This window comes from Lactobacillus sp. ESL0701 (assembly GCF_029433445.1).
In the GTDB taxonomy this organism is placed as follows: Bacteria; Bacillota; Bacilli; order Lactobacillales; family Lactobacillaceae; genus Lactobacillus.
Genome location: NZ_JAQTIC010000001.1, coordinates 173,015 through 288,357 on the forward strand (window position 1 = coordinate 173,015; position 115,343 = coordinate 288,357).

General features: G+C 38.5%; 108 protein-coding genes, 1 pseudogene and 1 riboswitch (2 of these 110 running past the window's edge). Of the genes and pseudogenes, 80 read left to right on the plus strand and 29 right to left on the minus strand.

From position 1 onward, the window contains the following. The 3 genes from PT281_RS00780 to PT281_RS00790 form a co-directional block, all read right to left on the minus strand. Positions 1-522: the 5' end (the start) of a KUP/HAK/KT family potassium transporter gene (locus PT281_RS00780; RefSeq protein WP_277151129.1), read on the minus strand. The gene continues 1,506 nt to the left of window position 1, outside the view; 522 of the gene's 2,028 nt are visible here — the first part of the coding sequence; it begins with the start codon at positions 520-522; its stop codon lies beyond the left edge, outside the window. Positions 523-640: 118 nt separating this feature from the next. Continuing rightward, complete coding sequence (locus tag PT281_RS00785) at positions 641-1,063, minus strand: hypothetical protein (protein WP_277151131.1); 423 nt, start codon at positions 1,061-1,063, stop codon at positions 641-643. A gap of 227 nt (positions 1,064-1,290) precedes the next feature. After that, positions 1,291-2,160 carry a hypothetical protein gene (locus PT281_RS00790; protein ID WP_277151133.1) on the minus strand — a complete coding sequence of 290 codons (870 nt, stop codon included), beginning with the start codon at positions 2,158-2,160 and terminating at the stop codon, positions 1,291-1,293. A 198-nt stretch (positions 2,161-2,358) separates the two neighbouring features. On the opposite strand from PT281_RS00790, the gene PT281_RS00795 reads away from it, so the two are divergent. Further along, complete coding sequence (locus tag PT281_RS00795; RefSeq protein ID WP_277151135.1) at positions 2,359-3,024, plus strand: type 1 glutamine amidotransferase; 666 nt, start codon at positions 2,359-2,361, stop codon at positions 3,022-3,024. Positions 3,025-3,073: 49 nt separating this feature from the next. Here PT281_RS00795 and PT281_RS00800 read toward each other — a convergent pair whose 3' ends face one another. Next, positions 3,074-3,988 (minus strand): proline-specific peptidase family protein, encoded by a 915-nt coding sequence (locus PT281_RS00800; RefSeq protein ID WP_277151137.1) that lies wholly within the window; start codon positions 3,986-3,988, stop codon positions 3,074-3,076. Positions 3,989-4,155: 167 nt separating this feature from the next. Between PT281_RS00800 and PT281_RS00805 the strand changes: the two genes are divergently transcribed. From PT281_RS00805 to PT281_RS00890, 18 genes are all read left to right on the plus strand, one after another. Continuing rightward, positions 4,156-4,905 (plus strand): PAS domain-containing protein, encoded by a 750-nt coding sequence (locus PT281_RS00805; protein WP_277151139.1) that lies wholly within the window; start codon positions 4,156-4,158, stop codon positions 4,903-4,905. An 89-nt stretch (positions 4,906-4,994) separates the two neighbouring features. Next, positions 4,995-5,444: a DUF3290 domain-containing protein gene (locus tag PT281_RS00810; RefSeq protein WP_277151141.1), complete on the plus strand. Its 450-nt coding sequence runs from the start codon at positions 4,995-4,997 to the stop codon at positions 5,442-5,444. 11 nt (positions 5,445-5,455) lie between these two features. Then, positions 5,456-6,091 carry a DUF421 domain-containing protein gene (locus PT281_RS00815; protein ID WP_277151143.1) on the plus strand — a complete coding sequence of 212 codons (636 nt, stop codon included), beginning with the start codon at positions 5,456-5,458 and terminating at the stop codon, positions 6,089-6,091. Positions 6,092-6,102: 11 nt separating this feature from the next. Further along, complete coding sequence (locus PT281_RS00820; protein WP_277151145.1) at positions 6,103-6,918, plus strand: Sir2 family NAD-dependent protein deacetylase; 816 nt, start codon at positions 6,103-6,105, stop codon at positions 6,916-6,918. Positions 6,919-6,929: 11 nt separating this feature from the next. Next, the gene (locus PT281_RS00825; RefSeq protein WP_277151147.1) at positions 6,930-7,883 is read left to right on the plus strand and encodes an exonuclease domain-containing protein; all 954 of its coding nucleotides are present in this window, start codon (positions 6,930-6,932) and stop codon (positions 7,881-7,883) included. Positions 7,884-8,003: 120 nt separating this feature from the next. Continuing rightward, entirely contained in the window at positions 8,004-8,864 is an 861-nt protein-coding gene (locus PT281_RS00830; RefSeq protein ID WP_277151149.1) for a DNA/RNA non-specific endonuclease, read from the plus strand. A 429-nt stretch (positions 8,865-9,293) separates the two neighbouring features. Further along, positions 9,294-9,506, plus strand: a complete 213-nt coding sequence (locus PT281_RS00835; RefSeq protein WP_277151151.1) for a DUF1659 domain-containing protein — start codon at positions 9,294-9,296, stop codon at positions 9,504-9,506. A gap of 43 nt (positions 9,507-9,549) precedes the next feature. After that, a complete protein-coding gene (locus PT281_RS00840) occupies positions 9,550-9,825 on the plus strand; it encodes a DUF2922 domain-containing protein (protein ID WP_277151153.1) in 276 nt (91 codons plus the stop codon). 919 nt (positions 9,826-10,744) lie between these two features. Next, entirely contained in the window at positions 10,745-12,526 is a 1,782-nt protein-coding gene (locus PT281_RS00845) for an SLAP domain-containing protein (protein ID WP_277151155.1), read from the plus strand. 185 nt (positions 12,527-12,711) lie between these two features. Next, positions 12,712-14,223 carry a glycosyltransferase gene (locus PT281_RS00850; protein WP_277151157.1) on the plus strand — a complete coding sequence of 504 codons (1,512 nt, stop codon included), beginning with the start codon at positions 12,712-12,714 and terminating at the stop codon, positions 14,221-14,223. Positions 14,224-14,408: 185 nt separating this feature from the next. Further along, on the plus strand, positions 14,409-16,340 hold the full coding sequence (locus PT281_RS00855) for an SLAP domain-containing protein (protein WP_277151159.1): 1,932 nt from the start codon (positions 14,409-14,411) through the stop codon (positions 16,338-16,340). Between the two features lie 134 nt (positions 16,341-16,474). Further along, complete coding sequence (locus PT281_RS00860) at positions 16,475-16,900, plus strand: hypothetical protein (protein ID WP_277151160.1); 426 nt, start codon at positions 16,475-16,477, stop codon at positions 16,898-16,900. 14 nt (positions 16,901-16,914) lie between these two features. Further along, positions 16,915-17,772 (plus strand): hypothetical protein, encoded by an 858-nt coding sequence (locus PT281_RS00865; protein WP_277151162.1) that lies wholly within the window; start codon positions 16,915-16,917, stop codon positions 17,770-17,772. Between the two features lie 118 nt (positions 17,773-17,890). Continuing rightward, a complete protein-coding gene (locus tag PT281_RS00870) occupies positions 17,891-18,730 on the plus strand; it encodes a hypothetical protein (RefSeq protein ID WP_277151163.1) in 840 nt (279 codons plus the stop codon). 229 nt (positions 18,731-18,959) lie between these two features. Continuing rightward, positions 18,960-19,466, plus strand: a complete 507-nt coding sequence (locus PT281_RS00875; RefSeq protein ID WP_277151165.1) for a sigma-70 family RNA polymerase sigma factor — start codon at positions 18,960-18,962, stop codon at positions 19,464-19,466. 108 nt (positions 19,467-19,574) lie between these two features. Continuing rightward, the gene (locus PT281_RS00880; protein WP_277151167.1) at positions 19,575-20,795 is read left to right on the plus strand and encodes a glucosaminidase domain-containing protein; all 1,221 of its coding nucleotides are present in this window, start codon (positions 19,575-19,577) and stop codon (positions 20,793-20,795) included. Between the two features lie 36 nt (positions 20,796-20,831). After that, positions 20,832-21,971, plus strand: a complete 1,140-nt coding sequence (locus PT281_RS00885) for an SLAP domain-containing protein (RefSeq protein ID WP_277151169.1) — start codon at positions 20,832-20,834, stop codon at positions 21,969-21,971. 119 nt (positions 21,972-22,090) lie between these two features. Next, entirely contained in the window at positions 22,091-22,942 is an 852-nt protein-coding gene (locus PT281_RS00890; protein WP_277151171.1) for a PfkB family carbohydrate kinase, read from the plus strand. Between the two features lie 40 nt (positions 22,943-22,982). On the opposite strand, the gene PT281_RS00895 is transcribed toward PT281_RS00890, so the two are convergent. The 3 genes from PT281_RS00895 to PT281_RS00905 all read right to left on the minus strand — a co-directional run bounded on the left by PT281_RS00895 (position 22,983) and on the right by PT281_RS00905 (position 25,772). Further along, positions 22,983-23,948 (minus strand): Gfo/Idh/MocA family oxidoreductase, encoded by a 966-nt coding sequence (locus PT281_RS00895; protein WP_277151173.1) that lies wholly within the window; start codon positions 23,946-23,948, stop codon positions 22,983-22,985. Between the two features lie 106 nt (positions 23,949-24,054). Next, entirely contained in the window at positions 24,055-24,819 is a 765-nt protein-coding gene (locus PT281_RS00900) for a hypothetical protein (RefSeq protein ID WP_277151175.1), read from the minus strand. A 161-nt stretch (positions 24,820-24,980) separates the two neighbouring features. Further along, complete coding sequence (locus PT281_RS00905; RefSeq protein WP_277151178.1) at positions 24,981-25,772, minus strand: hypothetical protein; 792 nt, start codon at positions 25,770-25,772, stop codon at positions 24,981-24,983. A gap of 157 nt (positions 25,773-25,929) precedes the next feature. Here PT281_RS00905 and PT281_RS00910 point away from each other — a divergent pair, with 157 nt between their 5' ends. Beyond that, positions 25,930-26,619 carry a 2,3-diphosphoglycerate-dependent phosphoglycerate mutase gene (locus PT281_RS00910; RefSeq protein WP_277151180.1) on the plus strand — a complete coding sequence of 230 codons (690 nt, stop codon included), beginning with the start codon at positions 25,930-25,932 and terminating at the stop codon, positions 26,617-26,619. Between the two features lie 70 nt (positions 26,620-26,689). Here PT281_RS00910 and PT281_RS00915 read toward each other — a convergent pair whose 3' ends face one another. Together PT281_RS00915 and PT281_RS00920 are read right to left on the minus strand one after the other, a co-directional pair. Further along, positions 26,690-27,880 (minus strand): MFS transporter, encoded by a 1,191-nt coding sequence (locus PT281_RS00915; protein WP_277151182.1) that lies wholly within the window; start codon positions 27,878-27,880, stop codon positions 26,690-26,692. A gap of 25 nt (positions 27,881-27,905) precedes the next feature. Then, positions 27,906-28,826, minus strand: a complete 921-nt coding sequence (locus tag PT281_RS00920; protein ID WP_277151183.1) for an FAD-dependent oxidoreductase — start codon at positions 28,824-28,826, stop codon at positions 27,906-27,908. 187 nt (positions 28,827-29,013) lie between these two features. Here PT281_RS00920 and PT281_RS00925 point away from each other — a divergent pair, with 187 nt between their 5' ends. From PT281_RS00925 to PT281_RS00970, 10 genes are all read left to right on the plus strand, one after another. Then, entirely contained in the window at positions 29,014-29,316 is a 303-nt protein-coding gene (locus PT281_RS00925; protein WP_277151185.1) for a thioredoxin family protein, read from the plus strand. Positions 29,317-29,340: 24 nt separating this feature from the next. Then, positions 29,341-30,762, plus strand: a complete 1,422-nt coding sequence (locus tag PT281_RS00930) for an aryl-sulfate sulfotransferase (RefSeq protein WP_277151187.1) — start codon at positions 29,341-29,343, stop codon at positions 30,760-30,762. 13 nt (positions 30,763-30,775) lie between these two features. Further along, on the plus strand, positions 30,776-31,660 hold the full coding sequence (locus PT281_RS00935) for a LysR family transcriptional regulator (RefSeq protein ID WP_277151188.1): 885 nt from the start codon (positions 30,776-30,778) through the stop codon (positions 31,658-31,660). A gap of 181 nt (positions 31,661-31,841) precedes the next feature. Further along, entirely contained in the window at positions 31,842-33,035 is a 1,194-nt protein-coding gene (locus tag PT281_RS00940; RefSeq protein ID WP_277151190.1) for an MFS transporter, read from the plus strand. A gap of 23 nt (positions 33,036-33,058) precedes the next feature. Further along, a complete protein-coding gene (locus PT281_RS00945) occupies positions 33,059-34,252 on the plus strand; it encodes an MFS transporter (protein WP_277151192.1) in 1,194 nt (397 codons plus the stop codon). Positions 34,253-34,363: 111 nt separating this feature from the next. After that, complete coding sequence (locus PT281_RS00950; RefSeq protein WP_277151194.1) at positions 34,364-35,269, plus strand: LysR family transcriptional regulator; 906 nt, start codon at positions 34,364-34,366, stop codon at positions 35,267-35,269. Positions 35,270-35,482: 213 nt separating this feature from the next. Beyond that, positions 35,483-36,967, plus strand: coding sequence for an FAD-dependent oxidoreductase (locus PT281_RS00955; protein WP_277151196.1), 1,485 nt, complete (start codon positions 35,483-35,485; stop codon positions 36,965-36,967). Positions 36,968-36,995: 28 nt separating this feature from the next. Then, positions 36,996-38,210, plus strand: a complete 1,215-nt coding sequence (locus PT281_RS00960) for an MFS transporter (RefSeq protein WP_277151198.1) — start codon at positions 36,996-36,998, stop codon at positions 38,208-38,210. Between the two features lie 24 nt (positions 38,211-38,234). Then, positions 38,235-40,097: an FAD-dependent oxidoreductase gene (locus PT281_RS00965; RefSeq protein WP_277151200.1), complete on the plus strand. Its 1,863-nt coding sequence runs from the start codon at positions 38,235-38,237 to the stop codon at positions 40,095-40,097. 69 nt (positions 40,098-40,166) lie between these two features. Next, positions 40,167-41,612: an FAD-dependent oxidoreductase gene (locus PT281_RS00970; protein WP_277151202.1), complete on the plus strand. Its 1,446-nt coding sequence runs from the start codon at positions 40,167-40,169 to the stop codon at positions 41,610-41,612. Between the two features lie 53 nt (positions 41,613-41,665). On the opposite strand, the gene PT281_RS00975 is transcribed toward PT281_RS00970, so the two are convergent. Together PT281_RS00975 and mmuM are read right to left on the minus strand one after the other, a co-directional pair. Continuing rightward, positions 41,666-41,878 (minus strand): hypothetical protein, encoded by a 213-nt coding sequence (locus PT281_RS00975; RefSeq protein ID WP_277130355.1) that lies wholly within the window; start codon positions 41,876-41,878, stop codon positions 41,666-41,668. 78 nt (positions 41,879-41,956) lie between these two features. Beyond that, positions 41,957-42,877: a homocysteine S-methyltransferase gene (gene mmuM / locus PT281_RS00980; RefSeq protein ID WP_277151204.1), complete on the minus strand. Its 921-nt coding sequence runs from the start codon at positions 42,875-42,877 to the stop codon at positions 41,957-41,959. A 207-nt stretch (positions 42,878-43,084) separates the two neighbouring features. Between mmuM and PT281_RS00985 the strand changes: the two genes are divergently transcribed. From PT281_RS00985 to PT281_RS01015, 7 genes are all read left to right on the plus strand, one after another. Next, the gene (locus PT281_RS00985; RefSeq protein WP_277151206.1) at positions 43,085-44,854 is read left to right on the plus strand and encodes an FAD-dependent oxidoreductase; all 1,770 of its coding nucleotides are present in this window, start codon (positions 43,085-43,087) and stop codon (positions 44,852-44,854) included. 71 nt (positions 44,855-44,925) lie between these two features. Further along, positions 44,926-45,378, plus strand: a complete 453-nt coding sequence (locus PT281_RS00990; protein WP_277151208.1) for a MarR family transcriptional regulator — start codon at positions 44,926-44,928, stop codon at positions 45,376-45,378. A 49-nt stretch (positions 45,379-45,427) separates the two neighbouring features. Then, positions 45,428-46,831: an MDR family MFS transporter gene (locus PT281_RS00995; protein WP_277151210.1), complete on the plus strand. Its 1,404-nt coding sequence runs from the start codon at positions 45,428-45,430 to the stop codon at positions 46,829-46,831. Positions 46,832-46,968: 137 nt separating this feature from the next. Beyond that, on the plus strand, positions 46,969-48,732 hold the full coding sequence (locus PT281_RS01000) for a sensor histidine kinase (RefSeq protein ID WP_277151212.1): 1,764 nt from the start codon (positions 46,969-46,971) through the stop codon (positions 48,730-48,732). 16 nt (positions 48,733-48,748) lie between these two features. Next, positions 48,749-49,492 carry a LytTR family transcriptional regulator DNA-binding domain-containing protein gene (locus tag PT281_RS01005; protein WP_277151213.1) on the plus strand — a complete coding sequence of 248 codons (744 nt, stop codon included), beginning with the start codon at positions 48,749-48,751 and terminating at the stop codon, positions 49,490-49,492. A 144-nt stretch (positions 49,493-49,636) separates the two neighbouring features. Then, positions 49,637-50,083 carry a CidA/LrgA family protein gene (locus PT281_RS01010; RefSeq protein ID WP_277151215.1) on the plus strand — a complete coding sequence of 149 codons (447 nt, stop codon included), beginning with the start codon at positions 49,637-49,639 and terminating at the stop codon, positions 50,081-50,083. After that, positions 50,083-50,808 (plus strand): LrgB family protein, encoded by a 726-nt coding sequence (locus PT281_RS01015; protein WP_277151217.1) that lies wholly within the window; start codon positions 50,083-50,085, stop codon positions 50,806-50,808. The genes PT281_RS01010 and PT281_RS01015 overlap by 1 nt, the downstream gene beginning before the upstream one ends. Before the next feature lie 162 nt (positions 50,809-50,970). Here PT281_RS01015 and PT281_RS01020 read toward each other — a convergent pair whose 3' ends face one another. Then, positions 50,971-52,326, minus strand: coding sequence for a threonine/serine exporter family protein (locus PT281_RS01020; protein WP_277151219.1), 1,356 nt, complete (start codon positions 52,324-52,326; stop codon positions 50,971-50,973). Positions 52,327-52,759: 433 nt separating this feature from the next. Between PT281_RS01020 and PT281_RS01025 the strand changes: the two genes are divergently transcribed. From PT281_RS01025 to PT281_RS01035, 3 genes are read left to right on the plus strand one after another with little or no spacing between them, the layout of a single operon-like run. Then, positions 52,760-53,515, plus strand: a complete 756-nt coding sequence (locus tag PT281_RS01025; RefSeq protein ID WP_277151220.1) for a DeoR/GlpR family DNA-binding transcription regulator — start codon at positions 52,760-52,762, stop codon at positions 53,513-53,515. Next, the gene (pfkB, locus tag PT281_RS01030) at positions 53,515-54,429 is read left to right on the plus strand and encodes a 1-phosphofructokinase (RefSeq protein WP_277151222.1); all 915 of its coding nucleotides are present in this window, start codon (positions 53,515-53,517) and stop codon (positions 54,427-54,429) included. The genes PT281_RS01025 and pfkB overlap by 1 nt, the downstream gene beginning before the upstream one ends. Before the next feature lie 15 nt (positions 54,430-54,444). Next, positions 54,445-56,382 carry a fructose-specific PTS transporter subunit EIIC gene (locus tag PT281_RS01035; RefSeq protein ID WP_277151224.1) on the plus strand — a complete coding sequence of 646 codons (1,938 nt, stop codon included), beginning with the start codon at positions 54,445-54,447 and terminating at the stop codon, positions 56,380-56,382. 39 nt (positions 56,383-56,421) lie between these two features. Here PT281_RS01035 and PT281_RS01040 read toward each other — a convergent pair whose 3' ends face one another. Beyond that, positions 56,422-56,859 carry a Fur family transcriptional regulator gene (locus tag PT281_RS01040; RefSeq protein WP_277151226.1) on the minus strand — a complete coding sequence of 146 codons (438 nt, stop codon included), beginning with the start codon at positions 56,857-56,859 and terminating at the stop codon, positions 56,422-56,424. Between the two features lie 386 nt (positions 56,860-57,245). Here PT281_RS01040 and PT281_RS01045 point away from each other — a divergent pair, with 386 nt between their 5' ends. The 17 genes from PT281_RS01045 to PT281_RS01125 all read left to right on the plus strand — a co-directional run bounded on the left by PT281_RS01045 (position 57,246) and on the right by PT281_RS01125 (position 73,895). Beyond that, entirely contained in the window at positions 57,246-58,127 is an 882-nt protein-coding gene (locus PT281_RS01045) for a zinc ABC transporter substrate-binding protein (protein ID WP_277151228.1), read from the plus strand. 12 nt (positions 58,128-58,139) lie between these two features. Next, on the plus strand, positions 58,140-59,249 hold the full coding sequence (locus PT281_RS01050; RefSeq protein ID WP_277151378.1) for an SLAP domain-containing protein: 1,110 nt from the start codon (positions 58,140-58,142) through the stop codon (positions 59,247-59,249). A gap of 57 nt (positions 59,250-59,306) precedes the next feature. After that, positions 59,307-59,927 carry an ATP-binding cassette domain-containing protein gene (locus tag PT281_RS01055; protein ID WP_277151380.1) on the plus strand — a complete coding sequence of 207 codons (621 nt, stop codon included), beginning with the start codon at positions 59,307-59,309 and terminating at the stop codon, positions 59,925-59,927. Then, positions 59,927-60,724: a metal ABC transporter permease gene (locus PT281_RS01060; RefSeq protein ID WP_277151230.1), complete on the plus strand. Its 798-nt coding sequence runs from the start codon at positions 59,927-59,929 to the stop codon at positions 60,722-60,724. Before PT281_RS01055 ends, PT281_RS01060 begins: the two co-directional genes overlap by 1 nt. Positions 60,725-60,894: 170 nt before the next feature. After that, on the plus strand, positions 60,895-62,124 hold the full coding sequence (locus PT281_RS01065; protein WP_277151232.1) for a lactate oxidase: 1,230 nt from the start codon (positions 60,895-60,897) through the stop codon (positions 62,122-62,124). 470 nt (positions 62,125-62,594) lie between these two features. Then, positions 62,595-64,094, plus strand: a complete 1,500-nt coding sequence (locus PT281_RS01070) for an ABC transporter substrate-binding protein/permease (RefSeq protein WP_277151234.1) — start codon at positions 62,595-62,597, stop codon at positions 64,092-64,094. Next, a complete protein-coding gene (locus PT281_RS01075) occupies positions 64,087-64,836 on the plus strand; it encodes an amino acid ABC transporter ATP-binding protein (RefSeq protein ID WP_277151236.1) in 750 nt (249 codons plus the stop codon). Before PT281_RS01070 ends, PT281_RS01075 begins: the two co-directional genes overlap by 8 nt. Positions 64,837-64,846: 10 nt before the next feature. Continuing rightward, positions 64,847-65,995, plus strand: a complete 1,149-nt coding sequence (locus tag PT281_RS01080) for an ArgE/DapE family deacylase (RefSeq protein ID WP_277151238.1) — start codon at positions 64,847-64,849, stop codon at positions 65,993-65,995. A 96-nt stretch (positions 65,996-66,091) separates the two neighbouring features. Beyond that, positions 66,092-66,928 carry a hypothetical protein gene (locus PT281_RS01085; RefSeq protein ID WP_277151240.1) on the plus strand — a complete coding sequence of 279 codons (837 nt, stop codon included), beginning with the start codon at positions 66,092-66,094 and terminating at the stop codon, positions 66,926-66,928. A 403-nt stretch (positions 66,929-67,331) separates the two neighbouring features. Next, entirely contained in the window at positions 67,332-68,054 is a 723-nt protein-coding gene (locus PT281_RS01090; RefSeq protein WP_277151241.1) for a Wzz/FepE/Etk N-terminal domain-containing protein, read from the plus strand. A gap of 37 nt (positions 68,055-68,091) precedes the next feature. After that, positions 68,092-68,790 (plus strand): CpsD/CapB family tyrosine-protein kinase, encoded by a 699-nt coding sequence (locus PT281_RS01095; protein WP_277151243.1) that lies wholly within the window; start codon positions 68,092-68,094, stop codon positions 68,788-68,790. Positions 68,791-68,959: 169 nt separating this feature from the next. Beyond that, entirely contained in the window at positions 68,960-69,619 is a 660-nt protein-coding gene (locus PT281_RS01100) for a sugar transferase (RefSeq protein ID WP_277151245.1), read from the plus strand. A gap of 17 nt (positions 69,620-69,636) precedes the next feature. Next, positions 69,637-70,086: a PssD/Cps14F family polysaccharide biosynthesis glycosyltransferase gene (gene pssD, locus PT281_RS01105; RefSeq protein WP_277151247.1), complete on the plus strand. Its 450-nt coding sequence runs from the start codon at positions 69,637-69,639 to the stop codon at positions 70,084-70,086. After that, positions 70,086-70,571 carry a glycosyltransferase gene (locus PT281_RS01110; RefSeq protein WP_277151249.1) on the plus strand — a complete coding sequence of 162 codons (486 nt, stop codon included), beginning with the start codon at positions 70,086-70,088 and terminating at the stop codon, positions 70,569-70,571. Before pssD ends, PT281_RS01110 begins: the two co-directional genes overlap by 1 nt. Positions 70,572-70,582: 11 nt before the next feature. Next, positions 70,583-71,332, plus strand: coding sequence for a glycosyltransferase (locus PT281_RS01115; RefSeq protein ID WP_277151251.1), 750 nt, complete (start codon positions 70,583-70,585; stop codon positions 71,330-71,332). Between the two features lie 36 nt (positions 71,333-71,368). Then, complete coding sequence (locus PT281_RS01120; RefSeq protein ID WP_277151253.1) at positions 71,369-72,472, plus strand: polysaccharide polymerase; 1,104 nt, start codon at positions 71,369-71,371, stop codon at positions 72,470-72,472. A gap of 10 nt (positions 72,473-72,482) precedes the next feature. Continuing rightward, a complete protein-coding gene (locus PT281_RS01125; protein ID WP_277151255.1) occupies positions 72,483-73,895 on the plus strand; it encodes a flippase in 1,413 nt (470 codons plus the stop codon). Between the two features lies 1 nt (position 73,896). On the opposite strand, the gene PT281_RS01130 is transcribed toward PT281_RS01125, so the two are convergent. From PT281_RS01130 to pepF, 3 genes and pseudogenes are all read right to left on the minus strand, one after another. Beyond that, positions 73,897-74,337 carry a VanZ family protein gene (locus PT281_RS01130; RefSeq protein WP_277151257.1) on the minus strand — a complete coding sequence of 147 codons (441 nt, stop codon included), beginning with the start codon at positions 74,335-74,337 and terminating at the stop codon, positions 73,897-73,899. Positions 74,338-74,521: 184 nt separating this feature from the next. Further along, a pseudogene (locus PT281_RS01135) lies at positions 74,522-74,693 on the minus strand (ABC transporter ATP-binding protein); the annotation flags it as partial. Between the two features lie 58 nt (positions 74,694-74,751). Further along, positions 74,752-76,560 (minus strand): oligoendopeptidase F, encoded by a 1,809-nt coding sequence (pepF, locus tag PT281_RS01140; protein ID WP_277151259.1) that lies wholly within the window; start codon positions 76,558-76,560, stop codon positions 74,752-74,754. A 158-nt stretch (positions 76,561-76,718) separates the two neighbouring features. Between pepF and PT281_RS01145 the strand changes: the two genes are divergently transcribed. Next, positions 76,719-77,909, plus strand: a complete 1,191-nt coding sequence (locus PT281_RS01145) for an LCP family protein (protein WP_277151261.1) — start codon at positions 76,719-76,721, stop codon at positions 77,907-77,909. An 18-nt stretch (positions 77,910-77,927) separates the two neighbouring features. Continuing rightward, a complete protein-coding gene (locus tag PT281_RS01150; protein WP_277151262.1) occupies positions 77,928-78,299 on the plus strand; it encodes a hypothetical protein in 372 nt (123 codons plus the stop codon). 46 nt (positions 78,300-78,345) lie between these two features. Here the strand turns inward: PT281_RS01150 and PT281_RS01155 are convergent, their stop codons facing one another. The 7 genes from PT281_RS01155 to lysA are packed head-to-tail and all read right to left on the minus strand — an operon-like array spanning position 78,346 to position 85,488. Beyond that, a complete protein-coding gene (locus tag PT281_RS01155) occupies positions 78,346-79,395 on the minus strand; it encodes an aspartate-semialdehyde dehydrogenase (RefSeq protein WP_277151264.1) in 1,050 nt (349 codons plus the stop codon). A gap of 12 nt (positions 79,396-79,407) precedes the next feature. Next, positions 79,408-80,586: an aminotransferase class I/II-fold pyridoxal phosphate-dependent enzyme gene (locus PT281_RS01160; protein WP_277151266.1), complete on the minus strand. Its 1,179-nt coding sequence runs from the start codon at positions 80,584-80,586 to the stop codon at positions 79,408-79,410. 18 nt (positions 80,587-80,604) lie between these two features. Further along, positions 80,605-81,372: a 4-hydroxy-tetrahydrodipicolinate reductase gene (gene dapB, locus PT281_RS01165; RefSeq protein ID WP_277151268.1), complete on the minus strand. Its 768-nt coding sequence runs from the start codon at positions 81,370-81,372 to the stop codon at positions 80,605-80,607. Positions 81,373-81,374: 2 nt separating this feature from the next. Further along, on the minus strand, positions 81,375-82,292 hold the full coding sequence (dapA, locus tag PT281_RS01170; protein WP_277151270.1) for a 4-hydroxy-tetrahydrodipicolinate synthase: 918 nt from the start codon (positions 82,290-82,292) through the stop codon (positions 81,375-81,377). Between the two features lie 15 nt (positions 82,293-82,307). Further along, positions 82,308-83,462 (minus strand): N-acetyldiaminopimelate deacetylase, encoded by a 1,155-nt coding sequence (locus PT281_RS01175; protein WP_277151272.1) that lies wholly within the window; start codon positions 83,460-83,462, stop codon positions 82,308-82,310. Between the two features lie 4 nt (positions 83,463-83,466). Then, complete coding sequence (gene dapD, locus PT281_RS01180) at positions 83,467-84,174, minus strand: 2,3,4,5-tetrahydropyridine-2,6-dicarboxylate N-acetyltransferase (RefSeq protein WP_277151274.1); 708 nt, start codon at positions 84,172-84,174, stop codon at positions 83,467-83,469. An 18-nt stretch (positions 84,175-84,192) separates the two neighbouring features. Further along, positions 84,193-85,488: a diaminopimelate decarboxylase gene (lysA, locus tag PT281_RS01185; RefSeq protein WP_277151382.1), complete on the minus strand. Its 1,296-nt coding sequence runs from the start codon at positions 85,486-85,488 to the stop codon at positions 84,193-84,195. 77 nt (positions 85,489-85,565) lie between these two features. Further along, positions 85,566-85,742: riboswitch (Lysine riboswitch) on the minus strand. Between the two features lie 171 nt (positions 85,743-85,913). Between lysA and PT281_RS01190 the strand changes: the two genes are divergently transcribed. The 5 genes from PT281_RS01190 to lepA all read left to right on the plus strand — a co-directional run bounded on the left by PT281_RS01190 (position 85,914) and on the right by lepA (position 92,805). After that, a complete protein-coding gene (locus PT281_RS01190) occupies positions 85,914-87,287 on the plus strand; it encodes an aspartate kinase (RefSeq protein ID WP_277151276.1) in 1,374 nt (457 codons plus the stop codon). Further along, on the plus strand, positions 87,280-88,269 hold the full coding sequence (gene dapF / locus PT281_RS01195; protein WP_277151278.1) for a diaminopimelate epimerase: 990 nt from the start codon (positions 87,280-87,282) through the stop codon (positions 88,267-88,269). The genes PT281_RS01190 and dapF overlap by 8 nt, the downstream gene beginning before the upstream one ends. 492 nt (positions 88,270-88,761) lie before the next feature. Beyond that, the gene (locus PT281_RS01200) at positions 88,762-90,306 is read left to right on the plus strand and encodes an ABC-F family ATP-binding cassette domain-containing protein (RefSeq protein WP_277151280.1); all 1,545 of its coding nucleotides are present in this window, start codon (positions 88,762-88,764) and stop codon (positions 90,304-90,306) included. Between the two features lie 92 nt (positions 90,307-90,398). Beyond that, positions 90,399-91,079, plus strand: a complete 681-nt coding sequence (locus PT281_RS01205; RefSeq protein ID WP_277151282.1) for a TetR/AcrR family transcriptional regulator — start codon at positions 90,399-90,401, stop codon at positions 91,077-91,079. Beyond that, positions 91,057-92,805: a translation elongation factor 4 gene (gene lepA, locus PT281_RS01210; protein WP_277151284.1), complete on the plus strand. Its 1,749-nt coding sequence runs from the start codon at positions 91,057-91,059 to the stop codon at positions 92,803-92,805. The genes PT281_RS01205 and lepA overlap by 23 nt, the downstream gene beginning before the upstream one ends. 225 nt (positions 92,806-93,030) lie before the next feature. Here lepA and PT281_RS01215 read toward each other — a convergent pair whose 3' ends face one another. Next, on the minus strand, positions 93,031-93,696 hold the full coding sequence (locus tag PT281_RS01215) for a C39 family peptidase (RefSeq protein ID WP_277151286.1): 666 nt from the start codon (positions 93,694-93,696) through the stop codon (positions 93,031-93,033). 130 nt (positions 93,697-93,826) lie between these two features. Next, positions 93,827-95,404: a multicopper oxidase domain-containing protein gene (locus PT281_RS01220; RefSeq protein WP_277151288.1), complete on the minus strand. Its 1,578-nt coding sequence runs from the start codon at positions 95,402-95,404 to the stop codon at positions 93,827-93,829. A 354-nt stretch (positions 95,405-95,758) separates the two neighbouring features. On the opposite strand from PT281_RS01220, the gene PT281_RS01225 reads away from it, so the two are divergent. The 3 genes from PT281_RS01225 (at position 95,759) to PT281_RS01235 (ending at position 97,410) form a co-directional block, all read left to right on the plus strand. Further along, positions 95,759-96,352, plus strand: a complete 594-nt coding sequence (locus tag PT281_RS01225; RefSeq protein WP_277151383.1) for a hypothetical protein — start codon at positions 95,759-95,761, stop codon at positions 96,350-96,352. A 7-nt stretch (positions 96,353-96,359) separates the two neighbouring features. Continuing rightward, entirely contained in the window at positions 96,360-96,692 is a 333-nt protein-coding gene (locus PT281_RS01230; RefSeq protein WP_277151290.1) for a hypothetical protein, read from the plus strand. 97 nt (positions 96,693-96,789) lie between these two features. Continuing rightward, positions 96,790-97,410: an LVIS_2131 family protein gene (locus tag PT281_RS01235; protein WP_277151292.1), complete on the plus strand. Its 621-nt coding sequence runs from the start codon at positions 96,790-96,792 to the stop codon at positions 97,408-97,410. A gap of 41 nt (positions 97,411-97,451) precedes the next feature. Here PT281_RS01235 and PT281_RS01240 read toward each other — a convergent pair whose 3' ends face one another. Next, positions 97,452-98,963: an O-antigen ligase family protein gene (locus tag PT281_RS01240; RefSeq protein WP_277151293.1), complete on the minus strand. Its 1,512-nt coding sequence runs from the start codon at positions 98,961-98,963 to the stop codon at positions 97,452-97,454. Positions 98,964-99,074: 111 nt separating this feature from the next. Next, positions 99,075-99,389: a DUF2187 domain-containing protein gene (locus PT281_RS01245; RefSeq protein ID WP_277151295.1), complete on the minus strand. Its 315-nt coding sequence runs from the start codon at positions 99,387-99,389 to the stop codon at positions 99,075-99,077. Positions 99,390-99,479: 90 nt separating this feature from the next. On the opposite strand from PT281_RS01245, the gene PT281_RS01250 reads away from it, so the two are divergent. From PT281_RS01250 to PT281_RS01265, 4 genes are all read left to right on the plus strand, one after another. Beyond that, positions 99,480-100,019, plus strand: a complete 540-nt coding sequence (locus PT281_RS01250) for an AAA family ATPase (protein ID WP_277151297.1) — start codon at positions 99,480-99,482, stop codon at positions 100,017-100,019. Positions 100,020-100,202: 183 nt separating this feature from the next. After that, complete coding sequence (locus tag PT281_RS01255; RefSeq protein ID WP_277151298.1) at positions 100,203-100,688, plus strand: C40 family peptidase; 486 nt, start codon at positions 100,203-100,205, stop codon at positions 100,686-100,688. Between the two features lie 214 nt (positions 100,689-100,902). Continuing rightward, positions 100,903-101,622 carry a C40 family peptidase gene (locus tag PT281_RS01260; protein WP_277151300.1) on the plus strand — a complete coding sequence of 240 codons (720 nt, stop codon included), beginning with the start codon at positions 100,903-100,905 and terminating at the stop codon, positions 101,620-101,622. 158 nt (positions 101,623-101,780) lie between these two features. Beyond that, positions 101,781-102,668 carry a C40 family peptidase gene (locus PT281_RS01265; RefSeq protein WP_277151302.1) on the plus strand — a complete coding sequence of 296 codons (888 nt, stop codon included), beginning with the start codon at positions 101,781-101,783 and terminating at the stop codon, positions 102,666-102,668. A 62-nt stretch (positions 102,669-102,730) separates the two neighbouring features. Here the strand turns inward: PT281_RS01265 and hflX are convergent, their stop codons facing one another. Further along, the gene (gene hflX / locus PT281_RS01270; protein WP_277151304.1) at positions 102,731-104,014 is read right to left on the minus strand and encodes a GTPase HflX; all 1,284 of its coding nucleotides are present in this window, start codon (positions 104,012-104,014) and stop codon (positions 102,731-102,733) included. Positions 104,015-104,231: 217 nt separating this feature from the next. On the opposite strand from hflX, the gene PT281_RS01275 reads away from it, so the two are divergent. From PT281_RS01275 to PT281_RS01300, 6 genes are all read left to right on the plus strand, one after another. Then, positions 104,232-104,960, plus strand: a complete 729-nt coding sequence (locus tag PT281_RS01275; protein WP_277151306.1) for an L-ribulose-5-phosphate 4-epimerase — start codon at positions 104,232-104,234, stop codon at positions 104,958-104,960. A gap of 109 nt (positions 104,961-105,069) precedes the next feature. Then, the gene (locus PT281_RS01280) at positions 105,070-105,522 is read left to right on the plus strand and encodes a PTS sugar transporter subunit IIA (RefSeq protein ID WP_277151308.1); all 453 of its coding nucleotides are present in this window, start codon (positions 105,070-105,072) and stop codon (positions 105,520-105,522) included. 26 nt (positions 105,523-105,548) lie between these two features. Continuing rightward, positions 105,549-106,946 (plus strand): PTS transporter subunit IIC, encoded by a 1,398-nt coding sequence (locus PT281_RS01285; RefSeq protein WP_277151310.1) that lies wholly within the window; start codon positions 105,549-105,551, stop codon positions 106,944-106,946. Between the two features lie 26 nt (positions 106,947-106,972). Continuing rightward, positions 106,973-107,266: a PTS sugar transporter subunit IIB gene (locus PT281_RS01290; protein ID WP_277151312.1), complete on the plus strand. Its 294-nt coding sequence runs from the start codon at positions 106,973-106,975 to the stop codon at positions 107,264-107,266. A gap of 54 nt (positions 107,267-107,320) precedes the next feature. Beyond that, entirely contained in the window at positions 107,321-109,432 is a 2,112-nt protein-coding gene (locus PT281_RS07825; RefSeq protein ID WP_277151314.1) for a PTS sugar transporter subunit IIA, read from the plus strand. A 216-nt stretch (positions 109,433-109,648) separates the two neighbouring features. Then, complete coding sequence (locus tag PT281_RS01300) at positions 109,649-111,079, plus strand: MFS transporter (RefSeq protein WP_277151315.1); 1,431 nt, start codon at positions 109,649-109,651, stop codon at positions 111,077-111,079. 67 nt (positions 111,080-111,146) lie between these two features. Here the strand turns inward: PT281_RS01300 and PT281_RS01305 are convergent, their stop codons facing one another. Beyond that, entirely contained in the window at positions 111,147-111,980 is an 834-nt protein-coding gene (locus tag PT281_RS01305) for a DegV family protein (RefSeq protein WP_277151317.1), read from the minus strand. A gap of 270 nt (positions 111,981-112,250) precedes the next feature. Between PT281_RS01305 and PT281_RS01310 the strand changes: the two genes are divergently transcribed. The 3 genes from PT281_RS01310 to PT281_RS01320 form a co-directional block, all read left to right on the plus strand. Next, entirely contained in the window at positions 112,251-113,021 is a 771-nt protein-coding gene (locus PT281_RS01310; protein WP_277151319.1) for a serine hydrolase, read from the plus strand. A gap of 348 nt (positions 113,022-113,369) precedes the next feature. Beyond that, a complete protein-coding gene (locus PT281_RS01315) occupies positions 113,370-114,641 on the plus strand; it encodes an MFS transporter (protein ID WP_277151320.1) in 1,272 nt (423 codons plus the stop codon). Positions 114,642-114,671: 30 nt separating this feature from the next. Then, positions 114,672-115,343 carry the 5' portion of a nitrilase-related carbon-nitrogen hydrolase gene (locus tag PT281_RS01320; protein WP_277151322.1) on the plus strand. Its footprint extends 339 nt past the window's final position, so the window shows 672 of its 1,011 coding nt (coding positions 1-672); it begins with the start codon at positions 114,672-114,674; its stop codon lies off the right edge, out of view.

A 115,343-nucleotide genomic window follows, 5' to 3' on the forward strand; every position in this document is an offset into this window, starting at 1 on the left:
AATGGGACCAAATGCCTTACCAATACTGCTGGTACCCAGCATTTGAATAGAGAACAATAGCAGCAAAATCACGATAGTAATAACAATAACCATTGTTTGGCTGGGAACCGGAATACTCGAGCCAAACTTCATGTTTTTTAACCCCTCAATTGAGGTGGTAACTGTTACGGCTGGCGTCAGTGTTCCGTCAGCCAGTAATGCCGCACCACCGACTAAGGCTGGAACCACCAGCCACTTGGCACGCTTACGTACTAGTGCATAAAGGGCGAAGATCCCACCTTCGCCGCGGTTAGTTGCGTTGAGCGCGACCATTACGTATTTGACAGTTGTTAGTAAAGTAACCGTCCAGAAAATCAACGAGATTGAACCTAAAATTAATTCACGATTAACATTGGCTATACCGCCATTACCATTTAGGATTGATTTCATTACGTAAAGGGGACTAGTCCCAATATCACCGTAAACAATCCCAATTGTAATTAACAGCCCAGCAGCTGAAATTCGCTTCTTTTTTTGATCCATAGTTATCTGTACTCCCATAGACTAAAATAATATTTGTTTTTAAGTAAAAAAGAATGTCCAAAAAGGCATTCTCGTTAAGTATCTATTGTGTTCTTTTTTTAGCTGTAGTACAAGTAAATTATGACAAAGAATTTTCGATTTTATTGCGGCAATCTTCATACCAATTGTCCCAATCAGCATAAGTTGTCATGTTACTTGGGTCAACTTCATCTTGTTTGGCGATTTCGTCAATCAGATTTTGGAAGTTATTTGCATGATATTGCAAAGCGTGTCTGATTAATTCTTTACGTGAAAAATGAATATTATCAAGCAAATAGTGGTTGATATCAACCATATTTGCATTAGTATCGTAACGATCCATAATTTCCAAATCACGTTGATTGAATTGAGAAATGTAGAAGTCAGTGAAGACTTGCAAGTAGTCAGGCTGCTCAGCAAATTCTTCCTCAGTCATAGTAGACCAATTTGCATCTGGCATGACAACTTTAAGTTCATCATTTTCTTGTTCAGTATCTTTAGTGTTATTTTCTTGTTCAGTCAATGCGGACACTCCTTTAATAAAAATAGGACACGTGAAAGTCAATAGTCATTTTACCGAGTTTAAGCGGTAAAAGCAACTATTGCGGTAATTCATGTTAAATATAGTAGATTTGCATTCGATGATATCTATCTAATTATATCATGTTTTTACTTGGTTAAATTGAACTTTGAAAGATAAAACTCGTCCTGCTGTTAAGCGGACGAGTTGAGGTAAATTACCTTAAAGTACTATGGCTTCAGGTAATTTTGCACATCTTGTTTTGTAATTTGACTAGGATCGCTATGTCCTGTGCTTCTATACATGTCAATTAGATCTTGCGGACTCCATGACATCGGGTCAAAGCCGAGACTTTTAAGCTTTTTGCGTAGCTGCGCGATTTGGCTGGTGCCGACAGTTTTGCCGTTAACCTTGTGGTTGCCCATTGCACCTTCACCGGTTTTGCCGGCATTGCCAGTATCACCAATCGCCGAGTTGTTAGTTGGGGTTTGGCTTTTAGCGGTGGTTACACTACTACCATTGTCTTTAGCTGCTTCTTTGTTATTGGCAATTCCTTTTTGTGCCTTATCCTTATATTTAGCGTAGTATTTGCCATCAATGTAAGGTAAGTTAAGGATTTTTTGGTAGTGGTCAACAGCTTGCTGGTATTGTTTATCTTGTTCGGCCTTTTTGGCTTGGTCAAAGAGCGGCTTCAATTCATGCTCGTAGTTGTCTTTAACATCTTTAAGAGTTGTCTTCAGTTTTTGACCTTGCTTAATTAGCAGGGAATAACCATGATTCTCATGAATAACGTTATCAACCGTATTTAAGGCATCGGTATATTCGCCATCTTTAGCATCGGCAATTGCCGAGAGCATCCCGTCAGCTTGGTTCTTGTATGCCGTAGCTAGTGATGTTTCTTTGATTTTACCGGCTTTAGCAAAGTCGCTGCTGGCACGGACGTAATCCTTGTCCATTACCGCGTTCTTACCATTATCAATTGCTTCAGTATATGCGGCGTTAACTTGATTGCTGCTAGCCTTTTGGGTGCCGTAAATGACGCCACCGCCAAGTGCAATAAGAGCAACTGCCACAATTGTCCAAATCGTAGTTTTTTTCATAATAGGAAATATCCTCCTTATTAACTTATCCTAATTATAATTGCTTAGAACATATTTGACCACTTTGGGTGCTTTCTTAAATAAAAAATAATTACAATTATCACTTTACTAATTAAACATTTAAACTTATTTAAATACGAAAGCAGATAATAATGTATTATTATTGGTTAATAAGACATTTTGAAAGAAGGCTGTGATATGCGCGTTAATATCTTACAACATACCCCTAATGAAGGACCGGGCTCAATCATTGATTGGGCTGAGAGCCGCGGACATGAAGTTTATACGTATCATCCGTATCAGTTTGGTTATTTGCCAATTGCCGAGCAGACGGATATGTTAATTATTTTGGGCGGACCAATGAGCCCAAATGATGATTTGTCGTGGATTAAGCAGGAACGGGCTTTAATCAAAGAATTGCTGGCTCAAGATAAGCCAATCTTTGGTGTTTGCTTTGGTGCCCAGCAAATCGCTAAGACATTGGGTGCCACGATTAAAAAGGCTGCAGTTAAAGAAGTTGGTTGGGAACCTGTACATTTGGCAACAACGGTAATTCCTAAATTACCAGCTGAACTGCTTGCCTTGCATTGGCATGAAGAAATGTTTGAATTGCCAGCAGGCAGCCAGTTATTGTTTTCAACTAAATACCACCAAAATCAGGGCTTCGTCATTGGTCACCGCGTAATAGGTCTGCAATTTCACTTTGAACCTAAAGCCAATAACGTTCGCGAAATGGTCGTTAATGATTTTCCTTATATTAAGGGGTCAATTCTGGGACAAACGGCAGCTGATATTTTGGGTCAAGCAGTCCCCGCTGAAAACAAGCAGGTCATGTTTGACTTGCTGGACTACATTACTAATTAGTTCTGGGCAAACAAAAAGCGTAACTCAATCATGAGCTGCGCTTTTTTGTTTATTCACCCTTAAAAGTCTCAGCTTCAACTTCCTTGATGAAGTCAGCTAGATGCTTGTAGTAGACGGCAGGGTTGTCAACCATGTGGTGGTGACCACCGTCTGGAGTAGTAACAAGGTGTGAGTTAGGAATTTCCTTTTGCATCGTTTTAGCAGTGGCAATCGGCATTGTTTCGTTCTCGCCAAAAGTGAGCAATGTCGGCACCTTGATGTTCTTGAGTTGATCTCTGAAGTGCCAGTCCTTTAACTTACCAGTAATTACGAATTCGTTGTCGCCTTGGAAGGCATTATAAACGGCAGTGCCGCCAATATCTTTCAAATGGTAAAGCTTGGACGGCTGCTTACGGTCGACAAAGTTAATGTTCAAAATATTAACGTCGGCTTGGTAACGTTCGTTATCGTAATCGTTGTTTTCTTCACATTGGTGCATGAAGTCAATTTCAGTTTGCGGAAGGACTTCTTGCCGGCGGCGGTTAACTGAAGCAACGTATTCGTCAATCTCGTCAACCATTGAAGAAATGATGGCCCCCTTCAAGTGTTGACCATACTTAACGGCATATTCTTGAACTAATAAGCCGCCCCAGCTTTGACCGATTAAGTAAACGTTGTCTAAGCCTAATTTAGCCCGAACTTCGTCAACTTCATCCAAAAAGTATTCATAAGTCAGATACTTTTTAGCAATTTCAGGATCAGAATAATCAGGTTGATCGGAATAAAGTGAACCAAGTTGATCGTACATGGTTACTTGTACGTCTAAGCCTTGCTTCTTCAATTGTTCAGCAGTATCTTCCCAATATTCATGGTTACCGCCGGGACCACCGTGCAAGGCCAAGAGGTGAATATCGCCGTGACCTTGGGTATTGGTCCATAAGTGGTAACCGTTGTCTAAAGTAATAATTTTAGTACCAGTTTTCATAGTATCTCCTTTGTGCTAGTAGTTACACTATATTTTAGCTCATAACTATATGAAAGAAAAATTACAAACACGGTAAAAAATAATTTTTTAATTATTAGTGCAAGTTAAGCGCTTTTATAATATAATTATATTGTTATAAAGTGATTTATTGAACAAGGAGAATGAAAATGGCAGAACCTAAGTGGTTAAAAAATATGAATCCTGATGAATATATGCAAGAAGACTTTGATGCTAAGGGCAAGAGTCGCTATACAGTTAGTGGGATTAATAAGGAAGATCCAGACTGGTTAGACCAAGCTGCAGAGAAAGTTCACGCGGCTGAAGGCGACGATTATGTTAAGCTCGACAGTGGCTTGTTAACTGTTAATCAAATTAACTGGATGTTGCGCGACACAATTGGTGAGTTATCGTTTGTCGATGAAAACAACCAATTTTTGTGGTACAACCGACCAGTTGACCCGCATACCAAGATGAAGGCTAAGCGGGTCCCAGAACAAGTCGGTAATACGATGAATGATGTCCACCCGCATGTTGCTGATGTAATTCAGGAAACCAAGAAAGTGGTTCATGCCCTGCGTACAAGACAAGATGGTCATGATGATGTCTATATGCCTGTTCCTACCGGCAACTTGAAGGAATTAGTGCTGCACTATTATAAGCGCGTAGTTGATGATGAAGGCAATTATGCCGGTATTTATGAATGGGTTCAGGATTTGTACCCATTAGTCAAGTACTTCTGTGAAACTACTGGTCAAAAGCTGGTAATTGATGAAGATGCGACAACTGGAGCAACTTATAGACGTAATTCTGATCCTGATGCGGCATCTGGTGCTTCTACTAAGGCAGAAGCCGCTCAAGAAACGCCGGTAGAACCAGAGCCGGCAGTTGATACAGCTAGCGCGGCTTCCAAAAATTAAAAATTGCTGAGTAGTGGTTAACTAATAGTTGACCACTTTTTGCTATACTAAAAGCATAGATAATTGTTTAAGTTTGAGGCGAAAATGTAATGACTTTTTATACACTTAAATATATTGAGCAAAATCAAAGTACGAGTAAAACGATTCTTTATGTTTTAATTGCGGCGGCAGCATTAACGATGATTGTGTTTGCATTTTTGTATTTGCGGCACCGGTTTGACACGCGTTATCGTGATTTGGGAATTATCGCGTTATTGTTTTTACTATTATTTGTGGGAACACAATATGAAAAGTACGTCGAAACGACGCTAGTTAAGTCACAATCAGTTCAGATTGTACCGTTTATCAAGTCGGTTGCGCGCGATCAGGGCGTGGCGCAATCAGACGTATTAGTTAATTCGACAACTTTGCAGAACGGAATTATTGTGCGTGTTGACTCTAAAAATACAGATTATCAACTAAATTTAAATGAAGATAATAACAGCTATACGCTAAATAAAGCTCACGTTATTAACCATGATGTTAACGTGAAGAATTAGGAGGCTCAATCATGGATTATTTGCAGCTTTTTATTAAATTTACTCTTGGTGTGTTAACCCTGATTTTTCAGATTAATGTTTTTGGTAAAAGCAACTTGGCACCAACAACGGCGCTTGACCAATTGCAGAACTATGTCCTTGGTGGCATCATTGGTGGTGTAATTTACAATGCTAATATTTCTGTTCTGCAGTTTTTGCTGGTACTGATTGTTTGGACATTAGTTGTTTTCATTCTTAAATTTGCCCGTGAGCATAATAACTGGATTCGCAATATAATTGACGGCAAGCCAATTCAGGTGATCAAGGAAGGTAAAGTACTGGTTCGCAACTGTCTAATGGCGGGAATTTCGGCTAATGAATTAATGTTTAAATTGCGTAGTCAGGGGATCTATGCGGTTGAAAATGTTAAAAACTGTATTTTTGAAAAGAATGGGCAATTAACCGTTATTCAAAAAGATGAAACAAATATTCGTTTCCCTATTATTAATGATGGTCAAGTTAACCAAGATGTGCTTGAATTAATTCATAAAGATAATGATTGGCTTAGAGAAGAAGCACGCAAAGCTGGTTATCAGAACGTGAGCGACGTCTTTTTAGCTGATTTTAATCATGGTAAGCTGTCGTTCACGGGTTATCACGATAATTAGAAAAGGGAATTATGAATAGTATAGACAAGGCAAAAAAGCTGCTAGCTGATGCTGAGGTAGTTATTGTGACTGCAGGTAATGGCATGGCACAGGTTGAAGGGCTGGATATTTTAGCTCGTGAAAAGTTTGACCAAGAGTTTCCAACAATTGCGCAAAAATATGGTGTGCACACAATTGGGGATGCTCTGGATAAGAAGCTAGGGTCATGGCAGGAGCAGTGGCTTTTTTGGAGTCAGCTGGTTCAAAAATATTCCCTATCTTACAAGCCAAGCAAGACAATGCGGCAATTAAAGCAGTTGATTGGCAAGAAAGAGTATTTTATTGCGACCTCAACTTTTGGTCACTTTTTTGAAGCGGCGGGGTTTAACAAGAACCGGATTTTTAATGCCTTTGGTGATTGGACTAAGATGCAATGTTCGAGCGGCATTAACCACGGCTTACATGATGATCGGGCAGTCGTGGCAGAATTTGTAGCTAAAAACGCGGCAGATGTGGCGCTGGTACCTAAATGTAAGATTTGCGGTCAGCCAATGGAACTGCAGTTGCCATTGAATGAGCATTTTTATCCGGATACTGATGCTAATACACGGTTTCGCTGGTTTTTGACGGGGAATGAAGATAAGCGAGTGGTCTTCTTGGAACTAGGTGTCGACGACACAAGTCCTCAGCTGCTCGAGCCGATTGTTCAGTTGGTGCAGCAGTTCCCGCAGTGGTCGTATGTGGCAGCAGACTTAAAAGAAGAACTGCTGCCGGATAATTTGCAAGATCGCAGTGCAGCAGTCGGTATTGGTGCAGCAGCTTTAGTTGCAGACTTAGTGCAGAAGTAGTGAGAAGTAGAATGAGTATTTTGGTTAAAAATGGGGTGCTGCATGTTTCGGGTGCCCAAGATAAGTTGCGCGGCAAGGGACAAGAGTTGCCGAACTTTTTATCTGACTACACGATGCTGGATATTGAAACCACAGGTCTTAATCCTTATCGCGATCATGTGACAGAACTCGGTGGCGTGAAGGTTCGCGATAATGAAATTGTCGCGCAGTATAGCAACTTGGTGTGCTATCCACGTTCTAATAAGGTGCCGGCATTCATTACTAAGCTGAATGGGATTACTGAGCAGCAGCTACTTGATGAGGGTATTCCTGTGAAGCAGGCAATGACTGAATTTCGCGAGTTTATCGGGGACGATATGATTATTGGTTATAACGTTAACTTTGATTTGAATTTCTTGTATGATTTGACGAAAAAATTCAAGCTACCAGAGTTAAACAATGATTACGTTGATGTTCTGCGGCTGGCTCGGGTATATTATCCACGCCAGCATAATCGACTAATTGATTGTATCCAGCGGGCTGGGATTGCCCAAGTTGAGCAACATCATGGCTTGGCAGATTCGATTGATACGAAAAAGGTCTACGATGATTTTCGTGAGCACTTTACCTCTGAACTACTTGAGCAGGCTCAAAGCAGGGTGAAAAATCTGGATTTACTGGCAGATGAACTGGAATCTTGGCAATTAGGTCTGCACAATCCGGTTAACCATAAGAAGATTGTTTTCACTGGTGATTTGGGGATGGCTAATGATGAAGCAATGCAGCTAGTCGATAATTTAGGTGGTCAGGCGCAAACGCAAATCGCTCCTGATACTGATTACTTGATTATGGGCGACCATGATTTCTTTGATAAAAGTAATGCTGTTTGGCAAAAGGCTCAGGAATTTAATCAATCAGGCAGTAAAATTAAGCGTTGGTCTGAAGGGTTCTTCCTTAACCTGCTTGATGAATGGGCTAGAGGCTAGACCGACTTCACAATAGTTAAAGCGCACCATAATTGATTATGGGTGCTTTTTTATTGCAAATATTGCAAACAACAGTTCGATTGGCTATACTTAATGAATATTAATTAAGGAGCAAATTTCATGGTGCGCAGGCGAAGTAAACGAACCAGCAAAAAGAGCAGCAACTTTTGGTCAGTTGTGATTATTTTGATTGCCCTCGTGTGGGGTGTTTCGACTAAGGGCGGCAGTGACTCCAGTGGTAATCACCTGGTCAATCAGTTAACTGGTAAGAATCCGCAGACTACTGATGTGGGTAAGGCGCAGACAGCTTCTAAAGTTTATGGCGGTCTTGCACAAAAAGATTATCAAAAGTTGGCGCAATTGAACTTTAAGAGCGGGAGTAAGGCGTATATCACGGTAAATGATAATCATTCGACTTTGATTAAGGGAGCATGGAAGATTAATCGTGTAATTTATTCTGATCTCGACAGTTTGAATCGGACGTCACGCTCCAATACTGCCTTCTTAGAAAGGCGGAACGTGGCTAATGATAGTTTGCGTGTGCGTCAGTTTGTTGAACCAACGGCATGGCATTATAATCATCGCGGGCAAACACAACTATATAATCGCGGGCACATGATTGCCTATTCCGTGTCAGCTGGGATTGATCAGGAGGGTAATTACAACCCAGATAATCAATCAGGTGACCAAAATAACCCTAAGAACCTCTTTACACAGACAGCCTTTTCTAATCAGAAGATCCAGACAATTTTTGAAAGTAAAATTAGAGCAGCATTGCGGGCTAACAAGAAGGTTATTTATCAAGCAACGCCAATTTTTCGTGATAACGAATTAATGGCGCGCGGGATTAATTTACAAGCCGTTGCAACTGATGGCAGTCTTGACTTCAACGTGTACCTATTTAATGTGCAGCCAGACTATATTTTCGATTACGCCAATGGTCGTGCCAAAGTTAATCATGAACTGCAGGTAGTTGAATAATTTACTAGAGGACTATGTAAGTAGTCCTTTTTTGCTGGGGGTTATCCTTAGTAGCAGTTGACTTTTTAGCTAATATATAATAGCGTATTAGTTAGGCATTACAATTAATAAAACCAGATGGTGATTGTCTTGCCGCTAAAAGATGAAAGCAGGTGTAAGCTGCAGAAATTTACGATGGCAAATTATTAGCAGCAGTCAAAGATTTGGCTGTTTAGAAAAAACAATAAATATACTACTGAAGGGCTACTGCAATGCAGTAGCCTTTTGGTATAGATAAGATTCTAATAGTGAATTAAACTGTGATACTCAAATTCTTGCAACAAAAATGTTACACTTGGCGATTTCAATTCGTTAGTAATAGTGTAAGACATCTGGCGCGCGAGACACTTACACAAACGCAATTATTAATTACTAAGGAAGGTAACAATTATGAACTTTGAATTATCAGACCAATCAATCCAATATACTTTTTTGAATGAAAAATATGCTAACGGTGTTAAGACCCGCAACCTTAATAATGTCAAAGAGGGAGTAACGGCAGCTGAATTAGCAGATGTCGGGACGGCATTATCAGCTTTGCAAGGTGATAAATTAGGTGCAGCGATTTTAATTCAAAAGCAACTTGTACCATTGGCAGATTAGGACGAAATCAAGCGATTATTAAGAAAGAATAGGGGTAAAGATAATGACCAAGACAACCAAGACTTTACAATTAACATTTTTAAATGGTGAAAATAAACGCACTAGCTTATCACTGCCTGATGCAGCAAGCAACCTAGAGCCAGCTGCAGTTAAGGCAGCAATGGATACAATCGTCAAGGCTGATGCCTTCCAAAAGGATGGAGTTGATCTGTATAAGATTCCTCAATCTGCTGCATACATTGAACGGACTGTTACTGACATGTTTGACGATACTGCAAGTAAGCCAGAACAGCCTGCTAATCCTAGTCAGGTTGGCTAATATCATTAGAACAATTAAAGAGTTCTTCGATAGATAAAGATTTATAGAGGCAAGCATTCGTTAAGGGATGCTTGCCTTTTGTATTTTTGGGAAATCTGCTGGAGAAAAGTTTGGCAATATTTGATATAATATATTCTTGTATATATTAAATAAATAATTGATTATTTTTTGAGGAAGTTGTAATCTTTAGTTAACAAAGATTATTTGCCGAAAAAGCTATAATAACAGCACATAAGGACTCAAAATTAATTGACTTCAAAAAATAATACTAACAATTTGCTAAAAATGTATGCGCTATTTAGTAAATAATGCTATAATATACATGGTTATGCTACTCACAAATTTCTTTTCTAGCACTTTTAGGGTGATCACGTCTGAGTAGTAGAACCTTCTCTAACAGTTTATCTTATACACTAACTGCGCGATCATCCAACACACTTTTGAAATACCGTTCGTTAAGAACGGTATTTTTTGTTGAAAAGTATTTTAAAGTTCCTATATAAAAAGTTATTTTCAAATCATTTTGTTATTATTTTGTAAAATTTATGCAAAATTAAAAAATTCTCATGTGAACTTTAAGAAAAAATTATGGTAAATACATTGCTAGATAGGGTTTTATTGCTTGTGAGCAAATTATACTTTCAAAAAGTTAGTGAAAACGTTTATTACAAAAGTGTGTAAAATACTATAACGCCTTGCAATTTCACCCAAAGGTTAGTACAATATGAATCGTGGTAAGTAATAGCTATGCTTCAGGTTTGCAAACCTGTACGCATGCGGGTTCTTCAGTTGGATAAGCTACCTCATAAGAGTTATAAACTTATGATTTTAACTTGAAGAATGTTGTAACAATGTAGGCTCAATGCGACTGAACCTATAGTCTATTACGATTTTGTATATACACAAGGAGGAAGACCACATGAAGAAAAATTATAGAATTGTTAGTGCTGCTGCAGCTGCTTTATTAGCTGTTGCTCCAGTTGCTGCTAGTGCCGTTTCACCAGTATTTGCTGCTGACGCAGGAATTAATGTTCCAGTTCAAGGTAGCGGTTCAACTGCTGTTGAAGGTTCAAGTATTTCAGCTACTTTAAACATTACTAATGCAACTAGCTTAAAAGCCGGAGCAGCTTCAGCTATAAGTGCTAATTTAACTACTAGTGCTGGTACTGGAAAAATTGTTGCTAATGAAAAAGCTCATGTTTACCCAGCTGATAAAGTTGGTACAGATGCTAATGGTGCCATTACTACTACTGGTGATCCAGTTGAAAATCTTGAAGCAGGCAAGTCATATATTGCCGTTATTGATGGTGTAACTATTAGTGGATTGACTGCTAATGCATCTTATACTGTTAATGGAATGTCAAAAACTACTGATACTTATGGTAATATTGCTACTGGCTTTAAAGTTGCCAGTGCCGCATTTACTGTTCAAGACTCAAGTAAAACAGGACACCCATACTTCTTAAATGGTAACAGTACACACAGCACTACAACTGCTAAAGTTCCATTTACTTCTGGATCAAATGATAAGATTGCTACCTTAGCATCATACATCACAACTAATTATCCAATTGCTTCAACTGGTACTACTTCAGTTTCTGCTGAAGCTTACAAATCAGCTGTAGTTTCTGCTATTCAAACTGCTTTGTCAGCAAATGGACTTAAAGTTAATAATTCAGGCGTTATTGATACACCTGCAACTGACTTTACTTTCCCAGTTACTGTAACTTCAGTTAATGGTACTACTGCTACTTTAAATGTAACTGTTAAAGCTAATAATCATGCTAGTGATAAGCTTGCTAATCCAGTTATTTGGTTAAATGGCAAGTCTTACATTGGTCAAAATCAAACTATTGAATTGACTGATGCCAATAAGAAGGACTTTGCTTCAGTTAAAGTTAATGGCACCGTTGATACAGATAAAATTGCTGCTGCATTTACAGTAACTGTTAATGGTCACACAACTAATACCATGCCAGCAAAGGTTGATGCAAGCAAGGTTAACACTAAGGTAGCAGGTGTATATCCTGTAACTGTTAGTGCAACTAATCCTGATGGCTTAACTTCAAGTGTTGACTTCAACTTTATCGTTGGTGATCCAAATGCTGATTACAAGACTGTTCAATCAGACAGCGATATTCCTGTTTACACGATTAGTGGTAACTCAGTAACTAAGACTACAACTACTATTGCAAATGGTACTCAAGTTGCTACTTATGGTCAAGTTACTGTAGATGGTAAGAAGTATGTACGTATTAACAGTGCTGATTCTAACCAATATGTTGAATCACAATATGTTGATGGTACTTTCAAACCTGCAAAACAATCTACTGTAACTGTTATGCACAATGCTTACATTTACGACAAGGACCACAAGCGTGTAGGTACTAAGAAGATTGGTTCATACACTAACACTACTGTTTACGGTGACAAGACTAAGCTTAACGATGGTACTGAAGCTTACCAAGTTGGTGATGGTCAATACATCGATGCTGGTAACGTTGATGGTTACAAGGCAACTTTGAACCACAACTCATACATCTACAAGACTAGCAAGAAACGTGCTAACCACAAGAAGTTATTGAAGGGTTCAACTGTAACTGTTTACGGTTCTTCATTCACTTTCAAGAATGGTCAAAAGTACTACAGAATTGCTAAGGGTCAATACATCAAGGTTGTTAACGCTGATATCGTTAAATAATTGATTATTGCATCTAAGAAAAAAGCGATGGTTTTCCATCGTTTTTTTTGTTATAAATAGTTGTTTTAATTAAATACCAAAAAAGGTTGTAGACTAATCTACAACCTTTTTTGGTGTCTAAATTTAAAAATTATTATGTATAATTAAAGTAAACACAATGTTGTAGTTGATTTAGGTGGAGTTAAATGTATTTTAATGTAACTAATCGAATAGACGTCAAGACTTCAGCAATCGAGTTGGCAGAAGTCAAACGATTAACAATGTTTGATTATCTTAAAAAGGTGAAGCAGTCGGATAAATTTTCTTCTTGCATAGTAGAACTTGATGAAAACTATGCTCATCATGATTTAGAGCAAAAGTTCGGCTTTAAGGATCGCATAATAAATTTGTTTGAATACTTTCAAGGATTAAAACCACAAAGTATTAAGAAAGAAAAAGCATTAATTAATCGTATTTTTTTGCATCAGTCGTATCACTTTAAAAATCGTGATAATTTAGTTGATATCTATGAATCCCAAGATGGCAGAATAACATTGGGTTGTCTTAAAGATCGTGTATATTATGCTGATTATAAAGACAGTTGGGGGTTTTTAGATAGACGAGAATTTTATAAAAATGGCGTATTGTCACATACACATGTTTTTGATGATAAATACCGAGTGGTTTGTAAAGAGTATTATGATAATAATGGCAAACCTAAATTAACGCTGTATTATCGCGGTTCAAGTGACACTGAAACAGTACTGACACTAATTTATTTGGTTACAAATAATGGATTAAAAGTATTTAATTCAATGAACGAATTAATTGCTTACTTTTTTAAGCAGTTGGCAGAACAAAAGCCTAATTCCACTTTTTTATTTGATCGTTCTATTCCAATATTAGATGCAATTCAATTAGAACAAATCCCAGCAAAAAAAATTTTTGTTTTCCATAGTCGCTATAAGGATGAACATGGCAAGATAATGCCAGTTTATCAAAATATTGCTAATCAAATTAAGAATAACAGCCTAGACGAGCTAATTGTATCAACTAATAAAGAAAAGGCCGATATTGTTAAACTAGCTAAGATTGCCTCAACCAAAATTAATGTTATACCAGTTACATATATAGAAGATGTTGTGCCCAAGGATTATGCACAGCGAGATAAAAATAAATTGATTTTAGTTTCTCGAGTATCAGAAGAAAAGCGTGTGATTGATGCAATTAGGGCTGTTATTAAGTTGAAAAAGCAATTTCATAACATTTATTTAGATATTTGGGGTTATGGTGACGATTATAATGGCAACCAATACTTGGATGAAGTTAAAGATTTAATAGATAATCAGAATGCAAGTAAATACATTAGATTAAAAGGGTATAGTCATAATTTAACTAAAGAGTATGACACTGCTGCAATTCAACTACTTACTAGCAAATATGAAGGCTTTTCAATGTCTTTATTAGAGGGACAAAGTCATGGTGTGCCAGCAGTTAGCTATGATGTAGAATATGGTCCGTCAGATATCATTGAGCAAAATCGTTCAGGCTTTTTGGTGAAAGCAGGAAGTGTTAACGATTTAGTCAAAAAAATCAGATTGCTGCTAAGTGATCGTGATAAGGCTGCAGAGTTTTCAAAGCAGGCCTATGAAGCTTCTAAGAGATATTCTTTTGGAAAAATTGTAGATAAATGGCTATCTTTAGAAAAAATAAAATAATTTTTTAAGACAAAAAATAACAAGAATTTCTAGAAAAAATATTGTAATATCAAGGCTTTACTTGTCATTGATAGAAAATAAAATAATTAAATATATTAAATTTTAAGAAAGCGCATACTTGATTAAAACTTAATAAGTTATATCATTAAAGTACAAGACTAGTGTTATTACGGAGGTTAGTAAAAGTGAATTTTAATAATAAACGTAAATTACAAAAAGATGTTTCAAAAGCTTTAAAGAGTGGAAAGCTTCATAAAACTGCTCGTAATTTATTAGTAACGACAATTGCTGCCGGTAGTGCTTTAGGTGGTTTAGCATTGGCTTCTAGTGTTAATCCAATTGCTAATAGTGTAGTTGAGGCGAAGACTGTTAAACCAGCTAAAAAAGTTGTAAAAGCACAAGCAGCTATGATCAAGAAGGCAACTGCAACTTACACTAAAAAGGGCAAGAAGGCTGCTGGTAAAAAGCTGAAGAAAGGTAAGACCATTAGCGTTTATGGCACTAAGACCATTAAGGGTAAAACTTACTATAATTTGGGTCATGGGAAATATGTGCCAACAAGTAAAGTAACTTTGGGTCAAACTGTAACTTTGAGCAAGAATTCATATATCTACAACAGCAAAGGTAAGCGTGTAGGTAAGAAAGTTCTGAAGAAGAACAGCAAGGTTACAACGTATGGTACTAAGACCATTAAGGGCAAGTTGTACTACAACCTTGGTAATGGTAAGTATATTGTTGCGGCTAATGTAGTCAGTTCAGTGCCAGCACCTAGTCCTGCGCCAACTACGGCACCTACAACAGCGCCAACAAGTGCTCCTACATCAGCCCCAACAAGTGCCCCAACTACGGCACCAACATCAGCACCGACGACAGCCCCAACAAGTGCGCCAACAAGTGCCCCGACGACAGCTCCAAGTAAGAGTAAGGTTCCTGAAGATGTTGCTGCTGTATCAAAAGCAATATATCCTGGAATGCAAGAAGTTTATCACGGTTTGGATAGCTTGCGTGGAAAATTAACGGGTGCTCAATATACTCAAGTTAGAGCTGATATTGATAAGACTCTCCAAGATATTAAGGGCTTACCAGAAGATATAGATCAAGATCCTTCAGGTTGGTATTCTCAAGTTAAGTCAATTTATCAGGATGTAGTAAAAATTGCTAATGAAACTGCTGGAACAGGTGTTAAAACAGATTTAGTAACTGTTTTGCATGGCTTGGAATCAGTTAATAATAGTCTTGATAATACACAGGTAGCAAATCTTAAGGAAATCTATCGTGCATTTGAAAATTATAGTGGTAATGATAAAACTTTGCTAGAAGTTAAGGATCTAGCTACTAAGATGTATCCTGGAATGCAAGAAACTTACCATGCTTTATCTGGTTTAAGAACAGACCTAAATAGTACTGAATATGCTCAAATTAAGACTTATGTTAAGGATATTTTGGAAAAATCAAAAGCTTTAACGGGTCATGCACATGATGATATCAATAATTTAAATGGAATCTATAATGATACTAAGGATATTGCAGGGATTGCTAAAGGTAAGCATGTTAAGACAGATGTCTTAGATTTGTTTAAAGGACTTGTAACTGTTAGACAAAGTATTGGTGCAAATGACTCACTTCAAACTACTGAACTAAAAGATGTTTATAGTGAGCTAGAAGGGCTAAAAGGTAATTCTGACCCTAACTTGGCTGCAATTGGTGACATTGCTCAATTAGTGCACCCAGATCTATCGAATATTTATCACAGTGTTGAGGCTATCGAAAGTGAAGCTGGAGCTGCAAATATTTCTTCTGCTACGATTGAAGATAAGCTTGATGATATTCTTAAAGTGATTTCGAACTTGCCAAAGGTAGATTCAAGTAATCCAGATACTTCAGATGTAGAAACAGTTCTTTTTAATCACTTATCTGAGCTTTCACAAGCTTACCAAGATTTGCTTGCTATTGTTAAACCTTTTGAAGATTCAGGTATTAAGACCCAACTTTATAACATTTTAGATAGTGTTCAAAGTATGAATGATAAGATGACACCAGATAAGGTTGCTGAACTTAAGTCCATCTATCGTGCTTTAGAGAATAAAGATTATACTTGGCTAAATAATGTAAAATAATTAAATAATATTAACCATATCAAGACAGCGATTTAGTTGCTGCCTTTTTTGGTGGAGAAATTGTGCATACTTATGCGTATAACGTGTATAATTAATCATATAAAGTAATATTTTTAAGTTAGGGGGGATTTACTATGACAATGACAGATTTAGCAAATCAAATAATTTTTGTAGCTAGGCAGAATGATTTGTCTGTGACAAATCTACAATTACAAAAAGTTATGTATTTTGTACTTAAAGATGCCATTAAAAATGATTTATTAGATCAAGAAGTTATTAAAGAAACCTATAATGTTCCTTTTCAGGTATGGAAATATGGACCAGTTGTACGGTCTATCTATGTGCAGTACAGTGTTTATAGCTCTGATCCAATAATTGAAGATGGTGTTGATACTCTAGAACTTGCCCCGTTAAATAATGATATTTTGAGTAGACTTAAAGAAGATCCTTTTGAATTAGTGAATGAGTCACATGAAGAACCATTTTGGCAAAAAAATTCTAAGAAAATCTATCGATGGACTAGTAATGTAGAATACAGTTTAAAAGATGTTGCTGCTTAGTAAATAGGGATAATATGGCTACAAAAGAAGAAGCGATAAATTTTTTAAATTCTGAATATCAACAAACGTATGAAGAATTCATTAAAAAGCTAACATATATGATAAAGCAATATGTTATTGGCAAGTATCAAGTTGGTCCTAGAGATCCAGACCCTGAATTTGAAAAAGATTTTGCTGAGTTGTTTGACACAATAAAAAACATTAAAGTCGAGTTCATACCCTATTCAGAAATTACTAGAGTTATGTATGACAATGAGATAGATATAATTACTTTTGATAGTTTCTTTTTTAAATTTAATTCAGCAATTAGTGATGGTATAAAAAGAGACGTTGGTGATGGTAAGTCTATTAGTAACTGTTATACAAATTTAATAAAAATATCCGAACACCTAAAGTTAGCTGATAAGCAGTTAAGAAAACTGTATATGCGACAAGACAAAGAACTTGAGAAACAAGATCAAGAACTGTCAGAATTACAAAAATCTACAAGTAAAATGAAAAATACTGTCAAAGCAGTTGAGAATATTAAAGCTGCTATTTATTCTGATGTTACTACAATATTAGGAATTTTTGCGGCAATAATCTTCACATTATTTGGTGGCGTTAATATTTTTTCGAAAGCCGTAAAGCAGATTACAACTAAAACTAATTTGTGGCGTGGTGGCATTGTTCTTACTATTTTTGGCATAATTATTTTCTGTTTAATGTCATTCTTGATGGAATCAATTGCGATGATTACTGGCAGGATATCTGCTAATTTTGATAAGCGAAAATATTGTTGGCAGCGTCATCCATTTTGGACAGTCTTGGTGGTTCTAGTAATTATTTTGCTTATTTGTATAATTGGTGGCAAGATAACCCATGCCTTTTAATGGCTAAAGCTTAAAAACTTTGGCTATTTTTTTAATCCACTATTTGAAAGCGATAACATTTTTAGTATAATTGTATCTAGCAAAACAATCTAAAACAACTATTAAGGAGGACAATAATTTGCCTGAAACGACAAATCAAGGTTGGAGATTGCCAACTGCCAAGAAGTACAGCAATTGGTCGAAAGCTAAGCTGCAGGAATGGATAAATTCGCCGGAATTAAGCAAGTACTTAGTTGAGGCTGTCGATTATCAGATAGATGGTAACACACTTGCTATTTACCAATTTCAAAAAGAGCCGCTGCTAGGGAAGTATAAGAGTGTGATTTTTGACTGCCAAAGAGGAATTGTCTTATGCAAAAGCAGCAGTCGCTCGCTGATTAATGCCTTTGCCCAAAATAACTTATTGGGCGGGTTAGAGTTTCAGCGGGAGTTTGCTAATCGTCTTGAGCAAAAGGCACGTTATGTAATTGCAACCGGCAAACGAGCGTACTTCTCCATGCACGGCTACACGACGGGAGATACTGATTGGGTAGCTTTGCACCAGATGGCTAACTTTCATTCACTTGGTAAGTCAGCCATTGTCTTTGATACGGTGATGTGCAATCAGCTGACCTATACCTTCGCCTTTACCGACTGCACGCGCTATATCAGCGCGCAAGTGTACCGCGGGCTGTATTACAATCATGTGCTGTACAAATTAGGCAGTAATCATTTAGAAGCTTCTCTTGGCTGGCAGGTGCGGCACACCCGTGGTAAGTCGCTGCTTGACCAACGGGCATACTTTCATCCGCATCCGGCGTTAACGAAGTTGACACTTAGAGACATCTATCAGGATATCTTGGATAAAAGTCACGCACGTTACGGGCGGTATTTAGCCAGTCTGCTTGAACAGCCATTGGTACAAGACGACCATCACACTGTCTACATTTTGAGTAGGCGACCAAATACGTTATTTTAATGTACTAACACGAACTAATTGATTCGTGTTTTTTTATAACTTTTTGCACCCAAAGGTATAGTGCATTTAGATGATAGCGCTTCATAAATTGCAAATTTTTAATAATTATAAAGCTACATTCATCAATTATTACCGCTTACTTAGTTTGCTTTTTAATCATAGCTGGGTCTTGCTAATCTAATAGTGCACAAGCGCTTGTGACAATATCGAAATTGAGGAAATGTCACACATGAAGATTAGCAAACGAGCTTTTTTAGCTGCATGGGAAAATCAAAAATTAGTTCGGGGCGCGTTAAAAGCCGCCCACGTTAGACAAGACTATACTAATTATGAAGATTTATTGCAGGAAGGGATTTGCATCTATGCTCAAATGTTAGATAAGCAAGGGGAACTCTCTCAAAAAGAAGTTGATCGGCGGAGTTTTCGCAAGATTATCTGGCATACGATTGACCAGTTGCGTAAGGAGCAAAGAACTGCCGAAAGACAGGCTGATTTTGAGCAAGCACAAAATTTAGGCATGATAAGTAACTGGGACAACTACCTGAGTTTAGAAAAAGAAGTCATGCAGATGTCAGAACTAGAGCGACTGTTATTTTTTCACAATCTAGTAGCTGGCGAATCAATTAGCGCCTTAGCCCAAGAAGCATGCGTCACGCGGGTTCAACTGCAACGAGTCAAACGTCAGTTACTAATACACTTACGTCAAGTTTTAGAGGTTCAGATTACTGATTTGTAATAAAATAGTGAACAATATTACTTTTTGACTACAATTAAATGGAAAGTATTGTTTAGTTAGGGTTTGCCCGATACAATAAAGGTATCGATTAAGGAGGACACATACTTTATGAAAAATAAACTAATCACTGGTTTTGCTACCGCGGCTTTATTATCTTCAGCCGTTGTACCAGTTACCAACAACTTAATTGCTGCTTCTCCAGCTAAGGCGGAGAAGGTTAATGCTGCTACAGACAGCCAAAGTGCTTTTTTAAATACTGCTGCAAGTCAAGCACAAAGGGTAGCTAAGAAGTACGGCTTGTACCCGTCAGTGATGATTGCGCAAGCAATCACAGAATCTAACTGGGGTCAGTCAGGTTTGGCAGTTAATGCCAATAACCTATTCGGAATGAAGGCTGATGACAGCTGGACCGGCGATGTCTATACAAGTAAGACACGTGAAGTCGATAAGAACGGTAAAAGTTATTACATCACTGCTAAATTTAGAAAATATTCGAGTTACCAAGGCTCATTTGATGATAATGGCATGAAGTTGCGTGAAGGTGTCAGTTGGCAGCCAGATCGCTATCAGGGTACTTGGCTTGAGAATGCGTCTAGTTATGGTGATGCAACTAAGGCCTTAACTGGAACTTATGCTACTGATCCTAATTACAACACAACTTTGAACCGCCAAATTACTACTTATAATTTGACGCAATATGACCCTAAGATTTCTCATGCTAGTGCTGCTTACACGGTTAAGAAGTCAACCGCAACTTATGCTTGGCCAACCGATCATTCGGTTTCTGCTAAGACCGATTCAGTTAACAAGGGTGATAATGTTACCGTTACTAAGACCATTACTTTTTATAATGGTAAAAAGAGAATGTACGTTTCTGGTAAAGGTTGGGTTAATGGCAGCAGCTTAAACCTCGGTAGTGCTTTGCCGCCAGCTTCCCAAGCACCAAAGGGTGAAACCAAAGTTAATAAGACATTAATGCACAACGCTTATGTTTATACCGACAAATTAACTCGGGTTAAGGGAATGAAGGCTCTTAAATCTGGAACTGAAGGTAAGGTCATTGCTACTTACGGTACTAAGATGATTAATGGCAAGAAGTATTATCGTATTGGTGATAACCAGTATATTGCTGCCGGCAACATTGACGGTAGTATGCGCGTGTTGAAGCATAATGCGTATGTTTACAATGATTATGGCAACCGCGATAATAGCAATAAGGAAAAGAAGGGTACAACCGTAGCTACTTATGGTTCAACCTACACGATTGCCGGGCAGAAGTATTACCGTATTGGCATTCACCAGTATGTCAAAGCCGGTAATTTTAATTAAATTGTAAGCAGTAAAAAATAAGGAATGAAATTTTAGATGAAGATAAAGAAACTAATAACTACTGCCCTTATCGGTGTAGGTTTAGTTACGCCTGTTTTTGGAATGAGTCAAACTGAGTCGGTACAAGCTGCCTCGATTAATTCGCTTGCCAAGCAGAATAGTTATGTGGGTGTGACTTACCTCCACACGATGCTTAAGACAGAGGGGATTAAGTATAATAAGTTTTATGCTAATGGTAATAAAATCAAGTATCGTAATGGTAAGCCTGAAGGCATAGTTATTCATGAGACGGCGACTCCTAATGCGACTGCTTATAACGAAGCCATTTACTTTAATCGTGAATGGATGAATATGTACGCTTATGTTCATGCCTTTGTTGACCACAAGCAAGTTATCCAGATGATGACTCCTAAATACGGTGTCTGGGGTGCGGGCGCGATTGCTAACAGTCGCTTCTTCCAGATTGAATTAGCTGAGGAGAATACACGGGACAACTTTGCTAAGAGTGTGAACAATGATGCGATCTACGCGGCGAAGATTTTGCACCGTTATGATTTAAAGCCAAGCAATGCATCTAATTGTGGTAAGGGAACAATCTGGTCACACCATGCTGTTTCCAAATACTTGGGTGGCACTAACCATACGGACCCTGACGGCTACTTTGCTAAGTGGGGTTACTCAATGGACGATTTTTACTCCTTAGTTAAGTACTACTACAATCTGCAGGGTGCCGATAGTGATGCTGATCTTGATGCTACGGGGGTATCTTCTGCTTCTGGTGCTGCAACTGATACAACTGGGGTTTCACAAGCACCAACTGGTAAGCAAACCTTGATGCACGATGCTTACACTTATAATGAGCAAGGTGAGCGGACTTCGGCAGCTTTGAAGACTGCCGGTACTAAGGTAACCGTTGCTAAGACCAAGACAATTAATGGTAAGAAGTATCTGCAAATTGGTACGAATGAATATGTGATTGCCAGCAACATTATCGGCAAAAAGCGGACGCTAAGTCACAATGCCTATGTTTATGATACGGTTGGTAAAAAGACGTCTAGTCCTAAACTTTACCGTGGCAATAGCGTACGTGTTTACGGCGGTCAAGTTACGATTAACGGTATGACTTACTACCAGATTAATACTAGTGAATTTGTGAAAGCCGCAAATTTTAAATAAAGAAAATCACTTTAGGAACTTCCTAAAGTGATTTTTTAGTTAGTATTAAATTGTAACGGCGTTAATTACGTCATAGTTTATAATGTAAGTAAATTCAAATTACTGAATGAAGTGAAAGAATGAAAGCAGAGCGAAAATTATTATTGGTTGAAGATTACTCAGCAATTGGTGGTATCTCTCTAGCTACGGCAATTAGCGTCATGAGCGCATTGGGGATTAAGTATGGCAGCCTGCCAATGCAGATTTTGTCCACCCAGACTGAAGGCTTTGGCAAGCCGCAAAAGGTTGATTTAGCAGATTTTTCAATGCAAGCATTAGCCCACTGGCAGCAAATTCCTGATCTGAATTTTGCAACATTATTGACTGGGTACCTTGGCAGCCAGAGAACATGTCAGCTCTTGATTGAAAATATCCGCAAGGGTAAGTTCAAGCAAATAATTGTTGATCCAGTGTTAGGTGATAATGGAAAATTGTACCCTGAATTAACTCCAAAAGATGTAGCGATGATGAAGGAGCTAGTGGCGACTGCAACCGTGATTACTCCTAATTTGACGGAACTTGGTTTGTTGTCTGGTTATGAACAAAAATTAACAGCTACTGCTAGTGATGCGGACTTAGCGCGGGCAATAAAGACAGTAATCAGCCAGTCTAATCCTAAATTGCAAGTAGTGGTAACGGGTGTTCGGCGCGGCGAGCAGATTGGCTGCTGCTATCTTAAGCAGGGGCAGTTGCATTATTGTGGTCAAGAATATTTTGCGGGGCATTTTTACGGTGCTGGTGATTTGTTTGCGGCGAGTTTGGCAGGCTTATTCAATTTAGGCTTCACTTTACCTAAGGCAATTGAACTAGCCACCACGGCAACGCATTTAGCAATTGCGGCTAATAAGACGAGCAAGCAGGAAGAATTACGGTATGGGATGGACATCAGCCCAGCTTTAGCATATTTAATTAAGCAAACTATACCAAAATAAAACATCTAGTTAGCCTAATTGGAGGTTAACTAGATGTTGGTTATTGGGCTGATTTAACGGCTCTAGCTAGGACGTTCATGACAGTCATGCTGTGGTTGTATAATTCGTTAGCAGTAGTAACGTCATGATTGTCAATAATGTGGACAAAATCGCTAAATTCACTCGCCATTCTGTGATCGAATTTGTTTAGATTAACATGTTTGGTTTCGCCTGTGCGCAATTCAACGGTGAAGCTATCAATTACGCCGGTGGAACCATCAAAGTAGATTGAACCTTTTTCCCCTTCAATAAAAGAACACGGGGTTACGTAACAGTCCTTGGCTGCTACCAGAGTTGCCTGTTTGTCCGCGTATGTCAGGTTCAAAATGCCGGAAGTGTCAATTCCTTGTTGCATAACTGGGTAATATTGAACGTGGTCGGGCTTACCGAATAAGCCGACGGCAAGGTGGATGTTATAAATGTTCAAATCCTTTAAGGTGCCGCCATCCTTAGCGGGATCAAAGACCGGCTCAATAATCCCCTTTAAGAAATTATCATAACGACTTGAATATTGGGTGTAATTGAGTGCCACAATGTGAACTGGTCCGATTTTAGGCAAGGCGCGCTTAATTGCCTTGTAGTTAGGCAGGTGGATGTTAGTAATCGCCTCAACGATAATTACATGATGTTTATCCGCAATTTGCTTGAGTTCTTGAGCTTGAGTCATTGTTGCCATGTACGGCTTCTCGCAAATCACGTTTTTGCTGGCTTCAAGTGCCTGCTTAACGACTTCGTAATGCAGAGAATTAGGGACTGCCACGTAAACCGTATCGACGTTAGGATCATTACAAAGCTGGGCGTTATCAGTAAAGACCTCCTTGATGCCATATTGCTTGGCTAAATCTTGTGCAATTTGCCTACTTCGCTGAGTAGTTGAAATTGCAGTTAGCTCTAAGTGATCAATTTTATTTGCTGTTGTCAAAAAGTCGTGGACAATCTTGCCGCTGCCGACAATTCCTAATTTCATAGCTAATCCTCCATCTAAAACCTGGTTTTAACTACTTTTATGTTAACATAATTCAATTTAGGCAATAAAAAAAGATGGCGCTTATTTTGCGTCATCTTTTTAATAATTAATCTTTAGGAGCTTGGGTAGCAGAATTGACAATCTCGCTAGGAACGGCTAAATCACTGTGCTTGCCAAACTCTGACATATTCATGCTCAAAGTAACAGCCATTTTCTTAGTCATGCTTACTTTAGTAGAAACTAGGTAATTCGTTAATTTGTCGTTAGATGTCGTCATCTTAACGCTAATGTTGTTCAGTTTTACCTTTTTCAGAGATTTTATTTCTTTTTTGCTCAATTTTGCATCCTTAGCGATTGCAAGAATGAACTTATTGAGCCACTTTTGATCGGTAACTTTGCCACTAACGGTGTAAGAGTCACCAGATTGGGTTAACTTAGCCTTCTTAGCTAGTTTTTTGTAAAAAGTAGGAGAGGGCTTACCTTGAGTTGCATCATTAAAGGAAGCTTGGTCTTCCTTAGACATGTCTTCTTTGACCCATTTTTTACCATCTAAGCTGTAAATTTTGCCACTGCCGCTATCGATCCAGCTTTCTACATTACTTGGTAGAGCCTTACTGCTAGCAAGTACGTGGATAACTGTTGGTTTGTTCCCCATCGTCATTGCGATATTAAACTTGATTTGCTTTTTGCCGATCTTAAGACCTAGCTTAATCGTTGCTTGAGCATCATCAGCCTTAGATAAATCGTTCTCGGTAACTTTAATGACATCAGCTTTGCTGGTGCTGGCGGCAACAGGTTGAGTTGCGCTAGCGCCGAGAGTGCCAAGACCAATAACTGCTAATAATGTTATGACGGCTTTTTTGAATTTCATGATTTTACCTCATATTATTGTGTTACTTAATAGTAATTCTATATATATAACAGTATTATACAGATTATTGTTTATATAATCAACCGTTTATTTATAGTTTATAAAAACTATTGCTGCACTAAAAAAGACCACCTTTACTAATAAAAGTGGTCTGAACAAAATTATTTTTTGGTGGTTTTAGGTAATGGTTTTGCACTTAAAGCATTGCTTGGCAGTTTCAGGAAGTCTTGTTTGCCCATGTTGTTATAGCTTTGGCTGACACTAAGCTTCATTACCTTAGCTAAATTAATATTAACAAGGTAGTTGAAAGAGTACAGTTTGCCGTTTTTGACCACTAATTTAATAGTCATATTCTGGAATTTGCCGGCTTTTTCAAGTTTTTGATAGACTTTTAACTGTTTAGGACTTTGAGTGTTGGTAGTAAAGACTGGAGCCACAGCTTTTTGCATAACTTTGGGATCGGTAATTGTGGCCGTTAACTTGTAAGTATTACCGCTGCGCGTCATTTTATAAGCCTTAGTTAAGGCAGCTGGCGGATCCATCAGCAGCGGATTGTTAAAGACAGCATCAACTAAATCGTTATATGAATGACCGGTGGTACTGACAAGGTCAGCCTTATACCAAGAACTCTGCCCGTTGAAGTAGAGATGGTTCATGTTGTCAGCCCACTGCTCTGAGTTCTGAGGTTTACCTTTGGTCTGTGTTTGGTAATTAATGTGGAAAATAGTTGGCTTACCGCCAAAGACGGCATTAGTAACCACAATTTGTTTAGAAGTGTCGTTACCTAAGGTAACATTTTGCTTAACTTGACCACTTTTGAATGTCTTTTGTGAAGCGTTAATTACTTGAGTTTTAGTTAGAATTGGCTCACTAGTTTTTTGCTTTTTGGAACAGCCGCTGACAATTAAGGCTGCGGCAAGGCTAAGACCGATGATTATTTTTTTAAATTTCATAGTTTGTAAATATGCTCTTTTCTGATAATAATTATTACTCCTATTGTATCGTAAAATCGGTAGCTAAAAAATGATTTTTAATAGTAAACCCTATGAAAATAAAAACGAAATGTGTAAAATAGTAAGTGAAACTTTTAATTTGCAAAGGAGATATTTCATGTCAAAATTAGTTTTAATCCGTCACGGACAAAGTGAATGGAACCTTGAAAATAAATTTACTGGCTGGGTTGATGTTGACCTGTCAGACAAGGGTGTCGAAGAAGCAAAAAATGCGGGTAAATTGATTAAAAAAGCGGGTCTGCAATTTGACCAAGCTTATACTTCAGTTTTAACTCGTGCAATCAAGACACTGCACTATGCTTTGGCAGAAAGCGATCAACTCTGGGTTCCAGAAACCAAGTCTTGGCGGCTTAACGAACGTCATTACGGCGGTTTACAAGGCTTAAACAAGAAGGCAACTGCTGAAAAATACGGCGATGAACAAGTGCACATTTGGCGTCGTTCATACGATGTTTTGCCACCAAAGATTGAAGATGATTCAGAGTTTAGTCAAGTACATGACCGTCGTTATGCTGATCTTGACCCGAACATCATTCCACGGACTGAGAACTTGAAGGTTTGCCTTGGCAGAGTTATGCCTTTCTGGGAAGACCACATTGCGCCAGACTTGTTAGCTGGTAAGAATGTTATTATCGCAGCTCACGGTAACTCATTGCGGGCTTTAACTAAGTACATCGAAAACATTTCTGATGCTGATATTATGAACTTGGAAATGAAGACTGGTGAACCAGTTGTTTATACCTTCGATGATAAGTTGAATGTCACTAACAAGGAAAAATTGGATTAATTGGTTAATCCTAATTAAAAGAACCACCTCATAATAGAGGTGGTTCTTTTTTTGTTTCTTTCAAAAAACATCAGGCTTGTAAGTGTGAATGCTTCTTACTTCGATTGTGCACATAATTAATTGTAGCAATTATTGCTAAACATAGATCACCACAGGCACAGATAATCATGACATTACACGGATCGTTGCTGCCCATCATTTGGTTAATGCTGTTGACAATCTTTGGCGACAGTACTGTCCCGATATTCAAGGCAATCATTAAAATAGATTGCCCTATTGTTGCTGTATTACTGTTAGTTAGAAGTGCCATCCAATTGTAAATGAATGGCAGACAAAAGCTGTTGCCGATGCCCATAATTAACAAGGCACAGATTAGAATAGCAATGTTATTTGCCTGTGAAATGGCGAAATAACCCGTCATCACTAGTAAGAAACCAATTGGGAAAATTATTTTGCCGACATGTTTCATCATATAGCCAAATAGTGAAGCAGTGGCCATTGTTGCGATTTGAACAATTCCTGCAACTAGCGCTGCCGTACTAGCAGAACCAAGTTGTTTCTGGATGATTAACCGCGGCATGGTAAAGTTTATTGGCATATAGAAAATTAATGTTGCCAACATAAAGAAGCAAATCAATGCCATTTCACCAGTAAATTTAAACTTGGTCTTGCGTTTTTGCTTCTGGTGTATTTTTTGCGGATCATCAATGCTGACAAAAAGGCTAAACAGTACAATTGGCAAGATGGGTATTAGGTAAACCAAGAAGGCTTGGTGCCAGCCCCAAGCAACGAGACTGCCGACTGTGAATGACCCAAGAGCACTACCTAAAGTCTGGACTGTATTTTGGTAACCCATCATATGTGCCATTGTATTTTTATCATTACGATAAAGTTGCACGATTAAGCTAGTACATAGTGGCATAAAAATTCCGAAGGCTAAACCCACGATAATTCTAGCTGTTAAGATAACTTGGTAAGAATTACTGAAGAAAGGAATAATTCCTAAAATAACGATTCCAGCCAGCCCAATTAAGATAGTCTTTTTTTGACCAATCCAGCGAATGAGGAAAGGACAAAATAAAATCCCTAAAATTTTAGCTAAGTTAGGAATAGTTGATAAGGTGTCAATCTGTTCTTTTGAGACACCCGGAAAATGCATTAGTGGTAAAGCTGGTGAGATAGTTGGCGCCAGCATAACTGCTAGTGAAATTGATAAAATGGAAATCTTAAACATAATGCTGTTGTGCGAAATGTTTTTCATGATTTTTCTCCAAAGTTAGGGGCTTCTAGTGGGTAGCGATGTATTTTTGGGCTGCGGCTGCGGCAATTGCGCCATCACTAGCAGAAGTTAAAACTTGACTGAGATATCGTTTGCGTGTGTCACCTGCTGCGAAAATTCCTTGATCGCCAACACTCATGTCTTCTTCGGCGTGCATATAACCTTGATCGTCTAATTCAACAATGTCTTTGATAATCGCAGTTGCAGGCATCATTCCAAGAAAGAAAAAGACACCATCGCAAGGTAAATCGGTTTCTTTACCGGTTGCTAGGTTTTTAATCTTTAGCCCCTCGACATTCATGTCGCCATGGACATCTTCAACTTCGGTATTCCAAATGAAGTGCATCTTAGGCTCTTTGTCAGCACGTTTTTGATTAGCTTTACTGCAAGTGAGTTGACCTTTGGGCTTATTAACGATTAAGTCAACTTCACTGGCAAATTTACAAATTAGTAGCCCTTCGCTGATGGCTTCGTTATTATCGCCGACAACGGCAACTTTTTGATCTTGATAAAAGTCGGCATCACAAGTTGCGCAGTAGGACACGCCCATCCCAGTAAATTCTTCTTCGCCGGGAATACCTAATACTCGCGGCGTCATACCTGTTGCAACAATTAAAGTCTTGGTCTTGTAATCAACTTTGCGGGTGTGGACTATTTTATAGCCGTCTTGAATTTTAATTGATTTTGGTGATTGCATCTTAATCACAGCACCAAACTTTTCGGCATGAGCACGCATTTTAGCAATTAAATCTGCACCAGAGGCTTCCAAAATACCGGGATAAGTAGTAATTTTTGTAATTTGATTAGCACGACCGCCAACCTCATCTTTTTCAAGAATAATTGTTTTTAAGCCGTAACGTGCACTGAATAAGCCAGCAGATAATCCCGCTGGACCAGCACCTAAAATAAGTACATCGCAATCTTCCATAAATTGTTCTCCTCAATTATTAATTAATTTATTCACATTATCTACGATTTATAATATAACTTTTCAAAAGCATAACAGTATAGCGCTTTCTTATATGACATAAATTTTACGTATATCTATAAGTAAGCGCTTTTGTATTAAACTTTAATTGTGAAAAAAATAATAATGTTAAAAAGGAGTATTCATCATGAAAACTATTAATTCTCAATTTTTTGATGAAGTTGTCGAAGATGACGGTCAAAAATGCTTGATTCTATTTTCGCGGAAGACTTGCCCAGTGTGCCAAAAGGTTCATCCAAAGGTAGAAGACTTAGAAGCCGAATTTTCAGAGATTCCATTTTATAACGTTGATGTAGAAGAAAGTCCAGAATTACAAGCAAAGTTGCGTTTAAAGGGTGTGCCACACGTTATTTTGTTTGACGATGGGGAGCCAGTTAAGCGGCTTAGCGGTAATCATTCTGAAGATGATTATGCAGATATGCTTTCATAATTGATTAAGTAAAAGGAGAACAAAATGGGAAGAAGTATTTATCCAACAGGGACTGTTAGATACAATCCAGATAAAGCGTGGAGCGGCTATACATTGTTTAATGCAGCTGGTGTAGGTGCAGTATTAATTGATATGTCTGGTAAGGTTGTTCACGAATGGAAAGATTTTCAAGGATTTCCCAATAAAATGGTTCCTGGTGGAAAAATTTTCGGTTCATTAAGATGTCGTGATCGTTATGCGGCTTATCAAGATTATGCTGATCTGACAGAAGTTGACTGGGATGGGAAGAAAGTTTGGAGCTTTGACCATAACCAAGAAGTTGAAGATGAAGATTCTGGTAAAGCTTGGGTTGCTCGTCAGCATCATGATTATCAAATTGAAGGCAACCCTGTTGGTTACTATGTTCCAGGGCAAGATACTAAGGAAAACTTTAATAAAGTTTTGCTGCTAACTCATAATAATGTTAAGAAGCGTAAGGTTTCTCCACAGTTGTTGCTTGAAGATGTTTTGCTCGAAGTTGACCGTGAAGGCAATAAATTATGGTCATGGCATATTATGGATCACTTCCGTGAATTTCATTTAACTAATATTGAAAAGAACGCGATATTCCGTGATCCAAATACACAGCAAAGTGGTGAACATGGTGAAGGTGATATTTTCCACGTCAATTGTGCTAGCTATTTAGGACCTAATCATTGGTTTGATGAGGGTGATAAACGGTTTAATCCGAATAACATTATTATGGATTCTCGGGAAGCAAATATTATGTGGATTGTTGACCATGAAAGCGGTAAAATAGTTTGGCAAATTGGTCCAGATTATACAACCAGCTTGGCACTGCGGTTACTTGGTCCGTTAGTTGGGATGCATCATTCACACATGATTCCTAAAGGGCTGCCTGGTGCTGGCAATATTATGGTCTTTAATAATGGTGGCTGGGCCGGTTATGGTTTGCCTGACCAGACTTCAAAGACAGGAATGAAGACAACAAGAGTTGATACTTCAAGAGTAATCGAATTTAATCCAACTACATTAGAGGTCATTTGGACATTTGGTACTACTGACTTTGACAGTAAGACACCATTCCATGGACATCATTTCTATTCCCCATTAGTTAGTGATGCACAACGTTTACCAAATGGTAATACTCTAATTGATGAAGGAACTGAAGGACGTTTCTTGGAAGTTACACCTGATAAAGAAGTTGTTTGGGAATATGTTTATCCTTATGTTGGGGATTACTTAGTATATCGCGCTTATCGGGTTCCTTATGAATGGGTACCGCAATTGACTAAGGAAGAACCTAAGGCAATTACACCGCCAAAGATTGCGAATTTCCAAGTTCCGGGTGCTGCTGATCCTAACTTCAAAGAAGATGTGACAGTTTCAGTTGATGGTGCTGCTGGTTATGGTGAGGGTGCTGCATTTTGCGTTGATAAACTTTGATTAGGAGCTAAAAATGAAACTCGTCCAATTACAATACTTTCTAAAAGTCGCTGAATGTCATTCAATTTCTAAAGCAAGTTATGAATTATTTATTTCACAGCCAGCATTAAGTGAATCGATTAAATCATTTGAAAATGAAATGGGATCTCAGATTTTTGAACGTACGCGTAAGGGCGTGAAATTAACTCCTAAGGGTAAGGAAGTTTACCATATCGTGCAAAGAATAGAGCGTGATGTAGAAGAATTGCAGCGGTTTGCGATTAATAATGAAGACATTAAGGCAATCAATTTGGCTGTTGTGCCAATGGTTTCTGGAACAACTTTTTTACAAATTATTAACGAAATTTATCAGCAATTTCCTAAGTTGGAAATTTCACCAGAAGAATTGCGACCGCGGGAATTACTGCAGCATTTACGTGATGGCAAGGTCGATATTGCCTTGTGCAGTAAGCGCAGAGATGACGAAGCCTTGTTTAATACAATTATTGCCGAAATGCATTTGCAACACAAAAAGTTAGTTGATGTTCCGCTGCGAGTTTATGCGGCTAAGGATAGTCGACTGGCTAAAAAATCAGCTATTGGTGAAAAGGATGTTGAAGGATTGACCTGCTTTGTTCTCAATGATTATAAAAACTGGGCAGGACATAAGCGTCAATATGTATTATCAAGTTGTGACATTATTTTTAATGCTGTGGCTCACAATCGTGGGTATACAGTAATGCCGGAAACAGCTTCAATTGGCAATAATTATTTTAGTTCTGGTCAAATCTGTACGGTGCCGTTAAAAGAAGAAGCAACTGTCCCACTTGAAATAATTTATCCAGCTAAAAATAATGTTACGAATTTGGACGAAAAAATTTGTTCAATCATTGAAAAAGCGATACTTGATAATTACTAAAATTCAATAACATGTAAGGACCTAATTCTGAATTGTATTGAATTAGGTCTTTATTTATGTGAATGGTAATTGTCGTTAGTGGTAATGTTCATTACCAATAGCAATAAGGGAAAATAACAATTAAGAATTTAAAATAAAAGTATTTGTTAGTTGATGACTATTTTTGAAAGGAAGGAAACTTATGGATGAAGGAAAAAGTCTGCCGGCTTTATCAAATTATCGGTGGGTCATTTTAATTGTTCTTTCGCTGATGACAATGACCAGCAGTTACGTCCAATTTCAAATTTCTGCTTTGGCAATTAGAATTATTCCGCAATTGCAAATTACCCCAGCACAATTTTCTAGTTTACTAATGGCACCAATGCTGGTGGCCGTATTTTTGAGTATCCCCGGTGGTACTTTAGGCGATAAATTTGGACCTAAAAAAGTTGTTGCGACTGGGTTTGTTGTGTCAATTATCGGTGCCTTTGGTCGGCTCTATGCTCATAGTTATGGCACGATGATGATTGCCCTGTTAATGTTTGGTGTCTACATGTCCTTAGGCAATGCTAATTCAACCAAAATTTTAGGTACTTGGTTTAAACAAGATACGGGAATCGCAATGGGAATTTGGTTTGCCTGTGGTACGGTTGGAACAACATTGTCACAGATTACAGGTGCATACTTTCCAACAGTACAATCTGCTTACATGTTTTCGTCAATTTTAATTGTTGTGATTGCCTGCTTATGGCTTCTTTTGGTTAAAGATACGCCAAAAGGTGAAGTAATGCCAAAGCATGAATCAGTTACTAAGTACTTTGGAGTTGCCGCAAGAAGTAAGCGGGTCTGGCTGTTATGTATTTGTGGCGGAATTGTTAGTGCCGCTTCAATGTCCTTTATTGGAACACTCCCACAAATTTTAGTTAATGCTAAGGGGGTTAACCCAAGATTAGCGGGAGTTATGACCTCATGTGCTTCAATTGGAGCATTGTTTGGTTCAGTAATTGGACCAGCAATTATTCGTAAGTTGCATAGAGCAAAACCATTCATGCTGTTTGCAGTTATTTTGTCAGGAATTATGATTTTCATGAATACTCAATTACCTGGCAGCTTCATTATGATGGCTAACTTGGCTATTGGCGGTTTGTTTGGTTCAATGACTGGTCCAGTGTTAAAGGGAATGACGATTCAATTACCAGAAATTGGTCAAAAATATGCCGGTAGTGCCGGCGGTATTGGTGGTACGGTTTCAATGTTATTGTCTTATGTTGTTCCAGTTTCAATTTCTGCGATTGCTGGTCATAATCCAGTAATGACAATTGGCTTGCAAGCATTGTTACATGTCAGTGCAGTTATCTTTATTCTGCTATTGCCAGATGCTAATCACGTCAAATAGTTAATTGAAGAAAGGAGATATTTATGAATGAAAGAAAACAGCCAGTTTTATCAAACTATCGGTGGGTGATTCTAAGTATAATTGCACTAATGGATATGATTAGCAACTATACGCAATTTCAGATTTCTGCTTTAGCAACACAAATTATGCCGGTTTTACATATTTCGCCAGCACAATTTTCTAGTTTATTAATGGCACCGATGCTGGTAGCTGTATTTTTAAGTATTCCTAGTGGGATGCTGGCGGATAAATTTGGGGCAAAAAAGATCGTTACAATTGGCTGCATTATTTCGGTAATCGGTGCTTATGGTCGTTTGTTTGCTCATAACTTTATTACAATGATGTTGATGCTCATGATGTTTGGTATCTACATGGCACTATTAAATGCAAATACAATTAAGATTTTTAGTACTTGGTTTAAACAAGATACTAATGTTGCAATGGGAATCTTCTTTGCCTCAGCTAGTGTGGGAATTACACTTTCACAATTAACAAGCTCACTATTTGCTAGTGTCAATGCGGCCTATATTTTTTCATCAACTGTTTTGTTAATTTTGACAGTTTTATGGATTATTTTTGTTAAAGATACGCCTAAGGGGGAGCCGATTCCTAAGTCTGAACCAGTTACTAAGTATTTACGAGTAGTTATCAAAAGTAAGAAAACTTGGCTTGTCGGTATCTCTGGTGGAATTGGTTCTGCTGCAACGATGTCTTTTACCGGGATTTTGCCGCAGGCGTTAATTAATGGTAAAGGAATCGCAATTGCTTCAGCTGGTGCAATTGCCTCTGTTGCGACAATTGGTAGCTTGATTGGTTCACTAGTAGCTCCTGCTGTAACGCATCATTTAAATCGAGCCAAGCCATATATGATCTTAACTAGAATTGTTGCTGGTATTTCAATTTTTGCTACTTGGTTTACACCGGCTGGTGGTTTGATGATGGCTAACTTGGTAATTGGTGGATTATTTGGTGCAGCAAACGGTCCATTAATGCAAGGGATGGTTGCCGAATTTCCAGAAATTGGTCCTAAATATGCTGGCAGTGCCGGCGGGTTAGTCGGAACTGTGCAACTATTATTATCGTATGTTCTTACTGTTGTAATTTCTGCAATTGCAGGGCAAAATTACTTAGTAACTTTTGCTATTCAAGCTGTGTTAACTGCATCGACAATGATCTTAATTATGATTTTGCCAGATGCAAATCATGTGCGCGATTAAACAATTTAAAGCCAATGAACTTTAGTTCATTGGCTTTTTTAATTAGATTGATGTGAATTGCATCACATTATATAATAAAAGTAGCTATATATTGAAATGGAGATAATTAAAATGAACTTTACTCAATTACGCTGTTTTATTAAAGCTGTTGATAATTCTAGTTTTACCATTGCTGCAGAGCGTCTTAATTTTTCCCAATCGGCAGTTTCCAAAAACATTAAGGATTTGGAAAATACAATTGGTGTAACTCTGATTAACCGTGCCCATCATCGAATTTCCTTAACTAATGCTGGTAAATATTTTTATCATGTTGCCCGTAATGTGGTTGATGATATGGATTATACAGTCGCGTATTTACAAAGCCAAAAAAATGATGCCGGTACACTACTTCGAATTGGCGTGTGTGATACGCCGCTTGAGCAGCAGGTTTTACCGATTTTTTTAAGAAAATTACGGGCAGTTAACAGTAATATCAATGTGCAATTCGTCTTTGTGTTGAATAATTCGATTGGTGAATTACTAAATCACCACGTAGATCTTTGTGCAATTGCCCGTGATGATGTTGAAATTGTCGAAGACGTGCAATTTGAACCGTTAATTCGCGGACATTTTGTTGTTGCCTGTCCGTCAGATTCACCACTGGCACAGAAAAAGCAATTAACGTTAGAGGACTTGCAGTACAAGGATATTTTTTTGCTTGATCCGAATAGTTCCCTTAATGTCCAAGTTAAATTTCAAAATTCGTTGGTTAATAATATTGGCATGAAACGGATTAAATTTGTCCAAGATTTTTTGAGTATGGGTGTATATGTTCGTGCTGGCTGGGGGTATGGTGTTTTACCTAATTTCATTGCCGACTACCAAGCCAATGGTGTGACATACATTCCATTTGATTATCATGAAATTTCCCCTTATGGAATTGCCTATATGGAATCTTTTGCTAATGAAGCGGTTCTTAAACAAGTACTCGCAATTCTGCGAGAGGCGATTGCGGAATTTTTACCAAATAAAAAATAAAAAAATTAATGTCTTCGTGTTATTTAATTAGCCTTAATATCACCAGTAAAGTCCTGCTGATATTAAGGCTTTTAAAATGCCACTTAAGCATTAAAATGTTATCTATTCCATTTAGTAATCCTCAATTCCGAAATTGGTGCAGAACTTCACTTAATTCATAGTATTATGAAAGCGATTAGAGGATTTCGTTTTTATAAAAGTGAGGGATAAAAAATGAAAGATACCTATGACGTAATTGTTGCTGGTGCCAGCAATGCTGGTGCAATGGCAGCCATGGCTGCTGCTGAAAAAGGCGCCAAAGTTTTATTAGTTGATAAGATGGGTAGTTCAAGATTTTTATTCCGGTCATTCTTTGCCGCATTAGATAGTAATGCTCAAAGAAGAGCAGGAATTAAGGTTGATAAAGCTAAGTTAATGAATTTCTTAACTTTATTCTATCAAGATAATGTTGACGAACGCCTATTGTGGACTTGGGCTAACCATACTGATGAAACAGCAAACTGGCTTGAAGACAATATCTTAAAGCCAAACGGTGGTGTATTAAAGCCACAATCAGATGCTTACTACGAAACAATTGTTAATACAGCTTTCAATACTGAATTAGCAATTGCTACACCTGACGATGATTGGGCACATTACGGTGACTGGATGATTGATAAGGTAAAGGAATTAGGCGTAACGCTTAAGTACAATACCAAGTTAGAAGAATTAGTTACTGATGACAGCGGTAAGGTAACGGGCATTATTACTAGTGATCGTGATTCAGGCGAAAAGACTGAATACGCTGCTACTAAGGGTGTCATTATTTGTACAGGCGGTTATGGTGCCAATGTTGAATTGATGAAGAAGTGGGATCCACTAGGCTATAAGAAGAATGTTTATTCTGATGGTCCACGTGATGATGGTTCAGGTATTTTGGCTGGGCTAAAGGTTGGTGCTGCTCGTGACGAAGAACCAGCTGAAATTATTTTTGACCGTGGTGCTGTCCCAGTTGGTACTAACGCTGAAGATCATTATGTTATTGACTTTAAGGATCCAGGTTACTTCTGGATGGGCGCCTACCCAATGCTGAAAGTTAACCTAAATGGTGAACGTTTTGGTAACGAAAGTGTGCCATACCAATTTGACATTAACGCAATGGCTAAGCAGCCAGGATACTTGGAAGCACAAATTTGGTCTGAAGATGCAATGGATCATATGGCGCAATTTAGAACACAAGGTTGTTCACGTTTAGGCTTCCCAGGTATTTACAATACTGAAGAAAATAAGGCTGAAGTTCAACGGCGAATTGATGATGGTATGGTTAAGAAGGCCGATACAATTGAAGAATTAGCCGAGATGTTGAATCTGCCAAAAGAACAGCTGGTTGCTACTGTTAATGAATATAACAAGATGTGTGACCAAGGAGAAGATACCGACTTTGGTAAAGAGAAGTTTAGATTGTTCCCAGTTGAACATGGTCCATACTACGGTGTGATTATGGGTGGCCGGCTATTGGCAACGCTTGATGGCTTAAGAATTAATACCAAGATGGAAGTTATCGATAAGATGGGTAAGCCAATTCCACATCTTTATGCAGCAGGAAATGCTAGTGGTGGCTTCTTCTGGGGCAGTTATCCAGATAGAGTTCCTGGTCTTACTTGCAGTCACGCGCAAACATTTGGTCGATTAGCAGGTCAATATGCTGCGGAAAATTAAGTCATGAATTAAGGGAGTTTTAATTATTATGGAACAAAAACAATTACCGAAGCTTTCAAACTATCGGTGGGTGATTTTGGTAATTGCCGCATTGCTAGATGTGATTAGTAATTACGTGCAATTCCAAATTTCATCATTAGCTACGCAAATTATGCCAGCATTGCATATCACAATGCCGCAATTTCAAAGTTTATTAATGGCACCAATGCTAATTGCCGTTTTCCTCAGTATTCCTGCAGGATCTTTGGCAGATAAATTTGGTGCTAAGAAGATCGTCACAGTTGGATTAGTCGTATCAGTTATTGGTGCGTTTGGTCGGCTGTGGGCTAATAACTTCATCACAATGATGATTATGCTGATGATGTTTGGGGTATATATGGCACTGTTAAACGCTAATACTCTGAAGATCTTTGGTATTTGGTTTAAGCAAGATACTAACATGGCAATGGGAATTTTCTTTGCCTCAGCTAGTGTAGGAATTATGTTGTCTCAAATTACAGGACCAATGTTTTCTAGTGTTCAAGCAGCTTACATCTTCTCATCAATTGTTTTGCTTGTTTTAGGTGTTTGCTGGGTATTATTTGTTAAAGATACTCCAAAGGGTGAAGAAATTCCTAAGCAAGAAATGCAAGCTGATCAAGCTGCATCTTCATGGAGCTTCTTTAAAGAGGCAGCCAAAAGTAAGAAGACCTGGATTGTTGCTCTTTGTGTAGGTTGTGGTATGGGTGCCAGTGAAGCTTTCTCCGGAATTTTACCACAAGCATTTGCCGCAAGAGGAATGAGTCCACAACAAGCTGGTACCATCGCTGCTATTGCGACTGTTGGTAGTATGTTTGGTAGTGCCTTTGGTCCAGCAATTATTAATAAGCCTAAGAATGCTAAACCATTAATGATTGGTATTACCGTTTTGGGTGGTATTTCAATGGCGATTAGCTGGTATGTTCCTTTAGGAATAGTTCTGACAATTAACTTAGTTATTGGTGGTTTGCTTGGTGCCATGACTGGTCCAATTATGCAGGCAATGCCAATTACTTTCCCAGAAATTGGACCTAAGTATGCTGGTTCAGCCGGTGGGTTAGTTGGTACTGTTTCATTACTTTTATCATATTGTGTACCAATTATTATTTCGATGATTGCTGGTAAGAGTTACTTAATGACCTTTATTATTCAAGGACTTGTTTTTGCTTTGACTGCTATTTTTATGGCAATTTTACCAAATCCAAATGCAGGTCGTCATCGTTAACGTTATTAATTAAGAGGATATACTATGACGCAAAAAATTACGACAAAGCCGGGAAAATATACCGGTTCTGGTCAAGGTAAGGAAAGCATCATTAACGTTGAAGTTGATGTTAATGAAGACAAGATTAATAGTGTTAAGGCACTGAACAATTTTGCCCCAGATAGTTTGGCAGATAATGCTTTTAAGAAAATGGCTGACAAGATTGTGAAAAATCAATCAGTTGATGTTGATGTCGTTTCGGGAGCTTCTGAAACTTCCCGGGGAATTATTGCTGGTGTTAAAGATGCTCTAACTAAGGCTGATGTTGACTTTGCTGCTTTAAAAGAAAATGGCAAGCAAAATGCTAGTTCTGATAAAGAAGTAATTGATGTCGATGTTGCTGTTGTGGGTGCTGGCTCTGCTGGTGTTGCTGCTGCACTTGCTGCTCAGCAAAAAGGGGCAAGTGTTGCCCTTCTTGAAAAGACAATTTCACCACTTGGTGCAGGTACGTTTGCTGGCGGGATGTTTGCCGCTGACAGTCAACAGCAAAAAGATTCTGACCAGGTTGTTTCTAAAAAGTGGCTGTATGACGAGTATATGGATGCTTCACAAGGCTATATGAACTCAATTTTAGTTCGTAGAATTATTGATGAAGCTGGTAAGACAGTTGACTGGTTGAACGAAAACGGCGCCATTATGAAGTTAGTTGATGCTGGTACTGGTGGTAGTTATGACCACATTGGCATGCCTGCAACTCTGCATGGCTACCAAGAAGGTGGTACTAAGGCAATTACCAAGCTGATTGAAAAGTTCAAATCAATTGGTGGCAAGATGTATTTTGGCTTTGCTGCTAAGAAGCTACTGACAGATAATGGTGCAGTTACTGGTGTTGTTGCCCAAGGTGATGATAGTACTTTAGAAGTACATGCCAAAAAGGTAATTATTGCTACCGGTGGTTTTGGTGGTAATCCAGAAATGCGTAAGGAATACTTAGGTGATGTCAGCACACAAGGTCAAGTTTTGCAAAATACCGGTGACGGTTTGAACATGGCTTGGGATGCTGGTACTGCTCACCATATTAATGGTTCAACGCACTACTTCTGGCAAACATTCAGTAATGAAGATATTGGTGCAATGGCTAAAATTGTTGGTCCGGGTTGGATGCCTCTTAATGCGTTAGCTGATTTTCCGAACTTGCGTGTAAATAATCGTGGTCAGCGTTATGCTAGTGAGACTCATGCCTTAGACTTCGCTGTTCATGGTGCTGAATTATCTGAACAGCCAAAACAAACTGAATATGTTGTTCTTGATCAAGCAATGTTGGATAAGATCAAGGAAGGTGGTACAGTTGCAATTGAAGATCATTATGGGAAATGGAAAAACCATCGTGAATTCTACATGGAATTTAATTACCCAACTGATACCGAAGAAAACATTAAGCGTGAGCATGAAAAAACTGACTTCACAGCTCTGTTAAATCAGCTTGAATCAACTAATGTTGTCTTTATTGGCGATACAATTGAAGAATTGGCAAATAAGATGGGTGTTGATTCTGACAACTTACAAAAGTCTGTTGCGCAATACAACAATGCCAAGAAGACCGGTGAAGATGACCTATTTTTCTCTGATACTAATAGAATGATTCCAGTTGAAAATGGCCCATTCTATGCAGTTAAGTTTATTGCCCGTAACTTGGGAACACTTGGCGGTGCAACGATTGATGAAAAGATGCACGCTTTGACACCAGAAGGTGAACCTGTTCCTAATCTTTATGTTACTGGTGCTGATGCATCAGGGATGTATGGTAAGGCTTATGTTGACTTTGAAGGTGGAACATTAGGCTTTGCGTATGTTTCAGGTCGGTTGGCCGGAATTGATGCCGCTGAAACTGCAAAAGCTAGCAAATAATTAATTTAAAAACATGTATGAATTGAAGAAATTTTGATTTATACATGTTTTTTTAGAGAGGAGAAAATCATGACAGAAGAAAAATATGACGTTGTCATTGTTGGTGCCGGTCTTGCTGGCTTTGCTGCAGCTGCAGAAGCCGTTGATAATAACTTAAAAACTTTATTAGTTGAAAAAGGTCATACAACTGGTGGCACTGGTAACTATGTTGAAGGTGTGTTTGCTGCCGATTCTGAATTACAGAAGAAAGACAACGCCGTAATTGACAAGAAGAAACTGCTTGAAGAAGAACTGAACTATTCTCACTATAAAGGTGACGGCAGAATGTGGCAACGCTACATTGATAATGCCGGTAAGAACGTTTCTTGGCTGCAAGAACGCGGCGTTAAGTTCTGGATGGTTGTCAATATGGGAACCAGTGTTAGAACATGGCATTTATTTGAAGGCAAGGGTCATGATGCGATCCATAAGGGCTTAGAACCATACGCTACTAAGAAAGGCTTGATTATTAAGACCTTAACTAAGGTAACTGATTTAGAGCCTAAAGATGACCAGAGTTATGATGTAACTTTAACAATGGTAGAAGATGGAACTACCGAAGTGATTAATGCTAAAAATGTCGTTTTGGCATCAGGTGGTTATTTAAACGATTCAGAATTGTTCGGTAAGACGCCGCACCAAAATCCAGACAACGTGATCCCAGTTAATTCAGGTAAGAGTACTGGGGACGGACTGCGTTTAGCATGGAAGTTGGGAGCGAAGAAATACTTTACTGGGATGTCAATGATGTTTGGCGGCCAATTAAAGGATAATACTGTTCCCGCCTTTAAATTATGGGGCACCGCAATGTGGAGCTCAGTTTGTGATCAACCACAAATGTGGGTTAATGAACTAGGCGAACGCTTTGTTAACGAGGCCGCCTGTGTTGTTAACTGGGCAAATGAAGGCAATGCAATGAATCGGCAAGATCGCGTCTTTTGTATCTTTAGTCAATCAATCTTAGATGACTTTACTGATAAGGCTTATCCTCGTTCAATGAAGCCAATGGTACCAGAAGATAGATACCCGACTTTGCGCGATGACATTGAACAAGCCGAAAAAGACGGTCGTAAATTCTTACATAAGGCAGCTACGATTGAAGACTTAGCTGCAGAAATTGACACACCAAACTTACCAGCTTACGTTAAGCACTACAATGAAATGGCCGCAAAGGGTGAAGATACTGACTTCCATAAGCCAGCTAAGTATATGCTGCCTGTTGCTGGTGATGGCCCATTTTACGCAATTGAATTAGGTGTCGGTGCTTACACAACTGGTGACGGATTGCGGGTGAACATTAATAATGAAGTTTTGGATACCAAGGGTAGACCGATTCCAGGTCTTTATGCAATTGGTAGTGATGGTTCAGCGGTTTTATACGGTGATACTTATGGCGTTAACGTTCCGGGTACTCATGCCGGCTATTGTATTTTCTCAGGTAGAAATGCAATTAAGGCAATTGCTGACAAGAATTAAATAAAATATTGGGGAACAAAATAGAGTAGCTAATTGCTACTCTATTTTTATAATTAAAATTGATGGTTAATAATTAATGTATATAGCCAATCATAAACTTGATGAGAGAATGTTGGTGCCAATAATAAAACTAAACCACCTAATAAAGCTAAACTGCCAATTGATAAAGTTAAATATTTTAAAGTTTGGTTGGTAGCAGCTAAGACCGCGATAGCGATTAAACCACCACCAATAATTAAGCTGCTAACCATGAGAATAAAGCCCATTATAAGCCTCCTTATACATTTATATATTACTAGTATAATTATAGAACATTATCAAACTAGCTGAAATAATTAAGCTAATTAAATTTCTTGAAAAGCACGAGCAATTTCACATGTTTGTTCTGGACCGGTAGTACAGCAGCCACCAATTAGATGTGCGCCTGCTTCGTACCATTTTTTGGTACTTTGATAAAAATCAATGGTGTGCGGGATTTTTAACCAAGTTTTGGAAAAAGAGTCATAAGAATAGCCCTGATTGGGATAGACGATAATTTCTTTATCAGTTAATTGGTGAATTGTCTTGATCGTTGTTGTAACTAAGACGGGCTTGACACAGTTGATACCAACCGCGAAAACTTGTTGGAATTTGTTAATTGCTGAGATAACTTTCTTTAAGCTGGTGCCATCACTAGTTCTGGTTGTGTCATGCAGTGTAAAGCTGACATAAACAGGTATTTGTGGGGCATTATCGCTAAGCCAAGCTAAAATTGTAATTACTTCCGTTAATTTGGGTTGCGTTTCAATGGCCAGACAATCTGGCTGCTGCGCGATTATTGTTTTTAGGCGGGGTAAATGAAAGTCGAGATACTCGTTAGCTGTAAGATTGTAATCCCCACGGTATTCACTACCGTCTGCCAAATAAGCACCATAAGAACCGATGGAACCAGCGACAAAATTGTGCTTACCAGTCGTTAATTCATAATCGTCACGAGCTTTTTGGGCAATTTTAACTGCATCCGCAATGAAGTCTTTGGCTTCTTGTTCAGTGTAACCAGCTTTAACGAAAGCTGGCACGTTTGCCTGATAAGTGTCAGTAATAATTAATTGGGCACCTGCTTGGAGGTAATCCCAATGTGCTTGATAAATTGTCTGCGAGTTGTTTGTTAGAGCAATCGCTGTCCATAAATTATTGTTTGTTAATACTCCTTGCTTTTCTAGCTCATCAGCCATTGCCCCATCTAAAATTAATCCCTTGTTGTGAATAGTTGTTAATAAATCCATTTGCGTACCTCAAATTAAGTCAACTATTTAATAATAAATAAGTCTTATTTTAATTATAATCTAATTTAGCTGTGAAGAGAAAGTAAAATTATTCTTTTTTAAAATGTAGCATACTACACTATTGTCCTTTTATGTAAGCGGTGTTATAATTCCGTTGTTAATCAAAGTGATTTGTTTAACAAAGATGATTCAAAGGAGGGAAATATTATGAATCAATTGCATGATGGAATTTATCGAGCTCAGGACATGGGTCATGGTGGTCCAATAGTTGTTGAAGTTGGTATCCAAAATAATAAAATTGCTGCAGTCAAAATAGTCTCGGAATCGGAAACTAAGGGAATTGCGGATAAACCGTTAAAGGAATTGCCAAATAAAATTGTCGCGCAGCAAACTTATGCTGTTGATGCAGTAAGTGGTGCATCAATGACTTCTGCAGGAATAAAAAATGCTGTTAAAAAGGCCTTGGAACAAGCAGGTACAATAGATATAACTGCTAAACCTAAAAATAAAGAAAAAGATGGTAAAACATATCATCTAGAAACTGATGTTGTAATTGTCGGTGCAGGTCCTTCTGGGTTGGCGGCAGCTGTAACTGCTGGTGAACGGGGACTTAAGTCTATTGTATTTGAAAAAAACAGTAACATCGGTGGAACAGGCAGTATGGGGATGGGTCCCTTAGGAATTGATACGCAAATTCAAAAAGATAACTTTAATGATTTATCTGTTGAAGAAGCCTTTAATGAACATATGAATTATACCCACTATCGTGTAAGTGCAGCTTTGGTCAAGAAGTACTTTGCTAAGTCAGCTGAAACAATAGAATGGCTACAAAAAATGGGCGTTAAATTTGCGGGAGCATTTCCATACTTTAAAGGTGCCAATGCTACATGGCATATTGTTCAGCCGGAAGATGGCAGCCAGCCTGGACCGGCTGCAGCATCGTGGATGAATAAGCATCTGTACCAAAGAGCGCAAGAGCTAGGGGCTAAGTTTTATTTGATAACACCAGTTAAGCATTTGATTAAAACTGATAACCAGGTTACAGGGATAGTTGCAAAGTCAGGTAATCAAGTATATGAAGTTAAAGCCAAGTATGTATTAGTTGCAACCGGTGGTTTTGCTTCAAATAAAGAAATGCTTCGTGATGAATTAGGATTACATCTCAATGAGGACTTCTTTGACTTTGAAGTTCCAGGAATTACAGGTGATGGCTTACAAATGATGTGGCAAATAGGTGCACGAAAAGACCATGCTTCAGAAACGATTGAGACTATTTTTTCGTTGCCGCATAATATTCGTTACTTTCATAGTGATGCGGGATTACGGCAGCCAAATTTACTAATCAATCAAAATGGTGATCGTTTTATGAATGAAGCGCAAATGGGTAATACTACCTATACAGGTAACGCGTTAATGCTGCAGCCAGGGCACTATGCTTATTGTATTATGGATCGTCAAATGTTAGAGCAATATAAAAAAACAGGTGTTGACATTGTGAATATTGTGTCACCGGGCAATCCGTTTGGTGGCATTGATGATGAAATTGTTCGTGCAGAAAAAGAACATTATGAAGGCATAATTGCAGCTGCTACAATTTCAGAGTTAGCACAAAAACTAGGAATTTCAAAGCATAAATTGGCTATTACAATTGGAAATTATAATGAAATGTGCTCTGAACATCAGGATTTACAATTCTTCAAGCCAGCTAAGTACCTCAGACAACTTACAGGACAGGGTGGTTTCATTGCTGGTAAATTCTATTTAAGTGCTTATGCAACTTTGGGCGGCATTCGTACTGATGAAAATATGCGTGTGTTTGGCGCAAATGGACAAGTAATTCCTGGATTGTATTGTTCTGGTCAAGATGCTAATACTATTTATGGTGATAGCTATAACTTTACTTTACCTGGTAATTCAATGGGCTTTGCAATTAATTCTGGTAGGATGGCAGTTGAGGCAATGGCTAAAAGCAACTGATATAGGAACTAAGTGAACTTGATAATTTTCTAAAAAATGTAGTATACTACACACCAGAAAGGAAGCTAGAAATGTCTGATCAACTTTTAAATCGCTTAGGGCCAAAGATTAAAATCGCTAATACCTTGATTGAGAAGGAACTAAATAATCATTTTGCAAGTTTATTTCAAGATTATTCCTTAACTGGCGCTCAAATCTCACTTTTGGTTTATCTATATGATTCTAAGGGCAGGACTATTACGCAAAAAGAGATTGCCGATACTTTTGTGCTTAGTCACCCAACAATTCGCGGGATTGTAAAGCGATTAGCAGATAATAATTTTATCCAAACAGCGCATCTAGAAAGCGACCAAAGACAAATTGTACTGACTTTGTCAGATGCGGGTTTTAAGCTGATTGATGAAAATATTGCGGAAATCCATGTAATTATGGATAAAGTTAATAGCCAAATTATTGCCGGCTTTAGTAATCAAGATGTTGGGCAACTAGAAACCTTTTTAAATCAGATTATTTCTAACTTCTAATAGTTATTTTTGTTTTTAAAGTGTAGCTTACTACACAAAAGGAGAAAAGATGACACAAGAAATAAAACAAATTTCTGGAAAAAAGCGAAATTTAATGATGGCGGTGCTGCTGTTTGGTGCCTTTGTGGCTTTATTAGCAGAAACCTTCCTAAATAATGCGTTGCCAACAATTATGGCTGCATTTGGCGTTAGTCAATCCACGGCCCAATGGCTAACAACAGCATACTTATTAGTAGTTGGGCTGATGATTCCAATGTCAGCTTGGATTTTTGAGTCATTTAACATGAAGCAAAATTATCTAACAATGATGGGTATTTTCTTTATCGGTTCGATAATTTGCGTTTTTGCACCTAATTTTTATGTTTTGTTAACCGGACGAATTATTGAGGCGATTGCGGCTGGTGGATTAATGCCATTCATTCAGAACGTAATTTTGATGATGTTTCCACCTGAAAAGCGTGGTATGGCAATGGGAATTACAGGATTAGTCATTGGCTTTGGCCCAGCAGTAGGTCCGACAATTTCTGGTTTAATTTTAAAATATTCTGGCTGGCAGATGCTCTTTATTATTTTGAGTGTTACCAGTGGTTTGGTAGCTCTTTTAGCAACTTTTACAGTGCAAAATATTACGACACCGCACATGAGTACGACAGATGTGATTTCATTCTTAGAATCAATAGTTGGCTTCGGATTAATTTTGTATGCCTTGTCTGAAATAGGTAATACTGGCAAAATCACATTTACCTTAGCATTAATTTTTATTATTGGCTTAGTAGTTATTTATCTTTTCTGCCGGAGACAATTACATTTAGAAGAACCATTACTTGATATTCGTGTTTTTAAAAATTGGCAGTTTAACCTGTGTACACTATTAAGTACAATCAGTAACTTGGCCATGGTTGGAATTGAATTAGTCCTGCCGTTATATTTGCAGACTACACGTGGCGAAACAGCCTTGACTTCTGGTCTTGTAATGATGCCTGGAGCATTACTAATGATTATCTGTAATCCAATTTCTGGGACTTTATATGACAAATTAGGAATTAAAAAGTTATCACTGTTTGGTTTTACAATGTTAGTTCTTGGAACTGTACCAATGCTGACTTTCAGTGCGCAAACTAGTTTAGTAATAATCGGTATCTGTTACGCTTTGCGGATGGTTGGGATTTCCTTTACGATGATGACAACCTTTACTGCGGGAATTAATCAGGTACAATCAAGCATGACAGCTCACGCTAATGCAGGATCATCAACAATTCGGCAGATTGGTGGGTCGCTAGGAACAGCCCTAGCGATGTTAGTTGTGACCATCGGTTCTGCTAATGCAGGAGTGAATAAAGCTGCTGCTTTAGCAACAGGTTATCATTGGGGCTTCATCTTAATGCTAGTCTTTGCGGTAATTGGTTTAATCGGCTCATTTGGTTTGCCAACAGCTAAAGAAGAAAATAAATAGTTTCTGATTGAAAAGCTTTATTAAGTTCTCACTTAATAAAGCTTTTTTTGGTAGAAGATTAAATTACTTTACAGCATTTTGATTTTGTTTTGTGTAATAATGACATAATAGAATAGAAAATTGGGGAGTAATTTACAATGTTTAACTTATTTATTTTGCTGATGGAGCGGCTAGGCATTATTATGTTGCTGGCATTTTTGCTGGTTAACATGCGCTTTTTTAGGAATCTGATTGAAAAAAGAACATTAAAATCACAAATTTGGCTAACCATTATTTTTGCAATCTTTGTTGTGATGGCTAATTTGACAGGTGTTGAGATTACTAGTTCAAAAGAAGTAGTTACACCGTTGATTATAACGGGTTTGCCACAATCAGATTCAATAGCAAATACGCGTGTTTTGGTGATTACAGCAGCTAGCTTAACTGGTGGACCATATGTTGGGATGATGGTTGGCTTAATAGGAGGATTGCACCGCGTTGTCTTCGGCGGCTTTTCGGATTATTTTTATATTGTTAGTTCGGTTCTCATTGGTTATCTTGTCGGGATATGCGGCGATCGCGTTAAAGGCAATAATCTCTATCCATCAACACCATGGGTAGCTGTCTTAGCTTTTTTTGCGGAATTAATTCAAATGGCCTTTATCTTTACTTTTCATGGTATTGGTTTAGTAACCTTGATTTTTGTTCCGATGGTTCTGCTAAATACCATTGGCGCAAGTCTATTTATTGAGATTTTGAAGACTTACTTATCAAACGAGCGTCAGTTAAGGGCAGTTCAAACTAAAGATGTTTTGGAATTAACTAACAAAACGTTACCTTATTTTCGTAAGGGGCTTGACTTTGATTCAGCCAAGCACGTTTGCCAAATTATTAAGCAATATACTAACTTTGATGCGGTGGGGTTAACTGACCGGGTTAATGTTTTAGCCCATGTTGGTGCTGGTGAAGATCACCACATTGCAGGCGAACCAGTAATAACTGACTTATCCAAGACTGCTATCTTAACGGGAAAGGAAAAGTTAGCCTACTCGAAAAAAGAGATTGGCTGTCCAGAACCATCTTGTCCATTAACTTCGGCGATTGTATTCCCTTTGCGTGTTAATAATCAGACAATTGGTGCCCTTAAGCTGTACTTTTGCGAAGGCAGTAAAATGACGGTTGTTGAAGAAAATTTGGTTCGTGGGTTAGCCATGATTTTTTCGGGACAATTGGCAATTGGGATTGCAGAACAGCAGACCAGTTTACTCAATGAAGCAGAGATTAAGGCATTGCAAGTTCAAATTAACCCACACTTTTTCTTTAACGCGATTAACACGATTGGCGCCTTGATGCGGGTAAACGTGGAAAAAGCACATCAGGCGTTAATGCAATTAAGTGTCTTTTTTAGATCGAGTCTGCGCAATGGTCAGGAAAAGGAAGTAACGCTAGATCAAGAACGCCGACATGTTGATTCTTACATGAGTATTGAAAAACTGCGTTTTCCTAATAAATTTACAATTGATTACCAAATAGGTGTTCCTGACGATACACTTTTGCCGTCATTTTGTCTACAAATTTTTGTCGAAAATGCGGTGCGTCACGCTTTTAAGGGGCGAAAGCAAGGCAATCAAATCATTATTCGACTTAAAAAAATAGATGATAAGCGCATGGAAGTGGCTGCAATTGATAACGGCAACGGTATTGATCCGGATGTTCTGAAATACTTAGGCAAAAAGCCAGTTAGTGAATCAAAAAAAGGCAGTGGGACTGGGACAGCATTATATAATTTAAATATGCGACTTAAGGGATTATATGGTACCAGCAGTCAACTACAAGTTGAGACTAGTGACAGTGGTACGATTTTTAAGACAGTTATTCCATTAAAAAGCAAATCAGTAGTTAATCTAGTTGACAATAATTAACAAAGAGGTGTGAATTATGAAAATCTTATTGGTTGATGATGAGCCGCTAGCAAGAACGGAGTTAGAATATTTGATTACCAAAAGTCCTAGTCTTAGTGGCATGACACTGTCTATTTATCAGGCAGAGGATATTAAGCAGGCGCAGATGGAACTACTTAAAAATAAAATTGACTTAATGTTCTTAGATATTTCACTTAATGAAGAAAACGGCTTTGAGTTAGCTAATGAATTAAAACCGGCAGACTATTCACCAATTATTATTTTTTCAACAGCGTATGATGAGTATGCTGTAAAGGCGTTTGATGTTGGTGCTTTGGATTATGTTCTAAAGCCATTTGAGCAGGAACGAATTGATCAGGCGCTAACTAAAGTGTGCAATGTTATGGGCTCGCGTGAGCAGACGCAAATTAGTAAAGAGCAGCATCATGTGGTTAATGAATTGCTTAGTATTGAACTTGATGATCGTAATGTTGTAATCAAAAAGAATGATTTAATTGTGGCGACAATTAATAGTGGTGTTTTAACGATTTCAACAGCTCAGAATAATTATGAAACTCGCGAAACGCTAGCTTGGTTAAAGGAGCGACTAAATAAAGTCAAGTTTATGCAGGTTCACCGTAATGCAATTATTAATGTCGAGGAAGTCAAAGAAGTGCAGCCATGGTTTAATAACACGTTGTTGTTAGTAATGAGTAACGGTGAAAAAGTTCAGGTTGGCCGTTCATACAGAAAGGAATTAAGCCAAAGGCTAGGTATGTAAGCTAATTTATGAAATAACTTTCACTTTCGCCGATTTGCAGTTCACGGTCTGATTTTTGCAGTTCAGCTTAATTTTGCTCACAAAATAACTTTTCTCTAGTATCTTTATCTGTGAAGATAAGGAAAACGTGAAAGGATGAGTAAGATGGATAAGAATAAAGAATCTGAACATAAATCAGCACCACTGTTGTTCCAAATGTTGGTTTATGCAGCAATCTTGTTTGCATCACAATTAATTTCAGAAGTAATGCCGAAGAATTTCCCGGTGCCAACACCAGTTATCGGTTTAGTTTTGCTATATGTACTATTAACAACTCATGTTGTTAAGCTTGAATGGGTTGATTCATTTGGTAGTGCCCTCATTTCATTAATTAGCTTTATGTTTGTTCCTTCTGGAATTTCCATTGCAGGGAATCTAGATATTATGAAGGCCCAAGGCGTTCAGCTAGTTATAGTAATTTTGTTAGCAACAATTATTTTGCTAGTTGTAACTGCTTATACTACAAGAGCATTACTCTGGGTGAAAAAGAAGTTGACTTCAGTTAAATTAGGTTCAACTTCTGAAGATGTTAAGACAGGAGATGGAAAATAATGGCTTATATCAGTAATCCTTTGTTCGGTGTATTTTTATCACTACTCGTCTTTTTAATTGGTAAGTGGTTATTTAAAAAATCTCACGGTCTATTCATTTTCCAACCATTATTTGTTGCAATGGTTTTGGGAATTGTAATCTTGATGGTTTTGGGTAAGTTCTTTAATGTTTCAACAGCTCAAGTTTATACTCAAGCTTACAAGCCTGGTGGTGATATCATCTTTTGGTTTATCACACCAGCCACAATTGCTTTTGCAGTGCCGCTATATAAACGTAACGATGTTGTTAAAAAGAATTGGGTTATCATCTTACTGAGCTTGATTATTGGTACCTTTATTTCATTGGTTTTGATTACTTTAGTTTCTAAGGCAGTTGGACTTGATAAAGTAGGTATCAGATCAATGCTTAGTCAGTCAGCAACAACAGCGATTGCTATGCCATTAACGACAGCAATTGGTGGTAATGCTTCAATTACAGCAATGGCCTGCATCCTGAATGCGGTTGTCATCTATGCTTTGGGCAAGCAAATGGTTAGATGGTTCAAACTGGATAGTGATCCAATGGGAACAGGACTAGGCTTAGGTGCTGCTGGTCACACAATTGGTTCAGCTTTCGGGTTGGAACTTGGCTCTGTACAAGGTGCTATGGCAGCAGTTGCAGTTGTCGCTACTGGCTTAGTTGATAATTTGCTTGTTCCGGTTTTTGCTCACATGATGGGTTTATAGATTGGGACAGGCAAATAGGTTGTAAAAATTTATTAGTTTTATTAATATTTAGTAGCTAATGTTTACTTACACAGAAATGGACAAGACGAAAGTCTTGTCCATTTTTTCTATCAAAAATTAAAAACGCTCATCTAAATGAGCGTTTATTTTATCTAAAAATCTTTAGTCGGCGTGGCGCCACTTGGCGTCGGTTAAAATTCGAGCCGTTAACAAGCCAATTGGCAGGGCAACGACAATCATTAAGGCATTCATAATCCAATAAGCACCGACGTTAATATTGGTGATACCGAAGTTGAAGACGGCACGGTACATGTAAAGCCCAGGTACCATGATAACAATTGCGGGTACAGTAATTGCAATTCTAGGAAAGCCCACTTTTTCGCGAACAAAGCTGGCTAGTAACCCAGCAAGTAGTGAACCAATGAAGGCGGCAAGAGCTGCTGGCACGTGATTGTAGTCAACTAGACTTAGGCGCAAGGTATTGGCAATAGCGCCAATCAAGGCCGCAACCAGCGCCATTTGGGGTTTAGCATTGAACATGACAGAGAAGCCAAATACACCGCAAAAGCTTGCGATAACCCGACAAACAGTTAGGACAGTTGGTGTTAAATTGAGTTTGGGCATCGTGCCAGGAGTTAGGTGAAGGCTGATAGCAACGCCCCAACCGACCATTGTTGCTGTCATAATTACTAAAATAGCATAAGCTAGGCGCTCCAACCCTGAACGCATATCGAGCTTAGACATGTCAAGACCAGAAGTAATGAAAGGAAAACCAGGGATAACGTAAAGCATTGCACCGATATAGCCGTAAGCATGGTCATGATTCCAGCCTAGCAATTTTTGTCCGAGCATGAAGCACAAAAAGTAAACGGCACAAGAAATGGCAACTCCAACAGCGATTTTGGCGACAAGTGTAATTTTGCGCTTACTCATTTCACCGCGCACGTAATTACCAACTAATGCGCCAAAGAAGGTACAGATCATTTCCGGTAAACCGCCGCCTAAGAGAAAGATAAAGCTCCCGCAGGCTAAACCAGCACTTAAAGCCGCGATAATTACGGGATAAGTAGCTGTATGACGTTCAATTTCGTTTAACCGGTGATGAATTGCACCAATTGATAAGCGGTCATTATTCTTTTCAAATTGGCGGATAAACTGTTCCATTTTATTTAGCTTGTTCATGTTAACTTCGGTGGTTGGCAAAGTTAAAGTTTGCGAATATGACTTGTTATTAATATCAAAGCAGGTATATTCAATTGAGATTAGCCCAATATCAACTGAGCAAGTAATATCAAGTGCTCGTGCTACGGTGTTCATTGAGTCGCGTACGCGCCAAGCTCCCGTGCCGCATTCCAATAGCATAATGCCGATTCTGCCAACTAGCGATCCCTTTTCAACTAAAGTTGTGTCTTTAATTAGGGTATCGTCAGGACTTTTGAAAAATTCTTTCCATTGAATTTTCATATGGTGACTAGCAGAAATGTGGTGTCGTCGTATTTGTGGTTCGTTTTCTTCCATTAATTAAACTTCCTTACTATTTATTAAAGACAACCTTTTAATTCTAGCACAAGAAGTGAGTCTATTTTTAGTACTAGCAAAATTGTATCGTCTAATTGAATTAATTGTGATGTATTGGTACTAACGAGGAAAATAAATGATGGTTAAAGAGGAATTATTGCAGCGATTAAATCATGACTAAACCAAAATAAGCAAAATTTACTAGCAGTTGCATGATAATTTTGAGTTATCAAATTAAAAATAGAAAAACATAATTATATTAAATACTTTTATGATATTTGACTGTTAAAATTGAATAGCACTAATCTAAAAAAGGTTAGTGCTATTTTTATACAGATTTATGCGCATTCTTGACTGAAAATGAAACTTTTTGAAGTTAAATGATTGATTATGACGATGGAACCGAATACAATATAGGCAAGAGGTGGATAGAATGTTAACGCAAGAAAGGCAAAAAATTATTGAGAATTATGTGAATCAGCACGAAATGTGTCAGGTCAAGGACTTATCGACGATTACCAACACATCAGAATCGACAATTCGCCGTGATTTAATTCAGTTGGAGCAACAGGGACTACTTAAAAGAATTCATGGCGGTGCACAATCTGTGAAAAATTTCGCGCATGATGTGTCACAACATATTCGTTTTAGCATGAACCATGAAGCGAAGATAAAAATTGCCCGTTACGCGGTTGAACATTTTGTTCATGAAAATGATTATATCTTCATTGATGCGGGGACAACGGCTTACGAAATGGTGCCCTTTTTGGCGGATATTCCTCACGTTACGATTGTGACTAATGGTTTGGAAACGGCATTGGGAGCGTTAAATCATGAAATTGATACGATCTTATTAGGTGGGCGCGTCAAAGATGATACCCACGCAGTCATTGGTCAATCAGCGATTAAGCAGCTAGAGGGAATGAAGTTTGCCGCTAGTTTTGTTGGGACTAATGGGCTTGATCAAGAAGGTAATTTGACTACGCCTGATCCAGAAGAAGCAGCGATGAAAAAAATGGAAATCCTGCAGGCACGCCATACTTATATTTTGACTGATGCTTCTAAAATTGGTGAACGCAACTTTGCGATTTTTGCCAATAGTCAAGATGTCAGTGTAATTACGACTGACCTAATGAATGTGCAGCGGCAAATCCTGCCTCACGAAATTGATTTAAAGGAGGTAAAATAATGATTTATACAGTTACTGTTAATCCAGCTTTGGATTATGTTATGCAGCCGCAAAAAGTTATTCCTGGTACAGTTAACCGTACACAAGATGCGACCTTTTTGGCTGGTGGCAAGGGAATTAATGTGTCACAAATTCTTAATCAGTTAAGAATTGAAAACACGGCTTGGGGTTTTATTGGCGGTTTTACTGGTAAAGAACTGGTGCGTCAATTGAATCAGCGCCGAATTGTTAACGACTTTGTGACCATTAAGGATTTAACGCGGGTTAATGTTAAGGTGCATGCTGAACAAGAAACGGAAATTAACGCGGCTGGCCCCGTGATTGCACCTGCAGAAGTTGCGGCTTTTGAAGACCGATTTAGCGATTTACAAACTGGCGATATTGTTGTTTTAAGTGGGTCGCTGGCGCCGAATTTGTCAGTCGATTTTTATCAAAAATTGTTGCCGCTAATTAAAAAAGCCGGTGCTGAATTTGTAATTGATACAACTGGTCAAGCACTGCTAGATACCTTGAGTTATGGACCGCTAGTAGTTAAGCCTAATCACCATGAATTGGCTGAGATATTTAATACGACTTTTAATAGCGATCAAGAGATGCTTATTTGTGCGCGTAAATTGCTAGATGGGGGAGCTCAAAACGTCATGGTGTCGCTGGCTGCTAAAGGTGGCTATTTAATAACGCGAGAACATGTTTATCATGCCCCAGCTGCTGTTGGTACAGCCGTTAACTCTGTTGGTGCTGGGGACTCAATGATTGCTGGCTTTGTTGGCAGTTATGTTGAGAGTGGTAATCCCAAAGAAAGTTTTCGTGTGGGGATGGCCTGTGGTGCCGCAACTGCCTTTACTAAGGATATTGCGACTAAAAGTCAGATTGATGCGGTTTTACCACAAATTAAGGTAGAGCAGATTTCATAAAAAGGAGAATTAGCTATGAAAATCAAAGATATTTTAGCTCCTGAATCTATGATTATGTCGCTGAAGGCAACGAATAAGAAAGATGCGATTAAGGAGATGGCCGATCTTGAAGTGCAGACCGGAATTGTCAACAATGAAGATGAGTTCATTAAGTCAATTTGGGAGCGCGAAGATGAATCGACCACTGGGATTGGCGACGGTATTGCGATGCCGCATGCGCGCAACAAGTCAATTAACAAGGCGCGGGTGTTGTTTGCTAAAAGTAAACAGGGAATTGATTATAATTCACTTGATGGCAAGCCAGTTTACCTGTTTTTCATGATTACCGCGCCAGCTGGTGCTGATAACACGCACCTTGAAGCCTTAGCTAAGTTATCGGGACTGCTAATTAATCCTGATTTGGTTAGTGCACTGAAATTGGCACAAACACCTGAGGAAGTAATTGCCTTGTTTGAACAGGCTGAATCTAAGAGTGATGCCGAAAAACGGGCTGCAAGTCAGGCAAAAAGTAGTACTAGTAATAAACCCTTGATCGTTGGGGTAACAGCCTGCATTAACGGGATTGCCCACACCTATATGGCTCAAGAAGCGCTGATTAAGGCGGGCAACAAGCTTGGAGCTGATGTCAGAATTGAAACTAATGGTTCAGAAGGCGTTAAGGATAAACTGACTCCCGAAGAAATTAGCCGTGCTAAGGGAGTAGTGATTGCCTCCGATAAAAAGGTTGATATGCCACGCTTTGATGGTAAACCATTAATTAGTCGACCGGTAGTCGACGGAATTAATAAGCCCGATGAGTTAGTTGAAACCATTTTGGACGGTAAGGCGAATGTTTATCATTCAGACAGCAAGGCTGATGATAGTGACAGTTCAAAAAAAGGCGTTTGGGGCTCAATCTATCAAAACTTGATGAATGGTGTTTCTCACATGTTGCCGTTTGTTATCGGCGGTGGGATTTTGATGGCGATTTCCTTTATTGTGGAAAATTATGCCGGCGGACCGAAATCACCAGCCTTCATCTTTCTTAATAATGCCGGGAATATGGCTTTTGCTTTTATGGTACCGATTTTGTCAGGTTATATCGCTGAGTCAATCGGTGATTTGCCGGCGCTGATGCCTGGTTTTGTTGGCGGATTTATGGCGACTGTTTATAGTGGTTCTTACGGTGGTGCTTATGTAGCTAATGTAATCACTAATGCCAAATCACCGGCTGGCTTTTTGGGTGGATTAGCCTCTGGCTTTATTGCTGGTTACCTAGTAGTTGGCTTGAAAAAGTTGTGTACAAAAATACCAAAGTCACTTGAGGGAATGAAGCCAATGCTGATATACCCAATATTGAGTTTATTATTAATCGCCTTAATTATGTATTACATTGTTAACCCGATTTTCAGTAGTATTAACTTTGCGATTACTAACTTCCTAAATGAAATGGGAACAGGCAACTTGGTTGTCTTAACTACAATCTTGGCGGGGATGATGTCAATTGATATGGGTGGACCGTTCAATAAGGCTGCTTATGTCTTTGCTTCTGGTGCCTTTGCCAATGATCCACATTCAACGGTTGCCGCTGTGATGATGGCAGCCGTAATGGTCGGCGGGATGGTACCGCCGTTTGCGACTGCAATTGCGACAACCTTCTTTAAGAACAAGTATACTGAAGATGAACGCCATGCCGGTGTTACTAACTGGATCTTAGGCTTTTCCTTTATTACTGAAGGTGCAATTCCGTTTGCGGCAGCTGATGCTGGTCACGTTATTCCATCGTGTATCATTGGTTCAGCCGTTGGTGGTGCCTTAGTTGGTCTTTGGCGGATTGGTGTACCTGCACCTCACGGTGGCTTGTGGGTATCGCCCCTAGCTAATCATATTGTCTTATACTTTGTGGCAACAATTATTGGTTCGCTTGTTGCCGGAGTGATCTTAGGCTTGTGGAAAAAGCCAGTGGATAAGTAAAAATTAAAAACAAAAAAATAGAGCAGCTGATTTGCCGCTCTATTTTTGTTGGCTTTTAAGTTGGCACTGATCGCATAAACCGTGAATTTCTACTTGGTAATCATTAATTTGAAATCCGACTAGCTGCACATTTACGTTGTTAAAGTTGGGCAATGGTAACTCAATCGTGCGCCCGCATTCTTGACAAATAAAATGGCTGTGATTCGAAGCAATAAAATCGCATTGAAATTTGACGCGGAGACCGTTGGGAAACATTTTAGTTTCCACAATGCCAATCTCCTGCATTTCTTTAACATTGCGGTAAATTGTGTCGTGACTCATCTTAGAAAAGTGCTGGCGCAAATGTTTATCGAGCTGAGTCAAGGAAAGGTAGTAATCAGAGTACTTGTAGAGGTAAGTAAGCAGCTCTTGGCGTTGTTTAGTTAATTTATAGTGATTAGTTTTTAAAATATTTAACGCGATTGTCAATTTATCCATTAATCGTGCTCCCATGCTCGTATGATGCGCAAAATTTAGCATTACTAGTTTAACATCTTTATTCATAAAAGACTAATTTAGTTCAAGATTGATGATAAGCCGTCTTGCAAGAAAGTCAATAAATAGACTCAGTTACGATTTAACCTAATTGGATTTGGCAGCAAATTAAATTTGAAATGTAGGATTAACTGTTGACAAAAATTACAGATGGCGTTTAACTTAAATGGTATTAATTACTATTAAAGATGAAACCAATTATTTTGCTTAATGGGGAACCACTTTAGCAGCACGTGTTTTAGTGTATAATGGTTTTTAATTACGATTAATACTTATATAGATTGAATAAAATATTGTTAATAAAATTAATAGTGAGAAAAGAGATGGATATGAAAAAATTTCAAAAATGGTTTACTGTGGTAAGTTTATTTAGCATACTGCTATTAACACTTAGTGGGTGCGTGCAGCAGCCAAAAAAGAATGCAAAGATTTCAATTGTTACAACAACAAATATTTATGCAGATATTGCTCAAAATGTTGTGGGTAAATATGGCAAAGCTGACGCAATTATCAAAAAAGCGGCAATTGATCCACATGATTTTGAACCGACAACTAACGATGCTAAAGAATTATCAACTGCTGATATTGTAGTGGCCAATGGTCTAGGCTATGATAGCTGGATGGATAAATTAGCTTCCGCGGTTGAAAAAAAGCCTGTTTGGGTTGGTGAAGACCTAATGGGCTTGAAAAAGGGTGACAATCCGCATATTTGGTATAACTTAGCAATGCCAACAAGATACGTTAATTATTTAGTGACAAAGTTAAGTAAGAAGGACCCTAAACATGCGGCATATTACCGCAATAATGGTCAGCGTTATTTGGCTAAAGTAGCCAAGATTGAAAAGATTGCTAATAAGATTGATGGTCAAAGCAGTAAGCCAGTTTATGTGAGTGAACCTGTTTTTGATTACGCGCTAGCGGCAGCTCATCTAAAAGTAGGTGATCGCGACTTTGAACAAGCAATCCAGAATAACACTGATCCCAGTCCAGAAATGGTTCAAAAAATGACGACCGCAATTAAAGAACGTAAGATTGCCTTCTTTGTTGATAATGAACAAACTTCAAGTTCAACGGTTAATAATTTTGTTAAACTGGCTCAAGAGCAACAAATTCCAATTTTAAAGGTACGAGAAACGTTACCGAATAATATGACTTATCTTGATTGGATGACAACAAACTATCAAAAGTTAGCCCGAGTGGCGCGTAAATAATTAAAGGAGAACATTAAAATGAAGAAATTAATTACAGCTTTGGCATTAGCGGCAACTGTTACTGCGGCTTCCCCAGCTGCTTCACTGGCAGTTCAGGTTCAGGCTAGTTCAACTAATGATTTAGCTAAGCAAGATAGTTATGGTGGTGTGACTGACGCTGACAAAATGCTGACTCAAGAAGGAATTAAGTATAATTCTTTTGCTGGAAGTGAAGTGCCATATCGCAATGGTAAACCAGAAGGAATTGTGATTCACGAAACGGCAACACCCAACGCCACGGCTCATGACGAAGCGGTTTATTTTAATCGTGAATGGATGAATATCTATTCTTACGTCCATGCCTTTGTTGATCATACGGGTGTTATTCAGATGATGTCACCTGATAATGGTACTTGGGGCGCGGGACCACAAGCTAACGATCGCTTTATTCAAGTAGAATTATGTGAGGAAAATAACGCTGCCGACTTTGCCAAAGGTGTTAATAATGATGCCATTTATGCGGCAAATCTACTGCATCATTATGGTTTACAGCCAGATAATGCCGTTCATGATGGTCAAGGTACAATCTGGTCACACCACGCTGTTAGTCAATTTTTGGGTGGTACTGATCACACAGACCCTGATGGTTACTTTGCTAAATGGGGTTATTCGATGGATGACTTCTATAACCTTGTGAAGTATTATTACGACCAACAGGGCACGACTGGCACTAGTGCGACTACTGAAAAGCCAGCCAACAAGCCGGCTGCGACTTTGCCTAAGCCAACTGGGACTAAAATCTTAATGCATGATGCCCTAGTTTATGATGAAAAGGGGAATGCTACTGATGCTGCAACTAAAAAGGCCGGTACAAAGTTAACTTTATATGGCGATCAGACAATTGATGGCAGAAAGTATCTGCAAATTGGCTTAAATCAATTTGTCGTTGCCAGCAATGTTGAGGGCAAACTGCGTCAAATTAAGCATAATGCTTATTTGTACAATGCTAACGGCTATCGCATTGGCAGCGATAAACTTTATCGGCGTAATTATGTAAGAACTTATGGTGGTAGAGTAAAGATCGCGGGTCACAAGTACTACCAAATTGATGTTAATGAGTTTGTTAAAGTTGGCAATTTTTAGGGTAAAGCAGGAAGAAGTGTAAGAGTGACCGATATTTTAGAAGTAAATAATCTTGGGATGAGATTTGATAAGCGGGAAGTTTTTACTGACTTAAGTTTTAAATTAAAAGCAGGATCAATGACGGCGCTTTTAGGTCCTAATGGTGCTGGTAAAACGACGCTGATTAATATTTTGATGAAGATGCTAGTACCAACAAGTGGAACCTTTAGGTTTGCTCAGGGTGTTCGGCTAGGTTATGTACCGCAATTTCGTAATATTGATGCGGAATACCCACTGTCAATTGAGGCCTTTATTGCATTAAACACGCCAGTAATTAAAACGGGTAAAGTTAAGCAAGCTATTAAAACTCAGCTTGAAGAAACTAATTTATATCCTATTAGAAATACTCGGATGGGTGAAGCTTCTGGTGGGCAAAAGCAGCGAGCATATTTAGCACAGGCCTTACTTGATAACCCTAACGTGATTATTTTGGATGAGGCAACGGCTAGTCTTGATCCCGTAGCTAAAGATGAATTGATGAGCTTGATTCAGCATTTAAATGAAAAACATCAAATGACGGTTTTATTTGTGACTCATGATGTGCCTCTAGCACGTAAATACATGAAAGATTATTTATATTTAAATAACGGTACGATAGAGCAAGGCAAGATGGTTCAGTTTGAGGAGGCGTACGAATAATGTTTGCATTACCATTTATGCGCAACGCCTTTTTGGCCAGCACGTTCATTGCGATTACTTGTGGGACGGTTGGCGTCTATGTCGTAGCACGTAACTTTAGTTTTTTAGCACATACTTTATCGGAAATCGGCTTTGCTGGTGCAGCTTTTGCTGTGTGGCTGGGGATAGATCCTTTGTGGGGAATGCTTTTGTTTACCTTGCTGGGATCAATTAGCGTTGGTGAATTATCATTGCACAGTGAGCAGAAAGAGTCGTCAATTAGTGCGATTTCCGCCTTATTTATTGGACTTGGCGTTTTATTCCTAGCTATTTCTGGCGCTAATAGTAATTATGCGACGAATATTTTATTCGGCAGTATTATTGGTGTTGACCGTCAAGGCGTAATACAATTAGTTGGCTTATCAGTAATTGTTTTATTGTTAATCTTTGCGATTCAACGGCAATTAAACTTTGATTCGTTTGACCATATTGGTGCTTTGGCTCATGGGGTAAAGACGGGCGTGGTTAGTCTGATTTTTCTAATTGCATTAGCAATGTCTGTTTCGGTTGGTGCTCAAATTGTGGGCTCACTATTAGTGTTTATTTTGCTGACATTGCCGCCGGCAACTGCTAACTATCTTGGTAAAACTGTTGGTTCAATGATTGCTTGGTCAGTCTTTTTTGCTTTATTAGGTGTCTGGCTGGGACTGTATTTAGGCTTCATAACTAATTTGCCGGTAACTTTTTTCATTGCCGTCATCGAAGTTTTTATTTATCTTGTTACTTATTTCACTCATTTAATTAGGCATAATTTATAAGGAAGTATCAAAATTAGAAAGTGATCTGCGGGTTGCTTTCTTTTTGCTTGTGAAAAAATAAGCAGTCTTATTGGCGCTATTTTAACATTCTTGATAAATTTCACTAACTATTGTAAGCATTTGCATGTATAATAGAGATATAAACGTTTTACATTAAAGGAGTTTTTAAAATGACAGCATATTATAATGGGTTTCCCCAAAGCGATCGTGATGAAGCTATTAGCATGATTAATGTTGATGAACTCGAGGAACGTGCAAAAGAAGTTATGCCTGAAGGTGCATATTACTACATTGCCTCAGGTTCAGAAAATGAGTGGACATGGCGGAATAATACATCTGCTTTCAACCATTTTCAAATTGTACCGCGGGCTTTAACCAATATGGATAATCCGCAAACTGATACTGAGTTTATGGGGATGAAATTAAAAACCCCAATTATGATTTCACCAATTGCTTGTCATGGAATTGCGCATAAGGATGCAGAAGTTGCAACCCAAAAGGGTGCAGCCGCAGCTGGAGCATTGTTCTCATCAAGTACTTATGGTAATAAGAGTGTTGAAGAGATTGCAGCTGCAGCCCCTGGCGCACCACGTTTCTTCCAACTTTACCTGAGTAAAGATTGGGAATTTAACAAGATGGTCTTTGATGCAATTAAGAAGGCTGGTTACAATGGTATCTTTTTAACTGTTGATGCTTTGGTATCAGGTTATCGCGAAGCTAACTTGAGAACCAAGTTTGCTTATCCAGTTCCACTAGATTTCTTTACACGTTACCAAGGCGGTAAGGGTGAAGGTCAAACGGTTGCTCAAATGTATGCTTCATCTGCACAAAAGATTGGTCCAGATGATGTTAAGCGAATTAAGGAAATGTCAGGTCTTCCAGTTTTTGTTAAGGGTGTAGTTTGTGCTGAAGATGCATACCTAGCAATGGGTGCTGGTGCTGACGGTATTTATGTTACTAACCACGGTGGTCGTGAAGTTGACAGTGGTCCTGCAACAATTGATATGTTGCCAGAAATTGCTAAAGCAGTAAATCACCGGGTGCCAATTATTTTTGATTCTGGTGTTCGTCGTGGCTCACACGTCTTTAAGGCTTTAGCTTTAGGTGCCGATCTTGTTGGTATTGGTCGTCCTTATCTTTATGCATTAGCTCTTGGTGGTGCTAAGGGAGTTGAATCAGTTATTAAGCAATTAAATGATGAATTAGTGATTGATATGCAATTAACTGGTTGCAAGACGATTGAAGATGTTAAGAATGCACGGTTAACACACATTGATTACACTGCTGATAATTTAAAGTCAAATACTGATCCTTCAAGAATTAAGCCTTATCCTGTAACTAAGGATAACCAAATAAAGGAAGACGACTCGGATGCCGTTTCAGGTGCTTCACAAGCTTAATTAATTTAAAAAATAAAAACTGATGAGGAAGGTTTCTTCATCAGTTTTTATTTACAAATATTAGTTTAAATAGATTTACGTAATAATTGATATTCTCACTTATTAATCATTATTTTCTAATGCTTTGGCAAAAAATAATGGACAATCCGGATTTTTCTGCTATAATTGCTAGTTAAATAGCTTAGGAGTAGTAATTTATTTTTCTATTAAGCGAATTTGCGTAGAGTGGAAGGCAAATTAGAAAATGGATGAAGGCGTGCTTAAGCAATAATGCAGTAAATTAATAAGCGGATACTTTGTATCAAAAAGAGTGGTACCGCGGGTAAAAACTCGTCTCTTCTTACAGGAATGTAAGAAGGGGCGAGTTTTTTATATCTGGGAGGTTAAAAATGAATTTAGAAAATAAACGACGATATAACCAAGAAGGTTCATTTTTAATCAGATTAAGAGCAAGAAGTGAGGAATAAGCGATGAAAAAGGCAATTAACTGGTTCAAAGCTGCCTTAGTGATGCTGGTAACACTGACAATGTTAGTCAATTGTGTTAGCGGCGTACAGGCAGCTCAAGCACCAAAAGCAACAGATAATTATTTACAAAAGGTTAAACAAAAAGGTGAGCTGATTATGGGGACTAGTCCCGACTTTCCGCCTTATGAATTTGTCAAGAATGTTAACGGCAAGTCAAAAGTATACGGCATGGATATTGAGGTCGGTAAAAAAATTGCCCACGACATGGGCGTCAAACTTGTGGTTAAGACCATGGACTTTGATTCGCTACTGGTAGCTCTAGAAACTGGCAAAGTTGATATGGTTATTTCCGGGATGTCGGCTTCACCTAAACGGGCAAAGAGTGTTGCCTTCAGTCAAGTTTACTATGCTAGTGGTCAAGATTTAATTATCAGAAAAGCCGATGCAGGCAAGTATCATAATTTCCATTCCTTTGATGGCAAAGCAATTGCTGCCCAAACTGGTAGTCTGCAAAGTGATTTAATTAAGAAGCAAGCACCCAAAGTAACGTTAAAAACAATGGATAAAGATAGCGACCTGATTTTGGCATTGCAGACACATAAATTTGACGCAGTTGCCGTTGATTCAGCTTCAGCTGATGCTTACGTTAAAAATACAACGGGGATTATCAATATTCGTTCGGGCTTCAAGGATAAGTCAGTTGGCTCATCCGTTGCCTTTCATAAGGGTGCCCAAAGTTTAGTCAATGCGGCTAATAAGTCAATTGATGAAATTAAAGCAAAAGACCTAATTAAAAAAGACTATCTGCCAATGGCAGGTAAATACTTGGCATCAAATGGCAAGTCTAAAAAGTCAGCTAAAATTGATAATTCAATGTGGGCATACAAAGACTTCTTTGTCGCTGGCGTGGGCTACACCTTATTTATCTCTCTAATTTCTGTCTTTTTTGGGTTCTTATTGGGGGCAATTCTTGCCTTGATGCGGCTGAGTCGTAATAAAGTTGCCCACTCAATTGCCACAGCCTATATTGAATTTGTTCGTGGTACGCCATTGATGGTGCAATTGCTTTTTATTTATTTTGGCTTGGGACTAGTGGTTAATATTCCGGCACTACTATCTGGGATTATTGCAGTTTCACTCAATTCAGCGTCCTATGTTGCGGAAGTTATTCGTTCAGGAATTAACTCAATTGCACCCGGACAAACTGAGGCTTCACGGTCCTTGGGAATGTCGCGGACGGAAACAATGCGTTACGTTATTATGCCGCAGGCAATGAAAAACATTTGGCCAGCTTTGGGGAACGAATTTGTTTCCTTGATTAAGGAAAGTTCAATTGTGTCGGTTATCGGGGTTAAGGATCTGATTTACCAATCAAGAATCGTACAGGCCGATACTTACCGGGGCGTAATGCCGTTAGTAATTACGATGATTTTGTACTTTATTATTACGTTTAGTTTATCTAGTTTAATGAAAGTATTTGAAGGGAAGATGAAACATGAGTAACGAAGAACCACTGATTAAAGTTGAGCATTTAAAAAAGACTTTTGGCAATAATGAAGTTTTAAAAGATATTAACGCTGAAGTTAAGGATGGTCAGGTTATCTGTTTGATTGGGCCATCAGGTGCTGGTAAAAGTACTTTCTTGCGGTGCTTGAATTTACTAGATCAGCCAACTTCTGGGAAGGTGATTTTTGAAGATAAGGAATTAACCTCCTTGAGCGAGGATGAACTGAATACTTTGCGGGAAAAGATGGGCATGGTATTCCAACAATTTAACCTTTTTCCACATATGAGTGTTTTGGAAAATCTAAAATTGGCACCGATGAAAGTCAAGCATGTGGCTGATGAAGTGGCAACAGCTAAAGCTAAAGAACTACTTGCACAAGTTGGACTAGCTGATAAGGCTGATGCGTTCCCCGCTAGTTTATCGGGAGGTCAGCAGCAGCGGGTTGCCATTGCACGGGCACTGGCGATGGATCCAGAAATGATGCTGTTTGATGAGCCAACCTCAGCACTTGATCCAGAAATGGTCGGCGAGGTATTGAAGGTTATGCAGGATTTAGCTCAAAAAGGGATGACGATGGTGGTTGTTACCCACGAAATGGGCTTTGCCAAGAATGTGGCTAATCAAGTTTGGTTTATGGCGGATGGTTATATTCAGGAGAAGGCAACACCAAGTGAGTTCTTTGCTCATCCGAAGACTGAACGGGCACAGGACTTTTTGGCTAAAGTGTTAGAAGCATAGAGGCTATATGATGGAAGACAAAAAAGCACTTAAGATATTATCTGACTTAATCAGTATTGAATCGGCTAATGATCACGAAACGGCAGTGGCTGATTATCTGGTTAGTTTGTTTAAAGATTATCCGGTAAAAATCACGCGGGTTACTTATGCCGAAGATCGTGATAATCTGATTATTGATATGGGAACACAGGGACCACTGTTAGGCTTTTCTGGCCATGAAGATGTGGTTTCTGCAGGTAGCTTGGATAATTGGCAAACGCCGCCATTCACCGCAACTATTAAAGACGGCAACTTATATGGTCGTGGTGCTAGTGACATGAAGTCAGGTCTAGCTGCAATGGTCGTCGCCATGCTTGATTTATTAGAAAGTGGTCAAAAGTTGCCGGGGCGAATTCGCTTATTAGCTTCGGTTGGTGAGGAAACCGGCGAATATGGTGCAGCCCAACTAACTAAAGAAGGTTACGCCGACGATCTCGATGGGTTGATTATCGGCGAAGCATCTAATTGTGATGTTGTGGTGACGCACAAGGGTGTTATTGATTATTATGTGACTTCTAAAGGGGTGACAGTCCATTCATCAACACCAAAAAAAGGTAAAAATGCCATTATGCCGCTGGTTGCTTTTGCCCAAAAAGCTCAAGCTAAGATGGATAGTCACGACCAAGTAGACCCAGTCTTAGGACCATTGACTCATGTGATTAGTCAAATTCAGGGTGGCAGCCAAATTAACTCGGTTCCAGATAGTGCTTGGCTCTCGGGTAATATTAGAACAACACCGCTTTATCCGAATGACCAAATTTATAAGGAACTTGAAGAAATTGTGGCTGAGTTGAACCAGCAGGGAGCAGAACTGGCAATTCGTTATAGTTTCCCAGAAGTACCATTGCCTAACCAAAAGCATACTAAGCTTGCTCAATTAACGCAGGCTGTTATTAAGGAAAAGTTGAATTATGGTGGTGATTTTGTCGCCGATACGGGCGCAACTGATGCTTCGGAATATATTCGCGCTGCAGGCAACTTTCCAATCGTAATTATGGGTCCGGCGCCGGGAGACGTCGCCCACGAACCTAATGAATATACACCAGTAAATAATTATTTAGCTGGCTGTGAGCTTTACCAAGATTTGGCTTGGAAGTTCTGGCAGGAATATGAAAAATAGAAATAAAGGACCAAGGTCATGATTGATTTTGATTCTTTTTTATTCTTCAAATTTGGTCGGCATATAGTGTTAAAATTAATCGAGGTGAGAAATCTGATGGAAAAATATTGGCATTTATTTAAGATTTTATTTAAACAAAAAACGCGCTTAACTTATCGCGTATTTGGCGTGCAATTAGTTACTACAATTGTTTGCTCACTAATGATAATTTTTACGAGTTCAGGGGCAAAGCGTTGGGAGTTATATCCTGATTACTTACAAACGGTCTTTATTTTGTTTAGCTTACTGGCAAATTTAATTTATCTTGGGATTACTTGCTGGCAAAATGAGAAGTTTAATCATGAACAGACGTGGCGGTTAATCCCATTGCATGATAGTAAATTATATTTAACTAATACGATTTCTTCTGGCATTGCGTTTATCTATCTTGATCTTTTATTGGGGATTGAATTGGTATTAATATCAATGGTGCTTTACCCATTTGATGAATATACTAGACAGCAAATAGCTGCTTTTGGCTATTGGGTCACGCATTTGACGTTTTTAAAATGTGGGCGATTATTCTTGGCACTTTTACTATTATTGCTTGTTGGTCTGGCTGTTTATTTAACTGTCAGTTTTTTAAATTTTAGTAGTCATGCTGTGGTTGACTTTTGGTCTGGTAAGTCGCACCGAATTATTACTTGGCTGGTGCGATTAGTGATGATTGTAATAGTTAGTTGGTTATTAGTGATTAGTTACAATATTTGGTGGGATGTAGCTGCCAATATCAGTCATTTTTTAACTGGCAGTTCTTATCAAGATATGGAAATGACAATACCCAAAATTAACATAATTGGCGATTTTTGGCTCTTTTTGCTTTATAACGTAATTATTCTGCCAATTGATCTTGGGCTTTTTACCCGTTATGTCGAAGCTAAAGCGAATAGGTAAATATAAAGTATTATTATATAGTATTCAAAACTTGCAAACGGCTATAATTGTTACGGTAACTATAATTTGACATTATACGTAGATAGATATAAATTATAACTAGCTATGTATATATGCTATACTAATAATGATATACTCGCCTGTAATTGGTCAAAAATTATTGAATTTTACTTGCCAATTTAATCCTATTTAGAATTTTTGATAAGTCCTCTTTATTAGCATTAGCAATATAGAGGACTTATTTACTTGCCTTAATTTGATTAGCCAATAGCGGGACATCCTCAAGATTTGCCGGTAAAAATTAATGTTGTAGATATGGCAGCATTAAAAGCAGAATTAGTAAATGTAATTTTAAATGTATTGGAATTAGGTAGATTACTTTTTTAAGACTTGGAGAAATAGTATGGGGAAATATTTGAATTTTTACCAAATACTTGGAATCATTCGCAAACATGTAATTTTTATTATTACTAGTTTTGTAATTTGTATGATTGCTGCAATAGGTATAGGGAAATTTGTCATTGCGCCGCAATATACCGCAACTACACAAATATTGGTTAACCAAAAGAAAGTTAGCTCTGACCTTAATGGGATATACCAAGGACAGCAAGCTGATGTCCAAATGATTAATACATATAAAGATATTATTACAAATCAAGTAGTCTTAAAAGCTGCCAGTCAAAATTTAGCTAATCCAAGTGATACCACCAAGCCTTATTATGTCAGCGTTAAGCAGCTTAGGAAGGATATTTCGATTACTAGTAATCAAAACTCACAGGTTTTTGCTTTAAATGTTAAAAGTCATGATCCAGATGAAGCAGCTACTATTGCTAACGAAATAGCCAGTGTGTTTAAAAGTAAAATCAGTAAAATCATGAGTATTGATAACGTCATGATTGTTTCTAAAGCTTTACCGGTAAAGCAAAAAACATTTCCTAAAACCTCAGTAATGTTATTAATTGGTGCAGGTGTTGGATTGTTAATTGGTTTAGGCTATGCCTTTATTAAGGAAATAACCGATACGACTATTAAGAGTGATGAATTCTTAACTACCGAACTTGGATTACCAAACTTGGGTCATGTTTTTAGAATTCAACCAGCTCAGAATTACAAACGGCATCGTTGAATTTGAAATTTAATTATTACAAAGGTACTTATGAATTATGTTTCATCGCAAAAAAAGTAAAAAATCTACTAGAAGTAGAAAAAACGAAGTTAAGTTAATTACTAATACAGATCCAAATAATGTAGTTTCTAAACAATTGCGAACCATTCTATCAAATATAAATTTTTCAGCGGTTAATCATAAATTGAAGACGATCCTGATTACTTCTTCGCAAGCTAATGAAGGCAAGTCGACTATCTCCGCGAATTTAGCCGTTACTTGGGCCAAGCAAGGACGCAAAGTTTTATTTATTGATGCGAATTTACGTCAGCCAACAATTCAAAGCACATTTGGCTTACGCAATAGCCGCAGAGGCTTGTCAACAATTCTATCAAGTGATAAAAGTTTTGACTTAGTGGTGCAGCACAGTCCGGTGAATAACTTATCAATAATTACAAGTGGTCCGATCCCACCTAATCCAGCGGCACTCTTAGGGTCGAGACGAATGGAAGAATTGCTTGCTTATTTTAGAAAAGATTATGACTTGCTAGTCTTGGATGTTCCGCCAGTATTGCCAGTAACAGATACCCGATTTATTTCTGCAAAAGTAGATGGGGTTGTGTTGGTTGTTCGTCAGGGTCAAGCACAAAAAGCTGCTGTTAAGCGAACGGTAGCACTTTTGAAAATGGCAAAAGCTAATTTGTTGGGCTACATCCTAAATGATGTGACTTCTAAAAATGGGTCAGATGGTCACTAACATTTGCTACAAATGATTTTTAAACTGTATAGCGACAAATTGTGTCGGTAATTATTCAGCTAAAACGTAATCCGAAATTTTCAAAAAATCCCGAACTACTCAATGAAATGTTGAACAATATTAGAAAATCCAAGTGATTGTAAAGTTATTGTAGTAAGGAAGCGGGTAAATGGAACTTAAAAATAAAATTTTGATAGATCAAAATATGATTAATGAGCGGAATTTATATCTCTTTTTTAAAAGAAGTTTTGATATTGTGTTAAGTCTAATTGCGCTAATAATTTTAAGTCCAGTCTTTTTTGTGATTGCCGTTGCGATTAAATTAGATAAGGGTTCACCAGGTCCCGTTTTTTATTCGCAAATTAGAATCGGCAAAAACGGTCATAAATTTAAAATGTATAAATTTAGATCAATGGTAGTTGATGCTGATGAACAGTTTAGTGCATTACTTCATAAAAATGAGATTGCTGGAGCAATGTTTAAAATGAAGAATGATCCACGCGTAACTAAAGTGGGTAGAATAATTAGAAAGCATAGCTTAGATGAATTGCCGCAGCTATGGAATGTGTTAAAGGGCGACATGACTCTAGTTGGACCACGACCACCATTAGAACGTGAAATAACTGAGTATACCAATTTTGATATGCAAAGATTAGTAGTTAAACCAGGCTGTACAGGCTTGTGGCAAGTTACAGGAAGAAATGCGGTTAGCTTTTATGAAATGGTCAAAATAGATATTATCTATATCAATAAAGCTAGTCTTTGGCTAGATATGCAAATTTTAATAAAAACTATTTTTGTCGTTTGCTTTCCTAACACAACCTATTAGATAAAAGGAAATTATTCATGAAAGTTTGTTTGGTTGGCTCTAGTGGTGGGCATTTAACACATTTATATATGTTGAAAAGATTTTGGCAAGATAAAGATCGCTTTTGGGTAACTTTTCCTAAAGAAGATGCTGTAAATTTATTGGCTAAGGAAAAAATGTATTCGTGCTATTTTCCAACCAATCGGAATTTAAAAAATTTGATTAGGAATACTTTTTTGGCAATTAAAATTCTTAAACAGGAGCGACCAGATTTGATAATTTCTTCTGGTGCGGCGGTTGCAGTTCCCTTCTTTTATGTTGGTAAGCTGCTAAAAATAAAGACTGTTTATGTCGAAGTATTTGACAGAATGGACAAGGCTACGTTAACAGGAAGACTGGTTTATCCTGTTACTGACTTGTTTATTGTGCAGTGGGAAGAAATGAAAGAAGTTTATCCTAAGGCGAAAAATTTAGGAAGTGTTTTCTAATGATTTTTGTAACTGTCGGAACGCATGAACAACCATTTAACCGTTTAATCCAAAAAGTCGATCAATTAAAGTCGCAGAATAAAATTACGGATGAAGTATTTATTCAGATTGGCTACAGCACCTATTTGCCCCAAAATTGCCGGTATGAAAAATTCATTTCACCAGCTAAAATGCAGGTACTAATTCATCAGGCTGCGGTAATTATTACTCATGGTGGACCATCCTCTTTTATTGAAGTCATTAGACAAGGTAAAACGCCGATTGTGGTTCCGCGTCAAGCAAAATTTAACGAGCACGTTAATAATCATCAATTAATCTTTTGCACTGAGTTACAAAAACGTGATTTTCCCATTAAAGTTGTTACCAATATTGAAGATTTGGCTGAAGCAATTCGTGCTGAAAAGGATACTGAACATCCCAAGTTTCGCAGTAATAATCAAAGATTTAATCAGAATTTAGAAACTTTGGTTCGGCAGTTGTTTTGAGGAATACGTAAATGATACCTAAAGTTATTAATTACTGCTGGTTTGGCAAAGCATCTTTGCCACCTGAAGTTAAGTATTGTATGAATTCTTGGCAAAAGTATTGTCCGGATTATGCAATTGTGCGGTGGGATGAAAGTAATTTTGACGTTAATAAGTACAATTTTACAAAGGAAGCCTATGAAAAACAACAATGGGCTTTCGTCTCAGATGTTGCTCGCTTAGATATAATTTATCATCATGGTGGCATCTACTTGGATACCGATGTTGAGCTAATTAAAAGTTTGGATTCGATTTTGACCGCGGAAGCTTATTTGGGCTGTGAAGATCGGTTTACAGTCAATACAGGTGGAGGTTTTGGCGCCGTTAAGGGTAACAAATTTATTTTGGCTAATCTTAAAGAGTATCAGAAACTGCATTTTATTGATCATGATGGTAGTACGTACAACCAAATAATTTGTCCAGATATAACAACACACTTGCTAGCAGAAAGAGGATTTAAATTTAACGGGAATAAACAAAAGATTGATAATGTAGTTATTTATCCAAGCTCATATTTTTGTCCTGTAAATTTTTGGCGGCAAAAATTAGCTATTAAGCCCAATACAATTTCAATTCACCATTATGCTGCTTCTTGGAAAGATGAAAAAAATAAGAATAAACCGAATGGAAAGGTGCTAGTAGTAAAGAAATATCTGAAGCATTACATTGATTTTTTATGGGGCTATGGCACTTATAATAGCCTTAAGCGGTTAATCAAGTGATTGTGCGGCTGTGTAATTGATGATGAGGGTTTACATTTGAAATCAACTACGGTAACTAAATTAATTATCATAATGTCTGTTGTTGTTTCAGTGATGGCAATTTTAAGTGGGGCGGGGATAATCTCTAATTCACTTTCAAGTGCGATTCAAGCAATTGTAAGTATGTTAATAATGCTCACAATTCTATTTTCAAATAATAAATTTAGCTATTCTTTCATTTTTTTATTTTTGTTGTCGCTGTTTATTTGTCTAATAAATAGTGCGATGTATATGATTTCGGGTACGTTAATGATTACCTTTATTTATGTATTGCGCACAACGGGTGATATTGATTACAACAAAATATTAAAGTGGATGGCAGCTGCTGCGGGTATTACTTTTGGACTAGTAGTATTGGTTAATTTATTAACTGGTCGTGGTGCAAATGATTTTGAAATGTGGCGCGGCAACGGTTATATTTTTAGAAAATCGCTGGGCTTCACTCATCCTAACGTGGCAATGCAATTATGGTTGGCAGTAGTACTGGACTTTTGTTCTGTTAAGCGACATAAATTTATACGTGTAGCTAATTTGGCAGTGGGTTATTTAACTTACATTATTTATACGCAAACTCAATCTAGAACCTCAACTTATGTTATTTTGCTTTATTGTGTTATTGCGTTTATATTAGGAAGTAGAATCTATCTTAGAGTTAATCGAACCGTTTCAAAGTTAGTGTGTCTAATTCCAGTTGGTATCTTTGCTATCTCTTTGTGTACCTTATTTTATCGATATTCACCGCTGCTGAATAATCTTCTCTCAGGCAGGTTAGCGTTATACAAACAATTTTATGCAATGTATGGTATTCATTTGTTAAAAACTCCTGAACTAGAATCAGCAATGTTTGATAATGGTTATTTGCAGGCACTACTTGCAAAAGGAATAATTTTTACAATCCAATTGTTATATATTTTAGTGATGATGGGATGGAAAATTAAGAAAATGAGGATTAAAGATATTATGATCTTCACAATGTATGTCTTGCTGGGCTTCACTGAAACTTCACTGCAGCACTTTGAACTTTTTATGCCTGTCGCAATATTATTAGCATCTAGTGTACAACAGGGTAAAGATGCGAAATTGCCAGCCGAAATAAATTAAAGGTTGATACATGAAAGTTTTTAAAAACTATTTATATAATGTTGCATATCAGATTTTTATTGTACTTGTACCATTAATTACTACGCCGTATATCGCTCAAGTTGTTGGTCCCAGAGGAGTAGGAATTAGTTCCTTTACTACAGCTACAATGCAATACTTCATTCTACTAGGTAGTATTGGCATTAATTTATACGCTGAACGGCAAATTGCTTTTGTCCGTGATAACCACAAATTAGTTACGCAAACTTTTTATGAAATTTTATTTTTGAAAATTATTACAAGTATTTTATCGTTTTTATTATTTCTGATTTTTTTGTCATGTATCCGGCAATATCATATCTATTATTGGGCGCAATCATTTTCACTTCTTGCATCTGCTCTTGATATTTCATGGCTTTTTATGGGCGTGGAAAACTTTTCTGTAACTGTTATCAGAAACTTTATCGTTAAGATATTAACAGTAATCAGTATTTTTATTTTTGTTAAATCTCCAGCAGATTTAGTCTACTATATCCTAATTTCATCTGTTTCATTATTAATCGGTAATTTGACAATGTTTCCTAGTTTAAAAGGATATATTGGTCGTCCTGACTTCAAGTCGTTGGCTATTTTGCGCCACCTTAAGCCGGCGCTAACGTTATTTATTCCGCAAGTGGCTTCACAGATATATTGGGTATTGAATAAAACTATGCTGGGGTCATTAAAAAGTGTCCAGGCAGCAGGTTATTTTGACCAATCAGACAAAATTGTAAAGATGCTTTTAGGAATAGTTACGGCAACGGGAACAGTTATGTTGCCGCACGTTGCTAATGCCTTTGCCAATAAAAATTATCGTAAAACAAAAGAATATCTGTATAAAAGTTTTTCGTTTGTTTCCGCAATCTCAGTGCCAATGACTTTTGGGCTGTTAGTAATCGCGCATAAGCTTATTCCATTATTTTTAACGGTTCAATTCATTGATGTAATTCCAATTATGATGGTTGAATCTTTTGTGATTTTGCCAATCGCCTGGAGTAATGTGCTAGGTAATCAGTATTTATTGCCAACAAATCAAAATAAAAATTATACTGTTTCGGTTATTTTAGGGGCAGTTGTCAACGTGCTGGGCAATATTATTCTAATTATTTCAAATGGTGCAGTTGGTGCCGCACTGGCAACAGTTATTTCGGAAGCGGCAATAACCAGCTATCAACTTTGGGTAATTCGAAGACAAGTGAGTTTTCGTGAATTATTTTATGAGTTCGACAAATATTTACTTGCAGGGTTAATTATGTATTTATGTGTTTTAGGGCTTGACCGAATAGTTGCTACTAGTTGGTCAATGTTAATAGTAGAAGTTATAGTGGGGCTGATTGTTTATTTAGCAGTACTATTTGGCTTAAAAGCTTCAATATTAGTAGTCATTAAAAAATTGGTTAACTAGATTATTTGGAAAACAATTTTACCGCAACTATAACTAACAAGTAGCCAATAATGAAGCCTAAGCCGTTGGCGATCACGTCATTAATATCTACCCAGCGGGATGCTAATGATAGGTTATCCAAAATAAATTGGGTTACTTCAATGAAGCAGCCAATTAGAGTACCAGTGATCGTAATTAATTTTAACTGCCATTGATGTTTGGTAATTACTGCAATAATTATCCCTAAGGGAATGGTCATTAAAATGTTTAGCCAAAATCCTAATTGACCAATTTCTTGAAAGGGAACGTAAGCTACGGGAGCCTTGCCGACCATGATATAGGAAATCTGATGACTGTCAGCGGGCAGACTAACAGGTAAATTAGGCGAGAAGCATAAGTATCCTACTGCACCTATCAAGACAAGTAATAACAGCCAAGCCGCTGTGTAGAAGTGTTTTTTCATAAATTAAATCCTTAAATATACATATTATTTATTGTGAAATTTTAACCGTAATTATTATATTTATAAACTAAAAACGACTTCTGATCAGAAGTCGTTTTCTTGATGTGAGAAACTTTTTTGTTTCCTTAATAGTTATATTATTTTTTTGCATGACCTGCAAGTATTATTTGTAATTGATTTTATTTTAGGTAAGTAAAACCGCATCGTCTTTTAATTCAGAGCCAACGTGCTTTTGGAAAAGATCCATTAACTTGGGGACAGTCATCTTTTTCTTTTCTTCGCCAAGCGAGATCGAGTGCGATACGCCCCTGATGAAGCATAATTAACCGGTTGCCGTAACGGATTGCATCTGCCATCAACTCTTAATATATAAATTATAAAATACTTAAAAATAAAGTTAATTAAATTGATGAATTACTTTGTAAAGTTGTTTGCGACAATTTGCTCGAATTCATCTAATCGTTTACTAAAGGTGGCAAAAGCATCTTCTAAGTAATCAGGTTTGGTCATATCAACACCAGCGCGCTTCATGATTTCAACAGGATAGTCACTGGAGCCAGATTTAAGATAACCAAGATAAGCTTCGCGCTGGCTGGCAGTGCCGTGGACAATATTATTAGCTAGGGCAGTTGCTGCCGCAAAACCAGTGGCATATTGGTAAACATAAAAGTTATAGTAAAAGTGAGGGATCCGAGCCCATTCTTTAGCAATGTCACCGCCAGGTTCAACACTATTGCCATAGTAACGCTGGTTCAGATCACCATAAAAATTGTTAAGGCGATCAGCAGTCAATGGTTCACCATTAGCATCTTGCTCATGGATAAATTGTTCAAATTCCGCAAATTGGGTTTGTCTAAAGAGTGTTCCTTTGAAGGAATCAAGGTAGTAATTCAGGACAAAGGCGCGGGTCTTAGGGTCAGTAACATGATCCAAAAAGTATTCTGTGAGAATATTTTCATTAGTTGTTGACGCAATTTCAGCGACAAAGATAGGATAATCACCGTACACGTAAGGCTGAGTTTCACGTGTGTACATGCTGTGGACGGAGTGCCCAGTTTCATGAACCAGTGTGTAGAGAGAATCGATATTGTCTTCCCAATTGAGTAATTCATAGGGGTCGGTATCGTATGAGCCGCCAGAATATGCACCTGTGGCTTTATTTTGCGATTCAACGACATCAATGACGCGGTTATTAAAAATGTAGTCAACATGTTTTAAGTAGTCAGTACCTAGTGGGGTCAAAGCCTTTTTGGCTTCTTGCTTGGCTTCATCAAAGGTGTAAGCCATTAGCGGCTTACCAGTTAATGGCACGTACATGTCCCACATTTGCAAATCATTTAAGCCCAGGATTTTTTGACGTAAACTAACGTAGCGGTGGAGCAGGTCAAGGTGGGCATCAACTTCCTTAATTAAAGTATCATAGACCACAGTTGGGACGCCATTTTCATGTAAAGCGGCACTGCGTGCAGAATCATAATTATGTACTTTGGCATTATAATTATGTTCTTTGACAACACCAGAAAGTGTTGAAGCCAGCGAATTTTCGAATTGACCGTAAGTAGCGTACATTGAGTCAAAGGCATCTTGACGCACGTCGCGATTCTGCGATTGAATTAATAAAGAATATAAACCATCGGAAAGCTGCACCATGTCACCATCATCATTTTGGACGTAGCCGTATTCCATATCGGAATTGGTAAGGACATTAAAGGTATTTTCGGAAGTGCTCATGGCATCGCCAGCATCGGCCACTAGTTTTTCTTCTGCAGCTGACAAGGTGTGCGGCCGCATTTGGGTAATTTGGTCGAGCCAGTGATCGTAATTTTTAAGTTGTGGTTCGTCTTCTTTAAATTGCCTTAGTTTTGCTTCAGAAATCGCCAAAATTGCGGGATTAATAAAAGAAGTCGCAGCGTCAAATTGACTGGCTAAAGCTTGGACTTGGGCAACATAGCCTAAATAATGGGCGTTACTCGTGTCAACATCACTAGATAATGTCGCGTAAGCGTAGAGCTTTTCCAATTTACGTCCAACTGTTAAGATTTCAGTTAGACCATCATATAAGTTATGTCCTGATGTGGTAAAATTCGCCTGCAATTTGCTTAAAGTTTGTATTTTTGTTTTGACTGTTGTATATTCTTGTTCCCAGTCAGTATCAGATTTAAAAACGCGGGTTAAATCCCATTTTAATTCTTCGGCAACGGCGGTTCTTTTTGGAATTGTCATTAAAAAATTCTCCTTTTGTATATCTAATTAATGTTAATAATGATTATGCTAAAAAGCAAAAAATAAGATATTATTAATTATATTTGATAATATTTTAATTCAAGTTTAAAAGTGTTACAAATACATTGGACAGTTATTGGAAGGGAATAGATAAAGGAATGAATCCAAACTCTAAACGAAGAGAAGACTATCACCACCGCTCTTCTTTAAATCTTCATCGCAATCATGCCTTCGCGGCTCCGGCCGCTGCTTTAAAAGGGAATGCGTTTATGCGCATTGTTGGAATTGTTATGGTTTTGTGTGTTAGCTGTGGTTTAGCTTGGGCAGCACACATGTATTTTAGCCTGCATAGCGCAATTGACGGTCAAGATGGTAACACTGCAACTTCCGCGCGAATTGCTAATAAACAGCCAATTTCGGTTTTAATTCTTGGCGTTGACCAAGGAATTGAAGGTCGACATGATAAGGGTAATTCTGATACCTTAATTTTAGCGACGGCTAATCCTGATAAGAATAAAGCAACGATGACTTCAATTCCTCGTGATACTTTGGTTAATATCTTGGGTGATCCCGGCGATAAATATAATATGTTCCGAATTAATTCGGCTTATGGTGTTGGCGGCAGTAGTGCATCAATGAAGACCGTTTCGGCGCTAGTTAATGTGCCGGTTAATTATTATATCGAAGTTAATATGAAGGCATTGAAAAACTTGGTAGACGCCGTTGGCGGTGTTGATGTCAACGTGCCGTTTAAGTTTTCATATGACTGGTGTGATTTTCATAAAGGAAAGCAACATTTAAACGGTCGGCATGCAGTTGCTTATGTTCGGATGCGTCATGATGATCCTCGCGGCGATTATGGTCGGCAGATGCGTCAGCGGCAGGTAATTACAGCAGTTGTCCACAAGGCGATGTCGGTCAATACGCTTACTAATTATCGTAAGTTGGTTAAGATCTTTACTAAATATGTCAAAACCAATTTAACTTTCAATGATATGCTTGCCTTAGCAATGAACTATCGCGGCTGCATGGACAACCTGGAGAGCGGCTATATTCAAGGTCATGATGCCTGGATTAATGGCTCTTCGATTCAAGTTGCTTCAACTGCTATTTTGCAAAAAACTTCGGATCAACTGCGGACTAATTTGGGTCTTGAAACAGAAGTCTTAGATAATGATGAGACGCGGCTTAATAAGTTAAATGAGGAACGAAATAGCATCAAGTGGAAAGATCCGAATGCTTTCACTAATTATCAGATTTATTCCTCGGTTGTTTCTAACGATACTAATAATGGCAATTCGGCTAACGATTCAAATTCAAATAGCAGCAATAATATTTTTGGTAATTAACTTTTTTAGGAGGGCAAAATGCATAAAAAATCACTTTTTCCGGTTATTTATGGCTTAATTTCGGCATTGATTGCCTTTATCGCTGCCTTTTTTGTCTGCCTGCGCAGTTTTGGCTGGACGGTACCCAATGCCGGTTTGACCGCAGGCGGTTTTGCTCTTGTCTTTTTTGTTTGGTCATGGTTTCGCGGGCATGCGTCCGTTGAGATTAAGCGGATTACCAGAGAATATCACTTGTCCGACCAAGATCTGGCGCGGATCACAGGAATGAAGGCTAGTGATTTTCCGGTCTATCAAGACAAATTACAATTAATTTTGCCTAAACGTTATTGGCCGCAGGTTCTGCAGGCATTGCAAAAGTATGAACAGGAACGTAAACAGGCAGGACTATAATAGAAAAAAGCAATATTTGATTTTAAATCAGGTATTGCTTTTTTAGTTAAATTAACCCGTCTTCGACTAGGCATTCGGCGATTTCAACGGTGTTCCAAGCCGCGCCCTTAAGCAAGTTATCGGAAACAATCCATAAATTGAAGGCACCGGGATTTTCTTCATCGGCACGCAGGCGGCCAACAAAAGTTTCGCGCTTGCCAGCTGCAGTGAGCGGCTGCGGGTAGAGCTGCTCTGCTGGCTTGTCTTGAACAATAATTCCCGGCATTCTGGTTAATTGCTGTCGTAGATCCGCAACTGTTGCCTTTTTATCAGCAACTTCAATGTAGACCGACTCGCCATGTCCTAATTCGATGGGAACTCTAACGCAGGTTGCCGTGACTTTGATGTCGGGACTATCCATGTCGTCCAGTAAAATCTTTTTGGTTTCATGGATCATCTTCCATTCCTCGTGAGTGTAGCCGTTATCTTCAAAAACGTCAATTTGCGGCAGGAGGTTGAAGGCCAATGGATAGTGGTACGGTTCACCTTTAACCGGCGTAATATTGGCGGTCATTGCTTCATTATTTAGGCGCTGCTGCGCTTGGTGCAGCATTTCGTTCCAGGCTGCTTGACCAGCACCGGAAACTGCCTGGTAGGTTGAGACGATAACTTGTTTTAGCCCAAAAGCATGATAAATTGGTGCCAAGGTGATTACCATTTGGATCGTTGAGCAATTGGGGTTGGCAATAATTCCGTGGTGTCTTTTTAGCGCTTCGCGATTAACTTCTGGAATTACAAGTGGGACATCAGGGTCCATGCGAAAGGCGCTGGTGTTGTCGACACAGACGGCGCCACTTTGAACGGCAATGGGCAGAAACTTTTGGGAAACATTACCGCCAGCAGATGCCAAAACTAAATCGACGTTTTTAAATGAAGCTGGCGTGGTTTCTTCGACTGTTAAGGATTCATTTTTGAATTTTAGGACTTTACTCGCTGATCTGGCAGAAGCGAGCAGCTTTAAATTCTTAACGGGAATCTTGGACTGCGCCAATTGACTAATTAAGCGACCGCCGACAGCGCCAGTGGCTCCTAAGATTGCAACATTATAACCATTCATATTATTACTTCCTTAATTATTTAAAAACTTGGCTATTCTTATAAGAGCTTCGCGAATCTTTTCGGAGCTAGCTGCGTAGGAAAAGCGGACATAGCCAATCCCGCCCTCGCCAAAAGCACTGCCGGGAATACAACCGACGCGGGCTTTTTGTGCTAAGTCGTACGCAAACTTTACATCATCAGTGCCATATTCAGTGGGAATTTTAACGAATAAGTAAAATGCACCTTCTGGCGGAATAATCTCAAGACCTAATTGCCTTAAGCTAGTGCTAATCAGGTCTTTACGTTCAGCGTAAATTTTACTGGCGTTTTGCGGATCGGAATCGCCGTTTACTGATAATGCTTCAGTAGCAGCAGCTTGCGTCATATTGGGGACAGCGGTTACTAAAAGTCCGTGCGTGGTAGTCAGCAATTTAGTTACTTTTTGCGGGGCGACGATGTAGCCGACACGGTAACCGGTCATGGCGTGGGATTTGGACAAGCCGCTAATTAGGATTGTTTGCTTAGGAAGACAGCGCGCGATGGAATAATGCTTGGTGTCGTATATTAACTCACTATAAATTTCATCGGAAATTACGTATAGTTGGTGTTTTTCTAAGATAGCAGCCAATTTTTTGATTAAACTCTCGGGATATTCACGACCGGTTGGATTATTGGGATAATTCAAGATGATGCCCTTAGCATTAGGATGCGCTGCTAAAGTTTGTGCTAATCTCTCTGGCTGCAATAAAAAATCATCTTCAGCCGTATTGATAGTAACTGCCTTAACACCAAATAGGTGCAGCAGTGAAAAGTAAAGCGCGAAAGTGGGCGTGGGAACGATGACTTCATCGCCGGCGTTAAAGAGCGAAACAATCGTGGTCGCAATGGCTTCAGTAGCTCCAACGGTGACAGTCACTTCTGTTTCAGGGTCATAGGTTAAATTCTGTTTGCGCTTTAGGTATTCACTAATTGCGCGACATAATCTAAGATCACCCATTTGTCTACCGTAATGTGACTCGTTGTTGTTAATGCTGGCAATCGCGGCTTGTTTGACATGTTCTGGTGTATCTAAGTCTGGTTCGCCCACAGTTAATTTAATAATTCCAGGAATCCCAGAAATTTCTTGGTCAAATTTACGAATGGCTGATGGCGTTGTGGTTAGTAAACGCTGATTAGCAATTGCTTCTAAATTAGCAGCTAGTTCTGGCATAAAATGCACTCCTTCGGATTAAATTAAGTTTTCAAGACCGACAATTAGTTCATCGAGCTGCAGAACTTGCTTTAAGGCGAGTTCGACGCCAGACATGAATGAATTGCGGTCAAATGAGTCTTGTCTGATAGTTAAAGCTTCTCCCGCGCCGCCAAATAGAACCTGCTCGTGGGCAACATAGCCAGGTAAGCGGACCGCGTGAATTGGCACGCCGTAATAATCGCTGCCGCGTGCGGGATTGTTGTTAAAGTCGGCAGTTGTTTTAGGATCCCGATTTTGGGCAATTTCTTGGGCGGTTTTGATTGCCGTTCCTGATGGTGCATCTTTTTTATCGGCATGGTGCATTTCAATAATTTCGGCATTGGGAAAATATGCGGCTGCCATTTTGGCGAACTTCATTAATAAGACTGCTGACAGACCGAAGTTAGGGGCAATAATGCCGCCAACTTTGAGTTGCCTTGCCAAGGTCTGGAGCTCGGCAGTTTGGGAATCAGTTAATCCTGAGGTGCCAATAACGGGCCTAATCTGGTGCTCAAGTGCAAACTTAGTATTGGCGTAAACGGCATTAGGAGTCGTGAAGTCAAGCCAAATATCGTATTGACCGGTGATATCTGCTAGTTTAGTAAAAACTGCGGTATTTTGGTCTAAGTGGTAGTCACTTGGATCAAGGCTATTTAGGTGAGGTGACAAGACTGCTGCTAGTTGATAGTTTGGCAATTCTTGCACTAGCTTGACAGCTCGCTTTCCCATTGCGCCATTAAAACCGGCAATTAAAACTTTAATCATGCTTAATCTCCTAACTGTAATCTGATCGGTTGACTTAAATCATCATTTGGCATTCCGAGTGCACGGGCGAGTTGCTTTTGTTCATTAGCACTTAAGTTAGCGATTGGCAGGCGGCAGCCACCGGTATGAAAACCTTGGGCATTTAGCGCGGCTTTAACGCCGGATGGTGACGGAAACATGAACAAGGCTGCCATTTTAGGTGTTAACTTACGCTGCCAAGCTCCAGCTTCGGCAATGTTACCTGCATCTAATGCCTGATACATCTGTTTCATTTGGTCACCATACAGGTGGGAAGCAACAGAAATTATTCCTTGGGCACCGACTGTTTTGGCGGCAAGGCTTTGCGCATCTTCTCCGCTGAAAACTAAAAAGTCACTTAGCGCATGTTCAACCAAGTATTCCAAGTCCTCAACAGTAGTACATTGCTTAACACCAATGATTTGGGGATTTTTTGCTAGTTCTAAAATAGTAGCGTTGCTCATCGTGACGCCGGTACGTCCGGGGATGTTATAGATAATGATTGGCAGTGTTGAATGTGCCGCAATTGCGGTGAAGTGGGCAATCATCCCTCGCTGATTAGGCTTGTTGTAGTAAGGAACGACCACTAATTGCGCCGTTAGTCCTTTTATTTGGCTGACTTGTCTGCTGAATTCAATCGTAGCTTGCGTGTTGTTAGAACCAGTACCAACGATTACGGGCACACGATTGCCTGTAATTTCAATAAATTTTTGGTAAAGTTCTAACTTTTCTTCATTAGATAAGGTGGCGACTTCACCAGTGGTACCGCCAACAACAAAGCCCTGGCTGCCGTGGTCTAATAAATAATTGACTAGTTCCTCAAGCCCTGAATAATTAATCGTGTCATCATCGTTAAACGGGGTGACGATAGCTGTTAAAATTTCTGCATCTTGTAATAACATTGTTAATCCTTTCTATTAATTGTGTTGCATTCGTCTTTTTAAAAAGCCAGTCATGGTTTGCACGCCAACTAAGATAGCCCGTTCATCAGGGTTAAAGTTTGCCGAGTGCAAGGAGCCATGGTTACCGACACCTAACCAGAACATTGCCCCCGGGATATGATTAGTTAAATAACCAAAATCTTCACCGGTCATTGCTGGTTCTGTTTCGACAAAGTTGACTTGGGGTGCTTGTTTAAGATAATTAATCAAATCTGCGGTTAAGCTTGGATCATTTTCAACTGGAAAATAACCGCCTTGGTTAAAGTTAATCTCAACTTTTGCGCCGTAACTTGTGGCTATGCCGGCAGCGACTTCACGCAAGCGCTGTTTAATTAAAACAAGCATATCTTGAGTTAAACCGCGAATCGTGCCTTCGATGTGGGCACTACCAGCAATGGCATTACGGACACTGCCGGCGGTCATTTTGCCCAAAGTAATGACACCAGCCTTTAGGGGATCAATGCTGCGCGAGATAATTGTTTGCACTTGCGTGATAAATTGTGCGGCGGCAACAATCATGTCATTAGCATTTTGCGGGTAGGCGGCGTGACCATCTTGTCCGGTAAGGTCAACATTGACTTCAGTTGTTCCGGCAAATAAGGTGCCTTGTCTGGTTCCAATAGTTCCTACCGGTAATTGTGGGGTGTCGTGCAATGCGTAAATTTCGTCTAGGGCGAATATACCGCTGAAAAGCTGCTGGTCATAAGCGATTTTGGCGCCACTCTCACTTTCTTCGGCTGGCTGGAAGAAGAAGACCAGATTGTCTTGCGGCTGCTGGTTAGCAAAGTAGCTTAAGCAGCCAAGGGCAATCGTCATGTGTAAATCGTGACCGCAGGCATGCATGACACCGGAATTTTGGGATTGGTACGGGAGGTTATTTTGTTCAGTAACAGGCAGACCGTCAATGTCTGCCCGGTAACCGATGGTCTTGTTAGCGTGTTTCCCTCTGACATGCACCATAATTGCGGTTGGTAATGCGGGGAAAGTCTTAATTGTTAAAAATTCTTGCGGCAATTCGCTGATTAATCGCAGCAATAATTTTTGCGTTGCTGTTTCTTTTAAGGCTAGTTCGGGAATTTGGTGGAGCTGGCGTCTAATTCTGACTAACTCTTGTTCGTTAAATGCTGTCATGTCATCACAACTTTCGCAAACTGGCTTCTAGACCAGTTTTACTTTTAGTCTTGGTATCAACTTGTTTGATTACTTTGGCTGGGACGCCGGCAACAACTGTCTTAGGCGCAACGTCTTTCGTCACAACCGCACCAGCACCAATTACGGCTCCTTCGCCAACCGCAACACCTTCTAAAATTGCGGCACCAGCACCAATTAAGACATTATCGCCAATTCTAACGGGATCAGCTGAGGCCGGCTCAATTACTCCTGCCACAACGGCATTAGCACCAACATGCACGTTCTGACCGATAATTGCCCGACCGCCAATCACGGTACCCATGTCAATCATGGTGCCGGCACCGATTTCTGCGCCAATGTTAATTACAGCGCCCATCATAATCACGGCCTGCTTGCCGATTTTGACGTGGTCACGGATAATCGCACCGGGTTCAATGCGAGCATCAAGTTGTGTGCAATTAAGTAACGGCACGGCGGAGTTGCGGGCTTCGTTTTCAAGATGATAGTGGGTAATCTGTGTTTTATTTTGGGTTAAAAATGGCTGAACATCTGCCCAATCACCGAATAGAATTCCCATTTTGTCATCTGAAAATGCCTCAATATTTTCAGGGACAGCTAGACTTGCTAAATTGCCTTGTAAATAAACCTTAACGGGTGTCTTTTTAGGGGCATTGCTAATAAAATTAATAATTTCTTGTGCAGTTTGCTTCATGGCTTCTCCTTATGTTACTTAAAGATAATTCAGGTCTAATCTGGTTAAATCGGCAAGTGTCTCACGTTTAACAACTAATTTGGCATGTCCGTTTTCGGCGAAAACAACCGCGGGGCGACCGACACGGTTGTAGTTGGAAGCCATTGAGTAGCCATAAGCTCCTGTTGCCAAAATTGCTAAAATATCACCGGGCGCGCTTAAAGGCAGTTTTTGGTCTTTTACTAAAATGTCGCCGGATTCACAATAGCGACCGGCAATTGTCACGGTTTCAACTGGACTTGCCTGAGGATCAGCGGCTAAGACCGCCTGATATTCAGCCTGGTAAAGGGCAGGACGGATATTGTCGCCCATGCCGCCATCAACGCTAACGTAAGTGCGAATGCCAGGAATATTTTTGCGGGCGCCAATTGTATAGAGGCTATAACCAGCTTCACCAACAATGGAGCGTCCGGGTTCAATCCAGACTTCTGGCAGGGTTAAATTAGTCTGAGCAATTTCTTTTTTTAGCGTTTGGATCATATTGCGAACAAATTCTTGTGGCGCTAATGGCTGATCTTGATTGGTGTATTTGATGCCAAAACCGCCGCCAAAATTTAAAACTTGCGGCTGATAATGGTATTTTTCCTGCCAATCTGCTGCAAGCTGCACCATTTTTTGAACTAGGGCGGTAAAGCCTGCGATTGCCATAATCTGGGAACCGATATGGGCGTGATAACCGCGTAAGTTCAGTTTAGGATTTTGTAATACCTGCTTCAGTGCTTGTTCTGCTTGACCTGACTGGACATCAAAACCGAATTTGCTGTCAACTTGACCGGTTTGAATATAGCGGTGGGTGTGGGCTGAAATACCGGGCGCGATTCTAAGCATGATATTGACCGGCTGCTTTTGCTCAGGCAGCAGCTTGTTTAATAATTCCAATTCGTAAAAATTATCAACGATAATTGTGCCCACATGATTGTCAAGAGCTAACTGCAATTCCGCAAGCGACTTGTTGTTGCCGTGAAAGCTGACGTTCGCCATTGGGAAATTAGCCTGAACAGCGGTCATTAATTCGCCTGCTGAGACAACGTCTAAATGACCATCTTCTTGGTCGATAACTTGGTCGATTGCCCTAATGGCAAAGGCTTTACTGGCATAGCTAATCGCGTATTTAATGCCGGTTTCTTTGAATGCTTTATGAAATTGTCGTAATTGCTGCCTAATTAGGCTGATATCGTAAACGTACAGCGGTGTACCAAAATCATTAGCGAGATCGAGTGCATCGCAACCACCAATTGATAAATGTCCTTGTGAGTTATCGGTAACCAAGTTGATTCCTCCAAAATTAGCTAACAAAAAAGGTTCTTTTGTTTGCGCTGAAACAAAAGAACCGAATTAATATCTGGTATCAAATTGTCGGAAGCGCTCCGTAGTTTTTCTACGACAGTCCATGACTTGTTTAGCCATGACCCAGCTGTTAATTCCTGCTTGCGAATTAATGCTTCGGCAGCTTCCCCTTTTAATTAGCTTCATAGTTTTAGCAAAACTCGACTAATTTACTAATGGTCACTGCAACCTCTTCGATTGCATAAATATTATATTTTTTTGAGAATAATGTCAATGATTTTAATTTAAAAAAACAAAATTATTTACACGGAGAAAAAATATTTTACTTGCAGATAAAAAAATAAATGCTAGAATTGCACCTAAACTCGCGAAAATACAAACTGGATTTTTTTACAAAAAGGATTTGACCCAAAATGAAAGTAGTTAAGTTTGGTGGCAGCTCACTAGCAGATGGTCCACATTTTGAAAAAATTATTAAAATTATTACAACTGATCCAGAGCGCAAAGTCATCGTTACATCAGCTCCTGGCAAGCAGGATAAAACTGATTATAAAATAACGGATTTATTAATAGATTATGCACACAGAACCTTAGCTAATCAAAGTTTATCTGCTATTCAAGAGCAAATTTGGCAGCGTTATGAAGAAATCGGCAGTTATTTTTCTGTGCCAAGCGAAAAAATGGCAGTACTAAAGCAAACCCTGTTCAATTTACCAAAAAAAGAATATAAAAATAATAATTATTTATTAGCAGCTTTTAAGGCACATGGTGAGATATTAAATGCACACTTATTAGCAATAATTTTGCAGCAATTAAACTTAAATGCTCATTTTGCTAGTAGCGGCGAATTAGGCATTGAAGTGACAGCTAATCCACAGGATGCCATGATTGTGCCAAAAACTTATGACAATTTAGCTAAATATCATCTGCCGAGTGGTTATTTGGTTGTGCCAGGCTTTTATGGCTTAACAAAAAAGGGACAAATCGCCACCTTTTCGCGTGGGGGTTCGGATATTACAGGTGCTGTTTTAGCTCGCGGCTTTCATGCTAGGGTTTATGAGAACTTTACAGATGTTGATGCGATTTATTCGGCTAACCCTGCAATTGTCACGCATCCAAAAGCAATCAGCAAAATGACTTATCGGGAAATGCGGGAGTTATCTTATGCTGGGTTTTCAGTTTTTCACGATGAGGCAATTTTGCCAGCGATAGCTGGTAATGTACCAATTAATGTGAAAAATACCAACCATCCTAATCTTAAAGGGACAATGATTGTTCCGGCAAAGGACTTTCATGCTGTGAACGTAATTACGGGTGTCGCAACCGCGACACACTTCTCAGCACTTTACTTACACCGCTATCTGTTAAATAAAGAGGTCGGGTTTACTTTGAAACTGCTGCAAATTTTTTATAAGTACCATATTTCGTACGAACATATGCCATCAGGGATTGATGACTTGACCGTGATTTTCGATGATCGCCAGTTTACTGCTGGAATTCGTGAAAAGATGTGCCAAGAAATACGGACACAGTTGCAGCCCGACAGCTTAGAGTGGATTGATGATTATGCCATCATCATGGTGGTTGGCGAAGGCATGCGCAATAAAGTTGGCGTGATGGCTAAAATTATTGAGCCTTTGGCAGCCCAGAACATTGGCGTTCATATGATTAATCAGGGCGCGTCACGGATTTCAATTATGCTAGGAACTAAACGTAAGGATGCGCCAGAAGCTGTTAGACAAATCTATAACAATTTTTTCATGCAAGGAGCAGAAACAAATGATTAATATAGAAAAAGTTCATGGCTCACAAAACAGCTTCTTTTTGCTGGACCAAACTAAATTAGTTAAGCCGCTGACAACAACGGAGTTACAGAATTTGGTGATTAAGTTGACGGATAGTAAAACCGGGCTACTTGGCGGCAGTGATGGCTTGTTAGTGGTTGAACCTGCAACTGCTCCAGCAGCTATTGCGCAAATGCGCATTTTTAACAAGGATGGTTCACAAGCATTGATGTGTGGCAACGGTTTGCGCACGGTTGCGCGGTATTTAGCTGGTAAACTTCATCAGCGTGAGTTTTTGGTGCAGACCGCTGCCGCCAATTTACGGGTGCAGCAATATCCTGATTTGGCTCCTGGCGTGCCGGCTTTTAGTGTTGAAATTGCGCCGGTTTCATTTACGGCAAATGATGTCGGCTGGCATAATTTGCCGTTCACTAAAATTATTAATCAGCCAATTCCGGCTTTTTCTGCTAATTTAAAATTTACGGCACTAGCAGTACCTAATCCACACTTAATTAGTTTTGTGGCGGATATTCATGAAAGTCATGAAATTTTAGGGCAGTTGGGGCAGGAACTAAATCAGCCCAATCAGTATTTTCCAGGTGGGGTAAATGTTAGTTTTGCGCAAATTTTAGCTCCTAACAAATTATTTGTGGAAACATATGAGCGCGGCGTCGGCTTTACTAACGCCTGTGGAACGGGAATGTCAGCGACCAGTTTGGCTGGTCATTTAGCTTATCCAGAGCAGATAGCTGCCGATGAATTGCTAACGGTTTATAATCTGGGCGGTTTAGTGAAGACAAAAATTCATTCAAGAGTTAATGGCTATTGGATTGAACTAATTGGTAATGCGACGGTTACCCACCAGATATACCTTCCAGAAAAATGCTTGCATGAAGCAGAATTTGAACAGCAACAGGTTAGTTTAGTTGAAACTGATGAACAGGACGCATATTTAAAATTTGTGTCTACTTTCAAAAATAGCTAAAAAATTTGTTAGAACTTGAAGAATTCTGGCAAACCTTTTTGAGCAAATAAAAATACCCAATTACAATTGAATTTATAATTAGGTATTACCAGTTGGATAAGATATTTAATAAAAGCTTTTTGAAAGAAAATATGCTAGGCTAACAGCCTAGCATGTTTTCTGTAAGTGATTTAATGAATAGAGCATATATTTGCTCAATCCTGCTAGGTGTTTAATCTAGCAGGTAATTAAATCTATTATTATTAGTATATTCACCTTAAAAATAGTATATTTAGTATTACTACTTTGTCTTCTGTAATTAATTAAAGCATAATTTATTGTGACATTCAATACTGAATTATAAAAATACTAATTATTATGCAATGGCGCAATGACAATCAATATTTTTCGTGATACTACAAACAGTTAACGGCGGTCAGCTTTTTGTTCGAGCTAAAAGTGCGACTTTATTATATACTAGAACGAGTTGTTTTAGTTCGAAAGGGATGGACGATGAGTTTACTAACGGTTAAAAATCTTGGACAAAGTTTTGTGGATAAAACCTTGTACGAGGATGCGAATTTTGTCCTTAATAAAGAGGACCACATGGGGGTCACGGGACAAAATGGGGTTGGTAAATCAACCTTAATTAAGATTTTAACGGGCGAGATGTTACCAGATGAAGGTCAGGTTAAGTGGCAAAACAAAGTTGATGTTGGCTACCTTGACCAGTATGCCAAATTAACGCCCGGGGAAACAATCCGTGGCTTTTTGCGCACTGCATTTGCCGCGCTATATCAAAAAGAAGACGAATTAAACGGACTTTATGCTAAATATGCTGAAAATGGCAATGATGAGTTATTAGAAAAGGCTGGTAAAGTTCAAACTTACTTAGAAGAAAATAATTTTTACGGAATTGATACCGAGATTGAACGTGTTGCGTCGGGTTTGGGACTGGCAGAACTAGGTTACGATCATGATGTGGCGCAACTTTCTGGTGGTCAGCGTTCCAAAATTATTTTGGCCAAATTATTACTGCAAAATCCGGATGTCTTATTGCTTGATGAGCCAACTAACTATCTTGATGTGTCACACATTGATTGGTTAGTCGACTACTTGAATGACTTCATGGGCGCGTTTATTGTGGTCAGCCATGATTATGACTTTTTGGGGCGGATTACCAACTGTATTATTGATGTTGATGTCGGCACAATTACACGTTATACGGGAACTTTGAAGCAAGCGATGCGACAAAAAGAAGCTAACCGTGAGACCTATCTCAAGGCTTATGCTAACCAGCAGCGTAAAATTGCCAAAACAGAAGCCTATATCCGTAAAAATAAAGCGGGAACGCGTTCTAAGAGTGCCAAATCACGTGAACGGCAGTTAGCTCACATGGATGTTTTAACACCACCGAAATCTAACCGACGTGCGCGATTTGAATTTCCTTATGTAGCAACAGCATCTAACTTGCTATTGCAGACGCAAGACTTGGTAATTGGTTATGACCACGCGTTAGTTAAAGAAGCATTTAACTTTTCTGTTGGCGGCAATGAAAAGGTGGCAATTACTGGTTTTAACGGAATTGGAAAGTCGACCTTGCTGAAAACCTTGTTAGGACAATTAAAGCCAATTTTTGGTGATTTTGAATTGTCAACGACGGCAAAATTAGCTTATTTTAAGCAGGATTTAACGTGGCCGAATAATAATATGACGCCGCTGCAATATTTGCAGGAAGAATTTGAACGGCAGAAGCCGAAAGAATTGCGCGGTGCTTTAGCACGCATGGGTGTGACAGCACAACAGGCAATGAGCCCGTTAAAGAAGTTATCCGGTGGTGAGCAGGAAAAAGTTAAGCTGGCGAAGATGCAGTTTGAGCCAGCTAACTTGCTTTTCTTAGATGAGCCAACCAACCACTTGGATCGTGATACCAAAGATGCGTTGCGCAAGGCAATTGTTAATTTCCCTGGTGGGGTAGTTATCGTTAGCCACGAGCGCGACTTCTTCGAAGGCAACTGGGTAGATAAGACAATTGACATTGAAACGATGAATAAATAGACGAAAGATCAGGTAAGCTGATCTTTTTTTATTAATCAAAATTGACCTTCGGTCATTTTTGCGTAATAATATTGTTAAATTGAGGTGAAAAAATGCCAAATATTCATACAACGCAGCAAAAGCAAGCTAAACGTGAATTAATTATGCAGGTAGCGATGCAGCTTTTTGCTAAACAAAGTTATACCCAGATTACGATGAAACAAATTGCTGATACAGCAGGCGTAGCTAAGGGCACAATCTTTAACTATTTTGCGACCAAGGAAGACCTATTTATGAGTATCCTGCTGGAAGATTATTGCAAGTTCTTTACTAAAATTATCGAACTGGTCAAGCAGCAGTCAGAAGTAACGCAATCAAACTTAATTGAATTAATGATTAGTTCCACGCGGGCTTTAATTAATAAACACGCGGAGCTAGTCAGGCTAAATGCGATTCGTGGTCCAGTCTTGGAAGGCAAAGCCAACATGGCGGAGACGATTAAGCGCCGTAATGAGCTGTATGCACTTAGCCATGAACTTGGGGAGTTATTGGCAGTGAAGAGCAAGCAGTTATTAACGCCGGGACAATTTAGTCATTTATTCATTATTCAAAGTGCAATTATCAGCGGCTTACTGAACATGTCTTCACTTGCTAGTTTTAATCATCAAGAAGTTGCCTTAACTTACCCGGACTTTGCGATTGATTTAGTGGGGGAAGCCGAAGCCCAGATGCGATATTACTTAACAGGATTTTTTAAGGAACAAACAGATAATGAAACAAGCACAAATTCGTAATTTTGCCATTATTGCCCACATCGATCATGGTAAGTCGACATTGGCTGACCAAATTATGGCGTTAACCAAAACGGTCAGTGAACGTGAATTTAGTGACCAAATGCTGGATGATATGGAAGTTGAACAAGAGCATGGTGTCACCGTTAAGGCAAGAACGGTGCGTAACTTTTACCAAGCACAAGACGGTCAGGAATATGAATACAATTTGATTGATACTCCCGGTCACGTGGATTTTAATTATGAAGTTGCTAAGAGTCTGGCAGCTACTGAAGGGGCACTGCTGTTAGTCGATGCCACCCAGGGGATTCAGGCACAAACAATTGCTAATTATCGCATTGCCAAGAAGAATAACTTGGCGTTAATTCCGGTGATTAACAAGGTGGATATTGCTTCAGCCGATGTTGCCCGCACGCAGCAGCAATTACTGGAGTTAGACAAGTCCTTTACGCCGGAGCAGACGCTATTGATTTCTGCTAAAACTGGTCAGGGAGTCCCCGAATTACTTGAAGCGATTAGAACGCAGATTCCTGCACCCCAAGGGGATAATCAGGCGCCACTTAAGGCATTGGTCTTTGATTCGGTCTATGATGCTTACCAAGGAGTAATTATTGATGTGCGCCTGATTGACGGGCAATTATCGGCTGCAACTGACTTACAGTTAATGCAAGCGAAGGTGTCATTTCGCCCTAAAGACATTGGGGTATTGACACCTAATATGCAAACTCAAAAAGGATTACAGGCTGGTGAAGTTGGTTATATTGTGACTGGCATCAAGGACCCGAAAAAAATTCGGGTTGGTGATACTATTACCACTAAGATAGACCCGACTAAAGAGGCACTGCCAGGTTATGAACCGGCCAAACAGTTGGTTTTTGCTGGGATTTATCCTAAGAACAATGATTTTCCAGCATTAAAGCAGGCACTTAATAAATTGAGTTTAAATGACACGTCCTTTTCCTTTGTGGAGGAGCGTTCAGAAGCTTTAGGGCAGGGATTTCGCTGTGGCTTTTTAGGAACCTTTCATTTAGAAATTATTCGCGAACGCCTGCAGGATGAGTATGGTATTGATGTCTTGACAACGGCTCCGAACGTAACATACTTTGTCTACTTAAAGAATGGTCAAGAGATGAAAATCAATAATCCGGCGCAGTATCCGGCTTTCGGCTTGATTGACCACGTAACAGAGCCATTTATCAAGGCTGAAATTATGACGCCGAGTGCGACATTAAATGCCATTTTGAAATTAGTAGAGCAACATAAGGGGATGCTGCTTGACCTAGATAACGATGAAGCACAAATTTTGGTAACAGTTAAGATGCCTTTGTCAGAAGTGGCATATCATTTCTTTTCTGAATTAAAGTCGGTGTCACATGGTTATGCCACGCTTAATACAGAGTTCTTGGACTATGAGGATGCAGACCTAGTTAAAATTGAGGTGGATATTAACTATGCTCCAGTTGACTCACTTTCATTTGTTGTTCACCGTATGGACGCACCGCAAATGGCGCAAAAATTGGTCAAGGAATTGAAGTATACAGTGCCGCGGCGGCTTTATCCGACACCAGTTCAAGCAATTGTTGAGGGCAAAGCGATTGCCCGAGTTGATGTACCGCCGCTGCGTAAGAATGCGGCAGTTGACGGCAATCAGCGCAGTGTCTCTAAAAAGGCAGCTCAAGGCGAAGTTAAATTACCACAGGAAGTATTTAATGTAATTTTGGAACTGTAAAAATTTGTCAGTTGCGCTAAGCCATAATTTGAGTATAATAAGTAATACGAGCCGACAAAAAACGCGAGATGCGTAATTTTGTTACGAGGACACCCGTCTTAACTGACAGGTACGGGAAGTGCTGGTGTTTGGTCTACCTGATGTGAACAGAAGTAGCCAACTGTTTTTGTGAAAAATAGCCTCGATTAAAAAGAGCAAGTTCTTAATTGAACCTGCTCTTTTTTGTTATTTGATGTATAACGCCTGCTTGCCCTGCTGGTTATAGCTCCGCTCTAAATTAGCCCACGGAATTTTCTCGTTCTTATGACCAAAAGGATCATTAACAAAAATAATTCGTGCTTTCTTATTAAAGCCGGTAATCACACAGGCATGTGATGATGGCGTAACGTGGACATTGCCTTGAGCTGTATGCCAAGTTTGCATGTCACTGACATGATTAAAGTTAGTTGTGGTAATAATCATGACGGGGTGACCAGTTGAGACCAATTTCATTACTTGAATAAAGTCATGCCCCGTAAAATTTTGAATGCGGTTAGTATATTTTCGCGCTACTTGCTCTAGTGGCTCATTATAAACGCACCAACCAGCGTTGGTCTGGCTCATGTAACCAACAAAGCCCTTATGAGGGTTGCCACGATATTGACCATTGTCGGTAAATGAAGCAACGTGAGCAATATTTTGGGAGAGGTCTAGCTTGGTAACTTTGATGCCATAATAGTTTAACAGCATACTTAAAGAGGTGACTTCGCAACCATTAGGAAGGTCAGGATACTGGCTTTCTAGTGGTACGTCGAGTTTTTGCTCAGACTTTAGGGTTAGCCAGGCATATTGATTACGCCAACTTTTGGAATTAAAGGCAAAAATAAGTGCTCCAAGAAGTAGGAGCATCATTAATAAAGATAAATATTTAGCAAATGATTTTTTGTTTTTCATAAGTGCTATTTAATCATAAAAAGCTAGCCATAACCAAAAAAGCGCTCAACTTAATGAGTGCTTTTTTGGTTATTAATTGAAGGTCAGATTAGTGATGACTTGCACCTGAAAATGCGTCCATCGTGTGATCTTCGCCCTTAACAGGCATTCCTTCAACGTCCATTCCTGGGCAGAATACTTCGTCCATTGGCACGCCTTTTTCTTCGGCTAATGCTGTGTTCAAAGTCTTCATATCCATCAAATGATACTTCTTGTCTGGGTCTTTTGGATCAACAATTTGAATTTGAGCCATCATACCAGCATCTTCGTGTTCGATAATGTGGCAGTGGTACATGAAGACACCAGTGTTTTGGAAGTAAAGCTTGATGCGAACAGTTTCTTTAGGAGCAACTTCAATGGTATCCTTGTAAACGCCACGTTCATTAGGATATGGTTCATGACCATTACGTGATACTACTAAGAAGTGAGCACCGTGAACGTGGAATGGGTGCAACATACCATGAGCCTTATCATTGGTGTTAGTTACGTCCCAGTATTCAGCGTCCATTAAGTTTTGCTTCATGTCAATTCTTTGCATGGAGAACAACTTACCGTTAATTTCGTTGTGGTTGTCCATAGTAACATGAGGAATTGGTGCATTTGGATTTACAACTGGGTCATGTGGTGTAAATAGGGTATCAGGAATGACACTGTCATCTTTTTCATATTGGTGAATTCTAAATTCAACTAATTTGAAGTCATCAGTGTAAAGGTTAACAATGTCGCCTTCCTTATAGTCACTAAAGTCAACAACTACTTGTTGACGTTCACCGGGTCCAATTAAAACCTTGGTCATCTTAACTGGGTGCTCTAAGAATGAGTCATCACCAGCAATTTGGGTCATAACTAAATCGTTGTCGAAGTGTAATCTCCATTCACGACGGTTAGAACCGCCTAAGAAGATTAAACGTACTTTTTGCGTAGTAACATCAACGTAAGGCTTAATAACACCGTTGATTACAGGGTTATCACCGTAAACACCCATTGCATTATAGTCAGCCTTGTAGTCAAATTGGTTATCTTCGTGGAAAGTCCGATCCTGCAAAATAATTGGGAATTCGTCCTTGCCGTAAGTCTTAGGAATTGGCAATTCAGCTTCGTTAGCATCAGTTACAACAACACCCATTGCAAGTCCCATCCAAACTTGTGAAGCAGTTGATGGACATGGGTGAGCATGCAGCCAAGTAAGAGCAGCTGGTTGGTTAACAACGAAGTCAATGTGCTTTTCTTCACCTGGATAAACTGGTGAGTGGCAAGCCCCATCGTTACCTGGTCCAGAAACTTCCATACCATGCCAGTGGTAAGTAGTTAATTCTGGTAAACTGTTCTTCAAAGTTACGTGAACATGTTGTCCGCGAGTTAAGACCATTGTCTTACCAAGAACTGGGAAGTTGTAGCCCCAAGTATGGGTCTTCTTGCCTGGTAAGAATTGGAAGTCACCTTCTTGTGACTCAATTGTGTACCAAACATCATTGTTTTCAGCTTTATCTGGTTCCAATACTGGTGGAACGATTAATGGTTGAGCTTCAACATTGTCAGGGATAGTGAGGTCTTTATAACCCATACCGTGATTTCTGTCAAAGTCTTCTGAATCATAGAAATAATCTGTGTAAACTTTATCTGACATATTCTTCTGCCTTTCAGTTAAAAAGTTTTAGTAAAAAAATTTCATTACGCTTACAATTTACTCTTGGTGAAAACGCTTGTAAAGTGGTTAAAATCATGATTTTATGCCAATATTATAAAATCCACTCGTTTTCAGAAAAACTGCTGACAAATGTTATTTAATTAGGAATAAAAATATGTTAAAAGCAATGGTATTCTTGCCTTAAGCAACTTGTTTTATTTGCTTACAGAGTTACTTAATAAAGATTAACGTTTTTTAAAAATAAAAATAAATAAATTGTTTTTACAGCCGATGTTGAGTATCGTATAGAAGAATAATAAATTAGATTACACAATGAAAAAAGGAATTTTTAGTTTGAAGATTAATTTGAAAAATTTAACTGAAAAAATTGAACAAGAAGATTATTTACAAGATTTGGCAACTATTAAGTATGCCGATTTAAATAAGTCGAAGGCTAAAATTAAGGAAGCTGCGGCTAACATGGTTAAGGAGACCGCTGCGGCTGTTAAGAAGGGGTCATTGAGTCATATTGCACTTGAAGTAACTGGACAGCGACCAGTGACTTTTGCCTTGGAAACCAATATCATCAATTTGCCGTACAGTAATTACAAAAAAATCAGCAACTTTTTTGAAGAAGGACAAGATTATCCAATCGACATTTACTTTGAGACTGCGTCAGATTATCTAAATGCGTCGAAATTTCGCATTGACCAATTAGCAACTGAAGCTGAATTACAAGATGAAGATACGGTTATTACGAAGTTAGCGGCTGCAATTAGTGAAAAGCTTAAGCAGGTGCGCGAATATGAAAAACCGGCACCCGCAGTAAAAAAAGCGCCAAAAAAGACGGCGGCATCTAAAACAACTGCTAAGAAGAAAACAGCAACTAAAAAGCCGGTAAAGAAGTCTACTGCCAAGTCCAGTAAAGCTAAGAGCAAAAAAGAGTAGATTACTAATGAAGGTTGAATATGAGCGTTCAGGCTGCAAGCAATTTTTTAAAAAGCACAAGAACGAAGTCAAGCTAATTAAGCACTGCATTGAAGAAGCATTGACTAGTCAGGTTGAAACTGGAATGACCAAGGTTAAGCGGGCAGCAAGTCAGCGAGTGAATGGCGACTGCATTTATGAGTGCCGGGTAAATCTAAAAAAGACTGGGTCGGCGCGGGTTGCCTTTATTGTTGATGAGCATAGTTTAATTACCGTTATCTATATTTCGTCTACTTTGCAAAAAGATGCCTTCACGCATTTACTTGAGCGCAATTTAAAAGAAAATCATTATTCAGCTTAGTGAAAAAGATTGGCAATTTTGCCAGTCTTTTTTTAGTAGATAACTATTCAAAATGAACTTTTTACAATATAATGGAAGCAATCACAGGAGGATTTTTATGTTTAGCTGGAATCTACTTGGCATCTTGTTATGGGTAATTGTTATCCTTTATTTTGTATTTGTAGTGCAGAATATTCGCAAGCGCCGAATTAGGATGATTATTAATAAGCACCGCCGCTTTAGTTGGCCTAATTTTTTACTGGATATTGTTGAAATCGTGGTTTTATTAGTTGGGATTGGCGGCTTATTTGCCAAAGCCATGTTGGATAATCCCGATTTAGATGATACTAGTAAAATCTCGTCAAATATTGTTTATCAGCCGCTGGTCATGGACACGGGAACTGGCAATTCAAGCTACGTGACGATTAACTCCAAGAAGAAAAAGATTGGCACGCAGACTTATACCTTTTATCGTGCTGGTAAACGGGTCAAAGTTTCTAGTGAATTTGCGACAGTGGCTTACGGCAAGAATCCGCTGGATTTGAATGCAGAGCGGGTGCCGTATAGCGTTAAGCAATTAAAGCGAATGGATAAGAAGTATCAGCGAGCCTATGTTGCTACTTATACCGCAACTTACAAGAAGATTTGGCAGAATGGAATTGGGATGCACGCGGGACGCAACGCGATGACCTACTATTTGATTAGAATTCCAGATGCATCATTTATTAAACAAAAATAAAAACGGCGACTTCAAAATTGAGGTCACCGTTTTTTAGATGATTAATTATTTTTGGCTTGCTGGACCTGTCTAAGTAAGTTGCCGTCAATAAAGGCGAGTAAGAAACTGGCGGTTAAAAAGTCCAGCACGTTACCTGAAGAAAAGGCTGCAAGTAGAACAAATAGACTGGATAGGATGAGCGAGCTCACGAGGTAGGTGCGTGCTGCTCGCCATCTGAGCCATTGGTAAAAAGCATATGCAAGTACGACTAAATATGGTCCAACAAACAGCAGCATTCCCAGCCAGCCGAGTGCATATATTTGTGCTGAAAAGTCACGTTCTAAATTAAAGATATTGTTTTCTCGAGTATATGAAATACCGAAAAATTTATCTAAGCGATTATTATTAGTCTTAACAACTTGATTGAGCATAGCTTGTTCGACATGGCGGTTCTGCATGCGTGTTTGACCAGGTTCATTCATGATTTTAAGCCAGAATTCAGGATCATATTGGTAAGGGTAGCTCTTGAAGACAAACTTGGGATTCAGGGCATAAGCCTGATAATTGTTTTTGATAAAATCCCGTAAAAATTGCTCCCGCTCCTTACCTTGGGGATGTTTGGCTAAGCCAGCTTTTAATTCACGTGTTTCATTTGTTAAATCGTGATCGGATTGCTTGGCAAGGTAGATTTCATAATTATAGCGTTGAATGGCAGGACCAAACGGTAGAATTACGAGTGATCCAAGCTCAATTAAGATGGCAGTTAACAGTGCCCAGCCGCCTTTTTTAACGTCCTTAATAATGAATTTATGGAAGGCAAAGAGCAGACAGCTAATGATAATGCCGCCAATTAACCCAATTGCTGCGACTTTAGTGCCGATTTCAATCATAGCAAGTGCTTGGACGACATTGAGGGTGACGATGTACCAATTAAATTCGGTAAATAAATAGTAGAGCATTAATGGCAGCAGCATGAAGAGAACAGCCGAGATCATATTGGTAAAGTTAAAAAAGCCCTTGGAAGCCATGTGTGAGTAGCCAATATTAGAATTGAAGAACCACATAAAAATATTGGCACTGATTGTTCCAGTTTCGTAAGACTTGAGGGAAACGATAAATAAATTAGATAATATAATTGTTCCCGAAAAAAGTCCGGAGACACCTTCAATTACCAGCCGCAGTTTTCTTTGACTGAAATTAAATTCATCGGTTAAAAATAAGACAATCAGCGGTAATACCATTCTAATTAAATAAAAGATTTCGCTGGTCGTTGAATAGCCGTACCCTGTGGGATTAACACTGGTAAAGTTGCGCACATGAATTAGATGCAGTGCCGAATAAATGACAAGTAGAGCCAAATAGACTAATAGCCACTTACGCTGGGCAAGCTTGGACCATGACTTTTTCTGACTTAAAAAGAGCCCAAGCAGGACGCCAACAGCTAGAATCCGAATAATTGTTGGCAGGGTAAAGGGCAGGACATTGGCAAGCTGACCATGGTAAAACCAATATAAGTCCAAAAATGGTTGACTGAGAATGAACCAAAATAAAATGGTTTTTGCTTTTTCTTTCAATGTTGTTCTCCATTTTAAAATAATTATTTTGTTAGCCTAATTTTAGGCAAAAAAAGTGTAAAAAAAAAGAGCAGTGAGATAAGATCACTGCTTTTTAAGCAAAAAATATTTTTATTTTGCTTTTTCGTCATTTTCTTGGTCGTCTTCTTTAGCCTTAGCGATTTTTTCAACTTTGACGTCATTATCAGCTAAAGATTGAATTTCTTTAACCTTACGCTTTGGGGCTGCTTTTAGATTTTTGAAGTTGACAACGAGCTTGTTGTTTAAGTCACCGATGGCAGTTTTATCGGCTTCATCGAAGTCAATAATTTTTAACATAGCAGAATTTTCGTAGGTCTTTTCTACTTTACCGATAAATGGCTTGGTAAGTTCTTCCTCTGATTTTGCGCTGACAATGTCACCTAATTTTACATCTGCTTTTTTCAAAATGCTTCTTCCTCTCTCTCCCACGTTTCATTATAATAGAAAGATATTATTATAAAAGTCAATTGTTTTCAAGTAAAGGGAGTCTAGATTTTGCGAAAATTAATATTAATTGCTGGTCCCAGTGGTGCGGGTAAGACAACGATTTCGGAATATTTGACGAAGGAATTTGGCATTCCGCGGGTAGTGACGCATACTACAAGACCAAAAAGACCGGGCGAAAAGCAGCATCAAGCCTATCATTTTGAAGATGATACATCTTTTAGTAAATTACACTTTTTTGAGCATGTACGGTACGGGTCGTATCAATATGGCTCAAGTAAAGAAGCACTGGATTTTGCTTGGCAAAAAAATAATCTAGTATCTTTAATTGTTGATATTCAGGGAGCTGAGTCATATCTTAAGCAGTTAAAACAGCAGGTCTACTTCTTGTACGTCACAACCAGCAGTAAGCAGGAACTGGAAAAGCGGCTGTTTGCTCGCGGGGATGATCCAGTCAAAATTCAGGAGCGAATGAGTGGTGATGAGTTAAATCAGCTGCCGGATGAGCTAGCATCAAGTGCTCATGTTTTAGTTAATGATGATTGGTCTACAACTAAAAAATTGCTAAAGGAAATTATTACAAGTCTTTAATTAAGCTAGACTTTCTCTTTAATTCGGCTAAAAACAGACTATAACTGAATTCTCATGATTTTGTAGCTTGTTTGACATAAACGTGTAACATTTGATGGGTAATATATAAACTGACAGTTGAAAGAGAAGAAACGTTTAAACTATTAAAATCAAAAATTGTAAGTTGGAAGAAGAGAGAGAATTTTGAAACACAAACATAGTTTAATTAAGTTAATTACAGTTATATCATTATTCTTTGTTGGCAGTAGTACTGCCGTTTCTGCGGTTGCTAGTTCAAGTGAAGTTGTTAGTGCTAGCGCAGTTACTAAAAAGCGTAATGCCGTTGCCAAACTTGCTAAAAAGCAAGTCGGCAAAAGCTATGTTTATGGTGCCACGGGTCCTTATTCTTTTGATTGCTCAGGGTTAGTTCAATATGTCTTTCGCAAGGCTGGTAATACTACATTGCCAAGAACAACTTATTCACAAGTTACAGTTGGTAAGAGTGTATCTTTAAATAACCTCAAGAAGGGTGACCTACTATTCTGGGGATCTGCTGATGCACCATATCACGTAGGAATTTGTGTGGGTAACAACAAGTTTGTTCATGCCGCAACTCCAGATCAAGGTGTTAAGGAACAAACAATTAGTACTTACTTCTATCCATCAGCAGCTAAACGTATTCTTAATTAAGTTAACGCTGTAAAATCTTTTTTAACAATTACAATTAAATTTAACTGAGCCTTTTTAGAAAATATTATTTCTGAAAAGGCTTTTTTACATACTAGTATCTATTTTGTAATATTTATGTAACATAACACGAGTAAAATTTACAATGTAATGATAGAAGTGTAACAATGATGGTTGGCTTGTAACAACTATCTGATGTAATTGGGAGAATTTGATTTTGAAAATTAAGAGTAATATAGCTAAATTCACCACAGCTGCAGCTCTTGCCGTTACAGGTATTGCGACTGTCAATGCTGTTAATGCAAATTCTACAACTTCCAGTGTTGAAGCTGCGACTGAGAAGGTCAAGGTTAATTATGTTCCAGGATATGGTGTTAATATTTGGAGCAGTTACAAAAATCCTAGCTTCACGGGTCAAAAAGTTCAACACGGAACGGTTGTTAATGTCCTCAAGAGTAAGAATGATGCTAAGGGCAATACTTGGTATAAAATTGGACCCGGTCAATGGATTGAATCGCAATATACGGTCAAGGCTGATTCACCTGTTAAACGTGAACATGTCGCAACTTCAACTAAGCAAGCTAAAGAGATTGTAAAATTAGCTAAGTCAGAAGTTGGTAAGGCTTATGTTTGGGGCGGCAACGATCCAAGTGGCTTTGATTGTTCTGGTTTAGTCCAGTACGTTTATAATCAAGCTACTGGTAAGGATGTCACGCGGACAACTTATACTCAAGTAAAGCAAGGTCGAACAGTTTCAATGCAAGATTTGAAGCCAGGTGACTTACTATTCTGGGGTTCCGCTGATGCACCGTACCATGTAGGTATCTATATTGGTAATGGCGAATTTGTTCATGCGGCAACGCCATCACAAGGAGTTATTAAAGCAACTCTTAGTTCATACTTCTATCCATCAGTTGCTAAACGGGTTCTTAATTAATCAACCCTAAATAAATTAAGACATTTAGAACAATTTTCTAAGTGTCTTTTTTCTTTATTAAAAGACATGACTTGATTAAAAATTTTAGGCGACTAAAATAAGGTTATTAAATAAATTTATAATCACTTTTCGCTACCAAAAAGGAGAGTCAATGTTAAATGAAACGTAATTTTTTAAAAATGGGCTTGGCAGCAGCTCTGACACTAACAGGCGTTGCTACTGTTGCTCCACAAAAGGCAGTTAATGCAGCAACATTAAAAGAACCAATTAAACAAGTACAGATTAATTATTTACCTGGAAAAAGCATTAAAATATGGACAAATTATGAGGGTGGACGACCGATTAATTTTAGTGCTAAAAATGCAAGTAAATGGAATGTTGCTGCTACGGCAGTCGATAAAAAAGGTAAATTATGGTATAAAGTTGGCGTTGATGAATGGATTGAGGCTCGTTATACAACTGAAGTAATGGATAATGACGCGGCAACTGTTAAAGCGCAAAAGCAGACTCCGGTGGCAAAAAAGCCTAAGAAAACCAAACCTGCTAAAACACAAGTACCAGCTACATCTAAACCTAAACCAGCAGTTACAAAACCCAAACCGGCTAAATCCAAGCCAACTGCCAATAATACTAGTAATAATGTAACCACGGTTGCTAATACGGTAGTGAATGGTAGTGCTAGTCAAAAGGCTAAGGCAGTGGTCAATTTAGCTGAAAGTCAAGTTGGTAAAGGTTATGCCTGGGGTGGCAATGGTCCTGACAATTTTGATTGTTCTGGATTAGTTCAGTACGTCTATAACCAAGCCGGTGGTGTTAATCTGCCACGAGTGACGACAGATCAAGTTAAAGTTGGCACGACAGTTGATATGAGCCAATTGCAGCCAGGTGATTTGCTTTTTTGGGGTTCAACAGACGCGCCATATCATGTGGCAATTTATGTTGGTGACAATCAATATGTTAGTGCTGCAACACCTGAGCAAGGAGTGATTTTACAGACACTTAGTTCATACTTCTATCCATCAGTTGCTAAACGAGTTTTACAATAAAATAATTAATAAAAAACAGTTAATCGCTATTAAGTCAATTAACTGTTTTTGTTTGTAATTATTTAAATAAGATATTTTTGAAATTGAGCCTGTTTTTCTGGTGCTAAACGAACGGTAACATGAACACCATCGGCTTGGTACTGCTCAGCCATTACTTGGGCATGTTCGTGCAAGTAAGCTAGTGCCTTACCATCAGTTAATGGCAATAATAGTTCAAGTTGTTCATAATTGGCGAAAATACGTTTGGTAATCAGTTGCGCCAGCATTTTGATTGAAGCTGGATCAGTTGCTGAATATAAGATATCATTGCCCTCGATTTGCGGATAATTACGCTCGGTCTTGTCAGCTTTGTTATAAGCAGTAATCATCGGGATATCTTTAATGCCAATCTCAGCTAAGACATTCTGGGTGGTACGGATCATTTGAATCATGTTAGGGTCAGCAGCGTCAACGACATTAATCAGTAGGTCAGCATCTTTTGCTTCCTGCAAAGTTGCCTTAAATGATTCCACCAGATTGTGGGGCAGCTTGGAAATAAACCCAACAGTATCAGATAAGATGAAGCTAAAATTATTACCAAGATCAATTCGGCGAACGCTGGTATCCAGCGTGGCAAACAGCATGTTTTTAACAAACACCTGCTTGTCGCTGTTTTCGTCGGTGAATTCTTGGAGTAAACCATTCATTGTGGTTGACTTACCAGCATTAGTGTAGCCTACTAAGGCAACCTTAGGAATGTGGTTTTGGTTGCGGCGTTTAGCTTTAATTTCTTCCTGACTAGTGATTGCCTTTAGTTCTTTTTTAATCGCCGAAATTTGTTTGCCAATTGTTCTGCGGTTCATTTCCAATTTGGATTCACCAGCTCCACGGTTGGCAAACCCACCGCCAGTTGAACCGCCATTCCCGCGCTGCTGGTCAAGATTATTTTCAGAAGGGTGCAGCCTGGGTAATTCATATTGCAGCCTGGCTAGTTGCACTTGTAATTTGGCTTGCTTTGAGCGAGCACGACTAGCAAAGATTTCTAGAATTAATTCGGTGCGGTCAATTACCCGTAATTTGCTTAATTTTTCTAAATTACGAATTTGGACTGGAGATAATTCATCATTGATAATCAGTACTTTGGCTTTTAGTCCGTGAGCTAGGTCCTTAATTTCATTGATTTTGCCAAGACCAAAGTATGTCCCAGCAACAACTTGGACGGCATTTTGGTGTGATTGACCAACGACTTCCATATTATTAGCCATGGTTAAGTTGGCTAGCTCGGTCATGTAATAATCAAAGTTAGGGTCATTTAAGTTGACGCCGGCAATGTAGGCTTTGATTTTTTGAGGTGTATTATCGATCATTTGCGTTCTTCCTAATGTAATCATTTTAATGGTAGGTAGTTAGCTTAATTGTAGTACAAAAGTGGCTTTCTGCGAAAGAAGTTAATTTAGACTTTTTACTAGTAAAACCTGTTTTAGTCAATTGCTTGCACCAAAAATAATGGGCTAATGTGACTTATAGATTTAGACACTTCATGTTTCAATTATCAAGAAAGCGATTACTTAGAAAGGAAAAATAATGTTAGAACAACTGAAAAAAGAAGTTTATGAAGCTAACATGCAATTACCTAAGCTGGATTTGGTTACTTTTACTTGGGGCAATGTGTCCGGGATTGATCGTGACAGCGGCTTGTTTGTTATCAAACCTTCAGGTGTGGAATATGAACAACTGAAACCTGATGATATGGTGGTGGTTAACCTTAAAGGAGAAGTAGTCGAGGGTTCGCTGAATCCATCAAGCGATACGCCAACGCATACTGTCTTGTACAATGCCTTTCCTAAGATTGGCGGTATTGTCCATACCCATTCACCTTGGGCTGTAGCCTTTGCGGCAGCCAAAATAGATATTCCAGCGATGAATACAACGCATGCCGATACTTTTTATAATGCAATTCCGGCAGCTGATGCTTTAACTCAAGCAGAAATTGCAGAAGACTATGAAGGTAATACTGGCAAGTCGATTGTGCGGACGTTCAAAGAACGAGGCTTAGATTATGAAGCGACGCCGGGAGCCTTGGTTAGTCAGCATGGTCCATTTTGCTGGGGTGAAACACCCAAAAAGGCGGTATATAACGCTAAGGTACTAGAAGTAGTGGCTGAGGAAGATTATCACACTTTGCAACTAACAAGGGCTAATAGTGAATTACCACAATACTTACTGGATAAGCACTATTATCGTAAGCATGGTAAGAATGCTTATTATGGTCAAGATAATGTGCAGTCACAAACACATGCAAAGCGTTTATAGTTTTGCTAGTCAATTAATTGCACTAAAATTGATTGCTTTGCGTTACTTATAAAGCGCTTTTATAAATGATTAAATATTTGGTGTAAGAGGATAAATAGGAGGTGAATAAATGGAATTATTAAGTCCAAAGTTTGTTTTTGCACAAGTTAAGGCTAGTTCTGCTGATGAAGTTATTCACTATTTAGCAACTCAACTTAAAGATAACGGTAAGGTTAAAGATACGTTTGAAGAAGCTGTAAAAGCGCGTGAACAAATTCATCCAACTGGACTACCTAGTGGGGAAATTGCGGTGGCTATTCCGCATACCGATGTGCAATATGTTAATGAAGCTGCAATAACTTTTGCAACATTAGATCATCCAGTTGAGTTTCACAATATGGCTGTAAATGATCAGCTTTTAGAAGTTCAAATCGTTGTTATGCTGGCTTTGAAGGATCCACATAGTCAAGTGGAAATGTTACAAAAATTAATGGCTTTATTTCAAAATCAGGAGTTACTAGCCCAGTTGCAAAAAATTACTGATAACAGGCAGCTCTATGATGCAGTAAGTAAATACATTTAAAAAGTATTATTTGGGAGGAATTATTTATGAAACCGATTATTGATTTCATTATGTATATTGTTGGATTGGGACCAACTGTGTTAATTCCAATTATTATGCTAATCTTTGGTCTTTGCGTACGCGTTCCATTTACTAAGGCATTGCGTGGCGGCTTAATGGTTGGAATTGGCTTTATCGGATTAAATGCAACTGTTTCAATTTTAACTGATGTAATGAATCCAGCTATCAAAAATATGATTCAAGTTATGCACTTGAATTTGCAAGTTATTGATGTTGGTTGGCCTTCAGCTTCAGCAATTGCTTATGGTACTGCAGTTGGTGTAAGTATGATTCCATTAGGAATTGCGATTAATATCTTAATGTTAATAACAAAGACTACTTCAACGATTGATGTTGATATTTGGGATTTTTGGCACTTTGCCTTTAGTGGTTCACTAGTTTATGCCCTGACTAAAGATATTGTGTTGAGTCTGTTTTTGGCTAGTGTCAATATGATTGTAATTATGGTAACTGCTGATAGAACAGCACCATTATCTGAAAAATACTTAGGCTTGCCGGGAATTTCAATTCCTCATGGCTATGCAGGATCGTTCGTTCCAATTGCCATTGTCTTTAATTGGATTATTGATAAGATCCCGGGTATTAATAAAATTCATATGGATGCTAAAGACTTCAATAAGAAATTTGGTTCATGGGGTGAACCAACATTGTTGGGATTCGCTATCGGAATTATTATTGGTATTTTAGCTTATGGCTTTATTCCTGGTATGACAATTGCAACTAAGTTAGGTAAGATCATGCTAATGGGTGTTACTTTATCAGCTGTGATGATTATCACCCCTAAGATGGCAGCATTGCTATTACAAGGTGTTGTTCCTGTTTCAAATGCTATTCAAGCATTCACACAAAAGAAATTCTCTGGTAAGAGAAAAATTTACATTGGAATGGACACAGCTGTTGGTATTGGTAGTCCAGTAGTATTAGCTTGTGCTACCTTGATGATTCCAGTAGCTTTACTGTTTGCCTTTATTTTGCCAGGTAATCAATTTCTACCAACCATTGGTTTAGTCGGCTTTGTCTTCATGTTTCCGTTAATTGTCTCAGTAACACATGGGGATTTCTTTAGATCATTTATTATTGGTGCAGTAAACGTTGTTATAGGTTTGTGGATTGGTACGAATTTGGCACCATTAGTTACTAAATGTGCTAGAGCTGCACACTTTGCATTGCCAAAAGGTTCATCGATGATTTCAAGTATTGACTATGGTTCTAATCCGTATCCTTGGTTAATTGTTCAAGTAGCACCATTCAAGATTGCTGCTTATGTGATTGGGATCATTTTAATTGTTGGTTTATGCTGGTGGAATAGAAAGAAAATTATTGCGGAAGAAAATCAGTTAGCAGTAAATAAAGATAAAAAATAAATTTTAATTTATAAGGAGAATACATTATGAAAAAGATTTTAGTTGCCTGTGGCGCAGGAGTAGTTACTAGTACTAGTGCAATGAACAAGTTGCAGGAAGAACTAAGTAATCGTGGAATTGATAGTGATAAGTATACTTTAGGTCAATCTTCAGTCGCTCAAGTTGAATCACTTGCGAATGATTACGACTTAGTAATTACGACAACACAATATGATAATGATGCAATTAAAATTCCAGTAATTAATGGTTTACCATTGTTAACTAATATTGGTGTTGATGTGGTAATTGATGAAATCATTGATAAGTTAAATCTTAATTAAGCCTGTAAAAATATTTCAGGTAGGGGATATGGCTACAATTGAAGGGTGATTGGTGTGACAAAAAATGGTTCTACTAAATTAATAAATGCTAACAAATTACTAGAGTATTTGGCAAAAGCACCTGATTTTATTAGTTTAAAAGAAATAATGGAAACTTTTAATATTTCGCGTAGAACAGCATTTAATTGGCTAAGTTCAATCAACCAGGAATTGCAAAAAAATAATTTAGCAGAAATTATTAACATTCCACGTTATGGTTATAAAATGCCAGATCAAACAAAAAAGGTCATAGAAAGACATAATAATAGATTACAAGTTATACCCAAATCTGCAAGAATAGTCGATAATGCACTTGATCGCCAGACAATTATTGTTCTTTATTTAATTGGCAGTGGCAAAAATGTATCAATTAATGAGTTAGCTGCTCAGTTTGCTTGTTCACGTAATACTATTATTAAGGATTTCAAAATAATTAAGTCACGATTCCCCTTATTAACAATCACTAGCTCGCGAACAGGTCATCGAATTACTAGTAGTGAAACAGCTATTAGATTGACTATTTATGAGTTATTGCTTCATCATAATAAGTTAGCATTTGCTTTTATTAAAAAATTGAACTATCCGATAGCAGCAACAAGAAAGTTAGTTGTTCAAGCTCAACAAAAATTGCAGATGAGTTTTTCTGAAAATTCTATCCAACAGTTAACTTATTGGTTAATGTTTAGCAAATGGCGAATTAGTCATTATCATAATTTGCAAGATAATGATGATGACTATTCATGGATTGCTGCCAATACTAAGGGTGTACTAAGTACATGTTCTAAATTACTTTTAAAATTAATTAATCAGGATTGTTTAAAGGGTGAAGTTACCTTTCTTAGTAAAATAATGCTTTGTTCACAGGCAACTGAAGTCACCTGCGTGAAGCCAAGACTCTATCATGATCTTGCCAATATTGCTCAAGAAATAATTTTTCGCTATGAGCAGTTAACAGAACAGCAGATTTCATATAAGTTGTTTACTAAAGTTTTATGTAATCATCTTTATGCAACTTTTTTTAGAGTCAAATTTGGGATACCTTTTTATTCAAATGAAGTCGATGAGATTAAACAGCAATATCCAGAACTCGTTAAGTTTACTGCAATTGCTTGTGAACCGCTTGAACAATATTTGCAAAAGAAATTACCGACTGAAGAAGTGGCATTAATTTGTTTATATTTTGGTTCGATTAGTAGTAAGGGCTATCAAGATTTTTCAAATGGTGATAAACTCAAGCGTGCCTCTTTGGCGGAAGTACTAGTCGTATGCTCTAGCGGCATCGGAACTTCAGCCATGCTTTATCATGAGCTTAGTCGTTTGTATCCGTTAATTAAATTTTCCCCGCCACTTGAAATTCATGATCTAGAGCAAATTTTTGCCAATACTTACCAAGCAAGGCTGATTGTAAGTACAGCGCCACTTAAAGAAACGACGTATCCGATTCCTATTGTTAACGTTAAAGCAGTTTTGACCAAGCATGATCAGAGTATTATTGAAAGTTTTTTACGTGAGAAAGTTCCTCGTAAAATTGAACATAATGCAAGTGCAGTTGATAGTTTAGTATCAATTATTAATGAATATGCAGAAGTTAAGGATGAAAATGGCTTAAGACTCAGTCTTGATAAATTTATTTTTCCTGATAATAACAAAAATGGTCGAAGTGATTTGCCAAATTTGGGTAGTTTACTGCCGGCAAAACGAATAAAATTTATTCATAATAAGAATAATTTGTCTTGGCAGCAAGTTTTACAAGTTGGTTGTGATTTACTTGAACGAGATGGAGTTGTTGACTGTTTATATTTCAAAAAGATTAGTGACCTAATCAATAAATATGGTCCGTATATGTTAATCAGTAGTAATATCTTTTTGGCTCATGCTGCTCCAAGCAGTAGTAGTAAAGCAGTTGGCTTATCCTTAGTTTTATTGGATAAGCCACTTACAATTCAATCTCGTAGTCAAAAGGCTACTATAACTTGTATGTTTGTTTTATCTCCTGGGTTACATCGAGAACATGAACGAGCACTAGAACAGCTAGTTGATATTATTAGAAGTGAAAATAACGTCAACAAATTGCTAAAAGCTAAGACTTCACAGGAAGTGAGAAAATTCTTGTTGTCATTTTGCTAATAGTGAAGAATATGTATATTTAAAAGCCTACCATTAATCGTAACTTAATTAGGCTGAGCCAATTTTTAGAAGCAGAAAAATAAATTAGCAAATAGTAGTTATTCATTGATGAGTAACTGCTATTTATTTTTTACTTGGCAAGGACTAAATAAAGTGTATAATTTATCTTCATAAGGTACCTAACTAAATTGAAAGTAGTTGAAAGGACTTGGAATAATGACACAGAATTTAAGTTACCAGACTGATGCCAAAGTGCAAAAAAATCGCTGGTGGATTTTGGTAGCAGTAGGCTTGTTTACCTTTATGTCAACCTTGGATGGGACAATTGTTAATATTGCCTTGCCTGTAATTAGCGATGACTTGCATATTTCGATGAGTCAATCTGAATGGGTAGTTTCACTTTATTTGATTGTTGTCTGTAGTTTTATTCTTTTCTTTGGCAAGTTAAGTGACTTGCAAGGTAAAATTAAGATTTTTCGTTTAGGAGCGATTTTCTTTATTGCTGGCTCATTATTATCTGGTTTTAAAGTTGATTTACTGTTTTTGCTAATTGCAAGGGCAATTCAGGCTTTTGGTGCAGCCATGACGATGGCGACCAATAACGGAATTATTACGGAGATTTTTCCGCAAACTGAACGGGGTAAGGCACTTGGGACAATTGGCTCTTTTGTAGCTCTAGGATCAATTGCTGGGCCTGGTCTTGGTGGGTTGATTTTATCGCATTTATCATGGTCATATATTTTTTGGTTAAATGTTCCTGTAGGTCTTGTTGCGGCAATTATTGGAGCAATCTTTTTGCCTAAGGACATTACTTTTACTAAGGTACCACTTGATAAAACTGGCTCAATTGCATTTGCGCTCGGAATGGTCAGCTTATTTGGCGGGATTTTTCTTGGTCAACAGCTTGGCTTTACGGCAATAGCAGTTTTATTAATGTTAATTATTGGCTTGCTCAGTTTTTGCTGGTTTGTTTATACGGAAAATCATGCAGCGAATCCATTATTACGGTTCAGTTTGTTTAAAAATCTTGACTTCTCAGTCAGTTTACTATGTGCATTATTAATTTTTATTACTAACTTTTTCTTTAATGTGGTGATGCCATTTTATTTGGAAAACGCACGGCACTTATCTCCTGGTCAAACCGGCTATCTTTTAATGATTTTGCCGCTTGTGCAATTATTTGCGGCGCCAGTTGCTGGGACGATTTCTGATAAAATCAGTCCAAAATTAATTACTTTTATTGGGTTATTACTGCTACTGGTAAGTCAAATTGGCTACTATCTGTGCAATTTAACTTCACCGATTTGGCTCTTTATTGTTAGCATTGCCATCATGGGACTTGGCAGCGGTATTTTTAGTTCGCCGAACAATTCTCTTGTCATGAGTTCAGTTGAGCAAAAGGACTTGGGCGTTGCTGGCAGCATTAATTCACTTTCTCGTAATTTGGGTATGGTAATTGGTATTTCTAGTGCGACAACTATTTTGTTTGCGGCGATGAGTGCCAAAAAGGGCGTACGGGTAACAGCATACTTACCTAAGCAACCAGAAATTTTTATTTATGGGATGCACGTTGTCTTTTTAATTTCGATTATTATTTGCCTAATTACGGTTATTTTAAGTGGTTGGCGGCTATTTAAAAAAGATTAGTATTAATTGGTTAACAAAAAAAGAACTTGGAGCATTTTATCTGCTTCAAGTTCTTTTTACTTGTAGTTTAATCTTGGAAGCCAATCATTAGACCACCATTTTCAACATAAAAACCGCAAAGTCCTTTAACTGGACGGATCATTATCTTGGTTTGTGGATATTTAGCAATAATTTTTTCCTTGAGTGTGGTAGCATCCTTTAAGTTATGGAAGTGGTCAATAATCACCTCACCACCATGAAATCCGCGTTCTTCCATGCGGTTAATAACATCTTTTAATGCCCGTTTCATGCCGCGGATTTTATCAAGTGGCTCAAGTTTGCCCTCCGTACTTGCTTGGGCAACAATATTAATCTTTAGCATTTGGGCAACTTTAGCGACTGCTGGGCTAATGCGTCCATTTAACGACAAGTTGTGTAAAGACTGTAAGACGGCTAGCAAGTGCGTGTGAGTTTGAAAGTGGGCAATTTTTTGTTCAAAATCAACAAACCGAACATGATGATTAGCCAAACGTTGGATTTCATGTAAAATCAATGACAGCTCTGGACCAGCCGACTTGGAATCAACCACAATTATTCGACTTTCGGGATGATTTTCTGCGTAAATCTTTTTTGCTTGATAAGCAGATGAATAACTACCACTTAAGCCACTAGTTACAGTCAGCATAATGGCGCGGGTACTGCCTTCTAGGGCTTTAAGCCAATCGTCAATGCTCGGGCAAGCTGTCTTACCAGCTTCAGTATTAGCTGCCATGCTGGTACTAAGTTCATTTAGGTCTAGTGTTTCATCATCAACAAAATTCCGCTGATTGATAGTGATTGTTAAGGGAACAATTTCAATGTTTTCTTTTTTATTTGGCAGTTCATTAGAACTAGAATCGATAATTATTCTTATTTTATCCATATTAGTATTCCTTATTAAAATAATACTGTTAAATTTACTTTAGCAAAATGGTACTACCTTTTATTTTTAAAAGCTATATTTTTAATTAAAATTATAGTTTTTAGTAAAGGTTTAATTTATTTATGGATTATCAGTCACAATCTGTTCTATCTGATATAATTTACTGGTACTTATAAAAACGTAAAATTACCTATGAAGCAGGGGTTTATCTGACTAAAAAGTGTCAGTATGACTAGAACTTGCTGGTTGAGAATTACGGGTGAAATAATCATGGTTAATTTTGAACAAGAACTAGCAAGCCTAAAGCATGCAGTTGACTTTCAATTATATTTACATAGTTCATGGGGACTAGAATATGAGGTGAATACAGACCAAATGTGGGCAACAGCTAGTTTAATTAAATTGGCGATTGCCGCTTATGGGCAGCAATTATTTCTTAAACAACCTAATCTTTTAGGAGAAAAAGTCACGCTGCAGTCAGAAGATATTGTTCCGGGTGGCACTTTAAATTTGGTATCGCCAAGGGTATATACTGTCAAGGACTTATTACAATTAATGTTAATTCAGTCGGATAATACGGCGACTAATGCACTGCTGACGACGTGGGGCATGGATAAGATTAATGCGTGGCTTAAGAAGAATTACCCTAACGTCTTGTTGCAGCGCCGATTGATGATGCCGCCGACAAATGGTGAAAATTTGGCTAATGCGAAAAGTCTGGGGCAGTTACTTCATGCGGCGTTTAAATATAACGATGAATATGCTCAGACTGTGCAGATAAGTATGCAGCACCAGATGTTTTATGATCGGCTGGTCTGGCCAGTGGCAATGGGCGAATATAGTCAAATTAAGTCTTACAATAAGACGGGGGACTTAATTAATTATCAGCATGATGCCGCGCGGTTAGAATTAGGCGATTCGTGGATTGAGTGTGTTGCGATGACTAAATTTACTCCCAATGAAAAATCACATGCCGTGCAGTTTTTACAGAATGTAGGTCGAATTCTTTGCCAGATGTTGACGGAGCAAAATCCGATTTAAGTTAATTTACGTAATCAAAAAGACAGATTTCTTTAGAAATCTGTCTTTTTTTAGTTAAAAATAAATTTTGATACTTGGATAATTTTACGTATTTGCAAAATTTTCGTGCAATTTTTTGCAAAAAAATTTATTCGTGTATTTACCAACTTTTTGAAAGCAGTTCAATTGTGATAAAGACTATACGTTAATCGCTTTTTTAAAAATGAAAATAACAGCGCTTTTACTGGCTGTAAGGCTAAGGGCAATGAGCAGTAAAATTGACGCTCATAAATCCACGTGTTTATAATTGCTCCCTGTTGTGCTTATTAGTTTTCAAAATATTTAGTTAATCACGAAAGGAATTTTCATATGGGACAAGGTACACACTCATCTGTGCACAAAACTTGGCGCGATAACAGATGGCTGATTGGCCTGTCTGTTGTTATCGCTGGAATTGCTGTTGCCACAGCGCAAAATAAAGTTTCGCCGGTAATGAATATGATCATTACGCAATTCCACACCAATACGTCTGTTGCTGGCTGGATTAGTTCAAGTTTCTCATTGATTGCTGTTTTGCTGTCAATGACTGCTGCTAACCTTGCTGACTCAATCGGAATTCGCAAAGTCGGTATCTTCGCTTTGATTATTACGATTGTCGGCGGCGTACTTGGTATGTTTTCAACCAATATTTGGTTCATGTTATTAACACGGGTTATTGAAGGAACTGGTGTTGGTATCGTTGCTGTTATTGGGCCAGTTTTAATTACGCAATGGTTTAATTCGAAAAACGGATTGAGTATCATTATGGCAATTTGGACATCGTGGATGACGATTTCACAAGTAATCATCTTCTTCACGGCGTCACCAATTACCAGTAATTTTTCATGGCAAGGAATGTGGGGGTTAGCAATTGCCTTCTTGATTGTTGGTTTTATTGCCTTCCTGCTATTTGTTCATCAACCACAAGAAATTGTGGAAGAACACGACAGCCGCAAGGATAACCGATCAACTGCTCGCAAGGTGCTTGATTCAATTAACATTAAGACCCAGTTTAAGGCAATTAAAGCTGCCGGTAAGTCATCTGCATTCATCGGTATTGCTGCATTCTTCTTTGCTTTATGCTCATTTACATTTGTTTCTTGGATCCAATCAGTTTGGGTTCAAAATGTACCGGGACTTTCTCGCGGTCAAATCAATACGATGCTTAGCAGCATGTACTTCTTGGAGATTTTCTTCACGATTCTTGCTGGTGTTGTTTTGGACAAGATTAAATCAGAAAACGGTAAGAAGATTTTTGGGATGACTTGTGCTGTTTTATACGGAATTATTGGTTTAGTAGCCTTTAACTTTATCCATACAACAGCTTTAGCTTGGGCCATCATTATCATTTTCCCAATTTTTGATGGTTCAATCCCAACAACAATTTATTCGCTTGCACCAATGTCTGTTAAAAAGGCACCATTATCAGCTAATGCGATTGGTATTATGAATATCGGTCTTAACGCTGGTACCTTCTTTGCAGCACCACTTGCCGGTTCAATTATGAGCATGGGTTCAAGTATGGTCGGTATTATGTTTATTATTTCGGCAATTTTAGTTGCTTTAGCATTTGGCTTTGTAACGTTGTACGAAAGTAAATAAGCTTATTATTTTTAAGAAAGGAAGTTAACAATGTTAACGACAAATTACGCATTACCTGGTTATTTAAATTTGGTCTTTATGCAAGCTGGCGCTCGGACTCCTGTTTCTGGTTATGTTTCAGAAGCATCAATGAACGAATGGCTTCGCTTTAAGACTGACAGTCAAAAAGCAGAAGTTAAGGAATACTTAGCAAGTAAATCTGCTACTGAAATTGCTGAAATGCAAATTCAAGACAATTTGGATCAATTATTTGAGTACATGGACAGAGCCACAATCTCATACGCTGGTTACCAAATGTTAATCACTCCTGAAACTTACACTCACGGTTTTAGTCCAGTTGCTCATGATTACCCATTGCACGAAAACGACAAGTTCATGAAGCAATTGCAAGATAAATGTGCAACCTTGGGCGTTTGGCTAGTTGTTGGTGCTTACTACCAATTCGAAGGTGACGACGAAGCAAGAAACGTTGCCATTACTATCAACGATGAGGGTAAGGTAGTTAACATTTACGCTAAAGCTCACCCATGGAACCCAGCTGAACCAACTCACCCAGGAATGGGCGAAGGCTTAATGCCATTTGACGGTCCAGAAGGTTCAAAGATTTCCACAATTATTTGTGCTGATGGTGACTACCACGAAATGTGGGATATTCCACGGCAAAATGGTGCCAACTTGGTAATTCGGATTTCTGCTTATATG

Bases quoted from the DNA above. Each gene is read 5' to 3' on its own strand.
- PT281_RS01100 (WP_277151245.1), top strand. From the start codon at position 68,960: ATGGAACTTAAAAATAAAATTTTGATAGATCAAAATATGATTAATGAG.
- PT281_RS01125 (WP_277151255.1), top strand. From the start codon at position 72,483: ATGAAAGTTTTTAAAAACTATTTATATAATGTTGCATATCAGATTTTT.
- PT281_RS00995 (WP_277151210.1), top strand. From the start codon at position 45,428: ATGACACAAGAAATAAAACAAATTTCTGGAAAAAAGCGAAATTTAATG.
- PT281_RS01095 (WP_277151243.1), top strand. From the start codon at position 68,092: ATGTTTCATCGCAAAAAAAGTAAAAAATCTACTAGAAGTAGAAAAAAC.
- PT281_RS00890 (WP_277151171.1), top strand. From the start codon at position 22,091: ATGAAAGCAGAGCGAAAATTATTATTGGTTGAAGATTACTCAGCAATT.
- PT281_RS01215 (WP_277151286.1), bottom strand. From the start codon at position 93,696: ATGATGCTCCTACTTCTTGGAGCACTTATTTTTGCCTTTAATTCCAAA.
- PT281_RS00865 (WP_277151162.1), top strand. From the start codon at position 16,915: ATGGCTACAAAAGAAGAAGCGATAAATTTTTTAAATTCTGAATATCAA.
- PT281_RS01040 (WP_277151226.1), bottom strand. From the start codon at position 56,859: ATGGATAAATTGACAATCGCGTTAAATATTTTAAAAACTAATCACTAT.
- PT281_RS01000 (WP_277151212.1), top strand. From the start codon at position 46,969: ATGTTTAACTTATTTATTTTGCTGATGGAGCGGCTAGGCATTATTATG.
- PT281_RS01045 (WP_277151228.1), top strand. From the start codon at position 57,246: ATGAAAAAATTTCAAAAATGGTTTACTGTGGTAAGTTTATTTAGCATA.
- PT281_RS00860 (WP_277151160.1), top strand. From the start codon at position 16,475: ATGACAATGACAGATTTAGCAAATCAAATAATTTTTGTAGCTAGGCAG.
- PT281_RS00805 (WP_277151139.1), top strand. From the start codon at position 4,156: ATGGCAGAACCTAAGTGGTTAAAAAATATGAATCCTGATGAATATATG.
- PT281_RS01060 (WP_277151230.1), top strand. From the start codon at position 59,927: ATGTTTGCATTACCATTTATGCGCAACGCCTTTTTGGCCAGCACGTTC.
- PT281_RS00935 (WP_277151188.1), top strand. From the start codon at position 30,776: ATGAAACTCGTCCAATTACAATACTTTCTAAAAGTCGCTGAATGTCAT.
- PT281_RS00825 (WP_277151147.1), top strand. From the start codon at position 6,930: ATGAGTATTTTGGTTAAAAATGGGGTGCTGCATGTTTCGGGTGCCCAA.
- PT281_RS00845 (WP_277151155.1), top strand. From the start codon at position 10,745: ATGAAGAAAAATTATAGAATTGTTAGTGCTGCTGCAGCTGCTTTATTA.
- PT281_RS00975 (WP_277130355.1), bottom strand. From the start codon at position 41,878: ATGGGCTTTATTCTCATGGTTAGCAGCTTAATTATTGGTGGTGGTTTA.
- hflX (WP_277151304.1), bottom strand. From the start codon at position 104,014: ATGATCGATAATACACCTCAAAAAATCAAAGCCTACATTGCCGGCGTC.
- PT281_RS01075 (WP_277151236.1), top strand. From the start codon at position 64,087: ATGAGTAACGAAGAACCACTGATTAAAGTTGAGCATTTAAAAAAGACT.
- PT281_RS00945 (WP_277151192.1), top strand. From the start codon at position 33,059: ATGAATGAAAGAAAACAGCCAGTTTTATCAAACTATCGGTGGGTGATT.
- PT281_RS01280 (WP_277151308.1), top strand. From the start codon at position 105,070: ATGGAATTATTAAGTCCAAAGTTTGTTTTTGCACAAGTTAAGGCTAGT.
- PT281_RS01070 (WP_277151234.1), top strand. From the start codon at position 62,595: ATGAAAAAGGCAATTAACTGGTTCAAAGCTGCCTTAGTGATGCTGGTA.
- PT281_RS01150 (WP_277151262.1), top strand. From the start codon at position 77,928: ATGCATAAAAAATCACTTTTTCCGGTTATTTATGGCTTAATTTCGGCA.
- PT281_RS00990 (WP_277151208.1), top strand. From the start codon at position 44,926: ATGTCTGATCAACTTTTAAATCGCTTAGGGCCAAAGATTAAAATCGCT.
- PT281_RS01160 (WP_277151266.1), bottom strand. From the start codon at position 80,586: ATGCCAGAACTAGCTGCTAATTTAGAAGCAATTGCTAATCAGCGTTTA.
- PT281_RS00795 (WP_277151135.1), top strand. From the start codon at position 2,359: ATGCGCGTTAATATCTTACAACATACCCCTAATGAAGGACCGGGCTCA.
- PT281_RS01130 (WP_277151257.1), bottom strand. From the start codon at position 74,337: ATGAAAAAACACTTCTACACAGCGGCTTGGCTGTTATTACTTGTCTTG.
- PT281_RS01020 (WP_277151219.1), bottom strand. From the start codon at position 52,326: ATGGAAGAAAACGAACCACAAATACGACGACACCACATTTCTGCTAGT.
- PT281_RS01235 (WP_277151292.1), top strand. From the start codon at position 96,790: ATGTTTAGCTGGAATCTACTTGGCATCTTGTTATGGGTAATTGTTATC.
- mmuM (WP_277151204.1), bottom strand. From the start codon at position 42,877: ATGGATTTATTAACAACTATTCACAACAAGGGATTAATTTTAGATGGG.
- dapD (WP_277151274.1), bottom strand. From the start codon at position 84,174: ATGAAGCAAACTGCACAAGAAATTATTAATTTTATTAGCAATGCCCCT.
- pssD (WP_277151247.1), top strand. From the start codon at position 69,637: ATGAAAGTTTGTTTGGTTGGCTCTAGTGGTGGGCATTTAACACATTTA.
- PT281_RS00790 (WP_277151133.1), bottom strand. From the start codon at position 2,160: ATGAAAAAAACTACGATTTGGACAATTGTGGCAGTTGCTCTTATTGCA.
- PT281_RS01110 (WP_277151249.1), top strand. From the start codon at position 70,086: ATGATTTTTGTAACTGTCGGAACGCATGAACAACCATTTAACCGTTTA.
- PT281_RS01265 (WP_277151302.1), top strand. From the start codon at position 101,781: ATGAAACGTAATTTTTTAAAAATGGGCTTGGCAGCAGCTCTGACACTA.
- PT281_RS00820 (WP_277151145.1), top strand. From the start codon at position 6,103: ATGAATAGTATAGACAAGGCAAAAAAGCTGCTAGCTGATGCTGAGGTA.
- PT281_RS01220 (WP_277151288.1), bottom strand. From the start codon at position 95,404: ATGTCAGATAAAGTTTACACAGATTATTTCTATGATTCAGAAGACTTT.
- PT281_RS00920 (WP_277151183.1), bottom strand. From the start codon at position 28,826: ATGGAAGATTGCGATGTACTTATTTTAGGTGCTGGTCCAGCGGGATTA.
- PT281_RS00940 (WP_277151190.1), top strand. From the start codon at position 31,842: ATGGATGAAGGAAAAAGTCTGCCGGCTTTATCAAATTATCGGTGGGTC.
- dapB (WP_277151268.1), bottom strand. From the start codon at position 81,372: ATGATTAAAGTTTTAATTGCCGGTTTTAATGGCGCAATGGGAAAGCGA.
- pfkB (WP_277151222.1), top strand. From the start codon at position 53,515: ATGATTTATACAGTTACTGTTAATCCAGCTTTGGATTATGTTATGCAG.
- PT281_RS01035 (WP_277151224.1), top strand. From the start codon at position 54,445: ATGAAAATCAAAGATATTTTAGCTCCTGAATCTATGATTATGTCGCTG.
- PT281_RS00800 (WP_277151137.1), bottom strand. From the start codon at position 3,988: ATGAAAACTGGTACTAAAATTATTACTTTAGACAACGGTTACCACTTA.
- PT281_RS01275 (WP_277151306.1), top strand. From the start codon at position 104,232: ATGTTAGAACAACTGAAAAAAGAAGTTTATGAAGCTAACATGCAATTA.
- PT281_RS00925 (WP_277151185.1), top strand. From the start codon at position 29,014: ATGAAAACTATTAATTCTCAATTTTTTGATGAAGTTGTCGAAGATGAC.
- PT281_RS01005 (WP_277151213.1), top strand. From the start codon at position 48,749: ATGAAAATCTTATTGGTTGATGATGAGCCGCTAGCAAGAACGGAGTTA.
- PT281_RS01085 (WP_277151240.1), top strand. From the start codon at position 66,092: ATGGAAAAATATTGGCATTTATTTAAGATTTTATTTAAACAAAAAACG.
- PT281_RS00850 (WP_277151157.1), top strand. From the start codon at position 12,712: ATGTATTTTAATGTAACTAATCGAATAGACGTCAAGACTTCAGCAATC.
- PT281_RS01285 (WP_277151310.1), top strand. From the start codon at position 105,549: ATGAAACCGATTATTGATTTCATTATGTATATTGTTGGATTGGGACCA.
- PT281_RS00950 (WP_277151194.1), top strand. From the start codon at position 34,364: ATGAACTTTACTCAATTACGCTGTTTTATTAAAGCTGTTGATAATTCT.
- PT281_RS00955 (WP_277151196.1), top strand. From the start codon at position 35,483: ATGAAAGATACCTATGACGTAATTGTTGCTGGTGCCAGCAATGCTGGT.
- PT281_RS00930 (WP_277151187.1), top strand. From the start codon at position 29,341: ATGGGAAGAAGTATTTATCCAACAGGGACTGTTAGATACAATCCAGAT.
- PT281_RS01080 (WP_277151238.1), top strand. From the start codon at position 64,847: ATGGAAGACAAAAAAGCACTTAAGATATTATCTGACTTAATCAGTATT.
- PT281_RS01290 (WP_277151312.1), top strand. From the start codon at position 106,973: ATGAAAAAGATTTTAGTTGCCTGTGGCGCAGGAGTAGTTACTAGTACT.
- PT281_RS01155 (WP_277151264.1), bottom strand. From the start codon at position 79,395: ATGAATGGTTATAATGTTGCAATCTTAGGAGCCACTGGCGCTGTCGGC.
- PT281_RS00875 (WP_277151165.1), top strand. From the start codon at position 18,960: ATGAAGATTAGCAAACGAGCTTTTTTAGCTGCATGGGAAAATCAAAAA.
- PT281_RS00880 (WP_277151167.1), top strand. From the start codon at position 19,575: ATGAAAAATAAACTAATCACTGGTTTTGCTACCGCGGCTTTATTATCT.
- PT281_RS00895 (WP_277151173.1), bottom strand. From the start codon at position 23,948: ATGAAATTAGGAATTGTCGGCAGCGGCAAGATTGTCCACGACTTTTTG.
- PT281_RS01145 (WP_277151261.1), top strand. From the start codon at position 76,719: ATGAATCCAAACTCTAAACGAAGAGAAGACTATCACCACCGCTCTTCT.
- PT281_RS01055 (WP_277151380.1), top strand. From the start codon at position 59,307: ATGAGATTTGATAAGCGGGAAGTTTTTACTGACTTAAGTTTTAAATTA.
- PT281_RS01025 (WP_277151220.1), top strand. From the start codon at position 52,760: ATGTTAACGCAAGAAAGGCAAAAAATTATTGAGAATTATGTGAATCAG.
- PT281_RS01015 (WP_277151217.1), top strand. From the start codon at position 50,083: ATGGCTTATATCAGTAATCCTTTGTTCGGTGTATTTTTATCACTACTC.
- PT281_RS00965 (WP_277151200.1), top strand. From the start codon at position 38,235: ATGACGCAAAAAATTACGACAAAGCCGGGAAAATATACCGGTTCTGGT.
- PT281_RS00815 (WP_277151143.1), top strand. From the start codon at position 5,456: ATGGATTATTTGCAGCTTTTTATTAAATTTACTCTTGGTGTGTTAACC.
- PT281_RS01300 (WP_277151315.1), top strand. From the start codon at position 109,649: ATGACACAGAATTTAAGTTACCAGACTGATGCCAAAGTGCAAAAAAAT.
- PT281_RS00905 (WP_277151178.1), bottom strand. From the start codon at position 25,772: ATGAAATTTAAAAAAATAATCATCGGTCTTAGCCTTGCCGCAGCCTTA.
- lepA (WP_277151284.1), top strand. From the start codon at position 91,057: ATGAAACAAGCACAAATTCGTAATTTTGCCATTATTGCCCACATCGAT.
- PT281_RS00960 (WP_277151198.1), top strand. From the start codon at position 36,996: ATGGAACAAAAACAATTACCGAAGCTTTCAAACTATCGGTGGGTGATT.
- PT281_RS00910 (WP_277151180.1), top strand. From the start codon at position 25,930: ATGTCAAAATTAGTTTTAATCCGTCACGGACAAAGTGAATGGAACCTT.
- PT281_RS00830 (WP_277151149.1), top strand. From the start codon at position 8,004: ATGGTGCGCAGGCGAAGTAAACGAACCAGCAAAAAGAGCAGCAACTTT.
- PT281_RS01315 (WP_277151320.1), top strand. From the start codon at position 113,370: ATGGGACAAGGTACACACTCATCTGTGCACAAAACTTGGCGCGATAAC.
- dapA (WP_277151270.1), bottom strand. From the start codon at position 82,292: ATGTTATTACAAGATGCAGAAATTTTAACAGCTATCGTCACCCCGTTT.
- PT281_RS01190 (WP_277151276.1), top strand. From the start codon at position 85,914: ATGAAAGTAGTTAAGTTTGGTGGCAGCTCACTAGCAGATGGTCCACAT.
- PT281_RS00810 (WP_277151141.1), top strand. From the start codon at position 4,995: ATGACTTTTTATACACTTAAATATATTGAGCAAAATCAAAGTACGAGT.
- PT281_RS00970 (WP_277151202.1), top strand. From the start codon at position 40,167: ATGACAGAAGAAAAATATGACGTTGTCATTGTTGGTGCCGGTCTTGCT.
- PT281_RS01010 (WP_277151215.1), top strand. From the start codon at position 49,637: ATGGATAAGAATAAAGAATCTGAACATAAATCAGCACCACTGTTGTTC.
- PT281_RS01205 (WP_277151282.1), top strand. From the start codon at position 90,399: ATGCCAAATATTCATACAACGCAGCAAAAGCAAGCTAAACGTGAATTA.
- PT281_RS01115 (WP_277151251.1), top strand. From the start codon at position 70,583: ATGATACCTAAAGTTATTAATTACTGCTGGTTTGGCAAAGCATCTTTG.
- PT281_RS00885 (WP_277151169.1), top strand. From the start codon at position 20,832: ATGAAGATAAAGAAACTAATAACTACTGCCCTTATCGGTGTAGGTTTA.
- PT281_RS01200 (WP_277151280.1), top strand. From the start codon at position 88,762: ATGAGTTTACTAACGGTTAAAAATCTTGGACAAAGTTTTGTGGATAAA.
- pepF (WP_277151259.1), bottom strand. From the start codon at position 76,560: ATGACAATTCCAAAAAGAACCGCCGTTGCCGAAGAATTAAAATGGGAT.
- PT281_RS00900 (WP_277151175.1), bottom strand. From the start codon at position 24,819: ATGAAATTCAAAAAAGCCGTCATAACATTATTAGCAGTTATTGGTCTT.
- PT281_RS01090 (WP_277151241.1), top strand. From the start codon at position 67,332: ATGGGGAAATATTTGAATTTTTACCAAATACTTGGAATCATTCGCAAA.
- PT281_RS01230 (WP_277151290.1), top strand. From the start codon at position 96,360: ATGAAGGTTGAATATGAGCGTTCAGGCTGCAAGCAATTTTTTAAAAAG.
- PT281_RS01065 (WP_277151232.1), top strand. From the start codon at position 60,895: ATGACAGCATATTATAATGGGTTTCCCCAAAGCGATCGTGATGAAGCT.
- PT281_RS01305 (WP_277151317.1), bottom strand. From the start codon at position 111,980: ATGGATAAAATAAGAATAATTATCGATTCTAGTTCTAATGAACTGCCA.
- PT281_RS01175 (WP_277151272.1), bottom strand. From the start codon at position 83,462: ATGACAGCATTTAACGAACAAGAGTTAGTCAGAATTAGACGCCAGCTC.
- PT281_RS01310 (WP_277151319.1), top strand. From the start codon at position 112,251: ATGGTTAATTTTGAACAAGAACTAGCAAGCCTAAAGCATGCAGTTGAC.
- PT281_RS00840 (WP_277151153.1), top strand. From the start codon at position 9,550: ATGACCAAGACAACCAAGACTTTACAATTAACATTTTTAAATGGTGAA.
- PT281_RS00835 (WP_277151151.1), top strand. From the start codon at position 9,294: ATGAACTTTGAATTATCAGACCAATCAATCCAATATACTTTTTTGAAT.
- PT281_RS00985 (WP_277151206.1), top strand. From the start codon at position 43,085: ATGAATCAATTGCATGATGGAATTTATCGAGCTCAGGACATGGGTCAT.
- PT281_RS00915 (WP_277151182.1), bottom strand. From the start codon at position 27,880: ATGAAAAACATTTCGCACAACAGCATTATGTTTAAGATTTCCATTTTA.
- dapF (WP_277151278.1), top strand. From the start codon at position 87,280: ATGATTAATATAGAAAAAGTTCATGGCTCACAAAACAGCTTCTTTTTG.